General features: G+C 38.7%; 95 protein-coding genes, 3 tRNA genes and 1 riboswitch (1 of these 99 only partly in view). Of the genes, 29 read left to right on the top strand and 69 right to left on the bottom strand.

The annotated features are described in order from the left end of the window. Window positions 1-95: 95 nt before the first annotated feature. Together C1A09_RS05975 and C1A09_RS05970 are read left to right on the top strand one after the other, a co-directional pair. Window positions 96-872: a dihydroorotate dehydrogenase electron transfer subunit gene (locus C1A09_RS05975; protein WP_101542808.1), complete on the top strand. Its 777-nt coding sequence runs from the start codon at window positions 96-98 to the stop codon at window positions 870-872. Further along, window positions 860-1,771, top strand: coding sequence for a dihydroorotate dehydrogenase (locus C1A09_RS05970; protein ID WP_101542807.1), 912 nt, complete (start codon window positions 860-862; stop codon window positions 1,769-1,771). Before C1A09_RS05975 ends, C1A09_RS05970 begins: the two co-directional genes overlap by 13 nt. A 93-nt stretch (window positions 1,772-1,864) precedes the next feature. Here the strand turns inward: C1A09_RS05970 and trmD are convergent, their stop codons facing one another. Continuing rightward, entirely contained in the window at window positions 1,865-2,542 is a 678-nt protein-coding gene (gene trmD, locus C1A09_RS05965; protein ID WP_101542806.1) for a tRNA (guanosine(37)-N1)-methyltransferase TrmD, read from the bottom strand. A 110-nt stretch (window positions 2,543-2,652) separates the two neighbouring features. Here trmD and ligA point away from each other — a divergent pair, with 110 nt between their 5' ends. Then, a complete protein-coding gene (gene ligA, locus C1A09_RS05960) occupies window positions 2,653-4,650 on the top strand; it encodes an NAD-dependent DNA ligase LigA (protein WP_101542805.1) in 1,998 nt (665 codons plus the stop codon). A gap of 103 nt (window positions 4,651-4,753) precedes the next feature. Further along, entirely contained in the window at window positions 4,754-5,647 is an 894-nt protein-coding gene (gene dapA / locus C1A09_RS05955) for a 4-hydroxy-tetrahydrodipicolinate synthase (RefSeq protein ID WP_101542804.1), read from the top strand. A gap of 131 nt (window positions 5,648-5,778) precedes the next feature. Here dapA and C1A09_RS05950 read toward each other — a convergent pair. The 5 genes from C1A09_RS05950 to C1A09_RS05930 form a co-directional block, all read right to left on the bottom strand. Continuing rightward, window positions 5,779-5,852 (bottom strand) — tRNA-Arg (locus C1A09_RS05950). Window positions 5,853-5,869: 17 nt separating this feature from the next. Then, a tRNA-Arg gene (locus tag C1A09_RS05945) sits at window positions 5,870-5,943 on the bottom strand. A 75-nt stretch (window positions 5,944-6,018) separates the two neighbouring features. After that, the gene (locus C1A09_RS05940) at window positions 6,019-8,313 is read right to left on the bottom strand and encodes a patatin-like phospholipase family protein (protein ID WP_101542803.1); all 2,295 of its coding nucleotides are present in this window, start codon (window positions 8,311-8,313) and stop codon (window positions 6,019-6,021) included. 180 nt (window positions 8,314-8,493) lie between these two features. Continuing rightward, on the bottom strand, window positions 8,494-10,542 hold the full coding sequence (gene htpG / locus C1A09_RS05935) for a molecular chaperone HtpG (RefSeq protein ID WP_101542802.1): 2,049 nt from the start codon (window positions 10,540-10,542) through the stop codon (window positions 8,494-8,496). 98 nt (window positions 10,543-10,640) lie between these two features. Next, window positions 10,641-13,169 carry an ATP-dependent Clp protease ATP-binding subunit gene (locus tag C1A09_RS05930; protein WP_101542801.1) on the bottom strand — a complete coding sequence of 843 codons (2,529 nt, stop codon included), beginning with the start codon at window positions 13,167-13,169 and terminating at the stop codon, window positions 10,641-10,643. Between the two features lie 411 nt (window positions 13,170-13,580). Here C1A09_RS05930 and gyrA point away from each other — a divergent pair, with 411 nt between their 5' ends. Together gyrA and C1A09_RS05920 are read left to right on the top strand one after the other, a co-directional pair. After that, entirely contained in the window at window positions 13,581-16,103 is a 2,523-nt protein-coding gene (gyrA, locus tag C1A09_RS05925) for a DNA gyrase subunit A (protein ID WP_101542800.1), read from the top strand. A gap of 31 nt (window positions 16,104-16,134) precedes the next feature. Continuing rightward, window positions 16,135-17,349, top strand: coding sequence for a tetratricopeptide repeat protein (locus tag C1A09_RS05920; RefSeq protein ID WP_101542799.1), 1,215 nt, complete (start codon window positions 16,135-16,137; stop codon window positions 17,347-17,349). 151 nt (window positions 17,350-17,500) lie between these two features. Here C1A09_RS05920 and C1A09_RS05915 read toward each other — a convergent pair whose 3' ends face one another. The 19 genes from C1A09_RS05915 to tsaD form a co-directional block, all read right to left on the bottom strand. Then, window positions 17,501-18,631: a universal stress protein gene (locus C1A09_RS05915; protein ID WP_101542798.1), complete on the bottom strand. Its 1,131-nt coding sequence runs from the start codon at window positions 18,629-18,631 to the stop codon at window positions 17,501-17,503. A gap of 83 nt (window positions 18,632-18,714) precedes the next feature. Beyond that, a complete protein-coding gene (locus C1A09_RS05910; RefSeq protein WP_180949185.1) occupies window positions 18,715-18,996 on the bottom strand; it encodes a DNA-binding protein in 282 nt (93 codons plus the stop codon). Between the two features lie 199 nt (window positions 18,997-19,195). Next, window positions 19,196-20,026, bottom strand: coding sequence for a tetratricopeptide repeat protein (locus C1A09_RS05905; RefSeq protein WP_180949191.1), 831 nt, complete (start codon window positions 20,024-20,026; stop codon window positions 19,196-19,198). A 16-nt stretch (window positions 20,027-20,042) separates the two neighbouring features. Then, window positions 20,043-21,869: a BatD family protein gene (locus C1A09_RS05900; protein ID WP_101542795.1), complete on the bottom strand. Its 1,827-nt coding sequence runs from the start codon at window positions 21,867-21,869 to the stop codon at window positions 20,043-20,045. 22 nt (window positions 21,870-21,891) lie between these two features. Then, window positions 21,892-22,599, bottom strand: a complete 708-nt coding sequence (locus C1A09_RS05895; protein WP_101542794.1) for a tetratricopeptide repeat protein — start codon at window positions 22,597-22,599, stop codon at window positions 21,892-21,894. Continuing rightward, window positions 22,596-23,624 (bottom strand): vWA domain-containing protein, encoded by a 1,029-nt coding sequence (locus C1A09_RS05890; protein WP_101542793.1) that lies wholly within the window; start codon window positions 23,622-23,624, stop codon window positions 22,596-22,598. Before C1A09_RS05890 ends, C1A09_RS05895 begins: the two co-directional genes overlap by 4 nt. A gap of 84 nt (window positions 23,625-23,708) precedes the next feature. Next, window positions 23,709-24,692: a vWA domain-containing protein gene (locus C1A09_RS05885; RefSeq protein WP_101542792.1), complete on the bottom strand. Its 984-nt coding sequence runs from the start codon at window positions 24,690-24,692 to the stop codon at window positions 23,709-23,711. 90 nt (window positions 24,693-24,782) lie between these two features. Next, entirely contained in the window at window positions 24,783-25,856 is a 1,074-nt protein-coding gene (locus C1A09_RS05880; RefSeq protein ID WP_101542791.1) for a hypothetical protein, read from the bottom strand. A 7-nt stretch (window positions 25,857-25,863) separates the two neighbouring features. After that, complete coding sequence (locus C1A09_RS05875) at window positions 25,864-26,733, bottom strand: DUF58 domain-containing protein (RefSeq protein WP_101542790.1); 870 nt, start codon at window positions 26,731-26,733, stop codon at window positions 25,864-25,866. Window positions 26,734-26,909: 176 nt separating this feature from the next. Next, the gene (locus tag C1A09_RS05870; RefSeq protein ID WP_101542789.1) at window positions 26,910-27,905 is read right to left on the bottom strand and encodes an AAA family ATPase; all 996 of its coding nucleotides are present in this window, start codon (window positions 27,903-27,905) and stop codon (window positions 26,910-26,912) included. Between the two features lie 192 nt (window positions 27,906-28,097). Continuing rightward, window positions 28,098-29,393 carry an HU family DNA-binding protein gene (locus tag C1A09_RS05865; protein ID WP_101542788.1) on the bottom strand — a complete coding sequence of 432 codons (1,296 nt, stop codon included), beginning with the start codon at window positions 29,391-29,393 and terminating at the stop codon, window positions 28,098-28,100. A 25-nt stretch (window positions 29,394-29,418) separates the two neighbouring features. Beyond that, entirely contained in the window at window positions 29,419-29,691 is a 273-nt protein-coding gene (locus C1A09_RS05860) for an HU family DNA-binding protein (protein WP_101542787.1), read from the bottom strand. A gap of 79 nt (window positions 29,692-29,770) precedes the next feature. Then, window positions 29,771-31,069, bottom strand: coding sequence for a 30S ribosomal protein S12 methylthiotransferase RimO (gene rimO / locus C1A09_RS05855; protein ID WP_101542786.1), 1,299 nt, complete (start codon window positions 31,067-31,069; stop codon window positions 29,771-29,773). Then, entirely contained in the window at window positions 31,066-32,025 is a 960-nt protein-coding gene (gene ftsY, locus C1A09_RS05850; protein ID WP_101542785.1) for a signal recognition particle-docking protein FtsY, read from the bottom strand. Before ftsY ends, rimO begins: the two co-directional genes overlap by 4 nt. Before the next feature lie 148 nt (window positions 32,026-32,173). Continuing rightward, window positions 32,174-32,332, bottom strand: coding sequence for a DUF4295 domain-containing protein (locus tag C1A09_RS05845; RefSeq protein WP_005777897.1), 159 nt, complete (start codon window positions 32,330-32,332; stop codon window positions 32,174-32,176). 15 nt (window positions 32,333-32,347) lie between these two features. Further along, on the bottom strand, window positions 32,348-32,536 hold the full coding sequence (gene rpmG / locus C1A09_RS05840; protein ID WP_002560155.1) for a 50S ribosomal protein L33: 189 nt from the start codon (window positions 32,534-32,536) through the stop codon (window positions 32,348-32,350). A 21-nt stretch (window positions 32,537-32,557) separates the two neighbouring features. Beyond that, entirely contained in the window at window positions 32,558-32,818 is a 261-nt protein-coding gene (gene rpmB / locus C1A09_RS05835) for a 50S ribosomal protein L28 (protein WP_002560154.1), read from the bottom strand. Between the two features lie 121 nt (window positions 32,819-32,939). Next, window positions 32,940-33,407, bottom strand: a complete 468-nt coding sequence (locus C1A09_RS05830; RefSeq protein ID WP_101542784.1) for a CinA family protein — start codon at window positions 33,405-33,407, stop codon at window positions 32,940-32,942. A gap of 27 nt (window positions 33,408-33,434) precedes the next feature. After that, on the bottom strand, window positions 33,435-34,454 hold the full coding sequence (gene tsaD / locus C1A09_RS05825) for a tRNA (adenosine(37)-N6)-threonylcarbamoyltransferase complex transferase subunit TsaD (protein ID WP_101542783.1): 1,020 nt from the start codon (window positions 34,452-34,454) through the stop codon (window positions 33,435-33,437). Between the two features lie 201 nt (window positions 34,455-34,655). Between tsaD and C1A09_RS05820 the strand changes: the two genes are divergently transcribed. After that, the gene (locus tag C1A09_RS05820) at window positions 34,656-39,098 is read left to right on the top strand and encodes a translocation/assembly module TamB domain-containing protein (RefSeq protein WP_180949184.1); all 4,443 of its coding nucleotides are present in this window, start codon (window positions 34,656-34,658) and stop codon (window positions 39,096-39,098) included. 77 nt (window positions 39,099-39,175) lie between these two features. Here the strand turns inward: C1A09_RS05820 and proS are convergent, their stop codons facing one another. From proS to pseB, 24 genes are all read right to left on the bottom strand, one after another. Further along, window positions 39,176-40,669, bottom strand: a complete 1,494-nt coding sequence (gene proS / locus C1A09_RS05815) for a proline--tRNA ligase (RefSeq protein ID WP_101542781.1) — start codon at window positions 40,667-40,669, stop codon at window positions 39,176-39,178. A gap of 238 nt (window positions 40,670-40,907) precedes the next feature. Continuing rightward, window positions 40,908-41,144, bottom strand: coding sequence for a hypothetical protein (locus C1A09_RS05810; protein ID WP_101542780.1), 237 nt, complete (start codon window positions 41,142-41,144; stop codon window positions 40,908-40,910). 14 nt (window positions 41,145-41,158) lie between these two features. Beyond that, window positions 41,159-42,241, bottom strand: coding sequence for a DUF1972 domain-containing protein (locus tag C1A09_RS05805; protein WP_101542779.1), 1,083 nt, complete (start codon window positions 42,239-42,241; stop codon window positions 41,159-41,161). Next, window positions 42,238-42,699, bottom strand: coding sequence for an acyltransferase (locus tag C1A09_RS05800; RefSeq protein ID WP_101542778.1), 462 nt, complete (start codon window positions 42,697-42,699; stop codon window positions 42,238-42,240). Before C1A09_RS05800 ends, C1A09_RS05805 begins: the two co-directional genes overlap by 4 nt. A 13-nt stretch (window positions 42,700-42,712) precedes the next feature. Then, a complete protein-coding gene (locus tag C1A09_RS05795; RefSeq protein WP_101542777.1) occupies window positions 42,713-43,807 on the bottom strand; it encodes a glycosyltransferase family 4 protein in 1,095 nt (364 codons plus the stop codon). A 74-nt stretch (window positions 43,808-43,881) separates the two neighbouring features. Further along, complete coding sequence (locus C1A09_RS05790) at window positions 43,882-44,862, bottom strand: hypothetical protein (protein ID WP_145998975.1); 981 nt, start codon at window positions 44,860-44,862, stop codon at window positions 43,882-43,884. A 4-nt stretch (window positions 44,863-44,866) separates the two neighbouring features. Beyond that, on the bottom strand, window positions 44,867-45,988 hold the full coding sequence (locus C1A09_RS05785) for an O-antigen ligase family protein (RefSeq protein ID WP_180949183.1): 1,122 nt from the start codon (window positions 45,986-45,988) through the stop codon (window positions 44,867-44,869). Between the two features lie 170 nt (window positions 45,989-46,158). Next, window positions 46,159-47,061 carry a glycosyltransferase family 2 protein gene (locus tag C1A09_RS05780; RefSeq protein ID WP_101542774.1) on the bottom strand — a complete coding sequence of 301 codons (903 nt, stop codon included), beginning with the start codon at window positions 47,059-47,061 and terminating at the stop codon, window positions 46,159-46,161. Window positions 47,062-47,064: 3 nt separating this feature from the next. After that, on the bottom strand, window positions 47,065-48,189 hold the full coding sequence (glf, locus tag C1A09_RS05775; protein WP_101542773.1) for a UDP-galactopyranose mutase: 1,125 nt from the start codon (window positions 48,187-48,189) through the stop codon (window positions 47,065-47,067). Window positions 48,190-48,629: 440 nt separating this feature from the next. Further along, entirely contained in the window at window positions 48,630-49,148 is a 519-nt protein-coding gene (locus tag C1A09_RS05765; protein ID WP_101542771.1) for an acyltransferase family protein, read from the bottom strand. Next, on the bottom strand, window positions 49,145-49,987 hold the full coding sequence (locus tag C1A09_RS05760) for a 4Fe-4S cluster-binding domain-containing protein (RefSeq protein ID WP_180949182.1): 843 nt from the start codon (window positions 49,985-49,987) through the stop codon (window positions 49,145-49,147). The genes C1A09_RS05765 and C1A09_RS05760 overlap by 4 nt, the downstream gene beginning before the upstream one ends. Then, entirely contained in the window at window positions 49,974-51,977 is a 2,004-nt protein-coding gene (locus C1A09_RS05755) for a pyruvate formate lyase family protein (RefSeq protein WP_101542769.1), read from the bottom strand. Before C1A09_RS05755 ends, C1A09_RS05760 begins: the two co-directional genes overlap by 14 nt. After that, window positions 51,974-53,416, bottom strand: coding sequence for a lipopolysaccharide biosynthesis protein (locus C1A09_RS05750; RefSeq protein ID WP_101542768.1), 1,443 nt, complete (start codon window positions 53,414-53,416; stop codon window positions 51,974-51,976). The genes C1A09_RS05755 and C1A09_RS05750 overlap by 4 nt, the downstream gene beginning before the upstream one ends. Window position 53,417: 1 nt before the next feature. Beyond that, window positions 53,418-54,929 carry a capsular polysaccharide export protein, LipB/KpsS family gene (locus C1A09_RS05745; protein WP_101542767.1) on the bottom strand — a complete coding sequence of 504 codons (1,512 nt, stop codon included), beginning with the start codon at window positions 54,927-54,929 and terminating at the stop codon, window positions 53,418-53,420. Window positions 54,930-55,108: 179 nt separating this feature from the next. After that, window positions 55,109-55,813: a PIG-L deacetylase family protein gene (locus C1A09_RS05740; RefSeq protein WP_101542766.1), complete on the bottom strand. Its 705-nt coding sequence runs from the start codon at window positions 55,811-55,813 to the stop codon at window positions 55,109-55,111. Between the two features lie 24 nt (window positions 55,814-55,837). Then, complete coding sequence (locus C1A09_RS05735; protein ID WP_101542765.1) at window positions 55,838-56,974, bottom strand: ATP-binding protein; 1,137 nt, start codon at window positions 56,972-56,974, stop codon at window positions 55,838-55,840. A gap of 10 nt (window positions 56,975-56,984) precedes the next feature. Further along, window positions 56,985-57,998, bottom strand: coding sequence for a pseudaminic acid synthase (gene pseI, locus C1A09_RS05730; RefSeq protein WP_101542764.1), 1,014 nt, complete (start codon window positions 57,996-57,998; stop codon window positions 56,985-56,987). Window positions 57,999-58,007: 9 nt separating this feature from the next. Further along, window positions 58,008-58,667 (bottom strand): hypothetical protein, encoded by a 660-nt coding sequence (locus C1A09_RS05725; RefSeq protein ID WP_101542763.1) that lies wholly within the window; start codon window positions 58,665-58,667, stop codon window positions 58,008-58,010. Continuing rightward, window positions 58,664-60,175 (bottom strand): BCCT family transporter, encoded by a 1,512-nt coding sequence (locus C1A09_RS05720; protein ID WP_101542762.1) that lies wholly within the window; start codon window positions 60,173-60,175, stop codon window positions 58,664-58,666. Before C1A09_RS05720 ends, C1A09_RS05725 begins: the two co-directional genes overlap by 4 nt. A gap of 22 nt (window positions 60,176-60,197) precedes the next feature. After that, window positions 60,198-61,334 carry an ATP-binding protein gene (locus C1A09_RS05715; RefSeq protein WP_101542761.1) on the bottom strand — a complete coding sequence of 379 codons (1,137 nt, stop codon included), beginning with the start codon at window positions 61,332-61,334 and terminating at the stop codon, window positions 60,198-60,200. A 71-nt stretch (window positions 61,335-61,405) separates the two neighbouring features. After that, a complete protein-coding gene (locus tag C1A09_RS05710) occupies window positions 61,406-62,800 on the bottom strand; it encodes a bifunctional UDP-2,4-diacetamido-2,4,6-trideoxy-beta-L-altropyranose hydrolase/GNAT family N-acetyltransferase (protein ID WP_101542760.1) in 1,395 nt (464 codons plus the stop codon). Next, the gene (gene pseF, locus C1A09_RS05705; protein ID WP_101542759.1) at window positions 62,793-63,479 is read right to left on the bottom strand and encodes a pseudaminic acid cytidylyltransferase; all 687 of its coding nucleotides are present in this window, start codon (window positions 63,477-63,479) and stop codon (window positions 62,793-62,795) included. The genes C1A09_RS05710 and pseF overlap by 8 nt, the downstream gene beginning before the upstream one ends. Next, complete coding sequence (gene pseC, locus C1A09_RS05700; RefSeq protein ID WP_101542758.1) at window positions 63,476-64,639, bottom strand: UDP-4-amino-4,6-dideoxy-N-acetyl-beta-L-altrosamine transaminase; 1,164 nt, start codon at window positions 64,637-64,639, stop codon at window positions 63,476-63,478. Before pseC ends, pseF begins: the two co-directional genes overlap by 4 nt. Beyond that, window positions 64,636-65,658 (bottom strand): UDP-N-acetylglucosamine 4,6-dehydratase (inverting), encoded by a 1,023-nt coding sequence (gene pseB, locus C1A09_RS05695; RefSeq protein WP_101542757.1) that lies wholly within the window; start codon window positions 65,656-65,658, stop codon window positions 64,636-64,638. Before pseB ends, pseC begins: the two co-directional genes overlap by 4 nt. Window positions 65,659-66,313: 655 nt before the next feature. On the opposite strand from pseB, the gene C1A09_RS05690 reads away from it, so the two are divergent. Beyond that, window positions 66,314-68,431 (top strand): VapE domain-containing protein, encoded by a 2,118-nt coding sequence (locus tag C1A09_RS05690; RefSeq protein WP_101542756.1) that lies wholly within the window; start codon window positions 66,314-66,316, stop codon window positions 68,429-68,431. 125 nt (window positions 68,432-68,556) lie between these two features. Here C1A09_RS05690 and C1A09_RS05685 read toward each other — a convergent pair whose 3' ends face one another. Then, window positions 68,557-68,775 carry a DUF4248 domain-containing protein gene (locus C1A09_RS05685; RefSeq protein ID WP_101542755.1) on the bottom strand — a complete coding sequence of 73 codons (219 nt, stop codon included), beginning with the start codon at window positions 68,773-68,775 and terminating at the stop codon, window positions 68,557-68,559. Window positions 68,776-68,997: 222 nt separating this feature from the next. On the opposite strand from C1A09_RS05685, the gene C1A09_RS05680 reads away from it, so the two are divergent. From C1A09_RS05680 to C1A09_RS05675, 3 genes are read left to right on the top strand one after another with little or no spacing between them, the layout of a single operon-like run. Then, the gene (locus C1A09_RS05680) at window positions 68,998-69,471 is read left to right on the top strand and encodes an HU family DNA-binding protein (RefSeq protein WP_101542754.1); all 474 of its coding nucleotides are present in this window, start codon (window positions 68,998-69,000) and stop codon (window positions 69,469-69,471) included. 31 nt (window positions 69,472-69,502) lie between these two features. Then, window positions 69,503-69,610 carry a smalltalk protein gene (locus tag C1A09_RS16715; protein ID WP_180949181.1) on the top strand — a complete coding sequence of 36 codons (108 nt, stop codon included), beginning with the start codon at window positions 69,503-69,505 and terminating at the stop codon, window positions 69,608-69,610. After that, entirely contained in the window at window positions 69,607-70,023 is a 417-nt protein-coding gene (locus C1A09_RS05675; RefSeq protein ID WP_101542753.1) for an N-acetylmuramoyl-L-alanine amidase, read from the top strand. Before C1A09_RS16715 ends, C1A09_RS05675 begins: the two co-directional genes overlap by 4 nt. A 3-nt stretch (window positions 70,024-70,026) precedes the next feature. Here C1A09_RS05675 and C1A09_RS05670 read toward each other — a convergent pair whose 3' ends face one another. From C1A09_RS05670 to C1A09_RS05650, 4 genes are all read right to left on the bottom strand, one after another. Next, window positions 70,027-71,127 (bottom strand): MraY family glycosyltransferase, encoded by a 1,101-nt coding sequence (locus C1A09_RS05670; protein ID WP_101542752.1) that lies wholly within the window; start codon window positions 71,125-71,127, stop codon window positions 70,027-70,029. Window positions 71,128-71,155: 28 nt separating this feature from the next. Next, entirely contained in the window at window positions 71,156-71,641 is a 486-nt protein-coding gene (locus C1A09_RS05665) for a UpxZ family transcription anti-terminator antagonist (RefSeq protein ID WP_101542608.1), read from the bottom strand. 28 nt (window positions 71,642-71,669) lie between these two features. Beyond that, on the bottom strand, window positions 71,670-72,203 hold the full coding sequence (locus C1A09_RS05660) for a UpxY family transcription antiterminator (RefSeq protein WP_101542989.1): 534 nt from the start codon (window positions 72,201-72,203) through the stop codon (window positions 71,670-71,672). 612 nt (window positions 72,204-72,815) lie between these two features. Then, a tRNA-Gly gene (locus C1A09_RS05650) sits at window positions 72,816-72,891 on the bottom strand. A 262-nt stretch (window positions 72,892-73,153) separates the two neighbouring features. Here C1A09_RS05650 and C1A09_RS05645 point away from each other — a divergent pair. The 12 genes from C1A09_RS05645 to cobC all read left to right on the top strand — a co-directional run bounded on the left by C1A09_RS05645 (window position 73,154) and on the right by cobC (window position 87,962). Next, window positions 73,154-74,062 (top strand): tyrosine-type recombinase/integrase, encoded by a 909-nt coding sequence (locus C1A09_RS05645; protein WP_101542750.1) that lies wholly within the window; start codon window positions 73,154-73,156, stop codon window positions 74,060-74,062. 448 nt (window positions 74,063-74,510) lie between these two features. Next, window positions 74,511-75,083: a DUF3575 domain-containing protein gene (locus C1A09_RS05640; RefSeq protein WP_101542749.1), complete on the top strand. Its 573-nt coding sequence runs from the start codon at window positions 74,511-74,513 to the stop codon at window positions 75,081-75,083. A 14-nt stretch (window positions 75,084-75,097) separates the two neighbouring features. Beyond that, window positions 75,098-76,576: an OmpA family protein gene (locus tag C1A09_RS05635; protein ID WP_101542748.1), complete on the top strand. Its 1,479-nt coding sequence runs from the start codon at window positions 75,098-75,100 to the stop codon at window positions 76,574-76,576. Between the two features lie 75 nt (window positions 76,577-76,651). Further along, window positions 76,652-77,746, top strand: a complete 1,095-nt coding sequence (locus C1A09_RS05630; protein WP_145998974.1) for a hypothetical protein — start codon at window positions 76,652-76,654, stop codon at window positions 77,744-77,746. A 171-nt stretch (window positions 77,747-77,917) separates the two neighbouring features. Next, on the top strand, window positions 77,918-78,856 hold the full coding sequence (locus C1A09_RS05625) for a FimB/Mfa2 family fimbrial subunit (RefSeq protein WP_101542746.1): 939 nt from the start codon (window positions 77,918-77,920) through the stop codon (window positions 78,854-78,856). A 15-nt stretch (window positions 78,857-78,871) separates the two neighbouring features. Further along, window positions 78,872-80,296 (top strand): DUF4906 domain-containing protein, encoded by a 1,425-nt coding sequence (locus C1A09_RS05620; RefSeq protein ID WP_145998973.1) that lies wholly within the window; start codon window positions 78,872-78,874, stop codon window positions 80,294-80,296. Between the two features lie 5 nt (window positions 80,297-80,301). Continuing rightward, on the top strand, window positions 80,302-82,350 hold the full coding sequence (gene fimD / locus C1A09_RS05615; protein WP_101542744.1) for a fimbrial tip adhesin FimD: 2,049 nt from the start codon (window positions 80,302-80,304) through the stop codon (window positions 82,348-82,350). 25 nt (window positions 82,351-82,375) lie between these two features. Further along, window positions 82,376-84,751 carry a FimE-like fimbrial tip protein gene (locus tag C1A09_RS05610; RefSeq protein ID WP_101542743.1) on the top strand — a complete coding sequence of 792 codons (2,376 nt, stop codon included), beginning with the start codon at window positions 82,376-82,378 and terminating at the stop codon, window positions 84,749-84,751. Window positions 84,752-85,081: 330 nt separating this feature from the next. Next, window positions 85,082-85,594, top strand: a complete 513-nt coding sequence (gene cobU, locus C1A09_RS05605) for a bifunctional adenosylcobinamide kinase/adenosylcobinamide-phosphate guanylyltransferase (protein WP_101542742.1) — start codon at window positions 85,082-85,084, stop codon at window positions 85,592-85,594. A gap of 44 nt (window positions 85,595-85,638) precedes the next feature. Further along, complete coding sequence (gene cobT / locus C1A09_RS05600; protein ID WP_101542741.1) at window positions 85,639-86,676, top strand: nicotinate-nucleotide--dimethylbenzimidazole phosphoribosyltransferase; 1,038 nt, start codon at window positions 85,639-85,641, stop codon at window positions 86,674-86,676. Between the two features lie 2 nt (window positions 86,677-86,678). Further along, the gene (gene cobS / locus C1A09_RS05595; RefSeq protein ID WP_101542740.1) at window positions 86,679-87,425 is read left to right on the top strand and encodes an adenosylcobinamide-GDP ribazoletransferase; all 747 of its coding nucleotides are present in this window, start codon (window positions 86,679-86,681) and stop codon (window positions 87,423-87,425) included. 6 nt (window positions 87,426-87,431) lie between these two features. Then, a complete protein-coding gene (cobC, locus tag C1A09_RS05590) occupies window positions 87,432-87,962 on the top strand; it encodes an alpha-ribazole phosphatase (protein WP_101542739.1) in 531 nt (176 codons plus the stop codon). On the opposite strand, the gene C1A09_RS05585 is transcribed toward cobC, so the two are convergent. The 5 genes from C1A09_RS05585 to C1A09_RS05565 are packed head-to-tail and all read right to left on the bottom strand — an operon-like array spanning window position 87,957 to window position 95,355. Beyond that, window positions 87,957-89,912 (bottom strand): sensor histidine kinase, encoded by a 1,956-nt coding sequence (locus C1A09_RS05585; protein WP_101542738.1) that lies wholly within the window; start codon window positions 89,910-89,912, stop codon window positions 87,957-87,959. The two genes, cobC and C1A09_RS05585, sit on opposite strands and share 6 nt — an antisense overlap. Then, the gene (locus C1A09_RS05580) at window positions 89,909-91,756 is read right to left on the bottom strand and encodes a tetratricopeptide repeat-containing sensor histidine kinase (RefSeq protein WP_101542737.1); all 1,848 of its coding nucleotides are present in this window, start codon (window positions 91,754-91,756) and stop codon (window positions 89,909-89,911) included. Before C1A09_RS05580 ends, C1A09_RS05585 begins: the two co-directional genes overlap by 4 nt. Before the next feature lie 55 nt (window positions 91,757-91,811). Then, on the bottom strand, window positions 91,812-92,792 hold the full coding sequence (gene cbiB, locus C1A09_RS05575) for an adenosylcobinamide-phosphate synthase CbiB (RefSeq protein WP_101542736.1): 981 nt from the start codon (window positions 92,790-92,792) through the stop codon (window positions 91,812-91,814). 12 nt (window positions 92,793-92,804) lie between these two features. Then, a complete protein-coding gene (locus C1A09_RS05570) occupies window positions 92,805-93,836 on the bottom strand; it encodes a threonine-phosphate decarboxylase (RefSeq protein WP_101542735.1) in 1,032 nt (343 codons plus the stop codon). Further along, on the bottom strand, window positions 93,829-95,355 hold the full coding sequence (locus tag C1A09_RS05565) for a cobyric acid synthase (protein ID WP_101542734.1): 1,527 nt from the start codon (window positions 95,353-95,355) through the stop codon (window positions 93,829-93,831). Before C1A09_RS05565 ends, C1A09_RS05570 begins: the two co-directional genes overlap by 8 nt. A 114-nt stretch (window positions 95,356-95,469) precedes the next feature. On the opposite strand from C1A09_RS05565, the gene C1A09_RS05560 reads away from it, so the two are divergent. The 4 genes from C1A09_RS05560 to pncB all read left to right on the top strand — a co-directional run bounded on the left by C1A09_RS05560 (window position 95,470) and on the right by pncB (window position 101,782). Continuing rightward, entirely contained in the window at window positions 95,470-96,909 is a 1,440-nt protein-coding gene (locus C1A09_RS05560) for a TolC family protein (RefSeq protein ID WP_101542733.1), read from the top strand. Between the two features lie 11 nt (window positions 96,910-96,920). Continuing rightward, window positions 96,921-97,904: an HlyD family secretion protein gene (locus tag C1A09_RS05555; RefSeq protein ID WP_101542732.1), complete on the top strand. Its 984-nt coding sequence runs from the start codon at window positions 96,921-96,923 to the stop codon at window positions 97,902-97,904. Window positions 97,905-97,931: 27 nt separating this feature from the next. Beyond that, window positions 97,932-100,379: an ABC transporter permease gene (locus C1A09_RS05550; RefSeq protein ID WP_101542731.1), complete on the top strand. Its 2,448-nt coding sequence runs from the start codon at window positions 97,932-97,934 to the stop codon at window positions 100,377-100,379. 239 nt (window positions 100,380-100,618) lie between these two features. Further along, a complete protein-coding gene (pncB, locus tag C1A09_RS05545) occupies window positions 100,619-101,782 on the top strand; it encodes a nicotinate phosphoribosyltransferase (protein WP_101542730.1) in 1,164 nt (387 codons plus the stop codon). A 3-nt stretch (window positions 101,783-101,785) separates the two neighbouring features. Here the strand turns inward: pncB and C1A09_RS05540 are convergent, their stop codons facing one another. From C1A09_RS05540 to C1A09_RS05525, 4 genes are read right to left on the bottom strand one after another with little or no spacing between them, the layout of a single operon-like run. Continuing rightward, window positions 101,786-102,355: a cob(I)yrinic acid a,c-diamide adenosyltransferase gene (locus C1A09_RS05540; protein WP_101542729.1), complete on the bottom strand. Its 570-nt coding sequence runs from the start codon at window positions 102,353-102,355 to the stop codon at window positions 101,786-101,788. Window positions 102,356-102,397: 42 nt separating this feature from the next. Next, the gene (locus C1A09_RS05535; RefSeq protein ID WP_370738721.1) at window positions 102,398-103,843 is read right to left on the bottom strand and encodes a vWA domain-containing protein; all 1,446 of its coding nucleotides are present in this window, start codon (window positions 103,841-103,843) and stop codon (window positions 102,398-102,400) included. Then, window positions 103,836-105,383: an AAA family ATPase gene (locus C1A09_RS05530; protein ID WP_101542727.1), complete on the bottom strand. Its 1,548-nt coding sequence runs from the start codon at window positions 105,381-105,383 to the stop codon at window positions 103,836-103,838. The genes C1A09_RS05535 and C1A09_RS05530 overlap by 8 nt, the downstream gene beginning before the upstream one ends. After that, window positions 105,380-106,729 (bottom strand): cobyrinic acid a,c-diamide synthase CobB, encoded by a 1,350-nt coding sequence (locus C1A09_RS05525; RefSeq protein ID WP_101542726.1) that lies wholly within the window; start codon window positions 106,727-106,729, stop codon window positions 105,380-105,382. The genes C1A09_RS05530 and C1A09_RS05525 overlap by 4 nt, the downstream gene beginning before the upstream one ends. A gap of 174 nt (window positions 106,730-106,903) precedes the next feature. On the opposite strand from C1A09_RS05525, the gene C1A09_RS05520 reads away from it, so the two are divergent. Together C1A09_RS05520 and C1A09_RS05515 are read left to right on the top strand one after the other, a co-directional pair. Next, complete coding sequence (locus tag C1A09_RS05520; protein WP_101542725.1) at window positions 106,904-108,334, top strand: RapZ C-terminal domain-containing protein; 1,431 nt, start codon at window positions 106,904-106,906, stop codon at window positions 108,332-108,334. Window positions 108,335-108,339: 5 nt separating this feature from the next. After that, window positions 108,340-109,092 carry a nucleotidyltransferase family protein gene (locus tag C1A09_RS05515; RefSeq protein ID WP_101542724.1) on the top strand — a complete coding sequence of 251 codons (753 nt, stop codon included), beginning with the start codon at window positions 108,340-108,342 and terminating at the stop codon, window positions 109,090-109,092. Here the strand turns inward: C1A09_RS05515 and C1A09_RS05510 are convergent. The 6 genes from C1A09_RS05510 to nrdG all read right to left on the bottom strand — a co-directional run. Then, window positions 109,065-110,753, bottom strand: a complete 1,689-nt coding sequence (locus tag C1A09_RS05510) for a putative transporter (RefSeq protein ID WP_101542723.1) — start codon at window positions 110,751-110,753, stop codon at window positions 109,065-109,067. The genes C1A09_RS05515 and C1A09_RS05510 overlap by 28 nt on opposite strands. 102 nt (window positions 110,754-110,855) lie before the next feature. Further along, window positions 110,856-112,388, bottom strand: a complete 1,533-nt coding sequence (locus C1A09_RS05505) for an acyl-CoA carboxylase subunit beta (RefSeq protein ID WP_101542722.1) — start codon at window positions 112,386-112,388, stop codon at window positions 110,856-110,858. 2 nt (window positions 112,389-112,390) lie between these two features. Next, window positions 112,391-112,906: an acyl-CoA carboxylase biotin carboxyl carrier protein subunit gene (locus C1A09_RS05500; protein WP_101542988.1), complete on the bottom strand. Its 516-nt coding sequence runs from the start codon at window positions 112,904-112,906 to the stop codon at window positions 112,391-112,393. Window positions 112,907-112,921: 15 nt separating this feature from the next. Then, window positions 112,922-114,433 (bottom strand): acetyl-CoA carboxylase biotin carboxylase subunit, encoded by a 1,512-nt coding sequence (accC, locus tag C1A09_RS05495; RefSeq protein ID WP_101542721.1) that lies wholly within the window; start codon window positions 114,431-114,433, stop codon window positions 112,922-112,924. After that, window positions 114,399-114,647, bottom strand: a complete 249-nt coding sequence (locus C1A09_RS05490) for a cysteine-rich CWC family protein (protein WP_370448222.1) — start codon at window positions 114,645-114,647, stop codon at window positions 114,399-114,401. Before C1A09_RS05490 ends, accC begins: the two co-directional genes overlap by 35 nt. A gap of 66 nt (window positions 114,648-114,713) precedes the next feature. After that, a riboswitch (cobalamin riboswitch) is annotated at window positions 114,714-114,920 on the bottom strand. An 84-nt stretch (window positions 114,921-115,004) separates the two neighbouring features. After that, window positions 115,005-115,343: the 3' portion of an anaerobic ribonucleoside-triphosphate reductase activating protein gene (gene nrdG / locus C1A09_RS05485; protein ID WP_101542719.1), read on the bottom strand. The gene runs 126 nt beyond the window's last position; only the last 339 of its 465 coding nucleotides appear in the window; its start codon lies beyond the right edge, outside the window; the stop codon is at window positions 115,005-115,007.

The following is a 115,343-nucleotide window of genomic DNA, read 5'->3' as shown; positions in this document are numbered from 1 at the left end:
GAGTGTAAAGATGGATAGTGCAAATAAATTTGTGTCTGCATTCAGTTTGCACTATCTTTGCAAACAAAAGATATAATTCCTTCTTTTTTGATGATATGAAAAAATATATTTTAGATCTGACTGTGACAGAGAATGTCCGATTGCATGCTAACTATGTATTGTTAAAACTGACTTCTCCGTCTCCGCTTCCGGAAATGCTGCCGGGACAATTTGCGGAAATTCGCGTAGACGGTTCACCTACTACTTTCCTACGTCGTCCTATTTCTATCAATTATGTGGATAGACAGAAGAATGAGGTATGGTTCCTTATACAACTTGTTGGTGACGGAACCAAGCGTTTAGGGGAAGCTAAAGCTGGCGATATGATCAATGTAGTACTCCCGCTGGGAAATTGCTTCACAATGCCTGAAAATCCCTCTGATAAGCTTCTTTTGATAGGAGGTGGTGTGGGTACGGCTCCAATGCTTTATTTAGGTGAACAATTAGCCAAAAATGGTAGTAGACCAGTATTCTTGTTAGGGGCTCGAAGTGATAATGATTTGCTCCAATTGGAACAATTTGCTGCCTATGGTGAAGTATATACTACTACAGAAGATGGTAGTCATGGAGAAAAAGGTTATGTTACGCAGCATTCTATATTAAATAAGGTGGATTTTGAACAGATATATACTTGTGGTCCGAAACCGATGATGATGGCTGTGGCAAAATATGCCAAAAGTAAAGATATCAACTGCGAAGTATCTCTGGAAAATATGATGGCTTGTGGTATAGGTGCTTGCTTATGTTGCGTGGAGAATACTACAGAAGGCCATTTGTGTGTATGTAAAGAAGGTCCGGTTTTTAATATAAACAAACTATTATGGCAGATTTAAATGTAAATATAGGTGAATTACAAATGAAGAATCCCGTTATGACGGCTTCTGGGACATTTGGATATGGTGAAGAATTTGCCGATTTCGTCGATATATCGCGAATAGGTGGTATAATTGTAAAGGGAACTACTCTTCACAAACGTGAAGGTAACCCTTATCCGCGTATGGCGGAAACTCCATCGGGCATGTTAAACGCTGTGGGACTGCAAAATAAGGGTGTGCATTACTTTGTTGAACATATATATCCGCGTATCAAGGATATAAAAACTAATATGATTGTAAATGTTTCGGGGTCGGCTATAGAAGATTATGTTGAAACTGCATCTATTATCAATGATCTTGTAAATATTCCTGCTATAGAATTGAATATTTCCTGTCCTAATGTGAAGCAAGGAGGAATGGCATTTGGGGTCACGACCAAAGGAGCTGAGGAAGTGGTAAAAGCTGTACGTGCGGTATATAAAAAGACACTTATCGTAAAGCTCTCACCGAACGTAACGGATATCACTGAAATTGCTCGTGCGGCAGAAAATGGGGGGGCAGATAGTGTTTCACTCATTAATACCTTGCTAGGAATGGCTGTAGATGCGGAACGTAGGTGTCCGGTACTATCTACGGTAACAGGTGGAATGTCCGGTGCGGCTGTGAAGCCTATTGCGCTACGCATGGTATGGCAAGTTGCTAAAGCGGTAAAAATACCTGTCATTGGGTTGGGGGGTATTATGAACTGGAGAGATGCAGTGGAATTTATGCTTGCAGGTGCTTCTGCTATTCAAATAGGTACGGCAAACTTCATAGATCCGGAGATTACAATAAAGGTTGAGGAAGGTATCGATGACTATCTTAATAGACATGGATATAAGTCTGTAAAGGAGATTATCGGCGCACTTGAGGTATAATGAAAAACAAAAGATTGCCATTCGCAGGTATAATTCATAAAAAAGGACATTTGTAAGCAAATGTCCTTTTTCTTTTTATTTACACTTTTGACTTTACTCTCCCAATAAGTCCGGGCGTAATTTCCGAGTCCTTTCGAGTGACTGTTGAAGTTCCCATTCCTTAATTTTTGCCTCATGGCCAGATAGTAAAATATCAGGAACTTTCCAACCATTGTAATCAGCAGGCCGTGTATAAACTGGAGCAGCCAGTAAATTGTCTTGGAATGAGTCGGAAAGTGCAGATTGCTCATCGGAGATTACGCCAGGGATAATTCGTACAATAGCGTCTGCCATAACGGCGGCGGCGAGTTCACCTCCTGTCAGTACATAATCTCCTATACTGATTTCTTTCGTAATGAGATGTTCGCGAATACGGTAATCAATACCCTTAAAATGTCCGCAAAGAATAATAAGATTTTGGGCTAGCGAGAGTGCATTTGCCATCGGCTGGCAAAACTGATCGCCATCGGGGGTAGTAAAAATCACCTCATCGTAATTTCTTTCGGCTTTTAAAGCATTGATACATCGTTCTATAGGTTCTATTTTCATCACCATTCCGGCAAATCCACCAAAGGGATAATCGTCCACGCGACGATATTTATCTTTTGTATAGTCACGGAGATTGTGGATGTGAATTTCGGCAAGCCCCTTATTTTGAGCACGTTTCATAATGGAGCAATTAAAGAAACCTTCAATCATCTCCGGTAAGACTGTGATAATATCAATTCGCATAAAACTTTATTTTTCTGCAAAAATAGTGATACATTCTATTTTCATAAAACAAAAACATAAATATTCGGTTAGAAACCTGTATTTTTGCGTTAAAACAATCTGAAATCGCTATGACTGCAAAAGAAAAAATAAACCAGCTCCGTGCCGAATTACATCAGCATAACTACAATTATTATGTGTTGAACACTCCTGAAATATCCGATAAGGAGTTTGATGATATGATGCGTGAATTGCAGGACCTTGAAAAAGAATATCCTGAATATCAAGATGGGAATTCTCCCACTATGCGCGTAGGAAGTGATTTGAATAAGAACTTTACGCAAGTCCCTCACAAATATCCAATGCTTTCCTTGGGCAATACCTACTCGGAAAGTGAAGTGGCGGATTTCTATGATCGAGTCAAAAAAACATTGAATGAAGATTTTGAAATCTGCTGTGAATTGAAGTATGATGGTACTTCTATTTCACTGACATACGAAAATGGTAAGTTGCTACGTGCTGTTACGCGTGGTGACGGTGAAAAAGGTGATGATGTGACGGATAATGTGAAGACTATCCGCACTATTCCATTAGTACTTCATGGTAATTATCCTCCATTGTTTGAGATTAGGGGAGAAATATTGATGCCTTGGGAAGTATTTGAGGAGCTTAACCGCGAAAAAGAGGCTCGTGAGGAACCACTTTTTGCCAATCCGCGTAATGCCGCTTCGGGTACATTGAAACTGCAAAATTCGTCAATTGTAGCATCACGCAAGCTTGATGCCTACCTGTATTATCTATTGGGAGAAGAATTACCTTGTGACGGTCATTACGAAAACCTACAAGTGGCTGCCAGTTGGGGATTTAAGATTTCAGAGCATGTGAAAAAGGCTCATAGTCTGGAAGAAGTCTTTGAATATATCAGATATTGGGATACTGAACGTAAAAATCTGCCAGTGGCAACTGATGGTATTGTGCTAAAAGTAAATAGTTTGAAACAGCAGAAAAATCTCGGTTTCACCGCAAAATCTCCCCGATGGGCAATTGCTTATAAATTCCAGGCGGAGCGAGCATTGACACGTTTGAACAAAGTTTCTTATCAGGTGGGACGTACTGGTGCTGTTACTCCTGTTGCTAATTTAGATCCGGTACAATTATCTGGAACTATTGTGAAAAGGGCCTCTTTACATAATGCAGATATTATTGAAGGGCTTGATTTACATATAGGTGATATGGTTTACGTGGAAAAAGGTGGAGAGATAATTCCTAAAATCACAGGGGTTGACAAAGAGGCACGTAATATGCTTATCGGTGAAAAAGTGAGATTTATCACTCATTGCCCTGAGTGCGGCAGTAAATTAATTCGATATGAGGGAGAAGCTGCACACTATTGTCCTAATGAAACGGCTTGTCCACCTCAGATAAAGGGTAAGATAGAGCATTTTATCAGTCGTAAGGCTATGAATATAGATGGATTAGGTCCTGAAACCGTAGATATGTTCTATCGGTTGAAATTAATCAAAGATACAGCAGACCTCTATCGGTTGAAAATAGATGATATCAAGAATTTGGATCGAATGGGTGTAAAATCGGCTGAAAATGTAATTAATGGTATAGCTGCTAGTCGGGAGGTACCTTTTGAAAGAGTTCTTTTTGCTTTGGGTATCCGGTTTGTGGGAGAGACTGTAGCGAAGAAGATTGCAAAGTCATTTGCAAATATTGAAGAATTAGAGAGTGCAGGCCTTGAAAAGCTCAAAAACATCGATGAAATCGGTGAAAAGATAGCGCAAAGTATTATTAACTATTTTTCTAATCCCTCAAATAGAGAGTTAATAGAGCGACTGAAAATCTCGGGTTTGCAATTTTGCAGGAAAGAAGAAGACTTGAGTGGATATACTGACAAACTTGTTGGACAATCCATCGTTATCAGCGGTGTGTTTGTGTACCACTCAAGAGATGAATATAAAGAATTGATCGAAAAAAATGGTGGAAAGAATGTGGGGAGTATTTCTGCTAAGACTAGTTTTATACTGGCCGGTGAGAATATGGGACCTGCCAAATTTGAGAAAGCTCAGAAGCTGGGGGTAAAGATTATGAGTGAAGATGATTTTCTAGAGTTATTATCCTAACAAATTTCTGCAAAAAACTTTTTTATAGCTTGTTTTTGTAGACTAAATCGAAAAAAATCGTACTTTTGCGAGTCATTTAATTAGAGATTACTTTATAATACTCATGATACAGACAAGATTGAAAGGAATGGGGGTAGCGCTAATTACTCCATTTAAAGAGGACGAAAGCGTTGATTATGATGCATTGATACGTATGGTAGACTATTTGTTGCAAAATAATGCTGATTTCCTATGCGTATTGGGCACCACGGCAGAAACTCCTACTCTTACGGACGATGAAAAGAGAAAAATCAAGAAAATGGTCATTGAGCGTGTGAATGGAAGAATTCCTATTTTGCTTGGAGTAGGTGGTAATAATACCCGTGCCATAGTAGAAACGCTGAAAAATGATGACTTTACTGGTGTCGATGCTATTCTTTCCGTTGTTCCTTATTATAATAAGCCTTCACAAGAAGGGATATATCAACATTATAAAGCTATTGCTGAAGCGACGGAGTTGCCTATTGTACTTTATAATGTACCGGGACGTACGGGTGTAAATATGAAAGCTGAAACGACATTACGTATTGCACGTGATTTTAAAAATGTGATTGCTATTAAGGAGGCGTCAGGGGATATTTCCCAAATGGATGATATAATCAAGAATAAACCTGCTAATTTTGACGTTATTTCGGGGGATGACGGTATAACCTTCCCTCTGATTACCTTAGGGGCAGTTGGTATCATATCGGTCATTGGAAATGCGTTTCCGCGTGAATTCAGCCGTATGGTGCGTCTGGCATTGCAAGGAGATTATATTAATGCCCTGACTATTCATCATAAATTTGCTGAGTTATTTAAACTTTTATTTGTTGATGGTAATCCTGCAGGTGTAAAAGCTATGTTGAATGTGATGGGTATGATTGAAAATAAACTTCGTTTGCCACTAGTACCAACAAGAATTACCACTTTTGAAGCAATGCGGAAGATTTTGGATGAATTGAATATTAAGTGTTGAGGTATCTCTTTTATGTTATATGAAAAAGCCTTGTCATTGCAGGGCTTTTTTTATTCTCTTTTATTATAGGGGAACAACTTAAAATATATAAATAAAAAAGAACCTCTACAAAGTTTTGCAGAGGTTCTTAGTGATCGCGACAGGATTCAAACCTGTAACCGGCTGATCCGTAGTCAGCTACTCTATTCAGTTGAGCTACGCGACCCTTTTACTAAAACATTGTGACCGCGACAGGATTCAAACCTGTAACCGGCTGATCCGTAGTCAGCTACTCTATTCAGTTGAGCTACGCGGCCTTTTTGTTTAACGGGTGCAAAGATACGTACTTTTTCTGAATTAGCAAATGTTACGCCAACTTTTTTTGAAGAATTTTATTCGATGAAACGGTAGTTAAACAGCTGCCAACCGATGGTTAATCCTACATTCCACTCCTTTTTCGGTGAGCTATAATGATTTACATATGCTGCTATAGTACCGAAAGGTAATTGACATATTACAGAAATTTCTCCCATATACTCAAACTTTGAAAATGCTTTTCCGTAAAAAGCTTTATTTAATGCATTTTTTTCAATGGGAAATACTGGCATGAATCCATAAAATTCGGTACGGAACTGAAACATATCATTAAAAATGAATATTGGCTTGATACCCACTGCCAGGAATTGGTTGGCACGAAAAGCTTCATTATACATCAACTTGCTATGCGGAGTAGGTGTGAATTCTGCAGCCTGCATCATTGTTGCCGTATAATTCTCTGAAAAATTTTTCGATGAATAGAGCATTTCTGCCATCCATCCTAAAGTGAATTTAGGGCTCATGGAGTGATAAGCATCTTTCATATAAGAAATTTGAAGCCAAGATTGGCGCCCTTTGGTAGAAACTTCCTCTTTAGGATTTCCGGGGCGGAACTTTTCTTTTCCGGTAAACACCTGAGCTATCAGTTTTTCATAATACCCTCTTGTTGCATACTGACGGGCATTATAAGTGCTTCCATAAAACCCAATAGTTCCACTTAACAACTTATAAGTACTCTTGTCCGAACGATCTTCATCAAAGTTTATTACATTGGACTGGAAGTAATTATCTTCAAGCGCTCCATATCCAATACTAAATTCCGCACGCTTGTTTGAAAGGAAAGGCAGAGCAACCATCAGCTTTACAAAACGTTCATCCTTTGAATTGAAAGACGGTTTGTCATTCTTGGAGAAGAGTTTATCTTTTTTATAATAATCAAAGGTGCTTATGGACGCGATGAAACGATATGAGGTAGGGATACGGGTGGGTAAATCAATTTTTGCCATCAATTGGGCGTTATTATAAACTTTACCTAACTGGCCGTCGAAAGTAATTTCTTTGGAATAATAGTTTAAATTTTGATATCCTAATCCTAGATATATCTGATTAGAACTTGTAGTAGAAACACTTCCACCCATGCGGACCGAAAAATTATTCTCCATTTTAACTTTTAGATGGAGTTCATACAAATCATTTTCTGGATCATAAACAGCATGGGGTATGATCTCTGATATCATATTATCTGCTAATAAACGAAAATAACCCCGTTTCAAGTCTTCATAAGTAAACACTTCATGATCTTCATCGTGAAATTCTTTTTTGATATAGACTTGTTGTTGTTCATTAGCTCCTTCGATACGAATATCGCGAAAACGGAGTTGTGGCAGATTACTTCGGTAGACCAATCGTCTTAATCGCACGTTATCAGCATTTACACGTCGATGGATGCGATTTTTTATAGAGTCCATTAAACTGATAGTCCGGTTATAACCGATATCATGTAATTCTTGTAAACGGTCAAAATCCAGCAGATTTACGTCATCGTACTTGAAATTCATTATAATACCCAAAGAATCGGGAAGAGAATAATCCGTTTTCTGCATTACCATATTTTCTATCTGACTCATCAAGTCGTTCTCTTTCGGTTTACTGGGATTGGCTGCCACCACACTACCAATAATTATATCGGGACAAAAGTCTTCCCGCATCACATCCGTAGGAAAATTATTGTAAATTCCTCCATCATAAGCCAATACACTATCAATCTCTATAGGTTTAAAAACAAAAGGAAAGCTCATGGAGGCACGTACAGCATCTCCTAAGTCTCCTTTTCTCATTATAAGAGGCCTTTTATTATACACATCAGAAGCGATACAGCGAAAAGGAACAAACAACTTATTAAAATCGCCGTTACAAGATGCCGTAGCTCGTGCAAATAGTTCTACAAACACCAAGTTCATCTGTATGGGATTGACCATACTGGTAGGAAGTATCTGTGGTTTCAGATGCATTGAATCTCTGAAAGCAAATCGAATATTGAAAAATTCAGGGGTAGGACGGTTTTTCTTAAAATAATATTCATATTTAGGTTCTACCTTTCCAGAATACCAACGTTTGAAGTCCGGAGATCGTAACAGAGCCTCCATATCGTCTGGAGAATATCCCATCGCATATAATGAACCGATAATGGCTCCCATAGAAGTGCCGGTAATATAATCAATTGGGATATTGTTTTCTTCTAGGGCACGGATAATACCAATATGTGTCATACCTTTCGCACCACCACCACTAAGAACAAGCCCCACTTTCTGAGCCTGAACTACTGATAACAAACATAGGTAAAACGACAAAAACAACAGAATTCTCTTCATGACTAATAATTCCGAGTGAAACGTGCTGATTTATTCAACGCTCAAATATAAACAATAGTTTCCAAAAACATCGTATCCAACGGGAAAAAACACCTGTATAACAGTAAAAACGAACAAAAAAGGGTATTGCAATTCGTATGAGTTGCAATACCCTTGTATATAAATAAAATCTAAAGGGGATTATTTAATTAAGTCTATGCTTCTTTTAACAAAGTTATTCAGGGCTTCTCCCTTTAACATACCGTTTTGAAGTAATGCTAAGTCAATCAGTTGACGAACGGTCTTATTTTTAGCAGCATATCCGGCAAATATATTTTCTTTCTGTACCTTTAATTCTTCCCATTTCCGATCCAATTTATTCACCTCATCTTTTTCAGTAGTAGGTATTTCTTCATCCTTCTTACCTTCCTGTTTCTTTTTCAGATCGTTTCGTTGTTGGTTTACCTCATCCATTTCCTTCTGAATAGGCACAATCTTTGAGGCACATTCCTTATCTTCGTCCGATAAAATCTCTTTTACAAGCTTATGATCGGAGTTCAGTACCAGATTGAACATATCCGGCATTTCTCCATAGAAGCTCATTCCTGCCTGAATATTGGCCATTTCTTTCATACGGCGCATATATTCGCTCTGAGTAATCATTACCGGTGCAGAATTCTCTCCCAAAGCTTGTGTCGTTATGTTAAACTCGGCCTTCTCTATTTGGGGCAGTTGACTCTTGAAGATAGTAGACAATGCTTCTTGTTTTTCGGTTTCCAGAACATCGTTCTTTTTGTCTTCTTTGACAATCAGATTATCAATCACATCGCTATCTACGCGAGTGAAGCGTGTTTTTTCAAACTTCTGCTCCAACATACTAACTAAAGCGATATCCAGTTGACCGTCCATTAACAATACATTGTAACCTTTATTCTTGGCTGCTTCAATATAACTGTACTGTTCATCTTTATGGTTGGCATACAGATATATCAAATTTCCATCCTTATCTGTTTGGTTATCTTTAATCAGAGTCTTATATTCTTCAAAAGTATAATATTTGTTGTCTGTATCGGTAAAAAGGGCAAAATCTTTCGCTCTATCATAGAAGTCTTCTTGTGTGAGCATTCCGTAATTGATAAAGATTTTCAAATCATTCCACTTTTCTTCGAACTGTTTTCGATCATTCTTAAAAATTGATTGCAGACGGTCTGATACTTTTTTGGTGATATAGGTGGATATCTTCTTTACGTTAGAGTCGCTTTGCAAATAAGAACGGGATACATTCAACGGAATATCCGGTGAATCCAGTACTCCATGAAGTAGAGTGAGGAAATCGGGAACAATTCCTTCAACAGAATCCGTCACATATACTTGATTGCAATAAAGCTGTATCTTATTCTTATTCAATTCGATATTACTCTTTACCTTAGGGAAGTAAAGGATACCGGTGAGATGGAACGGATAATCTACATTCAAATGAATCCAGAATAGAGGTTCGTCGGACATCGGATAGAGCTCACGATAGAACTTTTTATAATCTTCATCTTTTAATTCATTGGGTTTCAGAGTCCACAATGGATTGGCATTGTTGATAATATTATCCTCGTTTGTTTCCACTTGCTTACCATCTTTCCATTCTTTCTTTTTACCGAATGCGACAGGGATAGGGAGGAAACTGCAATATTTCTTTAATAAAGAAGAAATACGGGTTTCTTCAAGGAATTCCTTGCAATCATCATCAATATAAAGTACGATATCAGTACCGCGTTCAGTCTTGTCAACGTCTTCAATAGTAAATTCAGGACTACCGTCACATGTCCACTTTACAGCTTGAGCACCTTCTTGATAGGACTTGGTGATAATTTCAACTTTCTTGGCTACCATGAAAGCTGAATAGAAACCCAATCCGAAATGTCCAATGATGGCATTTGCGTCATTCTTGTATTTTTCCAAGAAGTCGTTAGCTCCAGAGAATGCAATTTGATTGATATATCTATCGATTTCTTCTGCTGTTAAACCGATACCATGATCAGACACGGTAATCGTATCCTTATCCAAAGAAACATGAACGGTCAAATCTCCAATCTCGCCTTTAAATTCACCTATTGAGGCCAGGGTTTTCAGTTTCTGAGTAGCGTCTACTGCATTAGAAACCAACTCGCGAAGAAAAATTTCATGATCACTGTACAAAAACTTTTTAATGACGGGGAAAATGTTCTCGGTAGTTACCCCAATACTTCCTTTTTGCATATTACGTTTATATTTTTATTGTTTTTGGTAAAGATGAAACAAAAAAAATGCCAGCCACTATGGACTGACATTTTGACGGTTTTTTATCGAAAGGACTGTTATGCTCTCTTGATACTCAATTCATCCTTCTCTTTATCTACGGAGATATTTACGGTATCTCCCGGTTGTATACCGGATGATACAATTAGTTCAGAAAGTCCATCTTCCAGATAATTCTGGATGGCACGCTTCAAAGGACGTGCACCAAACTGTACATCATAACCTTTGGAAGCAAGGAATTTTTTAGCGTCTTCATCTACAACTAATTTATATCCAATAGCTTCAACGCGTTCAAATAATCCTTTCAGCTCGATATCGACAATTTTAGTAATAGCATCCAATGAAAGCTGATCGAAAGTAATGATTTCATCGAGACGGTTTAGGAACTCGGGAGCGAAAGTCTTGTTCAAGGCTTTCTGTATCACGCCACGAGAATGTTCATTATTGTCAGTACGGCTTTGTGCAGTAAAACCTACACCATGACCAAACTCTTTCAATTGTCGGGTACCGATATTTGAAGTCATAATGATGACCGTATTCTTGAAGTCAATGGTTCTGCCATAATTGTCAGTCAGACGTCCTTCATCCAATACTTGCAACAGGATATTGAACACATCCGGATGAGCCTTCTCTATTTCGTCCAACAAGACTATGGAATAAGGTTTACGGCGCACCTTCTCAGTCAGCTGCCCACCTTCTTCATAGCCGACGTATCCCGGAGCTGCACCAATCATACGAGATACGGTATATTTCTCCATGTACTCACTCATATCGATACGTATCAATGCATCGCTGGAACCAAACATGTATTGGGCCAACTGTTTTGCCAAGTGTGTTTTACCAACCCCAGTAGGGCCAAGAAACATAAACGTACCGATAGGGCGATTCGGATCTTTCAATCCCACACGACTTCGCAGAATAGCTTTGGTCAATTTCTCAATAGCGGCATCCTGAGCAATGACTTTGGCTTGCAATTCTTCTTTCATACCTGCGAGCTTCAGTCCTTCTGCCTGTGCCATACGCTGTACAGGCACACCGGACATCATGGATACGACATTTGCTATTTCTTCTTCTCCTACAGTTTGACGATTATCTTTTAAACGAGCTTTCCATTCATCTTTCATTTCATCCAGACGCGCGGACAGTTCTTTTTCACGATCACGATAGCTGGCCGCAAGTTCAAAATTCTGCGATTTTACAGCTTCAGCCTTTAGATTGCGTGCTTCTTCTATCAACTTTTCTTGTTCTTCAATTTCTTTAGGAACGTTGATATTTGTCAAATGTACGCGTGAACCAGCTTCATCCAGGGCATCGATAGCCTTATCGGGGAAGTTGCGGTCTGTGATATAACGGTCTGCCAACTTGACACATGCTTCCAGAGCTTCGTCCGTATAATTCACATTATGATGATCTTCGTATTTTTCTTTGATATTTTTCAATATCTGAAGAGTTTCTTCAGCAGTGGTAGGTTCTACAATTACTTTTTGAAATCTACGTTCCAAGGCACCGTCTTTTTCGATGTTTTTTCTATATTCATCGAGTGTAGTAGCACCAATACATTGTATTTCACCACGTGCTAAAGCCGGTTTCAGCATATTGGCAGCATCCATGGAACCGGCTGCGGCACCGGCACCTACGATTGTGTGGATTTCATCGATAAAAAGAATGACATTCGGATTTTTCTGTAATTCATTGATTATAGAACGGATACGTTCTTCAAATTGACCACGATATTTTGTTCCGGCTACAACAGATGCCATATCAAGCATTACCACACGTTTGTCAAACAGGATACGTGATACCTTTTTCTGCACGATACGTAATGCCAACCCTTCTACAATAGCAGATTTACCGACTCCCGGCTCACCAATTAACACTGGATTGTTCTTCTTGCGGCGACTCAAAATTTGTGCCAGACGTTCGATCTCTCGTTCACGACCCACCACTGGATCTAATTTCCCTTCTTCGGCGGCATGAGTCATGTCCATACCGAAATTATCCAATACAGGAGTATCATTGGATGGTTTCTTAGAAGTTGTTTGTGCAGATGATGATGGACCATTAGCGGAATCACGCGAAGAACGTGACATATTCATATCTTCTTCATCTTCTTCATCGTCTTCCGTAAATCCCATTCCTGCATTAGGATTGGTAGATTTCATCGAAAGCAGTTCGAATACAGACTGATAGTTTATCTGGTTCTCTTCCAAAACTGTCGCAGCCAAATTATCTCCATCTTTCAAAATAGCCAGCAATACATGTTCGGTATCTGCAGTTGCACTCTTCAATAGACGAGCCTCCAATATACACATTTTTAATATTTTGGCAGCCATTGGAGATAGGGGCACATCTGCATCAGGCAAAAGAGTATCATCTTCCGCATCCTTTAAGAAGCTCTCTAAACGACTCTTAACCTGTTTTAAATCTATATCGAGTTTCATCATAATTTCAATAGCTTTCCCTCCACCGTCTCGCAACATACCGAGTAGGAGGTGTTCAGGACCAATATATCTATTCCTCAATCGATTGGCTTCTTCTTTGCTATAAGTGATGATATCCGAAACTCTTTGTGAAAATTGATTGTTCATACTTATTATTTCTCCTCAATTAAAAGGTTATTATATACAAAGATACGTATTAATTAAATTCATGTATCATATAATTCAATTTATTACTGTACAAATCTTATGCCACAAATAAAGAGTGTTTTTGTTTTATACATATTATTATATACAGCTGCTAGATTAGAAACTGGTTTTCGCTTCATATATAAACGTTTTTAAAGAGGAAAACGGACCAAGTGTGGGTGTTTGTTGGTATATGTATGAGTTGATAGGCAGCTCGTCAGGAAATGGCTACACGCTATAAAAAAGTATAAAGCGAAATTGTGCACAATGGCAACAAAGTTTATAGATGAAAACTTTTGTATATCGTAAAAAAGCAGTACTTTAGCGTGGTTTTTCACAAACCCTAAAATGTATAATTAATAATCTTTTTAAATGCTTGAACAAGACAGAATTATAAAGATTAACATCGAGGAGGAAATGAAGTCATCGTACATTGACTACTCTATGTCGGTCATTGTTTCGCGTGCCCTTCCGGATGTTAGAGATGGTTTTAAACCCGTTCACAGAAGAATCCTTTTCGGAATGATGGGATTGGGAAATACGTCGGATAAACCTTATAAAAAATCAGCTAGAGTTGTAGGTGAAGTATTAGGAAAATATCACCCTCATGGCGATTCTTCCGTATATGGCGCGCTGGTTCGTATGGCACAGCCATGGGCTATGCGATATATGGTTGTAGACGGACAGGGTAACTACGGTTCAGTAGATGGTGATAGTGCAGCTGCTATGCGTTATACCGAGTGCCGTTTACAAAAAATCGGTGAAGAAATGATGCAGGATCTTGATAAAGAAACAGTTGATATGCAAAGTAATTTCGACGATTCTTTGTTGGAGCCAACTGTTATGCCGACTCGTATTCCAAATCTTTTGGTAAATGGAGCATCAGGTATCGCCGTAGGTATGGCAACTAATATGCCGACACATAATTTGACTGAAGTTATCAATGCTTGTATTGCATACATTGATAATAATGATATTGATGTTGAAGAACTGATGACTTATGTGAAAGCTCCTGATTTTCCGACCGGAGGTTATATTTATGGTATGAGTGGTGTGCGTGAGGCTTATCTTACGGGACGTGGGCGTGTTATCATGCGTGCTAAAGCTGAAATTGAAACCGGTTCGACACATGACAAGATTGTAGTAACGGAAATTCCTTACGGTGTCAATAAAGCAGAGTTAATTAAATATATTGCTGATTTAGCCAACGAAAAGAGAATTGAAGGTATTACCAATGCCAATGATGAGTCTGACCGTGAAGGGATGCGTATTGTTATAGACGTGAAACGTGATGCCAATGCCAGCGTAGTATTGAACAAGCTTTATAAGATGACTCAATTGCAGACTTCGTTCGGTGTAAACAATGTGGCACTTGTGCATGGACGTCCTCGTCTGTTAAATCTGAAAGACTTAATAAAATACTTCGTAGAGCATCGCCATGATGTAGTTATTCGTCGTACACAATATGAATTGCGTAAAGCTAAAGAGCGTGCTCACATTCTGGAAGGATTGATTATTGCATCAGATAATATTGATGAAGTAATTAAGATTATTCGTGCTGCTAAAACTCCGAATGATGCCATAACAGGTTTGATGGAACGTTTCCAATTAAGCGAAATTCAATCTCGTGCTATTGTTGAAATGCGTTTGCGTCAATTGACTGGACTGATGCAGGATCAACTTCACGCTGAGTATGAAGAAATTCAGAAACAGATAGCATACTTAGAGGAAATTCTTGTAAACGATGAGTTGTGTCGTAAAGTTATTAAGGATGAGTTAATCGAAATAAAAGAGAAATATGGAGATGAACGTCGTTCTGAAATTGTTTATTCATCGGAGGAATTTAATCCAGAAGATTTCTATGCAGACGATGAAATGATTATTACCATTTCGCATATGGGATATATCAAACGTACTCCATTGAGTGAATTCCGTGCACAAAACCGTGGTGGGGTAGGCTCTAAGGGTACTGAAACTCGTGATGAGGATTTTGTAGAACATATCTATCCTGCAACAATGCACAACACAATGATGTTCTTTACGCAGAAAGGTAAATGTTATTGGTTAAAAGTATATGAAATTCCTGAAGGTACTAAGAATTCTAAGGGACGTGCCATTCAGAACCTATTAAATATTGATTCTGATGATGCTGTAAATGCATATTTGCGTGTCAAGAATTTGAATGATCAAGATTTCATTAATAGTCACTATGTATTATTCTGTACCAAGAATGGCATTATTAAGAAGACATTACTTGAACAATATTCACGTCCTCGTCAAAATGGTGTGAACGCTATTACCATACGTGAAGATGATCGTGTGATTGAAGTTCGCATGACTAATGGAGATAATGAAATTATCATAGCTAATCGTAATGGTCGTGCTATTCGTTTCCATGAAAGTGCTGTGCGGGTTATGGGACGTACTGCTACAGGTGTGCGTGGTATGACACTTGATGAAGATGGACAAGATGAAGTTATCGGAATGATTTGTATTAAAGATCCTGAAACAGAGACTATCATGGTAGTATCTGAACAAGGTTATGGAAAACGTTCTGATATTGAGGATTATCGTAAGACAAATCGTGGTGGTAAAGGTGTAAAGACTATGAACATCACAGATAAAACCGGTAAATTGGTAGCAATTAAATCTGTAACAGATGAAAATGATTTAATGATTATCAATAAATCGGGAATTACTATTCGCCTGAAAGTTGCAGATGTGCGTATTATGGGGCGTGCTACTCAGGGAGTACGTTTAATTAACCTCGAAAAGCGTAATGATGAAATCGGTTCTGTATGTAAGGTAACCTCAGAAAGCGAGGAAGAACTTATAGAAGAAAGTATCATGCAGCAGCCGGAAAATAAAGAAATAAATAACGAAAATGAAGAATAGACATAATATTAATTTAAATTTTTCTACAATCATGAAAAGAGTACTATTTTCAATGGTTTTACTGCTTGCGGTAGGATTTACTTTCGCACAAGAGAAGACTGTGAAAGAAGCCAAAAGTATTGCTAATGAAGTAAAACCGGACTTTGCAAAAGCAGAGCAACTTATCAACGGAGCCTTGACTAATTCTGAAACAAAGGACAATGCTGATACATGGGATGTAGCAGGCTTTATTCAGAAGAGAATCAATGAAAAAGAAATGGAAAGTGCATATTTAAGAAAGCCTTATGATACCCTTAAAGTGTATAATAGTGCATTAAATATGTGTAAGTACTATTTTAAATGTGACGAATTGGCACAAAAACCTAATGAGAAAGGTAAAATTAAGAACAAATATAGAAAGCCTAATTCTGCTGCTATCTTGGCTGCACGTCCGAATTTGATTAATGGTGGTATTCAGTTCTTTAACTTGGACAAGAACAAAGAAGCTCTTGAATTCTTTGCTACCTATGTTGATATTGCTGCACATCCGATGTTTGAGAAAGAAAACTTGCAACAGACTGATACTGTATTACCTCAAATTGCATATTATGCAAGTTTAGCAGCTGCTAAAATGGGAGATTATCCTAGTGTGTTGAAATATGCTCCTTATGCTCAAAATGACAAAGAAGTAGGAAAATATGCTATGGAATTTATTTCTACTGCTTTGAAAGCTCAAGGAGATACTGTTAAATGGGTTGCATCTTTGAAAGAAGGTATCCAAAAGTATCCTGAGCATTCATTCTTTTTCGGTCATTTGATTGATTATTATAGCAACAACAATAAATATGATGAAGCAATGCAATTTGCTGATGATATGTTAGCAAAGGATCCTAATAATACATTTTATTTGTATGTAAAAGGATATCTTTATCACAATATGAAGGAGTATGATAAAGCTATCGAATTCTACAAAAAGACTATTGAAGTAGATCCAACTTATGCTGAAGCATATTCTAACTTGGGTTTAATTTATTGTCTGAAAGCTCAAGACTTTTCAGAAAAAGCTACTACTGATGTAAACGATCCTAAATATAAAGAAGATCAGAATACATTAAAGACTTTCTATGAAAATGCAAAACCTTATTATGAGAAAGCAAGACAATTGAAACCAGACCAAAAAGATTTGTGGTTGAATGGTTTGTACAGAGTATATTACAATTTGCAAATGGGACCGGAATTTGATGAAATTGAGAAGATGATGCAATAATGTTTTCTTGATAAATATCTTAAAAACCTAATCAAAGTTTATTTGATTAGGTTTTTTTAGTAGTATAAAAGAAAAATAGGAGACAAAAAATTATCTCCTAAATATATTAAACATAATCATGATATTCGTTTAATTGTAAAGGCTTAATTTTTCAGCTTGGTCGACCATAAATAACCAATAAAGGTGTATCAGAATGAAAAATCATTTTTCTGGCAATACCGGGATTAAATAAGCGTGAGAATATATTCCGTTTATAAGATGTTATAGTTATAATATCAATGTTATTAGCTTTGATATATTTATCTAAACTATTAAGGAAATCATCATTCTTCACAATATCATAATGAATTTCTAATTGTGAATATTGTTTCTGAAAGTATTCTTTAATACCACCTAACTTTATTTCATTCCAAGTATCTTTTATATCAGCAAGATGAATTAAAGATACGGAAAAATGAAATGGTTTCAAACTATTTATTAATGAATCAAATGCTATTAAGTCTCGTTGATCAAAATTTGTTATAAAAGCAATGCGTTTTACTTCAGCAAATTGTTTAAATGGTGTATTTTCTGGAATTGCAAGAACTGGCACACGACTACGTTCGATAACTTCGGCTGTTACACTTCCAATTAAATCAATATCTTTTTGGTTTTTGCCACGTGTACCCATAATAATAATTCTTGGATGGTATTCCTTAACATATCTAAGAATTTCTTCTTCAGGAATACCCTCACGTAACACACACGTATACTTAACATTAGGTAACTCACCGGAAGTAACTTTTTCTTTTACTTTATTAGATAAGATATTTAAGTCATAATGTACCTTTTGTAAAATACTTTTTACATTTTCTTCATCACCTAACTGATAATTAAAAACATCGCCATAAGGTAAAGATGTTGCATAAATAGGTGTAAAATAAACATGTAATAAGATAACCTCTGCACCAATATTTTGTGCAAAATTAAAACCGAATTCACATGCTTTCATTGAATAAGTAGAGAAATCAACTGGAATTATGACCTTATTACTTATATTTTCTACTTTAGGAGGCTTCCCTCCTACTACCTCTTCAGATAACCAGACAGAGCTCTCAGTAATTTTCAAGGCATGGGGCAGATCACTTTCTTTGATACGGACTCGGACACCAGAAGATACCACTGGTTGTATTTGATTTACATTATGAATGTAAGTTTCAATACCTTCATTTTCGAGGACATTCTTCAATATCTGTGCTTTTGCATACGTTAGAATTGCTAATGTAACTAATTTATCTTCCATAAGCCTATTTATTTTATTGTATTTTTAAACAAACAAGAAATCCCAATTGTTTATTAAACCAATTGGGATCTTTTTATTTTTTCTTAAGCTTGAACAGGTTCTATTGTTTTATTAGCTATCTCATCTAAAATCATTAATGCTCGATCAAGGACAGTAGTATCATCAATCATTACTAAACCACCATCAGGACCAGGCTCTAAATGAATCCCTACACTTTTACCTTCTTTAAAATTATGTCCACCGAAAAAGTTTCTCACTGTATCTACATTAAGTCCAAGTTCATCGGCTATTCTATGCATACTACCGCTAGGTAATGCGTCTTTAATTTTACGAAGTTCATTAAATGTTATTGTTCTCATATTCATAAATTTAATGGTTAATACCCTGTATTTTTATTATCACGCTATAAACTTAAGAAAAAAAAAGGATAAAACAAATTATTTACATGTATTTTTCAAATTCGATATTTACATTACTTAAAATGAAAACACGACACTTATGAAGTACAAAAAATTAGTTCTTTTTGTACTTCATAAGTGTCGTGTTTTCTTATAATTGGTTGTTTTAAATTATTTCTATTGTGGAAGTAGGTACCCATCCTACTTTACCATCCTCTAAACGGATTTCTTTCCATTCACGCATTGAATTGTCTTTAATTTCAACTTTATGTCCTTCATGTAAAATGAACAAACTAGTACCACTTTCACTAGGAGTACTACGTACTGTTACACTAGGTGATAAGATTATAGCCTGATTACGATTCATCAATTCATTCTTTTGTTCTGATGCAAAGACATTACTTACTACCACAAAAACTAGAAAAATACTTCCTGTTATAAAACCTGTCTTTTTCCATACAATTTGTTTGGAAAAGAAAAAAAGAGAAAAGGAGACTAATAACAGAATGAAAAAAATTATCCCTAATTTAGCCCAAGTATCTACACTCAGACTGTTAATCAAGAACTTTATCCAAGCTACAAAGAATATTTCAGGTACTGAAACTACCTTGTCAATCGTTTTAGAACGTGCTATTTCTAAGTTTGCACGAATGTCTGCATTACCCGGTTGCAATAGTAAAGCACGTTCATAATTTAATATTGCTTTTGCAATATCATCAGCTTTATAGTAACTATTCCCAAGATTATAATATACTTCTGCAGCTTCACCTTTCTTTAACAAATTCTCATAAATTTGAATCGCTGAAGCAAAGTCATTATGTATATAGGCACTATCTCCTTCAGCTTTTGTCACGTTTCTTTCTTGTCTTGCAGCAGAAAATTCGGCAACACGTGTGCCAACAGTACTGTCAGTCAGTTGTAGTGTATCTGTCAAGTTCTGTCCAAAAGCAACCAATGCCATTACTAAAGTAAGGGTAAAAAACAATATTTTTTTCATCATTATGCCCTCCTGGTTAATGTTTAATTGAGTTTTCCATTTTACTGATAATATCCAAAGAAGCAGAATAAACCTTATCCATAGCCTGATTATCATCACCAGGAGCAAAACGGGCAAATTCGCAATTATTCAATGCATCAATGAATTCCTTAATTTGAGTATCATCCACTCCATAATTACAAAGTTCTTCTTCGATATTATCCTTTGATAAACGAGAAACAGGAATATTTAATTTATCACTGATATATCCCCAAAGAGCCTTCAATACTTCATCATAGAATGCATCCTTTTTATTCTCTTCCAGCAGTTTACCAGCTAGTTTCATACGTTTTACTGCTACTTTGTTTGCTTTCTTTGTACGCATTCTTGCTACATTAGCATTGGCAGTAATCTGTTTACGATATATAATAAAGAATGTAATAAATGCTACTCCCGGTATCAAATAAAATAACCAGTACAACCATGAACCAAAGAAGAAGTCGCCTTTTTGAGAAAGAGTTACTTCATTCTGTTTAATATATCGAATATCCTCGTTTAATATCTTTAAATCCTCTTTATTCGTAAAATTCGCAATAGTCTGTACCGCATTCCCTGCACCCTTTTCTACATGCAATTCATATTCTTCCGTAGTCAATATTTTGTATGAATTAGAATTAATATCGAAGTAACTGAAGTTTACGGCAGGAATTTTGTATGTGCCCGCATTCCGTGGAATAGCCAGATATTCAATTACTTTACTTCCAGACAATCCTGCGTTGGTCAGACGGAACTTATTATCTACTTTCGGATCATAAACTTCAAAGTCTTCCGGAAATTTAATCTCCGGAGTAGAAAGAAGTTTCAAATTACCTGTACCAGAAATAACCAATTTTACGGTAACAGCATCATTTGTTTTGATGTTTGTTGTGTTAATAGAAGAAGTAATATTAAACTCACCTACCCCTCCTGAAAACTCGGCAGGCTTACCGACAGGTAATGGTTTTACGTCAATTGTCAGTTGCGGAGTCATTATAGTCTTTTTGACTTCTACATAATTACTACCACCATTGAAGAAAGCTTCAAACGGATCGGATACTTGTGTTGCTTTAGCGATAGAAGCATCAAAACGAGCAGCATCAATAGTAAGTTTACCTGATTGTTGGGGAAATAGTACAAACTGGCGATAAATTGTGGTTTGATAATTTCTACCTTTATAATGCTCCAATCCCCATCTTCTGTCGTTGGGCAATTCCACTTCTTGTGAGTGAAAGCCTTTAAAATCAGGTAACTTCACATTGTCAAACATACGAAGATCAACCAATGTGTATATCTTATATGTCAACAAGAGAGCTTCTTGCTCATAAACAGTAGTTTTATTGGCAGTAGCCGTAATGAATAAATCGTTATTGGATATTGCTGTACCGGAAGAAGGACGACTGGCAGATCCGCCACTTTTGTTATTACTGTTTCCTGATGAATTAACCTGATCAGCTGGTAATACTTTAATGTGTACAGCATTGGATACCATCTGATTACCATCAACCGTTATAGTTGCACTGGGAATTGTGAAATTACCTTCGGCTGTAGCCATTAAAATATAAGTAAATGTGAGATTTTCTGTTTTCACTCCATTAATACTTTGCATACTGTAGGAACGGCTTGGACCCATTAAAACATCAAATCCCTTAATAGAAGCAACCCGGAAGTCTCTTACTTTCTCCGTATTCACTGTATATGATAACCTAAACTGATCACCCACTGCTACTGCATCAGGAGCAGACGCGGTAAATGTCACCTTTCCATCAGCAAAGGTATGCACACTGACCGTTATCAATACTATCCATAAGAAAACTATTTTTCTCATATATTATTTCCTATTATATTTATTACCAATCCTTTTCTAAACGATGTCCTTGGATAACTTGTTGTTGCTTTTTTACTTTATCCTGTACATCTTTTTCATCTTGCATGACAGAATTCAACAACTGTTCCGCATTTTCTTTAGACATTTCATTGTCTTTCTTTTCAGATTGTTGGGGTTGTTGATCTTGTTTTTGCTGTTGATCTTGCTTATTTTGGTCTTTTTTATCCTGTTGTTGATCCTGTTTATTTTGATCTTGATTTTGGTTCTGGTTTTGTTGCTGATCTTTTAACAATTTCTGAGCCAATGCTAAATTATATCGAGTTTCATTATCTTTGGGATTGTTACGCAAAGATTCTTTGTAAGCTTCTACAGCTTTTGCATAATCTTTCTGCGACTGGAATATAACTCCCATATTATGATAAATTTGTGCCAAATTATCTTTATTTTTTTCAACTTTTGTCGCCCCTACGTATTGTTCCATGGCTTCTTCCAATTTATTTTGCTCAGTCAAAGTATTTCCTAGATTATACATAGAAACGGTTGACTTTGGGTTTACGTCTAAAGCTTTCCGATAGTTTACTTCTGCATTCACATACACACTATCTTTAAACAAACGGTTTCCCTTACGGATAAAATCACGTTCCGCTTTCTGTGCAGAAACCGATACAGATACTGCTGTTAATAACAGCAAAACCATTCCAATATATTTTTTCTGTAACATACGTATCATTTCTTATTAGAGAACAAATGAATATTGCGGAACAGTGGATTTTTACGTTCCATTATCAGCATTTCGGCAAGCAGCAATAGCAGAATAATCCATGCTATTGCTTGGAATTGTTCATTAAATTCCGTATAAACTTGTGTTTCTACATCAGCTTTAGCCATTTTATTAATTTCTTGGCTAATTGCTTTTTGTGCACTATTCGTATTATCTACACGTACATATATACCATTACCAGCTTTTGCTATTTCCTGACACATCTGTTCGTTTAGTTTGGTAACAATAACATTGCCTTCCCGGTCACGACGATAATCATTCGTACCTTCTACTGGGATAGGTGCACCATCAGGCATACCAACTCCCAAAACATTGACTTGAATACCTTTTTCTGTAGCAGCCTTGGCAGCCTCGATTGCTCCACCTTCATGATTTTCACCATCTGTAATAACAATAATAGCTCGTCCTACCCCTTCTTGAGGTGTAAAACTACGGGATGCCAAATTAATGGCAGCACCGATAGCCGTACCTTGCTTAGATATTAAAGAGGGATCAATACTTTCTAGAAACATTTTAGCTGAAATATAATCATTTGTGATAGGCAATTGTGTAAATGCATCACCGGCGAAAACAATCATACCTACTTTATCATTTTCCATTTTGTCAACCAATTGTGCCACTAGTCTTTTGGCTTTTTCCAAGCGACTAGGCTGTACATCTTGTGCCAGCATAGAATTAGATATATCCAATGCAATCATCACCTCTACTCCTTGGCGTTTCACAGTCTCAAGTTTTGAACCAAACTGTGGACGTGCTAACAATACGGAAAATAATCCAATAGCAGCAAATACCATCCAAAATTTTACATCCGGACGATATTTAGAAACATTAGGCATTAATTGTGCCATCAGTATAGGATCGCCGAACTTACGGATCGCTTTTCGTCTCAGATAATTGGAGTACAAGTAGAAAGCTGCCAAAAATGGCAACAATAGTAACAAGTACAAATATGCAGGTTCTTCAAATCGAAACATCTTTCTATTTACAATTTAGTAATTTACAATTTATAATCCGGTTATATAATGATATAACATAAAGAAGATGCGCAAATAATAATTTTATGGTATCTTTTTTAAAACAGAGTTACGTAACAAAACTTCCAATAATACACATAACAAAGCTGCCAGTGCGAACCACTGATATTCTTCTTGACGTTTACTATATTCTTTTACATTTAGTTTTGTTTTCTCCAACTTATCTATTTCTTCGTAAACTTCTTTTAATTTAGAGTTACTGGTGGCACGGAAATAATTACCATCTGTAGTACCGGCAATTTGAGTCAATGTTTTTTCATCTATCTCAACTGGCATATTTATATATTGTACAGTTCCACCTACTGGGTAAGGGTATGGAGCCATACCATTAGTGCCCACACCGATAGTATAAACACGAATACCAAAACTCTTTGCAATTTCGGCAGCTGTTAACGGAGAGATATCCCCTTTATTATTAGTTCCATCCGTTAAAAGAATAATGACTTTAGACTTTGCCTTACTATCTTTTAAACGAGTCACAGCATTAGCTATACCCATACCTACTGCCGTTCCATCTTCTATAAGTCCACATTTCACATCCTTAATCAGGTTTAAAAGTACGGCATGGTCTACCGTTAGTGGGCATTGAGTAAAACTTTCCGCAGCAAACAAAGTAATACCTATATTGTCGTTCGGACGTCCATTTATAAATTCTGCTGCCACTTCTTTAGCCGCTTCTAAACGGTTCGGTTTCAAGTCCTCGGCTAACATACTGGTAGAAACGTCTATAGCCAGCATAATATCAATACCTTCAACTTCACTATTTTGCCAGCTATTAGTGGTTTGCGGGCGTGCCATAACAAGGATAATCAATATCAAAGCAATGATCCGAAGCGCAAACGGTACATGTAGCAAATAATTCTTATAACTTTTAGGGGTATGCGCATACACACGAGCATCCGAAATCTGAAGAGTGGCTTCACTATTCTTCCGCTTCATGATATACCATACTATATAAGGTATAAGCAACAGTAGTAAAAATAAATATTCAATATTGGCAAAAACCATGATATTTATGATTTAACGATTTAAAATTTAGCTTCACTCAAAAACTCATTCATTTCTTTATTAATGTATATGATTCCGATTGAAGTATAATTAAGCAAAATAGTTATACAGTTCTAAACCTATATATATAAGCGAACCTATAAGAGCGATGGCCAATAGCACAATACCTGCACCGAGCAATATTTTGGTACGTAAAGAACGTTTCTCAATGATAGTAATTTCTGTTGGTTGTGGTTTAGCATTCTCATCTTCTTTCTCTTTAGTTTCATTGATGAAGTCAATTGCATTAATCAAATTAGCATCATTCTCGTTCATCATTGGGTTATGTTTGGCAAATTTCACCAAATCAGCAGTTTGAAATAATGAGCGTAAATCAGTTATCGCTTCTTTATCCTTTATTTCCAATAATTTATCAATGATTTCAGAAGACGTCATTTCCAGAGCATTAAAACCAAAACGGTTCTTAATATATGTACGAATGGTATCTGTCAGTTCTGTATAATATTCCTTCGATAGTCCTTTTTGCCATGCTTTTTCATCTTTAATACGCTCGATTTCTTTCATTGCCAATTGATGTGGCGGTAATTTAGGTTCTACTTTTACCTTTCGTATAATTGGCTTATTATCACGTATACGCTTTATCAGATAGATCAATAATAGAAGTAGAGGAATAAACAATATTCCGCAAGAGATACTTACATACCAATCTTCCCAAGCAAAAGGAGCCTGCATCACAGTCTTAGGTCCAAAGAACTGATCGGGATGCAACGTATCTACTGGCATTGAATATACTTTCAGGGCCAATGCCTTGGAACGGTAGCCTTTATTATCCACAAGCACCTCCATAGGAGGCAGATAATAAAGTGCTGAGTCAAATGAAGTAACTGTGTATTCTTGAGTTATCAATGAACGCCTACCATCATTCAACATCTGCGTATCAGGTTTGGCTATATCAATAATTTCCACTCCTTTTACCAACGTATCGGTATAGACAGGAAAAATAGCCCGTTTGTCAGTATCTAGCGAAACTTGCAATTTAATCTTTGCCTGTTCTCCGATTAGAATTTGCAAAGAATCTATTGTCGCATCTACCGTTACTGACTGAGCTCCTGCTCTGCCCGACCATGCAACCAACAGTGTTATCAGAAATAAATATCTTTTCATCTTCCGATTAATTTCGTTTTGCAAACAAATTCATTAATGCTTTGACATAGTCCTGATCGGTACGTACCGACACATTGTTAACATTACTCTTGGTAAATGTTTCGTTTAATTCCACTTGTTTATTCACCCACCAATCATGATGTGCACGGCGCACGGCATGCGAAGAAGTGTCAATCCACTGTTCATGACCAGTTTCAGCATCCTTAATTTTTATTAAGCCTATAGCAGGTAATTCCTCTACGCGACGATCGTATACTTGTATAGCAACAAGGTCATGTTTACGATTGGCGATAGTCATGGCATTCTTGAAATTTTCCTGGTCTATAAAGTCAGATAGAATAAAAGCTGTACAACGACGTTTCATTACATTCGTCAGATACTCTAATCCCAAACGAATATTTGTTCGGCGACTTTCTGCATGGAAATCGATCAACTCACGAATGATATAAAGTATGTGCTTACGTCCTTTTTTAGGTGGAATAAATTTCTCAATCCGGTCTGAAAAGAAGATGACACCTATTTTATCATTATTCTGGATAGCGGAGAAAGCCAATGTTGCAGCAATCTCCGTGACCATATCTTTCTTCATCTGCTTTATTGTACCGAATTCCAAACTGCCGGAAACATCTATCAATAACATTACGGTCAGTTCGCGTTCTTCTTCAAACACCTTAACAAAAGGTTTATTGAAGCGTGCAGTCACATTCCAGTCAATGTCACGTATATCATCGCCAAACTGATACTCTCGTACTTCGGAAAATGCCATACCTCTACCCTTGAAAGCCGAGTGATACTGGCCAGCAAAGATATTGTTGGATAATCCGCGGGTTTTAATCTCAATTTGACGGACTTTTTTTAACAAATCAGTAGTTTCCATTCAGTAATACATAATTTAATAAACAGGTATATATCACGTAACAAAAACCATTTACTAATTTCCCTTCCTTTTTTACTAAAACATCGGCTAAATTTAGTAAATCTTTCTTTACTTTTTTAGTAAAATAGGTAAATCATTCTTGGATTTTCGTCCTGATATTACGATATTTATTTACATCAAGGCACTTCAATCTTATTCAATATTTTACTTACAATCTCATCAGAAGTCATATTACTTGCTTCTGCTTCGTATGTCAGACCAATACGATGGCGCAGAACATCATGTGCTACGGCGCGAACATCCTCAGGGATAACATAACCACGACGTTTAATGAAAGCATAACTACGTGCAGCCAATGCCAGATTGATAGATGCGCGGGGTGATCCGCCAAAACCGATCATATCCTTTAATTCCTTCAAATCATATTTCTCGGGATAACGAGTAGCAAATACGATATCTACAATATATTTCTCAATTTTCTCATCCAGATAGACCTGACGAACAACTTTACGGGCTTCTAAAATTTCGTCAGCTTTTAAAATAGGCTTTACATTAAACTTGTCGCCATTGATATTCTGACGGATAATTAGTTTTTCTTCCTCCTGCTTTGGATAGTCAATAACGACTTTCAACATAAAACGGTCTACCTGCGCTTCAGGCAATGGGTAAGTACCTTCTTGTTCAATTGGGTTTTGAGTAGCAAGTACCAGAAAAGGTTCAGGCAATTTAAACGTTTCTCTGCCGATAGTAACTTGGCGTTCTTGCATAGCTTCTAGTAAGGCACTCTGTACCTTGGCCGGAGCACGATTAATTTCATCCGCCAAAACAAAGTTGGCAAAAACAGGACCTTTCTTTACCAGGAAAGTTTCATCTTTCTGGCTATAAACCATTGTACCAATAACATCGGCAGGCAGCAAGTCCGGAGTAAATTGGATACGGCTATATTGCGCGTCGATCAATGAAGCCAATGTCTTGATAGCTAAAGTTTTTGCCAAACCGGGTACACCTTCCAATAATACATGTCCGTCAGACAGCAAACCAATTAACAATGATTCTACCAGGTGTTTTTGTCCTACAATAACCTGGTCCATGCCTGTGATGAGATTGGTAACGAAAGCACTTTGTCTTTCAATCCGCTCGTTCAGTTCGCGGATATCAATTGTTTCAGCCATAAATCAATCTATTTTTAATGTTTAATTTCCTCGTTTATCCGGTTTCATAGCCGGTAATTATTTTTTCGCTCCCAAAAGTACGGGAATAAATTAACCATACCAACTAATTTTTATTAAAAAACAATGTGAAACCTTTAGATTAAACTACTTTCATAGAGTTTAGTACTTAACAAAAAAAGAAGCAGTATTTTTTTACTGCTTCTTTACAAGTTTCGGTATCTTAATTGTGGTACCAAAAGGTACATTATCCGGATTTTTGATAACACCAGGATTATGTTTTACTATATATGGCCATAAAGCCTTTGTTCCATAAAATCGAAGTGCTATTCTCGTTAACGTCTCGCCTTCTTTAATAGTATAGGTAGTCTCTGTTCCAACGATGGTATATCCTACAGAATCAGGTTTGAAAGGTATCACCGCAGATTTCTTTTGTTCTTTTCGAGGAACAGATACTGCTACATTCTCTTTAGGAGTATTTTTTTGCTGAGAAGTTGAAGTTAAAATTTCAGCTACAGTATCTTTTTGAGCCGGTTGAACAACATCTTTTGGAGAAAGACTATCGGTTAATGTTCTTTGATCAATAGGTTTTTCTACTTTTTCTTTCATCATTGTTTCTCTAACAGACTTTGAAGATGAACTATCGAACAAATCAGGATAATACATAAATATCACGGCGCCAGAACATAATAGTACCACGAAAACGACGATACCTATAAAATATTTCATCGTAGAAGACTCCTCACCTTCCCTCACGATCGGTTCCGATTGTTTTGTATTTGGCTGGTCTAGTATCGTTTCAGAAGTTATCTCCGACTCAATTTTCGATTTTAGTTTCTGTTTGACAACATCAGTAAAAGTTTCTGGAATTATTTCAGCAACTTGTTGCTTCTCATTTTCGAGTTCTTCAGGAATATTTTTAGTTTCCTTAGAAGCAGAAACAACTTCTGAGGAAATTACAGCTGTTTTTTCTATAAATTCAATAGTCCCTTCCTTATCGTTTTTAGGTTTGACAAATTGCACCTCTTTTACTTCCGCAATAATCGGAATTTCTTTCTTAATCTCAGCTTCCTGAATTTTCGTATCAATGTTGGAAGGAACTCCTTTTTGTTCAACTTCCTCATCGTCCTCATTATCAGTATCCAATGGGGTATCTTCAAGCACTGTATTATCATTCAAAGCAACCGTTTCAAAGTGTGCAAACGGCTTATTGATAATGTCCTTCAAAGTGGGTTCCGGAGTAAAAGAAACTTTGGTATGTCCCTGTATTTCAAAACGTTCTCCCGTATTGACATTGACACTTTCGCGACTCTCTACAGCAATCAGCTTGAAAGTGCCCAACCCTTTTATCTTCACATATTTATCCTTTTCTAGAGATTCTTCAATCAACAGAAAGAATTCTTTCACAAAACTGTCTGCATTCTTTCTGCTCATGCCATGCTTTTCAGCTAGCAAATCAATCAAGTTCTGTATGTTTAACTTTTCATTCATAATGCGAGGACAATTAAAAGGAAAATTACTTAAACTTATCTTTCAACAGTGTACTAGGTTTATATGTCAGTACTAATTTAGGAGGTACCAATAACCGTTGTTTTGTTGTCGGATTAACGGAAATACGTTCGGATTTTTTCTTAACTTCGAATGTACCAAATCCCTGTACGGAAATAACATTCCCTTCTTCCAACTGCCGGATCATGTCCGACAGTAAAGATGTAACTAAATCCGAAGTATCTTTCACGGTATACCCCAGTCTCCGTGACAATTCAGAAGTAAATTCTTTGTTATTCAAAGTCCAAGTAATTAATTTAGAAATATGTTGCTATATTAGCAAATCTTCCTCACATACACAAGAAGTTCGGGAAAAATATTTAAATAATTCGTCCAAAAAGGTCGAAATCATCGGAGTTTATTATCTCTACTTGGTAAAAGTTACCTATAAGTAATGTATTATCTTTACATTCGATCAAGACTTCAGGGTCAACTTCAGGAGAGTCAAATTCCGTACGTCCCACGTAATAATCTCCTTCTAGGCGATCAATAATTACTTTCATTTTTTGTCCTACTTTTGCTGCGCTCAATTCTGCAGAAATACCTTGTTGAATCGCCATCAATTCATCTAAACGTATTTGTTTCACTTCCTGTGGAATAGTATCCTCATAATTCGCTGCCGCGTATGTACCTTCTTCTTCGGAATAAGCAAAAGCCCCCATTCTATCAAAACGGACCTTACGGACAAATTCTTTTAACTCCTCAAAGTCTTTTTCCGTTTCACCGGGATGTCCTACCATCAATGTAGTGCGCAAATGAATTCCCGGAACTTCTTCCCGGAATTTCTCGATTAGACGGTAGGTTTCAGCTTTTGTCACATGGCGGTGCATCTTTTCCAACATATTATCACTAATATGTTGCAATGCAATATCCATGTATTTACATACATTGGAACGCTCACGCATCACACGAAATAAATCTATCGGAAAATGTGCCGGATAAGCATAATGCAGACGTATCCACTCTACACCCGGTATTTCAGAAATACGTTCGATGAGTTCGGGTAACCTTTGTTTTTTATACAAATCTACTCCATAATAAGTCAGCTCCTGTGCAATAACCTGGAATTCTTTCACACCACGGGCAACCAAATACCTCACCTCATCCAGAATTTCTTCCATTGGGCGTGATACATGTTTTCCGGTAATAATAGGAATGGCACAATAAGAACATTTACGGTCACATCCTTCTGATATTTTCAGATAAGCATAGTGTTTGGGAGTAGTCAAAGTACGCTCTATATGGAGTTCTTCATGATAGGCTTTACCTAAATCCTGAAGCAATTCTTTCCAATTGAATTTACCGTAAAATCTGTCAACCTGCGGAATTTCGATAGCCAACTCCTTTAGATAACGTTCCGAAAGGCATCCCATCACATAGAGTTTTTCTAGTGTTCCCTCCTCTTTGGCCTGTGCAAATTCTAAAATCATATTGATGGATTCTTCCTTTGCATCGCCAATGAAACCGCAAGTATTGATAACGGCAATTTGTCCTTTGGGACGTTTGGCATCATGAGTAACGTGATAACCGGCTTCTTCCAACTGACGTATCAGATGCTCAGAATCCACTAAATTTTTAGAACATCCTAAAGTAATGATATCTATTGTTTTCTTTCTCATGTATTTTCTCCAAACAGTGAATCGACAAATTCCTTTTTACGGAATACTTGCAAATCTTCCATACCCTCACCCAAACCAATATATTTTACTGGAATTTTGAATTGATCGGAAATGCCGATGACAACACCGCCTTTCGCTGTACCATCGAGTTTGGTTACCGCCATTGCCGTGACTTCGGTAGCTAATGTGAATTGCTTAGCCTGCTCAAAAGCATTTTGCCCAGTAGAACCGTCCAAAACAAGTAATACTTCGTTCGGTGCATCCGGTACGATTTTCTTCATTACGTTCTTTATTTTTGTGAGCTCGTTCATCAAGCCTACTTTATTATGAAGACGTCCGGCGGTATCTATAATTACCACATCGGCATTATTGGCTACGGCAGAGCTTAGTGTATCAAAAGCTACAGAAGCAGGATCGGCTCCCATTTTTTGTTTTACTACAGGCACACCTACCCGCTCGCCCCAAATCATCAATTGTTCCACAGCAGCGGCACGGAAGGTATCCGCCGCCCCTAAATAAACGGATTTACCAGCTTTTTTGAATTGATATGCCAATTTGCCAATTGTAGTAGTCTTACCTACCCCGTTCACACCAACTACCATGATAACGTAAGGTTTCTTCATAATGGGAGCTTCAAAGTCATCCACATCATCCGAATTGTTTTCCGTGAGTAAAGCAGCGATTTCATCGCGCAAAATTGTGTTCAACTCCTGCGCATTCATGTATTTCTCTGAAGCGGCACGCTTTTCAATGCGTTCAATTATTTTCAATGTTGTTTCTACACCTACATCAGAAGTTATCAGTACTTCTTCGAGATTATCCAACACTTCATCGTCTACCTTCGATTTTCCAGCCACGGCACGGGCTATCTTACCGAATACACTTTCTTTGGTCTTAGATAATCCTTTATCTAACGTTTCCTTCTTTTCCTTGGAGAAAAAACTAAAAAATCCCATATTCTTATTGTTTGTACAATGCTTTTTACGTATAAATAGTACGACCTATTCTCGCTTTTCTGCAAAGATATAACAAATCCCCTTACCGGACTACCGATAAGGGGATTTTTTTATAAATTATCAGCGCCTTACGGTCGCTATGTTAATCTTATTTCTTGAAAAAGTCTTGTACTTTTTCGTTAGGAACCATTTGTTCATCGAAGATGTAAGCACCTGTCTTCGGAGACTTAACCATCTTGATAACCTTGGTATAAGCACGACCTTCTTTAGAACCTTCGTGCAAACTTGCTACTGTTTTCTTTGCCATGGGGTTATACTCTTATTATTTAATTTCCTTATGTACTGTTACTCTCTTCAAGATCGGGTTGTATTTCTTCAACTCCAATCTTTCGGTAGTGTTCTTTCTGTTCTTCGTCGTAATATAACGAGAAGTTCCCGGCATACCGCTATCTTTGTGTTCTGTGCATTCCAGAATCACCTGTACTCTGTTACCTTTTGCTTTCTTTGCCATAATTCAGTATCTCCTCTACGTTTAACCAATTACTTTAATGGTTTTCCAATCACAATAACCTTTAGCTACTGCATCATTCAAAGCAGCGTCCAGTCCTTTTTTATTAATAATACGTAAACCAGCAGCACACAGGCTCAGGCTGATCCAGCAATCTTGCTCTACATAGTAGAACTTCTTGTTAAACAAGTTCAAATCAAAGGTTCTCTTAGTTCTTCTCTTTGAGTGTGAAACATTGTTGCCAATCATGGCTTTCTTTCCGGTAATTTGACAAATCTTCGACATTTCTATCTTTATTTTATAGTTTTTATCTATACTTCTTTCAAACAGAGCGCAAAGTAAGTACTTTTATCGTTACCAAACAAGTTTTTCCTAAAATAATTCACTGTAGGATAGCAATTTTTCCTCATTTTAGTATGTCACGAAGTAATAAAAGAGCATTTTGGATAGCTTTTTGAACATTTCCCGCTCTTCCGCAGTCTCCTTCCTGTTTCATAGTGACAATTTCATTTTTATAGGCAGCAGCTATCCAGACAGTTCCTACCGGCTTCTCGAGAGTTCCTCCTCCGGGACCCGCAATTCCCGATGTCGCTACCGCGCAATCTGTTTTCAGCGTTTTCATCGCACCTTTCACCATCTCAGTTACGGTTTCACGGCTCACGGCTCCATATTTTTCCAAGGTATCGGCAGAGACATGAAGCAGAGACATCTTTACTTCGTTGGAATATGCTACGATACCACCATTAAAGTATTCCGAACTACCCGGAACGGACGTTATCAAAGTAGCGATCCCGCCACCTGTACAACTTTCTGCGGTGGAAAGGGAGAAATTCTTTGTTTTCAACAATATTCCTATTTCCTCTTCCGGTTTCATACCTTATTATATTATATGGCCTTATTTTTATAAACTAACGCGCGAATAAGCAGGTGCCTCCATTGGACAGAATTCTTTATCCAAATACTTGAAATATCCTGTAATAGCAATCATTGCAGCATTGTCGGTTGTATAGCTGAATTTAGGAATAAAGATATTCCAACCATATTTTTCGGCATGTTCTCGGAATGCATTACGCAAACCATTATTGGCAGAAACGCCACCGGCAACCGCTATTTCATTGATTTTATATTGCTTGGCAGCTTTGCGTAACTTATCCATTAAAATATCTACAATTGTAGCCTCCAATGAAGCGGCTAAATCCACCTTATGATGCTCGATGAAATCAGGATCATCCTTCATCCAATCACGTAGAGAATAGAGAAAGGAAGTCTTCAATCCGCTGAAGCTGTAATCCAACCCCGGAATATGAGGTTTACTGAATGTAAAAGCTTTCGGATTTCCCTGACGTGCCAGCTTATCTATGATTGGTCCCCCTGGATATCCCAGTCCCATTACTTTGGAGCATTTATCAATGGCTTCGCCTGCGGCATCATCAATCGTTTGCCCTAAAATCTCCATATCATTATAAGCCTTAACCAGAATAATCTGCGAATTTCCACCGGAAACCAGCAAACAAAGGAATGGAAAATCAGGCTGTCTATTCTCTTCGCCTTTTGCTTTAATAAAATGAGCTAACACATGCCCCGTCAAGTGATTAACGTCTATCATTGGAATACCCAAAGAACGTGCAAATCCCTTAGCGAACGATACTCCTACCAATAGAGACCCCATCAATCCGGGACCACGTGTAAAGGCTATTGCACTTAATTCTTCTTTTGTCACTCCGGCACGTTTCAATGCTTCGTGTACTACCGGAACAATATTTTGTTGATGTGCACGGGAAGCCAGTTCAGGTACTACCCCACCATATGCTTCATGAACAGCCTGGCTGGCCACTACATTCGAAAGCAGATAACCATCTTTGATGACCGCTGCTGAAGTGTCATCACAGGAGGATTCTATTCCTAAGATTATTGTACTCATAGTGTTTATTTACGTTTAAACGCTGCAAAAGTAGTGATAAAAGTAGTATCGATAACGTATTATTTCATATTTTTGTTGGCTAAATAAAATTAATCGCCTATCAGAACGCTGAAAAAGACAGTACGTTGGGTACTCGGTATAGTATTGGGACTATATATCGGGACTATTTTATTGTTGAACATTCCATATGTCCAACAGCAAATGTCTGCACTTGTCGCCAAAGAATTGAGTTCTATATTAGGTAGTAGACTCAGTATCGGAAGAATAAATATAGGCTTGTTGAACCGCATCATCATTGATGATTTATTATTAGACGACCAATCCGGCAAAGAGTTGTTGAAGGTATCCCGCTTGTCTGCCAAATTCGACATTATTCCCCTGTTCAACGGAAAAATATCTATCAGTAATGTGCAGTTGTTCAGTTTTAATGCCAATCTGGAGAAAGAAACTCCAGACGCTAAATCCAATTTTCAGTTTGTACTCGATGCTTTTGCTTCCAAAGATTCCGTTAAGAAAAAGAGTAATCTGGATTTGCGTGTTAATTCTTTGTTGATACGTCGTGGGAGGGTGTCATATGATATACGGTCCGAACAGGAAACCCCGGGAAAGTTCAATCCTAAACATATCCGTTTATCCAATATTCTCGCTAATATTTCTTTGAAAGCCCTGCAAAGCGATTCCATCAATGCCGCTATCAAGCGCATGAGTATCGAAGAGGAACATTCCGGTTTTGAATTGAAAAAACTAAGTCTCAAAGTAGTTGCCAATGACCGGAAAATGCGGATTGAAAATTTTGCAATCGATCTTCCTAACACCTCTTTGGAGGCAGACACTATCCGCATGGAATACGACAGTCTGGGAGCTTTCGGTAATTTTGCCAGGGATGTTCGTTTTTCGTTTCATATACTTCCTTCCGAGGTCGTTTTGCGAGATTTATCAGCCTTTGTTCCTGCTTTTAAGCCGTTTAAAGAGAAAATAAAACTGGAAGTGGAGACAAACGGAACCATTAACCGACTGAATTGTCCGCAGTTGTTGATATCTGCCGGAAAACACTTCCTGCTGAAGGGAGATGTATCCTTGCAGGATCTTTCTCATCCGCAAGATGCCTTTATTTATGGCAATTTATCTAACCTTTATGCCGATCAGGAAGGCATTGCGTTTTTTGTACGTAATTTGAGTAACGATTATAAAGGAGTTCCCCCGGTCTTACAGCATTTGGGTACTGTCGCTTTTCGTGGTGAGATATCCGGATATTTCACCGATCTTGTCACCTACGGTGAAGTGCGTACCGATATCGGTTCTTTAAAAACCGACATAAAGCTAAGTTCCGACAAGGAGAAAGGTTATTTTTCCTACTCTGGTGCTATAAAAACTACCGAATTTTCGTTAGGCGAACTGTTGGGTAATGATAAATTAGGAAAAGTTACCTTTAATATGGATGTCAAGGGCAATCATTATGAAAAGAAATACCCGTCCATCCTTATGAAAGGATTGGTCGCATCCATAGATTATAGTGATTATACTTACGAGAACATTACTTTGGATGGAGAATACAAACAAGGTGGATTTAATGGGAAAATAGCATTGGATGATGAAAACGTTTCGTTGGAAATGAATGGCACTATCAATACTGCCACTCAGGTACCTACTTTTAATTTCCGTGCCAACCTGGAGCATTTCCGTCCGCATAACCTCCATTTATCACCTAAATATGAGGATACGGAAATATCAGTTCAAGTAACCGCCGATTTCACCGGAGGTTCTATTGACGACATGAATGGTGAAATCAATATAGACAGTTTACAGTTCATTGCACCGGATAAGAACTATTTCATGGATAATCTTCAAATAGCGGCCATTCAGAAAGACAAACAACATAAGTTGCTGACAGTCAATTCCGGATTTCTGAAAGGTAGTATTGAAGGAGATTATTCCTATCAAACACTTCCCGGTAGCGTACTCAATATCATGCGCCGTTATGTTCCAGCTTTGATATTGCCGGGCAAAAAGCCTCAGGAAACAGAAAACAACTTCCATTTCGACCTGCATATTTTCGATACGGAACTACTGTCTACAGTCTTCCAAATACCTGTGAAAGTGTATACCCACTCTACTTTAAAAGGTTATTTCAATGACAAAGCTCAGCGATTACGGGTTGAAGGCTATTTCCCTCACCTGAGTTATGGAGAGAAATTTATTGAATCGGGCATGCTTCTATGCGAGAATCCCGGCGAACAGTTCCAGGCACGGGTTCGTTTCACTAATCGCAAAGTGAATGGAGCTGTAAACGTGGCATTAGAAGCACAAGCCAAGGACGACCATATCCAGACTGTGTTGAACTGGGGTAACAGCAGTTCTGTAACCTATAGCGGAAAATTAGCAACCGTTACACAGTTCATCCGTGTTAAGGAGAATATAGCCGACGGTAACAAACGTTCCTCTCATAAAAAACAAAAAGAGAAATCCTCTTTAAAAACGATAGTCGATGTCCAGCCTACCCATATTATTCTTAATGATACACTCTGGCAGATACATCCTTCACAAATAGTAGTAGATTCGGGAAAAATACATATCAATAACTTCTATTTCAGCCATAAGGAGCGCCATCTTCGCATCAACGGGATTGTATCCGATCAGCCTCAGGATACAGTACGTCTAAACTTACAGGATATTAATATCGGTTATGTATTTGACATAGCCAACCTTGGTGTAAACTTTAAGGGCGAAGCCACCGGTCCGGCTTATGCCAGTGGTGTCTTGAAAAAGCCGGTGATGAGTACGGACCTGTTCATTCGTAATCTCGGGTTGAATGATGGTCTGCTTGGCGATGCCAATATTCATGGAGAATGGCATCACGACGTGAAAGGTATTTATCTGGATGCCCATATCCGCGAGAAAGACATCGCCAAGAGTCATGTGTACGGATATGTCTACCCCATAAAACCCACCAGTGCGCTTGATTTACAAATAGAAGCGGACAATACGAACCTGAAGTTCATACATCATTATATGCGTAGTATCACTCCCGAATTCAGCGGGCGTGCCACCGGGCATGTACATTTCTATGGTAAGTTTAAGGCACTCACCATGGAAGGGCGTGTATTGGGTGATGCATCGTTAAAAGTAGATGTACTCAACACTACATTTTCTTTGAAAGATAGTATCCTTATTCAGCCGGACGGACTGGCATTCCGCAACAATCGCATTTTCGACACACGTGGATATCAAGGTAAGATGAACGGTTATCTGCATTACCAGCATTTCAAAAATCTGGAATACCGTTTCCAGTTCGATGTTAACAATATGTTGGTAATGAATACCAAAGAATCTCTTAACTATCCTTTCTACGGTACCGTATACGGTACAGGCAATGCAACAATTGCCGGAAATGCAGCCGACGGTGTCAATATCGATGTGGCAATGACTACCAATCGTAATACCAACTTCGTATACATGAAAGAAGGCGTTGCGTCTGCCGTCAGCAACCAGTTCATCCGGTTTGTAGATAAAACTCCGCGCCGTGCCATACAAGATTCTATCCTTCTCATTTCCGATTTCGAACAAGCCCAAAAAGAGATGGTAGAGAAAGAAAGTGATACGGATATTCGTCTGAACCTCCTTATCGATGCTACCCCCGATGCTACGATGAAAATCATTATGGATCCCATCGCAGGCGATTATATCAGCGGAAAAGGCTCCGGAAATATCCGTACTGAATTTTATAATAAGGGAGATGTCAAGATGTTCGGTAATTACCGCATCAGTCAAGGAATTTATAAGTTCAGCCTTCAGGAAGTCATTCGTAAGGACTTTACCATCAAAGATGGAAGTTATATCAATTTCAATGGTCCTCCTCTTGATGCCACGCTTGATATACGGGCAAGTTATCTTGTCAGTTCCGCTTCGCTGAACGATTTGGTACCCAATGCCGGCAATTATGTCGACCAAACCAATATCAAGGTGAATTGCATCATGGATTTGACGGGACAACTCACTTCTCCGGCCGTAAAACTGAGTATCGAGTTGCCCAATGAACGCGATGAAGTGCAAGCATTGATACGTAACTATATTCCTACAGAAGAACAGATGAATATGCAGATACTCTATTTGCTGGGTATCGGCAAATTCTACACTCCCGAGAATGTAGATGTCACAGGCAACTCCAATATGATGTCAAGCGTGCTGTCTTCCACCCTTTCAGGACAATTGAATAATGCCCTTTCGCACATCATCGACAGCAACAATTGGAACATAGGCACCAACTTCAGTACGGGAGAAAAAGGCTGGACAGATGTAGAATTTGAAACCATGCTCTCTGGGCAGTTACTGAACAACCGTCTGCTCATCAACGGCAACTTCGGTTATCGAGACAACCCGATTGCCAATACTAATTTCGTGGGAGACTTTCAGGCCGAATGGTTGGTAAACCGTTCTGGAGATATCCGCCTGAAAGCTTATAACGAAACGAATGACCGTTATTATACCAAGACTAATCTTACCACCCAAGGCATCGGTATTGTTTTCAAGAAAGACTTCAATAAATGGAACGAGTTGCTCTTCTGGAACAAATGGAAACTGAAGAGATTGAAGAAAATTCAGGAAAAAAAGGAAGCGGCCTCCACTGATAGCATCCCCCAGGAATAGATTTAAGTAAAAAAGGGAGATACAGTCTTTTTCAACCATATCCCCCTGATATTATAAAATATATATGTCTGTCTTTATTAATAAGAGCGTGCAAATATCACACGGCAAGCCGACGGTTTACCTGTAACCATACATTTACCCGGTTCTTTGTCACCCGGCACGAAGGAGTCAAAAGGAATACAGCGAATGGTAGCTTTTGTTTCCTCCTTGATCTTTTCTTCAGTTTCCGTTGTTCCATCCCAGTGAGCCAGAATAAAACCACCTTCTTCGATCTTTTCCTTGAACTCGTCATAACTGTCCACTGATGTAATACGGTTATTACGATAAGTAAGCGCCTTCTTGTAGATATTTGCCTGGATCTCTTCAAGCAAATCTTTTACGTATTCCTCGATACCTTCGCAAGAACGTGTTTCCTTCTCCAACGTATCGCGACGCATCACTTCCATCGTATTGTTTTCCAAGTCACGGCCACCCATTACAAGGCGTACAGGTACCCCCTTCACTTCATAATCGGCAAACTTGAATCCCGGACGCTTATTATCGGCATTGTCATACTTCACGGAGATACCCAGCGATTTCAACTTGGCAACAATACCCGCTACCTTCTCGTCAATCTTAGCCAGCATTTCCGCATTCTTATAGATAGGTACGATAACCACCTGTATCGGAGCCAGATGCGGCGGCAATACCAGACCATTGTCATCAGAATGCGTCATGATAAGCGCTCCCATCAAGCGGGTAGATACTCCCCACGAAGTAGCCCATACATATTCCATCTTATTCTCCTTGTTTACAAACTGCACATCGAATGCCTTGGCAAAGTTCTGTCCCAAGAAGTGGGAAGTACCACTCTGCAGAGCCTTACCATCCTGCATCATAGCTTCAATGGTATAAGTGTTGAGTGCACCGGCAAAACGTTCGTTGGCGGATTTTACACCTCTGATAACGGGCACCGCCATATACTTCTCAGCGAAATCGCTGTATACATTCAACATTCTTACAGCTTCCTCTTCAGCTTCCTCACGGGTAGCATGGGCGGTATGTCCTTCCTGCCACAAAAACTCAGCCGTACGTAAGAACAAACGGGTACGCATTTCCCAACGGAACACGTTAGCCCACTGGTTGCACAAGATAGGCAGGTCACGGTAAGAATTGATCCAGTTCTTATAAGTATTCCAAATAATAGTCTCCGAGGTCGGCCGTATAATCAGTTCCTCTTCCAGTTTTGCGGCAGGATCCACCACAACTCCCCCCCCATTCGGATCATTTTTCAAACGATAATGCGTCACTACAGCACACTCTTTGGCAAAACCTTCTACATGTTCCGCCTCACGGCTCAGAAATGATTTTGGAATAAGTAACGGGAAATAAGCATTCACATGTCCTGTTTCCTTGAACATATCGTCCAACTGACGTTGCATTTTCTCCCATATAGCGTATCCGTAAGGCTTGATAACCATACAACCACGCACAGCCGACTGCTCTGCCAAATCGGCCTTCACCACCAATTCGTTATACCACTGAGAATAGTTCTCACTACGTTTGGTAAGGTCTTTCAATTCTACTGCCATTCTATTTCGTATTTTAAAGTTTTCTATTCGGGTTCATTAAACGAAGTGCAAAAGTACAAATTTCTGTGCTAAAAGTGTTTATTATATAATCACTATTTTTGTGTGGATACATATAAATAATTTGTACTTACACTTTAATTTATAAATAATAAAGCAGCCGGAATTACTCAAACTGAGCAATCCCGGCTGCCGCCTAAAACAAAATAACCGCTGTTACCTGTCGTTTATTATAAAGATGTCACTCTAAATATGTAGAGGAGTCTCTTCTCTTACATACCACTGCTGGTGCTCCCAATTCTTCTCGTTCTAATACATCAATGATCCCCTCCTGTTCCAATTCGAAAAGTGCGGGATATACCCGTAGCTTGTCAGCACCGGAATTCCGAATGATATCCTCTACCCTAATCTCTCCTGAAAAGGAATTTATGTAGTCTATGATTTTCTGAGTATCAATAAGTTTATAATTTACATCCATTATATATATTGTTTTTATTCATTATATAATATCTCATATTGTTGTGCAATAACTTCCCACCGATAACGTCTTTGAGCAATCTCTATCATATTATTTGCATTTGATTGAAAAGTTGAATATGGCAATTCTAATAACTTTACTAAATCATCAACTGAAGAAAAATAATTAGCTTTTTGCTCTGTCGTTTCCCTATTATATATGACGTCAAAAGCCAATATCGGTTTTTGGAAGAACATAGCTTCTACCAACGAAGGATTAGTCCCTCCTGCACTATGCCCATGTATATAAAAAGAGCAATGACTTCTCAATACATTCAATATTTTCAAGTCATATATAGGAGATAATAGATGAATATTCTCGCAGTCAGCATAGGTTTCCAATAATTCTTTCCCATATAAACTTCTTTCCCAATTTCCGACAAAAACCAGTCTTTTACCGGATACTTTGAAAGCTTCTAATGTTATATGTACATTATTTTCCGGTTCTATTCTACAAAGTGAAAAAGAGTATTCTTCTCTTTTCAGTTCATATTTTTCTAATACTTCATTTTCAATATCCGAAATATTACACAACACATGATTACCTCCATAAGCTATCAATGCCGCTTTCTTGCCATACTCTTCCGCTACATAATCTTGAATGCCTTTATTATCTGCCACTATCACATCACCATACCTTAAGGCCATCTTCTCCGAAAACTTCAAAAAACGTCTTGTCCATTTCCCCCATTTGTCGCGCTTATGTTCCAAACCGTCAATATTGATAACTAAGCGTTTTCGGGAGAACAAGCGATATACCGGAAGAAAACAACAGCCGGACACTCCCAGAACAAGGATAACATCACTACTTCTTGTGGCCTTCAGCAAAGAGATAATATCATATAAGATACTCTGGCTTCCATTGGCATTCAACGGAATATACTTCAATTTTGCATTCTTATAAGAAAGAAGCTTTTGAGAGTAATTCTTACTACTGCAATAAATAGTATAATGAATGTTTTTTGAAGAATTATCACCAATAATATTTTCTACTAAAGACTCAAAACCACCATAATTGGCAGGTACTCCTACTGTGCCAATTATTGAAATTTTTCTCATATTCCTACTTTCTTTATAAATTTAGCGGGATTACCTGCCCAAATTTCTCCACTAGGTATATCACACGTAATTATTGAACCTGCACCAATAACAGCATTATCCCCTATAGTTACTGCTTTAACAATAATAGTATTCATACCAATGAATACATTTTTTCCTATATGGACTTTTCCTAAATAAAATATTGCCTTCTGAGTTGAATAAAAATGAGATAGAATGCAAGTACCACTTGTTATAACACAACCTTGCCCAATAGATATCAGTTCTGGATGTAAAGTATCAATAATAACATTGGCACCAATAAATGATTGACCTCCTATATTTACACCTGCCCATTTTAAAATTTTACAACGAAAATTGCCTGTAAAAATCGGAGATACAGACAATGTCAATAGTAGCTTCCTCAATATTCTTTGTAAAGAATATTGAGGAATTGCAATTTTATTTACTTCATTCATAATCAAGAAACTATTATTTATTGATTTCAAGAAAATGTTTGGATAATATTTTTAAATAAGACATCGCAATACTATTCCAATTATATTTTTTCATGATGTTAGTAGCAATCAGTTGCAGATTTTTTTTATCTTCCTTTGTTTTAGCCAATAATATCATCTTTGCTGACAAATCATCGATATCGGCAGGAGAAAACATGATAAATCCTAAACTCTCAAAATCTTGCATAGCTGTTGTATTCGCACAAATAACAGGTCTTTGCATAATTGCAGCTTCCAAGGGAGGGATACCAAACCCTTCTGCAAATGAGGGATATACAAAAAATAAACAATTAGCATAAAGCCATCGTAATTCCTCATCCGACGGAGTTAGAAATATGATATGTTGTTTTATTGTTTGAGATAACATTCTCATATAGTTATCAAGATTCGGAACACATTCAGACTTACGTCCTGCTAAAATCAAATTTATACCATTTTGCCACAACCCTGTTTTAACAAAAGCTTTTATCAAACCCAGATGATTTTTACGTTCTTCTATCCTACTTACGAATAATATAAAAGGAGAAGATAAAGTTATAGGTAACTGATTATAATAATTATCACACACACCATTAGGCGTAATATATATTTCATCCCTTCTTACATCATAATATTTAATAATTCTATTTTTAGAATACTCTGATACTGTCAGTAACAAATCTGCACGACGAGCAGCATACCTAAAAAGAGAATTATATAAAATTTTGTATTTCCAACTAAAATATTGTGGATAATCCAAGAACAAAACATCATGAATTGTTACAATCTCCTTACACTGTTTAAACAACGGAAGTATATATTGGAAATGGGCATAGTCAATTTTGTATTTTTTTATTAAAGAAGGTATGTCAAAAACCAATCGATAAAACTTATTTGTAGATTTATACTTTAAATAAGTAACATTAGAATTCTTCCCAAATTCTTTTTCCAAATTGATTATATCATGGGCTGCCAGATAAAAATGGATATCTGGCACTATTTTTACAATTTCAGAATAGAGACCTTTAATATAAGAACGAGAGCCTTGAAATATGCCATCGAAAACATGGCAATCTACGAAAATATTCATCTTACTAAAATTATTTTATCGTAATTCTATGTTTTTCATTGAAAAAGTATATTTTGTTAATCAATGAATGTCTACTATATTGGAGAATTTGCTAATTTAAGGTATTTGTCTATTTTAAATATAGTAATTCCCAAGTGATTCGTATAATAATCATCAACGGCCTTTAATTGAACATCATTTTGATTTTCTATAACATTTAATGTACACAACATTTCATTATTTTTGTTATAGATAGGTAATAGCCCTCCACAATCTAATTTTACGATATTTTGTTTTGATAATCTTACCATTGCGTTAATCCATATATCATCCGCCAATGGACATAAATTCTCGAACAAATTTGCGTTACAAGTATCTCTATATAATTTACTTGGCTGAAACAATGACCCTCCTCCTGTTCCAAACAAAATTGATTGACTGAAGCTTGCATCTTGTATTAATGGCCAGGTAAAATAATTCTTTAGACTTCCATCCTTGTTATATTGTATTTTATATCCGAAACGACAAATTATAGAATTAGAATTTTCCATATAAGCTTCTAACATTTGTTCTACCATATTCAAAGGATAATAAATATCATCATCAACTAATAAAACAAGATTGTCTGGATAACTGGTAAATGAATAAAAGAATTTTTTATGGGATCGAAGATCTCCATCTACCATCTCAATGTGAAATATATCATCTTGTCGAGATATTAAGTTATCGGGAATTTCTTCAATGGATGAAAATTGTTCTTTAGAAAGATACAGAATAATTTTATCAGGTCTAATGGTTTGTCTTTTTAAACATTCAACAACTTGCCAGACATTCCCTATTCTCTTAGGAAAGGATGTGAAAGAAACTACTAATTGATTATCAAAACCATTATCCTTTAAAAAATCAGATGCAAATTCTGAGTATTCTCTACAAAAAGTTTTTTCTAACCAATGCGGTAAAATAAATCTAGCAATATTTCTCCATAAATAGCGAAACGGAGACATAACACGCATTGGTATATAACGTCTGTTTCTTAAAAAACGATAGCCTCCTTCAAAAAAAATGTATAAATTCATACTGTCAAATTCTTATAGTATTTGTTCTCATCTTATTTCCCAAATACCCTAATACAATAAGAAAAGAAAACATTGTCCATTCATAAAAAAAATAATTAGAACCTGGAATAACTAAAAACATCATGAGCAATGTCATAAAGCCTGTTTTCATAAGTGGCATTTCCATATTCTTTTTGAAATATTTAAATGAAAGTCTTGCTAAATTGATAAATAAGAAAATATATACCAGTCCATAACGCATATATTGAGACAAGAATCCAACATCATCAGTATCTAGTTGTAATGTTACAGAATTATCTTTGATATATCCATGTGTTCCTGAAATAAATGATAATTTATTTTGAGCGGTTTCTTCTTTCATTGCTCCTATGCCAAATAATCCATTAAAAATATTCTGTGACATATAATCTAATCTTTCCATAACACTCATGAAACGTAAAACTCCAGAACTGGCCCTAAAATCGGAATAATCAGAAGCTGACTGTATAATCTCAATTTCTGTTTTTAAGTCATTTGAATTATGGCTATCAGCTTTTTGCGAGTCCAAGTATTGTAACATGAATGGGGAAATAAACATCAGTACTATAATAGGAAAAACATATTGTTTCTTTTTTAAAACAAAAACTATGTAAAAACATATTGTTCCTAATATAGCTATTAAAAGCATACGTGCATAAAGATTAAAAATACATAGAGACAGTAGGCAAATATAAAATCCCCTTTTATTCCTTGCTATTTTAGGCGTTTTCTCTGTTAACATATAAAACAATATAGATGGAAAGATACCCATTACTGTTTGTTTAAAAGGATTTCCATCTTCATTTTGGTATATGTTCATTAGCATGAAAAGAATCGCAATAAAAGGGATTATTTTTAATAACCATATGAAAAAGGTTTCAACTATATTGTACTCTATATTTTTAACTATAAAATATAATAATAACAATAGACAAAACCTATATTGCCCCAAAGCATTAACCCAACTGTCTACACCTGTTATCCCTGTATATATAACAATGCATAGTTGATAAAGTAAAATTGTATAAATAGCTTTAGCTATTTTATCTCCTTTTGTTGATAGTATATTCTTATTCTTTATAGCTTTGACTGATAGTATCAGTAACATTATTATTAAAAGGTAGTCGTATGTCGATTTATCAATTTCTCCTAGAACTAGAGAAAACAGGCCATATCCTTTAAATATGATTAAACCTATACATATTAAAAAACTCAGATATTGAGCTTTGAAATATTTATAAATAGAGATACTTATCAATAACAAATAGAGAATAACACTCATTTTTTGCCTAATTTAGCTTTTTGGCCATCTAAATATGCTCTATGCCAAGAAATAAAGTCTGAGAATTTATATTTGTCATTGAATAAATTTTTCAGAAAGATTATATCATAGCGTAATAGTAATAATAATGGTTTAATCACTCTTATTGAAAAGGTAGTACCATATGTATGATGCATATAACTATTATTACGAATTTCATAAAAAAGTTTCCATGCAGACTTTCTTCTCTGCTGATTTTTATCACTTATTTGTGCAAAGTCTTCCTTATCCAAAATAGCATTTGGAACTAAATGGACAGGAAATCCATTTACGACTGCTCTGTAGGAATATTCTGTATCATCAAATAATATAAATAAATCTTTATTGGGTAATCCAATTTTTGAAATGACATTTCGTTTTATCAATGGTCCTTCAAAAGCCATTCCCATAATACTAAACGGTTTATCTTGTTCATACAAATATAGAGGTGTTTCTTTTTCATGAAAAGGTTTCAAGAATGAACTAAAATTAAGTTTAATACATTCACCTACAAAAGGTTGATTATTAATAATTCTCCGCGGACAAAGAATTCCAACTTTGTCATCATCATTATTCAAAAGATTTTTCAAACAATCTTGTCTAGGATAAACATCATCATCCATACACCAAATCCAATCGGCTCCTCTATCATAAGCTTCTTTTATACCTCTGTAAAAGCCCCCGGAACCACCTATATTTTCTTGATGAATTACGACCAAGTCATTTTGAGAATCAAGCCACTCTGATGTTCCATCAGTTGAATTATTATCAACAACAATGATACTATCAAGCTTATAAAGTTGATTACGAAGTGCACTGATTGTTTTCTTAACCAGTTCCAATCGACAATATGTAACAACCACAGCAGTTATCTTCTCCATATTCTATTTTATTTTTAAATTTAAAACTTGTTCAATGATCGGAGCCATGTCGTAATAACGATATTGTGCAAGCCGACCACCGAAAATTACATCCTTTTCATTTTCAGCTAACAAGCGGTATTCTTCAGCTAATGTATTATTGCGCTCATCATTAACAGGATAATAGGGCTCCATACCATCCTTATATTCCGTAGAATACTCCTCACTGACAATCGTTTTAGGGTTTTCATAAACATCTTGACCAAACATCTCAAAATGTTTATGCTCAATAATACGAGTATATGGTTCATTATGGCTTGTATAGTTTATAACTGCATTACCTTGATAGTTTGGAATATCTATAATACGTGTATTGAAACTAACAGTCCTCCAATCAAGTTTCCCTAATTTGAATTCAAAGTACTCATCGACAGCACCAGTATACACTAATTTGTCAGCATACGTTTTCCAATTTTTGTATTCAGAATCAAAAAAATCTATATTTGTGAGACAATCAACTCCTTCTAGTAAACCATCAATTAATTTATTATAACCACCGATTGGAATACCCTGATATTTATCATTAAAGTAATTGTTATCAAAAATCATACGTATGGGAAGACGTTTGATAATGAATGCAGGTAAATTCTTACAATCTCTCCCCCATTGTTTTTCTGTGTATTCTTTTATAAGTTTATTGAAGATATCTTTACCAACCAGACAAAGAGCTTGTTCCTCAAGATTAATTGGTTCATGACCGGCCAATGCCATTACCGCTTCCGCTTTCTGCTCTTCAATTTTAGCCTGTGCCTCCGAAGGAGTTTTAACTTCTGGCCACATCTTGTTAAATGTATTCATATTGAATGGTAAGTTATACAACTCACCCTTGTAGTTTGCAATAGGTGAATTGGTATAACGATTAAATTCTACAATAGAATTCACAAACTCCCATACTTTCTTGTTATTGGTATGGAAAATATGTGCACCATACACATGTACATTAATACCCTCTATTTTTTGACAATAGATATTACCACCAAGATGTGAACGTTTGTCTATTACAAGACATGATTTACCCATTCTTTTAGCTCTATAAGCAAATGTAGCTCCAAACAATCCAGAACCTATTATGAGATAATCGTATTTCATTTTATTTTTTTATTAGGGAATCATTTAATTTCATAAGGAGTACTGCTATAACAAATACAACACTTAATGTCAAAAAGAAATATTTACCATATGAACAGTAAATAATACAGGCTATTTTCACATGAACTAAATAAATAAAGAATGATATACTTCCAAGTAATGCTGGAATATGAAGTTTCTGATACTTAGTGTACATACCTGCATAGATGACCATTATCACAGATAATAAAACATACCCTAATTCTATTAACAATAAGAATCTAAACTGTATTATATCTTTGTAAAAATATTCAAATGTAACCAAAAAGGAGAGAATAACTAAAGTTACATATTTTTCTATTCTATATTTACATAAAAATGAATCAATGCGATTTTTATTAATTGCATACAATAATCCTAATGCAATACCAAATGTATCAATTATATAATAAGGTTCAAGGTTAAAAATACCCCCCCCCTAAAAGTATTGTAATATATCCAAGTAATATAATTAGATTCTTACTTACCTTAGAATGAATTCTAAATAATCCCCATATAAAAAGATAAGCAATAATAAGAACATCAATGAACCAAGTTACAGAATCAATTTTAATAAATCCTAGAATTGAACCTACTAAATTATATGGATTAACTGGCAAGAAAGATATATTATCGCAAAAGACCCTAAAAATAGGTATCTTATAATTAATTCCTAAAATAGGTGATGTTATTGTCAAAAAAATGATATTAACTAATAGTACAGGAAAGATAATTCTTTTTACTTTACTCTTAACAAATAAATAAAAATTCTGAGGTTTACGTTCTAAAGAAGAATATACTCCGAAAGCACTAAGAAAGAAGAAAATAGTACAAGCAATATATCCCAATGAATATACTATAGGATTTCGTAAATAAAAATGATGTATAAATATCAAAATACAACAAATAAACTTTGTTATATCCGTAATTGTACGATTCATATAGATAAAGGATTTACATTTATACCACTTTTTTGTATCAGATTAATAAATTGAAAAAACTTATTTTCATCTGCTGTATAATCAATATTTGTAATTCCCAAGTATTGATACTTTTTGTGAGCTAGATTGTGACACTTCAACAGTTCAATACTGTTTACATTTAAGTATTGCAATCTATTTATTACTAATTTATAATTAGTATATACTGAATTTACAAAAACCAACCGATAAATCACGTCTATTTTCTTTGATTTTATCTTATCTAAATGTAATTTCATTGACCTTATATAATTCTCTGACTCTAAAAACATTTCTGGTTGGAGTTTTAAATCAATAATCATAAGTTTTGCATATGCAAAAGATTTTTCAACATTATCTTTTGAAATTTGAAGAGTCGTTTCAAAAGCAATATCAATGTTCCTGATTTTTAAACGTTCTAACGTTGGTACTAATTCATGAATCCACAATAAAGGTTCTCCTCCAGAAAAAGTAACACCACCCAAAGAACTGGTGTATAAATCATTATCCTTTAATAGTTCATCCGAAAGTGCATCTGATGAATATTCTTTTGATGTTGGTTCTGTATATTTAAAAGGACACAATAAAGTACTTTTAACTCCTCCACATCTGTTGCATTGAGCACACATTTTAGATTCTATCCCTTTATTTATAAGACATTTATCTTCATAAAAGAAAAAATCAGTTTCGATAGAGACTGCCTCAGGATTACAACACCACGGACAATGTAGTGTACATCCCTTGAGAAATACTGTAGTCCTGATGCCTGGACCATCATAGACACATCCTCTCTGAATAGAGACTACTCTAATTATATTCATATAACTGGGCTCTTTGAATAAGATTATCTTTATATTCTTCTGGCAAATCATTAAAATATGCACTAAAGCCCCATATACGAACAATCAAATTAGGATACTTTTCAGGATGTGCCTTGGCATCAATGAGTGTTTCTTTATCCAATACATTGAGTTGAGCTTCATATACTCCTTTCTCAAATGCACTTTTAAGTAAAAAAGCAAACTTCTCAGGATTTTTTGCATATGCAGAAGGTACGATAAAGTCAACTACATTTCCATTAATATTACATCCTGAGTAATTAAGTTTAGATGCAAAATCAAAAACTTTTAAAATGTCAATATCTGATGAAATCGGTGATATATGAACTGCAAATGGTTCACCTTTTCTTCTTCCGTCCATAGTAGCTTTACAGTTTTTGGCCAACCCTATATATCCAGGAGAACTGAAACCAACTTTAATTTTCTTACCAAACATCGTTCGTTTAGATGTAGCACGTTCTATCACATCTAAAATGTGCTGTGTAAGATTTATTACTTCTGTTTCAGTGGATCCGAATTTTAGAGGATTCTGCTGCATCAAGATCCGATAATCCTCGTATCCCTCAAAGTCTTGCTCTAAACAATTTATTGCATATTGTATATCTATGATTTTGTCATCATAGATATACTTTTTTATATTAAGCATGGAATTTATGAGATTTGGTAAGCTTACTATAAGAATACCATGATAGCTATATTTTGCACCTCCTTGGGTAAAGTCTGTCCTTTTCTTGATACAGTCGTCAAAAAATAGTGACAATAATGAAGAACGGTCAAAGTTAATATTCAAATTCCAACCTGCAATTGTTGAAGTGATTGTTGAGTCAATATTTGAAACAAACTCGTTATAGTCTTTATTTGGATACATTTTCAATACATCCTCCACGACCTTAACAATAGGTATATTGGGAATACAATTGTTTTGGTCTAATGATTTTCCTATTATAAGAGGCTCCCAACATGCTGAAGTACCAAGATTATATAAATCATCTTTTGAATACCCAAATTTTTCCATTAATGGAAAAATTAAATCTTCATTTACTATAAGGGGTGAACCACTTCCTTTAATTATACTTTTAGCAACACCAAGCCATGTTTCATCGGTTGTAGAACTGTTAGTTCTAAAAATGAGTTTTGGATCTGGAACAGGATTCTCTTGATAAATTTCCAATAACAGATGAGTAATTTCATTGTCTACATTAATACCATTCTCATCAATGCCACCTATTATTATTACTTGACCTGTATCACCTGGGAATTCACTGTTGCTTTTAGCTTTTTGATCTTTTCCTAAAATCTTTATCATTTTAGCTAAATATGATTTAGCTTGCTCATGAGATAAAATACCTTTTTTTATGTCATTTGAATAATATGGCTCAAGCCAATAATCTAAACGACCTATTCCATTTTGACGATGTTTATTCTGCCAAAATAAAGCATTAAAGAACAATATTCGTTGAATAGCTTCATCAAAAGAGTTACAGTTTCTATCCCAAATATTATCGATATAATCTGCTAATTGATTATTTCTACAATTAGCATTATTTCTGAGTTCAAAACTAATGCGGATCAATAAGTCATGGATTGAGTTGAGTGTTATTAAGAGAGCCTTTTTAAAATCACTTTTTGGTAATTTTTCTATTTCAATTAATTTCTCCTTTAAAGGATGTTCTAAAAACCACTTATAATCGGCTGTTACACTAGCAATTTGATAATTAGTTTTAGGTACAAAACGTATTGTTTGCTTATCCCATGGATATACATAATCCATAGTATAATCTATACGTATAATACGAATTATTTTTTGAAATTGATATGCTGAAGACAGAGTTGGATCTATATTGTTATAACCAAAAACTAACTTATTATTTGCTATAAATTTGAATAATCCTAGCAATTTTAAAATCTTATTACTAGGATGAGCCTGCTTCATATCTGTAGCATAAGCATATTTATAATCTAACAATCTCATTTACCTAATCTATTTGTCAAATTGGATAATTTATGTTTCAAGTCTAACAATCTTATGACAGAAACTATATCTTTTCTGCAAAGAAACACACTAACAAAGAAAAGAAAAGTATGCAGAATATACCTACTATTATTTTCAATTAAAATTTCACAACAACTCATTAATATAAACACAATAGAGAGTTGGATGTAAAACCAAATATTCTCTAACTTTACAAATTTTGAAGCATATATTGTTCGTGACAAAAACATTGTGAAGAAAGAAAATGCTACGCTTATACATGTGCCCATTAATCCGAATACTGAAGTTAGTCCTATGAGAGTAATTATTGAGCAAATCCCACCCCAAAGACTTGAGTAAAAGAAATATTTACTAGTCTTAGTGGCTGAAAAGACTCCTCCAACTGCACCAGACATACCAGAGAAAATAATTCCTGCCATCAAAGGAGATATGTAATAGTAAGCGTCGTAATATTCCGATGTTGTAAAAATACTTACAATTGATCTGGAAAATATAATCATTAGATATCCTCCGAAAAATAGCAATATCCCCAACATCTTAATATAATTATTATAAAATCGTTCAAACCCAGGTTTTCCATATTCTTCAAGCACACTGTTACCCCATGCTGTACTCAGTATACTCAGTAAGCTGAAAAGCATACCTGTAAATCTGTTTGCAACTGCATAAAGACCAATTGCAGCAAGGCCAAGGAAGTGTTCCATAATAGGTCTATTGAGACCATTAACTAACCACCACATAATTCCATTGGGTAACAATGGAGCACTATATGTCAACATTTCTTTTACGCTTGACCAACTATTACCTTGAAATTGTATATATTTATAACATCCTCCAGCCACAAATGAATAGATTGCTGCTACTAGTTGAGCTAATATAAGAGATAATGCATAACCTGACAGACCTAAATGTGGTATGAATAAAACAGAGAATAATGCTGTTGAAAGAGTAAGAACAATACCAGCAATACTATATTGCATCATCTTATTTAAACTCCTCGTAAATGATTGGCAATAGCTCTGCATATATGATGTAACCATTAACCAAAATATCAACCATGTATAATCTGACAAGACATTATGCATTTTTTGTTTTAGTAAAAAGAATTGCACAAGACAAAAAAACAAAGCGCTAATAGTAATGGCAATCATACTAAAAATAATTCCCGATGAGAAATATTCTTTCTTCTTACTATTTGATGAATTATAGGGGAATATAAAAATGGCATCAGGCAGACATAAACATACAAAGCCAATAAATAACATCGAATAGGTGGTTATTGTATCTATTGCTCCAAACTCTTCAGGTTTCAGCCAAAAAGTATAAAGTGGTAGCATAATTATATTAATTAATTTACTACCAATTGTACCAATTAATACAAATCCTGTGTTCTTTGCTAAAGTCTTATATTTCCCCATTTTATACTTGGTATGGTTTTGTCTCCGGGAGTTTACAATATCTATTAATTGGTGATGGAAAAGGGATCCGATTTATTAAAAATTCAATGATAGCCATAATCTTATAACTATTCAAAAATTTCATAACCATAGCACCGCTTAATCTTGTTCTTAGAAATTTAAAATCTATATATTTGTAAGATACATATTCAAATTTTGGCAAATTCTTACGATATAGGAAATATGCAAACTTTAAAACTCCTTCATTATATCTGTCTGCCAACTCTTTTGTATCTATTAATTTCCAAAGTTCATTTTGGGATTTAGGAGTATATACAGCTTCAAATTCAGAGTAATAAAAATGGGTTAGCGCTATAACCGGTTTTCTCCAATATGATGCTTCTAATCCTACAGTTGAATTGAATATTATAACTTTTGAGCAATTATCTAAAAGAGAATAAGAATTAACAGGCGATTCTGGCTTAATAATTGTCACATTGGGATATTGTAAAGTGTAAAGTATTAAATGAGATTTATATGGTACGTTTTTTAAATTAGGATGGATACGAAGATAAAAATATTTAGAATCGTCATTTTTATAATGTTCGAATATTGAGATTAGCGCATCATACTGGGAAGGATATAGCGTATAACTGTCAAATGCCTTTGAAACAGCACAAAACTCATCTTCCGAACTATTAAAGATAGCTATATTTTCTTTGGATTTATCCCATTTTTCCGGCAGAAGGCCCTTTATCTGATCTTTTGTATATACCATATCACCTGCAGCCTGACTATTTCTTCTTTTGTTAAAAAAATCATGTGCATATTTCTCTACATCTTCTACAGCCTTTCCTGCTTCCCAATTTTTATTCATATGTTCAATAATTGGTTGCATTTCATGAGGTGTACCATTAACAAAATAATTCTTCATTACATCATCATTACAATATTCTTGTTCTGTAATGACATACGGTATTCTAAATCTTTCCGCAAGCCCTAAAAATGGTTTATATGTAGAAAATCGACCATTATGAAATATAAGTAATTCTATACTGTTTTCAATAATTAGTCTTTCTGCGACTTCATATAATTCTATTTCTTTTTGAATTAAAAAAGCTATGAATTTTTTGAATTCACGTGATATATTAGGCATGACGTTTCTGGACATTGATACATATGAGGAAAAGGCTCCATATCCAACTTCAGCTCCTTTGTATATAGCATCTTTTAATTCTGTAATGGAATTAAAATTAGTATTGAAACTAAAAGCCTTGTCTCGATCTTGTTTTTTGATAAGTTGAGAAAACTTATAATAATGTATTTTATCAAAAACACCTGATTTTTTCCATGCAGATAGCATTGTATGTTGACAAAGTTTACAATATAAAGAATTACCCAACTTATTATGCATGCAAATTTTCATATTGGAATCACAAGACAATACAAAGACTTCATTACCCTTGTTTAGTTGCATTGTTGCACATTCTATAGCACTGAAATCATTATTTGCAGAGAAAATGAGAACCTTCATTTTTTTGTTGAATATATAGACATGAAATTTTAATTATTTTTATCTTTAAAAAGTGTAAATGGTACAAAATGTGTACAAAGCTATTAGCTAAGGTTATTGATGTAATTCTTCAAGATAGACATAGATTATAAAATACTTTATTAAAGTTCTGTAAACAAACTTGATATCAAAGCCACATATTATTTTTTTATCATTCTCACAATCTGAAATGCCTCTGCAAACTGCTTTCCTATAGTATATCCGCGATACTGTGCAAGAATTTTCAATGCTTCCGAAGAACGTGGATGCGGAAAAGTACGGCTCTCGAATTCATAAGCTGCCATGGCATCACATTTTGCTTTCAAGTCAGCCTCCGAAATCTCCATGTAAAGATTCGGCATGAAATGACGGGGATCACAAGTAGCCTGCCACTCACTGGCCGATGGGGTCTCGAAAGCAAAAACAGCCTTCACCGGTTCATCCTCCATAGGACGTGTGGCAGTCATCACTGCCTGGAAAGTCATCTGATGGTCTATATTAAGGTCACCTCCATGATGGGTAAAGATGAAGTCGGGACGAAACTGTTCCTTCTCATGTTCCACTACCTTCACGATATCGAGCAATGCATGGCTGTCGAAACGGTTGTCGGAAAAGTTATAAGCCTGCACGCTGTGATAACCTATGCACTGACGCGCTATCTCCACATTCTGGTGATGTTTTTCCAAAGTTTCTTTCCATAATTCCGTATTGCGGGCATCCGAACGCGAAGTAATCCCCTCACCTAAAATGATGACCCGGGTCAGTATGCCCTGCTCCTTGATGAGCTTATGCATGGTGGCTCCCAGCCCCAGCAGTTCATCGTCGGGATGGGCGGCAACAATCATGATTCGTTTATTAGAAAACATATATGTAATGTTTTATATAAAAAATTATTTCAATTCATCCCAATGATTAACGACCAGTTTCCAAGGTTCCATATCATTCTCATCATAATTATATAAACACTTAGCAGTCCTGAAATCGGTCAACCATTCAGGCAAAGTACAACGGCCTTCTTCAACTCGTTTGCCATAGTCAACAGGCTCTACCATTGCATCAAAAGGGTCGAATTTCCTGCGCTTGGGCGCTTTGCCCGTTAGCATAGTCTTACACCAAAGGTATGAAAGAGGCATACCTGCAATGGTGGCAGCACGATGCCAAGGAGAACTGCGGAAATTGATTTCAAGAAACCAATAATTGTCTTCTGTATCCACCAAAAACTCAATCTCCCAAAGTCCTTCATAACCTATCTCTTCAAGCATGCTGTTGAGCTTAATAAGAAAATCAGAATGCTTGGGAGAGAATACATTCATGTAAGGACTATAATATCCTTTAATATTATAATTGTATGCACATTGAATAGCAGTGAACATACCTTTGCCATGATTGTAACTAAATCCTTCGAACTGAATTTCGTTTTTTTTCTCCAAGTATGGCTGAATCATACATTTCTTTGCATTGATTGTTGCCATAGCCTCTCGAAGTTGTGACTCGCTCTCACAAATATGGAAATCACCTTTCCAAGCACCTGCCAACGGGGAAATAGCTTTGGTTATCACTGGATATTTCAATCCATCGGGCACTATACCAGGCTTAACTACATGAGAATCAATAGTAGGAAGACCGTAACGACGAGCAAGACCCTGAATAGCATCCTTCTCCATAAATTCAACCACCCGACCATTCTTTCCCGCATTTGCAGTAATGAAGTTCTTCTGTATGTCCTCGATATTCTCGTCAAAAACACTGTAAACATCATCGTCACTAAAGAGCAGAAAAGGTTTGCAGCCAGTTTTGGAATAAACATCACCATAGTTCTTGATAACAGTGTCGTATGCTTCCGCAATGGATTTCACACGGTGGTGCACACCTATATATTTGCTTGCAGAGGTTACTGGAACCTTATAATCTACCCCTACGAACACGGGCTTAATACCCAATTCTCCAAGTGTGCGAATAATCCCTAAAGAATTATAGTGTTCCAAAGCGACAAGAATAAATTTATGCTTATCTATCTCGTTATTCATTTATGTTAAATCATATATCCTTGACAAACTCAAGACTCATTCTAGTACCCATTTCCAAATTTCTATTTACTTTCTTGCCCAATAACTGTGGTAGATATTTGATTGGTAATCCAAAAGCGGGACGAACAGCTCTCACATTCTTCTCTGTAATGACATCTCCTGACTTCATATCTTCTGCTACATAAAGCGAACGGCAATATATACGACCAGCAATAGCATTAACATCCGTTGGATAAGTGACAGCACCTAATGCCAACTCAACATTCCTAACATCTTTCACCATCTGAGCAAATTCTTCTGCATTCATCGAAAAATCAGAGTCAGGACCACCGATAGAACGGTCGATGATAAAATGCTTTTCCACTACTTCTGCCCCTAAAGCTACAGCAGTCATAGGCACAAGACTACCAAAAGTGTGGTCAGACACACCAACTTTAACCCCAAATTTTTCTTTCATATCAGGCATAGTTAGCAAGTTCGCTTGGTCTATTTTTGCAGGATAGGCCGATGTACATTTCAGAAGCGTAATATCGTTATTTCCTTCTGCACGTATAGCGTCAACAGCTTCTTTAATCTCTACTTCTGTTGCGATACCTGTAGCAACAATCATCGGCTTCTGCTTTGATGCAGCATAGCGAATGAAGGGAATATCAATAATGTCGAAAGAAGCAATCTTATAAATGGGATTACCCAAAACCTCCACAAAGTCTATCGTTTCTTTATTTGTTGGTGTAGTGAAACAAATCAACCCTTCTTCTTTAGCCACATGATATAGTTCCTCATGCCATTTCCATGGAGTATCAGCTTTGCGGTAAAGGCTAAAGTAAGTCTCTCCATCCCATAAACCTTTTCCAACTCTAAAATCAGGCTTGTCGCAATCCAAAGTTTCTGTTTCTGACGAATACGTCTGAATCTTGATAGCATCAGCTCCCGCTTTCTTAGCTGCCTTAATTGTCTCAATTGCAACCTCCTTGCGATGATTGTGATTTGCCGACATCTCGGCAATAATAAAAGTCTTGCTCATATAATATTATTACAATACGAAATCCACACCAACCACTACTCTGGGATGAACTTTCAAGAAGTCATTACCCCAAACATAAAAATTCCATTTTTTGACTGAATAGTAGAAACCTGCAGCAATATCCATGTCACTATCCATCTTCCAAGAATGAATTTCTCCAATCATGGGAGTGAAACTTCGGCCTTTTCCTATGGGGATAGCATATCCCAAAAATGTCCATTGTGACATTGTATTGCCAGCTCCTTTGTTTACCCCCCACCATGTATTGCTACACCAAAACAACCGGCCACTATCCGTTATATTTCCATTCATATAGAGGGCAGATGTTAAGTAGGAAAACTTCATATTATCGTTCAAATCAAATGAAGGCGTTACCTGTCCACCAATTCCAAACCACTTACTGAACTTATATCCCGCTCTTACAAGATAGCCCATATAAGAAGTACCTGCATCGGTATAGAGATCAACACCCGTAGCGAAATAATTGCCTATACCATATTGAAATGCGGTATAAGTTTCCTGAGCGTTTATTCCCGGGCGGATTTTCAGTGAAGTGTAGCCATATAATTTTCCATCACCTACTGTTCCTGAAAAATATGGAACCTGTGCCATGACAGTTGTCATTAGCATCAAGGTTGTAACGACCAACAATAATCTTTTTATCTTCATTTTTTCGTTTCAGTTAAATCCGACTTCTTCATATCTTTCACCAAAGCCCACATCATAGCAATCATCACAAAAAGAAATGGTAACGTAGCTGCAATTGAAATCGTTTGCAAAGGTTTCAGGCTTCCGGCTGATAAAAGGATGTAAGCAATACAGCTACAAACAATACCCCACACCACCTTTTTATATACCGGAGGAGTGATACTGCCATTTGATGTCATCATACTGAGTGAATAAGTAGCAGAATCAGCCGAAGTAATGAAGAAGATACCTAATAAAACAATAATCATTATTGAAATAGCCTGGCTAAGAGGATAATGGCTAAATACAATAAACACTGCTGTTTCCGGAGAAGCTATCAACTGCTGTACATTCTCAAGACTCCAGCCCTGAACGGTAGACAATGCTATGGCACTAAATACTGCCAACCATACGATAGTGAATAATGTTGGAACGACAACCACTCCCCAAATAAATTCACGCACCGTTCTACCTTTTGATATTCTTGCACAAAACATGCCCACAAAAGGAGTCCATGCAACAAACCATGCATAATAGAACACACGCCAATTCATCACCCACTCATTATTGCCAAAGGCATTAATCATCATCACATCTGAAAAAAAGTACTGAATGTGCTGACCAACGCTATTTGTCAAGTTATTCAGCATTGTAATCTTGGGACCAACAGCAAAAGCCACGACAAGCAAAGCTAAAGCAAGAATCGTGTTTAAGTTCGATAGAATCTTTATACCTTTATAAACACCAGAAATAGCACTGATTATGAACACCAATGTTATCAAAATGATGATGGTCAATATGGTATTTTCGTTCTTTGGAATGTCAAACAGATAGTTAAGACCACCACAAATCTGAGAAACTCCCAAACCTAATGATGTGGCAACACCAGCAAAAGAAACAACTACAGAGAACCCATCAATGGCTTTTCCAAAGAAACCTTCAGTATGTTTTTCACCAACCAGCGGAATCATCAGGTTACTAATCTGCGCATTCTTCCCCTTACGAAACTGGAAGTAGGCTATACCAAGGCCTACAACAGCAAAACAAACCCATTGAGTAATGCCCCAGTGCAGGTAACAGGTTCTTACAGAAAAATCAATCGCTTGCTGAGATCCCGCTACAACTCCTGTAGGAGGTGCAGCATAATGAGATAACGGCTCTGCTATACTCCAAAACACCAACCCGATTCCTGTACTGCCACAAAACAGCATAGAATACCATGAGAAATTACTAAATTCCGGTTTGTCAGTGTCTTTTCCTAATTTAATCTTACCGTAATTACTGAAAGAAATCCAAACAAGGAATACAATAAATGCAAATATGGCCCAAATGTATAGCCAACCGAAATAATGACTAACCCATTGCATGAAAACGCCGGATATTTCTCCAAGCTGAGTACTGTAAACAGCACCAAAGACAATGACGGAAATGGCTATTATAATCGTCCAAAAAAACACCAAGTTACGACTATACCATGTACCCTTTTTCATAACCTACTAATCTTATGCTTATTTATTTCAACTTATCCCAATTATCAGTCAGTACCTGCCAAGGTTTTAAATCAACAGGGTCATAATAATATGTACACTTGGCTTCTTTAAAATCCTTAAGCCATTCAGACAAAGAACAACGCCCCTCTTCTACTCTCTTAGAGTAGTCTATCGGTTCCACCATAGAAGTGAACGGTTCAAAGTCTTTGGGTTCGGGAATTTCTCCTGTCAACATTGAAACACACCACAGATAAGCTAAAGGGTATCCAGCAACGGCTGATGAATAGCTCCATGTCGTATTTCGGAAGTTAATCTCCAAGAAGTACAACTGGTCATCAGGGGCAACAAGGAATTCAGCATCAAATACTCCTTCAAAACCTATTTCCTCTATCATAGCGGCTAATTTTTCTTTCAGGTCTTGATTCTGAATGGGTTTATCAATATGATATGGACTATAATATCCTTTTATATTATAAAGGTATGAGCACTGAATAGCAGCAAACATATCTTTTCCTTTGTTGACGGCATACCCCTCAATAGTCATCTCTGTTTTCTTCTCTACGAATTTCTGTATGAGAACCAACGGACTTTTGATACGGTTGAAAGCTGCCTTCAATTCTTCCTCACTATAGCAAATGTTTACATCACCTTTCCAGGCGCCAGCATTTGGAGATATGGCTTTTGTGATTACCGGATATTCAGCATGTTTAGGAAGTTCACCACATTTCACCACCTCAGTGGGCAGAATTTGCACGCCATGGCGTTCCGCACATTGCAATATTTCGAATTTATCGAGGAACTTTGCTATACGATGGTTACCACCAGCATTAAAGAAAATAAACTTATCCTTCAATTCATCATGATGATTTTCAAAAAGTTCTACGGTACTGTCATCCGTGAACTGAACAATAGGCTTCAGACCTGTCTTTTCAGATACATCTCCATATTCCTTCAGCAAAAGGTCGAATGCCTCCTGGTCATCATTAACCAAATATGATTTCTTGACATATCTGCTGGATGATGCCACACAAGCCTTATATTTTACGCCTATAAATACAGGATTGATTCCGTTTTCGCCAAGACAACGAATGACACCTAATGGAGTATAATGCTCCATACCAATTAAAATCACTAACCTGTTTTCTAAAACTTTATCCATAATTTGTTTTACTATTTACCTATTCTTTTGTTTGTTTTTAGCCCTTTCATAATGAAGTTCCATTAGCTCATTTAAGACAGTTCTTTTATATATAACACGATGCCTTCTGATTCCTTCACTTTTTTATAGTGATTTCGAGAAAATATTTTCAAAGAAGGAATATTGTTAGATTTTACCTCTGCAATCATTTGCGTAACATGAAAATAAAGAAAAACTTCATTTTCAACCAGCGGAATAATGGTATTACCTAATCCCTTTCCTCTGCTATTGGCTGCTATACCGTAACCAACCTCAGCACTTCCATCCCCTTTCAAGGTAATTTTTGCTTGACCTACAGGCTCTCTATTGACAATGAATACATATAATGTGACATCTTTAAGAGTCTGCAATTTAGCAAACCATTTAATATGATTTTCATATATTATTGGTTCTGAATTAAATGAACCTGCTCTATCTGCAGGGTCATTAGACCATTCGTATATTCGATCTAAATCTTCTTGACGTACTTTTCGCAAATATCGCCCCTTAGCTAAATCTGAAAAAATATGTAAGAAATGTGATTTCACTCGAGTTGCATCAAATGTAGAAGGAGTAATAGAAACTAAAAAAACATCTGAAATCCGAATTTCTTTTTCGATATTCCCCAATGGAATTATTCTTCCCTCCTTTGCCAAATTCTCATATAATTCTTTTTGATTATCAACGAACCATCCTGCTGCAATGATTGCACCACAAGCCAACGCCTCAATACAAACCGAACTAGCTGAACATATTACTAATGAAGCACTATTAAATGTATCTGCCATTTGCTGAGCAGATAATTTTGTTCTATAAATCACCCTTTCATTATCAATAAAACTATTTTTGGGGTGATATCCATCTCCAACTATTGCTACTATCTTTTCATTCGTAACATCAAGCAATTGAAGTATAGCCTTGCTTGTTATGTCAAATTCATCCACTCCGCCAAATGTTACTACAATACAATTTCTTTCAGCCCGTGTCTGTTTTGATAAAAAAGGTTTACGTAAAAGTGCATATTCATATCCCAAACAAAGTTTAGTATATGTTTCACAATCAAATAATTCTTGATTTGTTAATCCATGATTAATGACGTAATCCGCCACATAATGCTTGTCGTGCATATCATCAATGCACACCAATCGACAGCCCTTTTCCTTAATGGCGCGCTGGTAATCGGTAGTGAAGAAATAATTGTCAAGCACTACGATTTCATCTCCTCTCAGACAAGAAAGGAAATCATCATAATGCGTTTCTTCCTGCAAGGTGACATGCGGGCATACTTTCTCCATCTCACTCACTTGATAAGGGGTAGGATGACAAGTAAAGAAGGTACAGTCAAAATCGTCCTTCAGCATGTCGGCAAGAGCCAAAGTACGGATAAAGTGGCCGTAACCGATTATCGCCGACGCGTCAGCTTTAAGATACACTTTTGGTTTATCCATGAATCACTTTATATTTCACCTCGGCAAGCTCCCAATCCGCCATTGTATCAAGATCCTGTACTTCCAATTCTGGTAAAATAACAGGTACCACATTTCTACACCACAAAGAATGTTCTTCTATAAACGTTTTGTTTTTGATAAAGTAAAACTGTCCTGCATCGTGGTATGTTTTCTCAAGATCCTGAGAACGCGCATCCATATACTGTGGAAAATTAGGCTGTAAATATCCAGCTTCATCCATTTTTACACTTCGTTGAATTGGAAAGGAATATTCAACTACAGAAATTGCTGCATCATTTTTATCAGAAAGAAGGTTAAATCCCTCTATCAACCTTTCAGCAGTCACAAATGGAGCAGTTGAATATAAACAGCAAATATTATCAAAAGTTTGCCCTCTATCTTCGTACATATGAAGAACCTCTAAAATAACATCCTCTGTACCAGCAAAATCATTAGCTGTTTTCTCTGAACGCAAAAATGGTACTGATGCACCAAAGTCTTTGGCTATTATAGAAATTTCTTCATCATCGGTAGAGACCATCACTTCATCAAAAAGTCCGCTTTGCAAAGCGGCTTCGATGGAATAAGCAATGATAGGCTTGCCCATAAAGGGTTTGATATTTTTACGTGGAATGCGCTTGCTACCGCCACGGGCGGGAATTATTGCTATATTTTTCATTTTACCATAAATTCAAGAACCTTTTCTATCACATACTTTTGCTCTTCATCCGTCAATGTGGGATACATTGGAAGACTCAAACAATGCTCATAATATTCCTCAACTACCGGTAAATCACCTTTCTTGTTACCAAGCTGTTGATAGTAGGGCATCAGATGAAGCGGAGCATAATGTACCTGCGCGTAGATATTGTTCTCATGTAAATAATTGTATAACCCCAAACGATCATCTACCTGGATGATATAAAGATGATAAGCATGATAAACATCTACGGCATTGAATGGTGTACGGATACCCGGTACTTTAGAAAAAGCCTCATTATAACATTCCACTATCTGATGACGACGACCTAGGCCTTCTTTAGCCCTACTCAATTGGGATATGCCCAAAGCGGCTTGAAAATCAGTCAGACGGTAATTGAAACCCAGTTCCTGCATTTCGTAATACCAACCACCATGATGCTCATGTAACAAAGCCGGGTCTTTAGTAATGCCGTGAGTGCGATAAAGGCAAAGTTTGTCATAAAGTTCCTTGCTATTGGTGGTCACCATACCTCCTTCACCTGTTGCAATGTGCTTTACCGGATGGAAAGAGAATACGGCACAGTCTGCATAATTACCATTACCACAATACTGCTTATTTCCCTTACTATCAGTGAAATATCCACCGGGAGCATGGCAAGCATCCTCGATAATCCAAAGGCCATATTCATCAGCAAGCTTGCCAAGTTCTTCTAAATTCAAAGGATAACCGGCAAAGTCAACAGGGATCATACCCTTGTAAGTACCTTTGGGGGCAGATTGCAATATCGCCCTGAGTTTGTTGATATCCATGAGATAGGTATCTTTGTCGATATCACAGAATACCACCTCGCCACCACAATAACGAATACAGTTTGCGCTTGCAGCAAAAGTCATGGGAGTAACAATAACCTTGTCTCCAGGATTAACATTCAACGCAGTGGCTGCAAGATGAAGCCCGGAAGTAGCATTGTTGACTGCCACAGCATACTTTGCACCTACGTATTCGGCAAACTTGGTTTCAAATTCCTTTATCTTAGGTCCTTGGGTCAGATAATCAGATTTCAAGGTTTCAATAACTATCTGAATATCTTCGTCCGTAATATACTGACGACCATAGGGAATAGACTTATTTATCATTTTACCTCAAAATTAGGATCAACATATTTCTTGATATTCTCACGCATGCTCTCCACTGTTTCCCATTCAGTGTTGCTGTCACTACTATAATGGAAACCGTTGGGAACAGGTACAGCATTGTGGTGTTTGATAAATTCTTCACGCTTATGTTTGTAGGAAACAGAAGGCAGGATCACATAATATCTTCCCAAGTCGATAGTGTCAAGGGCATCGGTCACGGTAATCATCTCTTCATGCAACTTCTCGCCCGGACGTATACCTACTTCTACCTGCGGTAGATTGGGAGCGATGGCAGTGGCAACATCTTTGATATGATAGGATGGAATTTTCGGGATGAAAATTTCTCCTCCCAAATGATGACCGATGGCGTACATTACCAAAGCGACACCGGCCTCCAACGAGATATTGAAACGGGTCATCCGCATATCAGTAATGGGAAGTTCCTTCGCTCCATTATCACGTTTATTGATAAAAAAGGGAATTACGGAACCACGGGAACCCATCACATTTCCATAACGGACTACAGAAAACTTAATGTCCTTGGAACCACTGATATTATTGGCTGCCGTAAACAATTTATCAGATGTCAACTTGGTTGCTCCGTAAAGATTGATAGGAGCACAGGCCTTGTCCGTAGATAACGCCACCACGTGACGGACACCTGTGGCAAGAGCCGCTTTTATCACATTCTGCGCACCATGTACGTTAGTTTTGATACATTCTTCAGGATTGTACTCAGCCGTATCTACCTGCTTGATCGCAGCAGCATGGATAATTACATCCACCCCTTCACAAGCACGGGTCAGACGTTCAAGGTCGCGGACATCACCAATGAAATATCTCATCTGGGGATACTTATTCTCCGGATACTTCTGCTTTAATTCGAACTGCTTTAGTTCATCACGAGAGTAGATAATGATTTTTTTAACTTGTGGATAATCACGGAGAATGGTTTCCACAAACTTCTTGCCGAAGGAACCTGTTCCTCCGGTAATCAAGACGGATTTATTATTAAGCATAATAATGAAATTATATTCGTAATTTTGACATAAACACAAATAGTAGTGACACCTTTGTCACCCTCTTTTATAACTTTTTATACGTATACGTAAAACGTACTATTAAGTATTGATTCATTAAATACATATATACTATAGAAAGTTGGAAAAACGCGTGCCAAAGGTGTCATCGGCTACAGCGTCAATACGTTTCCCAATCTTTTTCCATACACTGCACAAACCTGTGAACCAAGCTGTTGTACTCTTTGGAGTGTAGCGCGTACACACCCGCATAGAGGTGGAAAACAGCATAGCACTGATTCAAATCAGACCAAGTCCCCTTTTTATGCATTCATAAGTGGAGACGCTCATAGACGTGCGATGGCATACTTCCTGAATGGGAAGGTATTTACCATCTACCGGAATGCTACACCGTAGCGATTCCAGGAAATCACCCAGCTCAAAGTAGAGGATGATTCTCTTCTTTTTACTCATCGTTTTTTTTGAATAAATTTAAGTTGATACTAAAAAACAGGCATGTGAAACGTTAACATACGTGAATAATGTTAATAAATCATCCATGCGTAACTCACATGTCAGTTATCTCTTTTTGGCGGTACGCCATCTATTCCTCAACTTCGCGGCATCATTTTTTTTACAACAATAAAAACATTCAATGAAAGAAATTTTAATCAGCCTTTTTAAAGGCTATTCAGACATGCATCCCGCAAAAACTACTATTCGTCAAGTGGTCGACCTCATCAAGAACGATGCGTTGATAAGTGAACATACCGAAAAACATCGTCATTATGCAAAACAAGGACTCACTGATGCTGCTAACCGTGAAAAGGCTGCGTGCCCCTGTTTCGCCATAGCCGTACGTTTCGAGGGTGGAAAACGACGGGAGAATATCTCCGGATGGACCGGACTTTCCATGGCCGACTTGGATCATGTGCCCACCGACCGGATGAAAACGATGTTGCAAAGTATTCGTGAGGATCCTCATACTCTCCTCTCCTACCGTACCATTAGCGGTAACGGTGTCCGGGTGATTTTCCTTACGGATTGTATCGGCGACCATTCCAAAGGAAACTTGAAACTTTATGCCCGTGTTTTTGAAGAAACCAATCTCTACTATTCCCGCCTGCTGGATTACGAATGCGACCTGAAATGCAAGAATGTTACCCGTTTGTGCGGACTTGCCCATGATCCTGATGTGTTTTTCAATCCTGAGGCGCTTCCTTTCCGGATACAATCCCGGACAAACGTATCGTGTGGGACTTCCCCAAAAAGAACCCCGCATAAGCGGTTGCAAAGAGCTGTAGAAAAAGCCGCCGAAGAACTGAACCGGGAAAACATTGTTTATACCGAACATTCCCGTAACGAATATATCATGCGAATGGGCTATCTGCTCAACGCGTTTGGGGTATCTCAAGATGAAGCGACGGAATGGGCCATCGGCCGGTTTACTGATTACGACGGGGATATTGTTTCCATTTTCCGTTCGTGTTATCTCAATACAGATGAACACGGCACCCGGAAACTGTCTTGCCGGAAGGGTAAGGACACTACCGGAAACGATAAGTTTGCCACCGTAGAGGAAATAGAGACGTTTCTTGATACCCAAGCGAAATTCAGACATAATACTATCACCGGAAAATGTGAAGTTCTGAAATCCGATGCCGGCAAAGACGACGGCAGGTATGTGGAAATAGACGACCGTTTCGTCAACTCCCTGTGGTGCCGGATGAGCAAGGATACGAAGGCGGCACGCATCGGTGACATCCGCAACGTGCTGAGCTCCGAGTATGTGAAGCTTTTCAATCCTTTCGTCGAACATTTCAGTAAGTTGAAGCCTTGGAACCGCGACATCGACTATATCGGGCAGCTGGCATCTACCGTGCACGTCAAGGGTGACCCGTCCGTGTTTGCGGAATACTTCAAGAAATGGTTTGTAGGTATCACCGCATCCTTGTTTGACACGCAAGTGGTAAATCATGAAATTCTGGTTCTCATCGGGCCGCAGGGAAGTTATAAAACCACTTGGTTCAATAACCTGCTGCCTAAAGAGTTGCAACAATATTTTTATGTGAAATCGAATAATAACCGTATCACCAAAGATGATATGTTTACCCTCACCGAGTTCGCCCTCATCTGCCTGGAGGAGATAGACGAGATGCGTCCGGCAGAGTTGAACCAACTCAAAGCCATGGTAACCATGAAAAACGTGAACGAACGGGAGGCTTATGGGCACTATAAAGAGCACCGTCCCCATATTGCGAGTTTCTGCGGTACCAGTAATAATATCCATTTTCTCTCAGATCCCACCGGTAATCGTCGCTGGTTGCCTTTTGAGGTGGAGAGCATCGACGACCCCTATACGTACCCCGTAAATTATGACGGGGTCTACGCGCAGGCTTACACCCTTTGGAAAGAGGGTTTTCACTATTGGTTCGATACCGGGGAGGTAAACGCTGTCAATGCCCACAATGTGAACTTTGAAGTCCCTAACCTGGAGCGTGAACTTGTTCTTACACGTTTCCGCTACCCCATGCCGGGCGAAGAATGTATCTTTGTTACCACGGCTTATATCCTGAATCAAATCAGCGGAGGCATCAAGCAGTTGCTTAGTCCTACCAAAATCGGAATCGCCATGAAGCAGGCGGGGTTCGAGCTGGTGAGAACCGCCAATCAGCGGGGATATCGGGTCGTAGAGTTGAAAGGTGATGAAATCTATCGCAACCAGTGTGCCACGGCACGGTTTACGGCAAAACCGCCGGTAGCCGGAACATAACGGCTGGCCGCGGAAAGAAGAAGATTGGCAACCGAAAGATGATGATGAGCCGTCTAAAGATGATAACGAGTTGTCTAAACAGCATGGTGACACTCGTTGATCATCCTCTTTCGTCCGTCGGTATTTCAGGGTTCTCCCAACGCTTCTACTATCATCCTTACCTGGACAGGCAGGAACATGCGGCTCTGCGGATTGCAGCATAAAGCATTGAGCCGATCGCGCAGATGGGGGCAATAATCAATCCAACTCTGTAATTTCCGGTAAGCTACCTGCGAATTAAGTGCAGGAAAGTAACATTGGGCAAGTTCCGTACGCCCATAAGCACGAATGACAAAATTCTCCATAACTTCACTTATCTTGTTTCTTTATCGGATGTAAAGTTACTGAAAATCAGCGAAACATCCATACAGAGTATCGGCTTTAATCAACTATAACCTACCGAAATCAAGCCTTATCCACTTTTACCTATTTTCTCTTTTTTACGCATCGTATCTTTGTTTCGGTCAAGAGAGGAATAAACTCTCCGGCCAAAGTAAAACTAATTATTAACTTAAAACTTTAGATGTATGATTACTTACAAAAAAGTTCAGATTGTAGGCGAGAAAAACCAATGCAACGGCCTTTGGTATGCCCGTCCGGTGATTAACGAGACATTCGACACGGAAATGTTGTCGAAACACATGTCGAAGCATAACACTCCTTTTTCGCCCGGCGTTATCAAGGGTGTGCTTGCCGATATGATCTCCTGTATCAAGGAGTTGATATTGGACGGCAAGAACGTGAAATTGGATGATCTCGCTATATTCTCCGTAGGCATCGTGAGCAAGAAAGGCGCTACGTCCGCCAAGGAATTCACTGTAACGGATAATGTAAAAGGCGTGAAACTGCGCGCCCGTGCCACCGGAGAACTGAGTAACGCCCAAATCAACCTGGAGGCTGCACTGAAAGAGGCTTCCCAATATGCCATAGAGGCTGACGGCAACAGTGGCGGCAGCTCATCGGGCAACGGTGAAGACCAGAATGAAAATCCGCTGGGATAAAATATATTTTTTCATCTAAAAAAATCAATTTATGTCAACAGAAAAAAAATCAGTATGGAGCATTGTGCTCAAAGTTATCGTGGCCGTGGCTACTACCCTGGCCGGAGTGTTCGGAATCAGTTCTTGCATGAGCCGATGAGAACCATTACCCTTATCATTATTCATTGCTCTGCTACCCGTGAGGGGCAGAGCTTTGATTTTGAACAGTGCCGTTGCGACCATATCAACCACCGTAGATTTCAAGATATAGGTTATCATTTCTATATTACCCGGGATGGTGACATCCACAGAGGACGTCCGTTGGAAAAACCGGGGGCGCATTGCCGCAATCATAACTCGCATAGTGTAGGTATCTGTTATGAAGGAGGTCTTGATGCTTGCGGATATCCCAAAGATACCCGTACCTTACTGCAACGAGGCAGTCTGCTGGCGCTTATCCGCGAACTGAAACTCCTGTTTCCCACAGTTTTGGTTGTGGGACACCATGATTTAAATCCGCAGAAGCCCTGCCCTTGTTTCAATGCGGTGGCAGAATATGCGGATATTCATTGAATATTACTTTTTCTTGTGTTTGTCCCTTATATAATCCCACCACAAGTTCAGTCCTACCCATACCATTATGTCCGCAACCAGCATCACCGTGTTATTGACATAGGGCATCAACAGGATGTTGACCGCACTGAACGCGCAGGACATGCACAGCAGTGCGAGCATGGCCTTCCGCGGGGACAGCCCGATGGCAAGGAGTTTATGGTGGATGTGGTTCTTGTCCGGTTCAAAAGGGTTCCTGCCTTCGCGTGCACGTACCATGACTACCCGGACAACATCGAAGGCGGGAATGATCAAGGTACTGAAGGCTATGACAAAAGCGCCTTCGGTATAAGAGGTGACATCCGGATTGACCTGGCTGTATTTGATGGCAAGGAAACTCAGCGTATAACCCAAGGTAAGGCTGCCGGTGTCCCCCATGAAAATCTTCCGGGAACGCTCGGCACTGCCGAACACGTTGTAATAGAAGAACGGGACAAGGACACCGAAAGTGGCGACGGAAAGCATGGCATAGCTCCACAGGCCCTTGTCGATGAAGAGAAAAGTGAAGATGAGCAGGGAAACGCTGCTCAAGCCGGAGGCAAGCCCGTCAATGCCGTCTATCAGGTTGATGGCATTGGTGATGAAAACTATGGAGAGGACGGTGAACGGCATGCCGATGCAGGGGTCCAACGCATGGATGCCGAACAGGCCGTATAGATTGTTGAGCCACAAGCCGGAAAGCGGGAAGAAGGAGGCGCAGATAACCTGTATGGCCAGTTTCTGGCGATAACGCACGCCCACCAGGTCGTCGGCGATGCCGGTAAGGTAGAGCAAAGTCATCCCGCAGGCAAAGAGCAACAGTTCGGGAAGCAGGTGGCCGGCATATACGGAAGCCACCCCGTCGCCCTCCAGCAGCCTTACCGCGTAGATAAAGCAGAAGGTGAACAGCACCGTGGGGAAGAAAGAGACGCCGCCCAGCCGGGGGATGGCCTTGTTGTGGACCTTGCGGGAATCCGGGATGTCGAAAAGCTTCTTGCGCATCGAGATGAGCAGGATGCGCGGGATAAGCATGCGGGCGATGAATACCGATATGACAAAGGCAAGTATAAGATACAGTATGAACAACGGAACTTGGGGTTTAAAGGTTAATGGTTCACTCTTCGAGTATTTCAAAAGGATATTGGTTATCCTCGATATTCTGCAGCTCTTCAATGATCTCCCTCTGTGCGGGGGTAAGGGGGCTTCCCTGCCAGCTCCCTATGATTGAACGGGCTTCCAGGAGCATGGACTCCTCGTAAACCTCGCCGTAGCAGTAAGACAGCAGGCGTACTTTCAGCAAGGAAGGGGCAAGGGGGGCCAGGATATTGCAGATACGATCCAGGACAGCCTGCTTCTTCTCCTCCTTGTCGCCATAGTCGTAGATCGTGGCATTATAACCCATCAGGAGGGCCAGGCACAGGTCGGCCTCTTCGATAATATCAGAACCTTTTTCCGGGAAAAGGGAGTCGCAACGGACGAGGACTTCCTTATTCAAACGGCAAAAGTCGTCCGAATAGACGGGGGAGCCATCCATGCCAAGATACATCAGCTCATGGGCCAGCCGCTGGAGCTCATGAGTACGGGAAAGTAGATTATTCATTGAATGTGAATATGATAAGATTAAAATGTTACTCTATTATTTTCAGATAGGACCTGGGCACTTTGATGGTAGCGGTCAGGATACCCTTGATACGGATGACCACGTAAGTCTTGTTGGAACGGGTGGTGGTTTCCCCCTCAATACCGCAGAAGTCGCCCTTGACGACCCTGACCTTACGGCCCGCAGACAATGCTCCGTTGTCGAAGCTGACACCGTCGGGACTCAGGTCCATGACGAACATGAAGTCCTCCATCTGCTTCTCGGGGACGACCAGAAGGGAACGGGTGGAAAGGTCGCGCATATAGAAAAGGGGGACCCCGTAGACATTGGGTATGTCGCAGGCTGTCTTTTTGGTGGCACGGACAAATATCAAGTTCCGGACGACAGGGACCTCACTTCTCTTCCTGCGGTACTTCAGTTGGGTGACCACAGTCCTTGTGGGAAGATAGAATTCAATATCCATACCTTCTTCCGCTTTCAGGCTTTCCAGAATCCTGCGGACAGCGAATTCTTGCTTGTCACGTGTACGGGCGGCAAACCAATATCTTTGACTTTCAATCACTTGAGGAAGTGCTTTGGGAATGAAGACCTCAGGAACGGGTACGCTTCGCGGTTTGAAAGAGACAGTTTTATCTTTCAAACCGGAATGTTACTACATATACCGTATCTATCTGAAAACGAACGAATTGAATACAAACGGATGTTTTTTAAACGTTCGTTTGATGTACGCAAAGATAAGAGTGATTTTTATACTGGCAAAATGTTTGATAAAAAATATTTTTGTATTTCAAGGACATGGAAGTTAATCCTTTCATTTTCAGAGTCTCATGTCTTATTTGATTTTAGAGTAATATTCCTTCTTTTCATTCTTTTTCCTCGTTTTACATACAAGGCTAAAAAAGTGTTTTTTATACGAACGTTTAAAAAACACCTTATCCATCTATTATATAAGTAGTTGATTATATCTTGCGACATTCGGTAAATATTATTGTGCATTCGCATGAGTAGCGGACAATCTCCCCCACACATACCGATTTATATGCATTTCAGCTTCCATGATTCTTTATAAGAGTACATAATTTGTATCTAAATTCCTTAGATGAGAATTGGTAATGGAAATCTTGAGAAAGGGAGATAAAAAAAGCAGTTATAACAATTATAACTGCTTTTTTTATGGAGCGGAAAACGGGACTCGAACCCGCGACCCTCAGCTTGGGAAGCTGATGCTCTACCAACTGAGCTACTTCCGCAAATTCTGTTTCCAATAACACTTGAAAACGGCGACAAAGATAATGAAATCTTTCAAAAATAAACAAGAGATATTCGATTTATTTCTTATCTTTTTAACTACATTTCTTACCACTAACAATAAAAAGGAATGTAATCTCTTCAGTGAAATTAGTAAAATATTCTGCTAAATTTTGTAATCCCCTACTCTTTTTAACATACTTGTCTGTTGAACCTTTTCTCCAATTAATTATTTATACGACGTACTTTTAAAACCAATTTCATATGGATAAAACAAACTTTTTGGCCTATATGGGCACTGTCGTTTCCAACCTGGAAGGCGAACGGCGTCATGGTACCGCACACGTGTACCGCAGTGTTTTGAGATGTGTCATGGAATTCGAGGGACGTGACGTTTTTAATTTTAATGAACTGACTTCTCTATGGCTCAAAGACTTCCAGGAATACCTACTTGAAAGGCAACTCCGTTGGAATACCATTTCTACTTATATGCGCATGCTTCGTGCCGTCTATTCCCGTGCTGTGGATGACAGTCTTGCCCCTTGGCAACCCCGGTTGTTCAAGGGAGTATATACCGGTACGAAAGTTACAGTGAAACGTGCATTGGATAGGGGTACGTTCCGTAAACTGAAAGCCCCCGGAGAACTTCCCCCAAAGCTGGAACGCACTCGCCTACTTTTTATTTTGCTGTTCATGCTTCGTGGTATACCCTTTGTAGACATAGCCTACATGCGTCGTTGTGATCTGAAAGGTAACACGCTTACCTATCGTCGCCGTAAGACGGGGGCTTGGCTAACCGTACGTGTGGAACCCGAAGCAATGGCCATCATACGGTGCTTGGAAAACCATGATACCAGTTCGCCCTATCTCTTCTCTTTCATCAAGCGCCCGGGACACAACGAATATCGACAGTATCGGAATGCACTGCGTAAATTCAATTATTGCCTAAAGGAGTTGTCATTTTACATGGGTATTGAAGGCCTGAGTAGCTATAGTGCGCGCCATAGCTGGGCCACCATCGCTAACTATAGAGACTACCAACCGGAACTCATCAGTAACGCTATGGGACATTCATCTGTGAAAGTAACCGAAACTTACTTTATGAAGCATACAGATGAAAGAATAAATGAGATGAACCGAGGAATTATATCATACATATTTACGAATTTATAATTTGTAATATGCTGTTATACAATACAAACAGAAAAAAAACTATACTCTTAAATCTATCGTATAAACTTCTGTTACTTTGTAGGTAACGGGAAATATTAATCAATCGCAAATATCAACAAAACATTTGTATAGAACAAGAAAAAAACAGATTTTTTTTGAAAAATAAGTAAAAAACGCCTTCCTATATATTTATAAGGCACTTTGATTTGAATAACAGTGTTTTCCACCAGAGGAAAATACATAATACCTCCGTTACCATGTTATGCAAAATTAACATGGAAAACCTGTTCGTATCTTTTCGTTTCATCCGATAATCCGTAACAGCTGGTTATGTCGATACAGGAATGTCTCTTGTACCATGTTCTTCTTTATTTTCCCGTTACCTACAAAGTAACAGGAATATTAAAACGATAAAGTATATAAACAGATAACTTATATCATATAAAAAATGGAGAGCATGAAAAAGAGCCTTTGCATTATTTTCCTGTTTATCGGTATCTCGCTGTCGGCACAGGACATCGCCTTCAAAACGAACCTGCTTTATGATGCCACGGCGACTTTCAACTTAGGTGCCGAATTTCGTCTAGCTCCTAAATGGACGCTGGATCTTTCCGCAAACTATAATCCTTTTACATTTTCAGACAGCAAGAAGTGGAAACATTGGATGGCGCAGCCTGAAGCACGTTATTGGTTGTGCGAATCGTTCAATGGTCACTTCTTAGGTCTGCACTTGCTCGGAGGGCAGTTTAACGTGGGTAACGTGAAATTCCCTCTGGGTATTTATCCTTCCACCAAGGGATACCGTTACGAAGGTTACTATTATGGTGTCGGTCTGGCTTACGGTTACCAATGGTTGTTGAGCAATCGTTGGAGCATTGAGGCCAGTGTAGGTGTCGGTTATATCCGGAACCATTACGACAAGTATGACTGTCCCAAGTGTGGTGAATGGAAGGAGAAGAGCGATAAGGGATACTTCAGCGTTACCAAGGCGGCCGTATCACTGATATATACTATAAAATAAGGAGGAAGCGCGTTATGAAAAAAGAATGGATATATGGCAAATTGATATGCGGTGTATTACTCTTGTTTGGAACGTATGTTCCGGTTTTTGCACAGACCGGACACCTTTCGGGGGTACGCGTAATCAATGATGAGATAAAAAAGAACGGTCGTGAAGTTCACGTAGGTTTTGTCCTTGATGTGGCTGGTATGCATGTGAAACGGCAGGAAAGTGTACGCCTCTATCCGGTGATAGTGGCGAAAGAAGGTGACAGAAGTCTGGAACTTCCTTCTGTAGTAGTGGACGGGCGGGTACGCGACAAGGTACACCGCCGTGAAAAGGCGTTGAGCGGTTCTACCAAGACTGATGGTGCGCAGATTGTGTTACGGCGTAAGAACGGTGAGGCTCAACAGGTGGAATATAGTACAGTGATACCATACGAACCGTGGCTCGGCGCTGCACGGTTGGTACTTCGTGAAGAAACCACAGGCTGTGCGGAGTGTGACAAAGGTACGGAAGAGACCCCCATGAGAAGTACTTTCCTCCAACTATTCCAGCCCAAATATACGGCTGCATTTGTTCCTCCCTTGAAAGAGGCTGTGAAGATGCGTGACGAGGTGAAAGTGGCTCGTCTGAACTTCCGTCAAGACAGCCATAAGATTGACCCGAAATTCCAGAATAACCGTCAGGAACTTGACAGTGTCCGGCACTCCATCGACATTGTAAAAGGAAATGGTGACCTCACGATTACGGGAATATATGTAACCGGCTACGCTTCTCCGGAAGGACATGCAGATTATAACGAAAAACTCTCCCAACGTCGTGCCGAAGCTTTTGCGCAATATGTGCAGAAGGAAACGAAAGTGGATACACACTTATGGCATGTGGCATGGCGTGGTGAGGACTGGGAAGGTCTTCGTTTGGAATTGGACAAATATCCCAACCTGCTGAAACAGAAGGAGGTCATCGCGGTGGTGGAAACGTGTAAGGGTGATCTGGATGCTTGTGAACAGCGTCTCAGAAATGAGTTTCCTCCAGAGGTGTATCAGCGGTTGTTGAATGAAGTATATCCTCCATTGCGCCGTAATGAGTACCGCATAGAGTATAAGGTACGCAACTTCAACCTGGAAGAAGCCCAGAAGCAGATATATACCAATCCCCGCCTGCTGAGTGTGGAGGAGATGTACCAGGTTGCCGACTCTTACGGGGTTGATACTCCGAAATACGGTGAAGCCCTATTGATAGCCGCCCACACCTACCCCGACAATGTTCCGGCTGTTGTAAACGCTGCCCGTTATGAACTTCAACAGGGACATCTGAAAGAAGCCGTGAATTTATTGTTGCCTTTGGAAGAAAAGGGTGATGTACGTGTATTGAACTGTCTGGGTGTGGCTTATGCCAATGACAAGCAGTATGAGAAAGCGCGCACAGTGCTTCAGCGTGCCGCCGCTACGGGTGATGTGGAAGCCAAGGAAAATCTGCGTAATGTGGAAGGAGTGATTGCCGACTTGTAATGGGGTTGGAAAGAGACCTTTATAAACATAAAACAAAAGAAGTCGAACTATTATTATTTACTAATTTTTTTAATTATGAGGTTAAACAAGTATTTTATGCTGGGATTGGCCGGACTGGCATTCGCGGCATGTAGTAATGATGACGATGTGACGGATTTGAGTGAAAACGGTGCTATGGTAAAGGTGAATATCAACACTTCGGCACAGACAAGGACAGAGAACCCTAGTACATCAGGAGATGATGGAAATACGGTTGAAGTAGAGGTAGAAAAAGTTACATTGACTTTGACTGCCGGTCAGGTTAGTGGTAGTGGATCAATAACATTTACGACAGATGGTGAGGGGAATGCGTTAGAAAAGGCTAATAACTATGTGTTTACAGGTGTGAGAAACCCATCTAAGCTGGAAGTGTCTATTAATGACGGCAAAGCTGCCGCTTGGGCACTGATGGATGTTTTTAATGTTGGTTTAAAAACTCCAATGTATGCAGCTGAAACAGATTTTGGTACTCCTACAAGAGTTGAAGGCCAACCGGATACTTATAATGTAGAATTTACTATGCAACACGAATTGGCTTTGTTGGAATTCTCTAACATTAAACATGTGGAAACAAGTGGTAACCCTTGCTACTTCACTACTATCAATTTTGATGGTTTGTTTATGAATAACATTCAGTTGACAGAAGGAACTACAAATTTAGGCAAGTATACAGACTGGGTTAATGCATCAAATGAAAATGCTGCACCTACTTTTGATAAAATAGCAGATGCAGACAAAAATTTTAAAGAAGAAGGGAAAGTATGGCCGGCAAGCGGTTGCTATGCTTATAATATATTTCCGGGTCTGCCAAAACTTACGCTTTGTTTCAGCGATATAGAAGTTTCTGAGGGAAAAATTTGGTCGAATGTAAATAAGAAAGGATATGCAACGGTTGAAAAGTACAAACTCAATTTGACAGGCTTGAGTGATGCACAAAAAAAAGATCTTGGTGTTGATGGCGAGGGTTATATTAGTGAATTTAAAGCCGGCTATGTTTATCGTATCAACAAGATTGATGTAAATGATGAAGCTATAGGTCCTACAATTGAAGGTGGTGAGGACGTTAACATTGTAGCAGAAATTACGGCGACTCCCTGGACTTTAGTTTCCGGTACTGTAGACTGGCAATAATTTTTAATTATTATCAGAATAAAGTAATATAGCATTACACTATAGATCAAGATAAATACTGGCAGAGAGGTAAAGATACTTCTTGTATTGACATTGCAGTTCGTTTCTGCCAGTATTTTCTTTCATATTTATAAACATACGGTTTTTATTTTAATACATAGAAAATTACACATGAAGCATTTACAAAAGATATTATTACTGCTGGTTGTTGTCCTGGCTACCAGTTGTATTAAAGAAAATCTTGACGATTGTGAAACACCTGTTACCATCTACTTTCAGTATAAAGCGGACGGGAACGAAAACGTACTGCCGAATTATATAAATAAAATAGACCTGTATGTTTTCGATGAAACCAATAGCCTTATAAGTACAGAGCAGTACGGACAGGACGAGTTGACAGACCGGACCAAAGGACATGTTTTCCGATTGAAATCGGGAAAATATAAACTGGTTGCCGTTGGTAACGCTTATGATAAAACTAAAGTAGTACATACTGATACTCAAGATTATACAAAAATATTTCTGCAACATCCCAATTGGGAAACTGAAAAAAAAGTAAATGGACATGATGACAACTATTTAGGTCAACAAGAAATAGAGATCCCCGAATATAAGGGAAACGAACAAGAAACTATCGTGCAGTTATACAGTTCGCATATTGAAGTGGATGTGGAAATTATTGGACTTACCAATCATCCCGGTGCGGTAATTGATGGAAAACCGGCTGTAAAATTACGAATAGAACAATCTAATGCTCAAACCGATTTCAACAATGACATTAATCAAGAAGTGAAAGGTACATGTTATCCGGAGTTGGTATACGATGCCTCAAAGGGGATTATACATACCAATGATCTGAAATTATTCCGCATGGATCATGACGGTCATTTGTCGGAAGATTGCTGTAGTCATATATTGATTCTAACCGACACTGAAGGTAATGAGTTAGTACGTGGAAACATCTATGATTATATACAGCGTTATAAAGAAAATATTGATGTAACCAAGCAAGAGGCGATTTTGCCTATCTCAATAGAGTTTACATCTGTAGGTGTGGATATTAATCTTCCAAAGTGGGTAATCGTAGATGGTGAACCTGATTGGAATTAACATATAGGAGGCTTTATGAACAAAATAATGAAATATTGGTCGTTGACTGTTTATTGTCTGTTGGTAGTGCTTGTTTCCTCCTGCATACAGGACGATGACCAAGTAGAAAAGAATAATGGAACAGCTTCGCTGACAGTTAAGTTCAGTACGCGTAGCGGTACATATGCAAATTCTGTAATAGAAGAACAAGAAGGCATTCATACACTTCGTCTTATTTTGGTACAGGAAGGTAAAGTAGTGAGTAACTACAAAGCTACATTCGGTACGGAAGCCAACAATCCGTTGGAGAGTCAGGAAATTCGTTTTTTAAAATTTCCCAAAAAGAATACTACTATTTATGCGATAGCAAATGAAGAAAGTGTAGAAGAGAAACCTGGAGATTTGAAACTTGATGAAGTATATAAAATAGGAATGGTTTTTGAAGCAAGCAGTTTACTTGATAAAGTAATAGATAATAGCAATAGAAAATTTTTCCCTAAAACGGCAAATACCCTGAAGAGGGATGGTAAGTATCTGCCTATGACAGGTATGGCTACATGCAATATGAATAATATACAGGATGAAGTTTCGGTTTCGGTTTCATTGATACGTATGGTAGCCAAACTACGTATCACATTTGTGAACCAGACAGGTATGGTTTTACCTATCAAGCAAATTCGTTTTGGAAATTTTTGGGCAAACAAAAGTTATCTATTCGATAAACAACAACAACTTCCAGACAATGTAGGATATGGTGGTGAAAACTATATACAGGCTAATGAGAGGGATGAGATCCCGGTAGGTGGAGAAGCTACTCTCATTGATTATATCTGTGAATCGGCGGCTGGAGAAGATGCCTATAAATTGGGACTTAATGACTTGACAGATTTTCCTTTAATGAATATACTGGACGAAAATAAGAAGAAAATTACTGCCATTTATCGGAATACTTGTGTTGATATTAGGGCTACGGCATATCCGATGGGATGGGATTTGACTTGCAAAACACTCCCTTGGGATGTGGAAGAAAATTCCGTGGATTATAAGACTCAGTTAAGTTGGACAGCAGGAATATGGGAAAGGAATACTATATTGGATCAAGATGGTAATAAAATTCATTTGGATCCGAGTCTGGAAGCGAAGATGACATTTACTATTGCAACACCAGAAGGAACAGAATGGCGTGCAGAATTGACTGATAAGACCAATTTTGAGTTTGTAGGTTCGTCTGAAGGTAAGATAGAATATATTGATGGTCAACCACAGCTACAGACTATAAAAGTTAAAGTTAAAGACTCAACTTCGGACGATAGATTTAGTACTCAATTAAAAGTATTTGCCATCATTGGTAACGGAGGAGAAGGTGCCGGAACCAGTTATGAATTGGATATAACAAAAGGGGGACAAAGTAATCCGACAGAAGGAGATGTAAATAGATTTATTCTTGAGCAATATAAATAGGCGTTATGAAAAATAAGATAATTTATGTAATACTAATGGTATGCATTTGCTGTTTGAATGCATGCCAAGACGAAAATGAACATAATATAAATGCAGATGACTCCGGATTGACTCTGTCTTTGCAGACAAGGGCACAGGATGATACCGATGGCTTGGGGGAAGACACTTATAACGAAAATCTGATAAAGTTTGTAAATGTGTATTTTTTTGATGATATCAATAGCGAATACGTTTTTAAGCAAGAAAAAATACCAGTATCTAATGACAATAAGTTAAAGGTGAAGATTGACCAAGATATGTATGGAAAAACATATACAGTATATGTAGTAGCTAATGCACCTGAAAGCTTTACTTCTTCTAACGGAGATGATCTTGCCGACTTAAAGGGGAAAGTTATAACTACGGAATGGAATACGAAAGGAATGGAAACAACTTTGTTAATGGATGCTCAAATGGATAATATATCAATTGACAAAGGAGGTAGTAAAGAAGTAATGTTGAAAAGGGCTATGGCAAAAGTTACATTGACCCCTGAGGTGGAACCGATAGTTGAAGTAGGAGGCGTTACCTATTCACCCGATTTGAAAACAATGAAAGTGACGTTTGTAAATGCGGTAAAAAAAACTCAATTGGACGGTAAATATGTGATAGGATCTAATGATGATTATATTACCCGCATACAGCGTACATACAGTGTTATAACAGAAGGAAAATATGCGCATATACCTTTCTATTCTTACCCCAATCCAGAGAATACTGTCGCTGATATAAGAAAGGAAAGCTACTTAATTCTTTGTGTACCTTGGCGTGCTACGACCGGAGAGGAAACTACTTATGAGGATTATTATTACTATGTACCCATTACGAGCGGAATAACTACCTTAGAGCCCAATCGCTATTATAAAGTGAATGTGAAGGTAGGTATGTTAGGTAGCTTGAATCCTAATGAAGCGGTAAGACTAGAGGATGTAGACTTCCGGATTTTAGATTGGAATGACATGGAACTAGATACAGAAATGAGTCAATATCAGTATTTGGTATTGGATGATTATAAGACGGAATTGTATAACCAAGAGACAGTAACGATGCCATATATTAGTAGTAGCAGTATTGTATTAGGCAGTGGTGCAAATGAAACAAGGATTGTTTCTGTAGAATACATTGATTATGCTAATAATGTTGATATTACAAAGGGAACTATTGAATTAACAGAAAACCAAATACCAGCTGATTACAAAATAGAAACTATTGGAGATAGACTAAGATTTACTCATCCTATTAGCGATGACATGTATGTTTCTTATAAAATATCAGTATCGGTATGGAATGAACAAGGAATTAATAGAATATGGACCATTATACAGTATCCTAGTATTTATATTGAAGGAAAGAAAGCAGAGGGTAGATTATTTGTGAATGGTACATATTCTTCTAGAGGGGATAAAGTGAATGTTTACTATGATGACCATGCTCTTGGTTCTGTGCGTAATCCTTCTACTATAACCGGTTCTCTTGATGGAAATAATAATTATAATAATTATACAGTATCAGTTTCCGCTTTTCGGATAGGAGATGATTTCGCCATTGGAGATCCTCGTGAGTTGATAGCACGTAATCTTGATATGGATAAACATCTTTCTAATTATCGTCCTACGAGAAATCAAAATACGGATAAAATAATTGCTCCTATATTTAAAATAGCTTCTTCGCGTGGGAAAACTACGAACGTGTCATTTGAAAATGCAGAAAGAAGATGCGCGGCTTATCAAGAAGATGGTTATCCTGCCGGACGTTGGAGAGTTCCTACGGAAGCGGAAATTCAGTTTATAATAAACCTTTCGGCAGATAACAAGATCCCAGAACTTTTTGATGGAGATTATTGGAGTGCTTCTGGAAGATATTATACTTCTAGTAATCAATCTTTTTCGGGTGATGGTGTTGGTGATGGAAATCCTTCTTCTGTCAGTGGAAGTCATGCTGTTCGTTGTGTCTATGACATTTGGTATTGGGGTGAAGACCAAATAGATGTAAATACTTTTGAATGGAGAGACTAAGTATTAAATAAAAAATAAGATTGTTATGAAAAAGATATATTTATATTTTAGTATGCTGGTATCCTTGTTCTTGATTTCCTGTCAGGATGAGGAAGTCGTCTCCCAACCGAATTTGAAACCGAATGAATATCTCTTTTCAATTTCGATACCAGAATCAACGGTTGCTACTCGTGTGATGGGCGATGTACCTTCAGAAAACTCTATCAAAAACATGACTGTATTAGTTTTTGATGAATATGGTTTGTTTCTTGCTTCGCGTAAAGCAACGGTAACTTTGGATAATAAAACGGAAGGTAAATTGACTGTTGAACTTCCTCCTTCGAATACTAAACGTATTTTACATTTTGTTGCAGGTGATGTGGCATTTGGTGATTATTCTCGGAGTGACTCAGAAACGGAAATATTTAGTAATTTAAGTGTTACAGATAGAAAAGATGCATATTGGTGTCGTGCGGAAGTATCTAAAATAAAAGAAGCTGATGCAGTAAAGGCGGAGGTTGGTACTATTAAATTAATACGAAATTTTGCGAAAATAAGTTTAACCAAAAATGATATTTCCGATACTCAATCTCTAGAACTTGTAGGATTTACCATAGTAAATGCTACTAATACCGGATCTGTAGCTCCTTACATGGGAGGAGAACAAGGTGGTTTTGCCAATTTTGTGTTCAATGTGGATGAAGACGAAGATGTATATACTGCTTTTACCAAGCAGAATAAAGGTTTTGCTGGGAATACACAAGGTGAAATAGAAGATGCGACATTTGATGACGATGATTTTCTTCTTGGTCCGCAATATGTGTATGAACGTCGACAGGTAGATGCCACCAATCCTGCTTATATATTGTTGAAAGCTCGGTATAGAGGAGAAATCTGCTATTATAAATTGGATATTGTAAAAACCGATCCTGTTACTTATATTACTTCTTATTTGAATTTGTATCGCAATTTTCACTATGCCGTAAAGATTAATAAAGTGGTGGGAATGGGATATTTGGATATGGAACAGGCTATGAACGCTGCCGCTTCCAACAATCTTTCGGCATCTGTTGAAGTAAGTCAGGTAAATCGAATTGAAGATGGAACCGGGAATTCACTAGAAGTCAGTACAATGGATGTTATGTTGGTAAATACACAGCCATATACTATTACATATGAATATATGGAAGCAAACGAAAGGGCAAATGAAAAGGTGATTGTAACACCTGTGGCTGACACGGAAGATGGGATAAACCATAATGCTGTACAACGTATTGAGAATGATAAGAACGGAAATATTACTATAATTCCGGTAGATCATTTACCAGCCAATTTGGAAACACAAGACTTTATAGTATCTACTCCTTCGGGATTAGCCCGCCGTATATCTGTAAAAGTACGCCAACCTTATAAGTTTGATATTGTAATGTGTCAAAATCAGGTGGAAAGAAAAATTAATGCAACCATGGCAGTCGGTATGCGTTTACCGGTAAATATGCCGGTTGCGGTCTTTCCGTTGACTTTTAGAATAGAGCCGGAAAAGAAGTCTATTTATCCGAATGTGGATGTAAATAGTATTCCGGTAGAAGCAGGTGACCATTCATTTAATTATATGACGACCATATCGTATAATGATTATCGTCAGAGTCGTACTTTTTACTTTCATTTCAAGACTAATATGGTGGATAGTGAAACTTCTATAACAGTGTCTAATCCTTATTTTAAGGATGTTCCTGAAAATACGGTTTCATTTGAGAACACAAATAATCCGATTGCCGGGTTTAGTCCTATAAAGTTTGGTCCGGTGGGTGGAACACTCCAAGATATGGATAATGTTCCATTGTATTCTTCGGTACCGAGGGGTATCGGTCAAGAGATGGAATTACAATTTACTTTGGATGAGGGACATGAAGACGTTGTGGGTATATATGCTGGTGACTATTTGGAATTTGCAAGAAGTAGCACAGGCTCGGCAGTACCTCACGAATCCAATGGAGGCTGGGCTTATACGGCCAATAATTCTACAGGAATTCAAAGCGTCATTTTTAAAACAACAGCAGAACTTGTAGGTGGATTGCTGGAACTATATTCAATGAAGCATGCACTAACGACTTTTGCATACCGGAATAGTCCGGTTACTCTTACTGTTAAATATCTTTCATGGAGCCAGGAGTCTAATGTACCCGAAGGGGAAAGTATCGATATTTATAAAGACAGTAATTATACAGAACATGCTGCTACTTTGACCGTAGGAAATGATGGTAAATTGACTATGGTTTCTTTTGCAGGAAATGAATATGAGGATATACTTTATTTCCGATATGTGAATCGTTACACCATCTATAATGGTTTTATGTCTGTCCGAGAGATTATCAATGGCGGAACAGGAGGTAATACGATAGTTCTGAAAAGAAATAATTGATATTATGAAAATTATAAGTAGTAGTGAATAAGTTTGTCCTGACTTAGAACTTTATACAATGGCTGTCTGTGACAGATAACCTTGTTGTTTGTTTTGTTTGTGGTATCCTATTCTTATACCTGGCGAGGTAAAGAATAGGATCTTTTGATTTTAACTATCGGAAGAATTTACAGAGAAACACTATCGGATAAAAAAGATTTCTTTATCTTTGTCATGCTTAAATTAAAGTAGATAAGTGCAAATCACAAAGGATAAATTTATAAAAAACTGGTTTTCAGTACGCGATATATAATCATGTACATTTGCTTCTCGTAAACTTCAGAAAAATCAATGGGACGAATTATACTTGTTACCGGTGGCGCCCGTTCGGGTAAGAGCAGTTATGCTGAGAAACTGGCACTCAGCCTCTCTCCTAACCCTGTCTATCTTGCTACGGCACGTATATGGGATGAGGAGTTCAGGAAAAGGGTGTTACGGCATCAGGAAAGACGGGGACCGGAATGGACGAATATAGAAGAGGAAAAAGAATTGAGTCATCATTCGTTGTCAGGAAGGACGATATTGATAGATTGTGTAACCCTTTGGTGTACCAACTTTTTCTTCGACTTAAATGCCGACACAGACTTGGCACTGGTTGCAGTTAAAGAAGAGTTTAATCGTTTCACTGCGCAAGATTCCACATTTATCTTTGTTACCAATGAAATAGGTATGGGAGGCACATCGGATAATGAAATACAACGGAAATTTACGGATATGCAAGGTTGGATGAATCAATACATAGCTGCACAAGCTGATGAGGTTGTTTTGATGGTATCCGGTATTCCAGTGAAAATCAAGAGTTGAGAAGCTAAGAGAAACAAAGAAGTAATTTTAATCATAATAATGTAATGAAAGCATTTCATATTATCCGCCCTGACGAAACCATCCGCCCGGCATTGATAGACAAAATCGACAACCTCACCAAGCCAAAAGGCTCTTTGGGAACTTTGGAAGAACTGGCTCTACAAATCGGATTGATACAACAAACACTGACACCAAGCTTACAGTATCCGCAAAACATTATTTTTGCCGCTGATCATGGTATTGTGGAAGAAGGAGTCAGCCTCTCGCCTAAAGAAATCACCTGGCAACAGATCAGCAATTTTCTTCATGGAGGTGCCGGAGTAAACTTCCTTTGCAGGCAGCATGGATTTACTTTGAAGATTGTTGATGCAGGAGTTGACTACGACCTACCTTATGAGAAAGGAATTATCAATATGAAAGTGCGTAAGGGTACGCGGAGTTATCTGCACGAAGCTGCTATGACAGAAAATGAAATGGAACTCTGTCTGGAACGCGGATCGGAAATAGTACGCCGTTGTTATGGCGAAGGCAGTAATGTACTCAGCTTTGGCGAAATGGGTATCGGTAATACCTCCTCCTCTTCCTTATGGATGACCTGTTTCACCGATATACCACTGAAACAATGTGTAGGTGCCGGTAGTGGATTAAATAATGAAGGGATACGTCATAAATATGAAGTGTTGCAACAATCATTAGATAATTATAAAGGGGATGGATCTCCTTATGACATTATCCGTTATTTTGGTGGTTTGGAGATGGTAATGGCAGTGGGTGCCATGCTACAGGCTGCTGAATTAAAGATGGTTATTTTAGTGGATGGATTTATCATGACAAATTGTATTCTCGCTGCCAGCAAATTGTATCCCGAAGTTTTGAATTATGCGATCTTTGGGCATTGTGGAGATGAGACCGGACATAAATTGGTACTTGATGAAATAGGAGTTAAACCGTTATTAAACTTAGGATTAAGGCTTGGAGAAGGAACCGGAGCCATTTGCGCTTATCCGATAGTGGAGTCGGCCGTGCGGATGATTAATGAAATGGATAATTTTGCTCATGCTTCCATTACGAAATATTTCTGAATATGAACAATGTCTTAGCAGCATTTATCTTTCTTACCCGATTACCTTTTTGGAAGATCAAGGAGGTACCGGCGGAATGTTTCAAACACGTAGTGCCCTACTGGTCGTTGGTAGGTTGGTTGACTGGAGGAATCATGGCAGGTGTATTATGGTTGACGGGACAGGTTATGCCTCTATCTTTTGCGTGGATTTTCGCCATCATCGCCCGTTTACTTATTACGGGTTGCCTACATGAAGATGGATTGGCTGATTTTCTGGACGGTTTTGGAGGCGGTACTACCCGTGAACGTACGCTTGCCATTATGAAAGATTCCCATATAGGGAGTTATGGGGTTATCGGGCTGATTTTCTATTTTCTATTGCTGTTCCAATTGCATACTCTCCCTTTAATCGAGCTGTGTATTCTTGTTTTTTGTGGTGATTGCTGGTCGAAATTCTGTGCATCTCAGTTAGTCAATTATCTGCCATACGCCCGAAAGGAAGAAGACAGTAAAGCTAAAGTGGTGTACAACCGCATGAGTTGGGGAGAATTGTCAATAGCTTTTATCTGTGGAGCAATCCCTTTCATAGCGTTCCTGCCGATAAGGTTGTGGCCTGCTACTCTATTTCCGTTATTGACTTTTGTCCTGTTGTGCTTATTGATGAAACGCCGTCTGCAAGGTTATACCGGTGATTGTTGCGGAGCTACGTTTTTGCTATGCGAACTATCATTCTATTTGGGATGTTTTGGATTAAGTATAAGATATTAGTAATTTATGGAAGTCATATTTATTCGTCATACTTCTGTTGATGTCGCTCCCGGCGTATGTTACGGGCAAACGGATGTACCTTTAAAACCGACATTTGAGGAAGAAGCCGCTGTGACGGCAGAAAATTTAAAAGTATATATACCTTTCGATTATGTATATACCAGTCCGCTGACACGATGTGTACGCCTTGCCACTTATTGCGGTTATCCGGATGCGGAACGTGACAAACGGCTCATGGAAATAAACTTCGGTTCGTGGGAGATGAAATCCTTTGAACTAAATGACGACCCACGCCTGCAAGAATGGTATGCCGATTATCTGAATGTAGCAGCTACCGGTGGCGAATCGTTCGCTATGCAATACGAACGCATCAGTCGGTTTCTGGACGAGTTAAAAAAGAAACCATACCATCGTGTGGCTATCTTTGCGCATGGTGGAGTGTTGATATGTGCGCAAATTTACGCCGGCATTATTAAGCCCGAGGAAGCATTCAGTGCACTGACACCCTATGGTGGCATTATTAAGATTGATTTATAAAGGAATGGTAAACGAAATGGACGGTCCTTCTTCTGTTTCGGCCTGTACTTTGTAGATACCTCCGAAATAATGGATGAAATGTGCATTGATTTCATGACGGATTAAACTCGTTTTGTTTTCAAAACGTACTTTTGCCAGAGGAGAATTTATAACATTAAATATTAATAAAGACTTAGCTGTATCCCGTTTTAGGCGAACTACTACCCGGCTTTGTTCCGTGTCATTTTCCAATGGAGTAAGCAAACTGACGAACAATGTTTCAAACCATTTCTGATCGGTGTGTATCCATTGACTTTCCACATCGGTTTGCAATGTTACTGTCAGGACAGAGCCCTCTTTTATATTTATTGTTTGTAATATTTGATGACAAAATTGTACGATATCACATGCTTCCTTATCGTACTTTATTTTGCCTGACTCGAGCCGGGACAATTCTAATATACCATTGATGTATGTCAGTAAATTCTCTGCGTTTGTCTGGATAATCCGACCGTATTCTTTCTTTGTTTCCACATCTAGTTCTTCCGAACCGGTCAATAATTCGGCAAAACCTACTACCGCGTTCAGCGGGGTACGTACATCATGGCTGATTTCTGATTTCAGCCGGTCTTTCGTAATATTGTCCGCCTCTGCCTGTAAAGCCGCTTCTGCCGTCAGTTTCTCTGTCTGAACTATTTTCCTGGACAAAATATGTGTATAGAAATAGAAAATGATCATTAACAACAATAGTATTGACAAGAATATGAAACCTTTCATATAATTACCGTCTTGTATTTTTTGTTTTTCCGACAGCAGTTCATTTATGTGATAGATTTCCTTTACTTCCTGTAACTGATTGGCAGAAAATGCATTATTAAGAGAGTCTTGTTTATGAATTAAATATTTCCGTGTCTCAATGGCACCGTCGATATCTCCTTTTTTGTATTGGGTGTTCGCTTTGTAGTTTATAAGGGTAGCAAATGTATTTACATGATTGTTAAGAACATTGGGGGTTACTTCATCTATCAGAGCAATACTCTTGTCATATTCTTCGGTTTTATGATAATATTGAAGTTGGATTAATTGAAAATTCAGCCAAAATACAGGATCTACGTGAGGACCGAGTAGTGATTTGATTTTATCAATGTGTTTTTGCACCAGGGCATATTGACCGCGATTTAAAAAATGCAACACGTATTTTACTTCACAATCAATCTCAAAGTTTGCCCAGTTTTTCTTTGTTTCCGGTTCTTTTGTCAATACTTCTTTTAGTGCAACATGCATTTCTTCCAAATAAGGTATTTTTAAGCTATCATATCCGGCATTTCCATAAACCTGCGCAATACGTGATAAAATATCAACTTTCAAGCTTGTTTTGGTCTGAGGTGAGAAGCTTTTATAGGCTTTTAGAAAAACATTCAGTGCCTCTTTAGAACGACTGGAAACACCATATGCGCAACCTAAACTATTATATGCTGCAATTGTACCATTGTTGCTGTTATATTTTTGGGCTTCCGCCAATGTTTCTTTCGCTACATATATTGCTTTTTCAATTTTTCCTTTGGATGCCAAAGCCCGGCTGATAGCAGCCTTTTGTTCTAAATAATAATCATACGTACCTACCTCGGAAACCAATTTCTTCAGAATATTCACCCAGTAGTACAAACTGTCGGCATCATGCTTTTTATCGTATGTGGCTGCTAAATAATAGGCACCCATATTTTCATAAAACGTGTTCTTTTGGCAGATAGCTTCCTCATATAGACGAGTTGAAAATGTCAAATTATATGGTGCATATTGGTGCAAGTAGGCCATATCCCGTAAATAAGTTAGCTTTACAAGTGTTGGCGGCATTGCTTCGGACACTTTCAAAATACTGTCTTGATAATGATTGACATTTACATCCTCAGCTTTCAACGGAAGGAAGTAACCGCAGAGCAATATGCATAATATGATGTGCATTCGTTTCATGGGGCAGAGGTTTCAGGTAAATCGGGAGTATACTTCAACGGATGCGTAAAGTAAAAACGAGTACCTTGCGTATATTGACTGTCTACCCATATCTTACCATGCATGTGATCCATAATCAGACGGCAAATGGATAGTCCTAATCCACTACCTTGTACAAAGTCATTCAACTTCTCAAAACGTTCGAAGATTAAATGTTGTTTTTCAACCGGAATACCACAACCAGTATCGGTAACGGAGAATATGGCGGTCTGTTCGTCTGCTAATTCCAGATTGAGAACGATATATCCTTGTTCGGTGAACTTGGCAGCATTTACCAGTAAGTTTATCAATACCTGACGAAGACGAGAATCATCCGTTTCCATTCTCAGCTCGGTAAGTTCAGTAGCAAAATACATCTTTACCTGAAGCTTACGGGAAGCTATGACGGTCTCAACAGTTTCCCGACAAAGTTTCACGGCGTCATAAGTTTGTATGTTAAAAGCTATATTGTCACTCTCAAAATCAGATACATCCAGAATGTCATTGATCAGCTTCAATAGTTGGAAAGAATTGACTTTGATTATTTCACAAAATTCCTTACGGGATTCATCATCAAACGATTCATCTTCAGAAGTCAATACAGCTGAAAAACCAACAATTGCATTCAACGGAGTACGTACTTCATGGCTCATATTGGAGAGAAACATATTCTTACGCCGGATAGCACGTTCTGATTTCAGTTTCATAACTTCCTGTTTCTGTTTGGAACGCTTTAAACGGAATATTTTTTTCCAACTGAACATTAAAAACAATATCAGAGCTATACTGCATAGTACAACACCCACCAAATAGAACCGCATAGAAACAATACGGTCATGTTCATTCTGATAGGCTAACTGATCAGCCTGAAAACGCATTGTCAACTGGTTTATTTCTCTAGGATAATTATTATCAAAGGCCGCCTTAATATAAGAGAAGACTTTACCATATTGTATATAGGCTTCTTCCTTGTTTCCCATCTTCAATAACAAATCCGCCTTCTCCTGTAAAGTTTCCCGGTATGAACGTGTATTGACTTTGGCATAATTCGTTTGCAAAAAATCGTCATAAGCAGACAATGCTTTTTTATTCTCTTTTATGGAATAGAAATAGCGGGCATTCACCAATAATAAATACTCTTTTATCTCTGGAAACTGATCGAGATTGAGTACCGCAATCTTATCCATATATTGACGTGCGACGTTCGACACATTTTTAAACAGTTGATAATATATATTGGAGACATAACAGGCTGCTTGTTCCGGTGGAGTAAGTTGCCCCGGCTGATAACGGTTGAGACGAGTAAGATAATGCGATGCCAAATGTTTGTTTTGAACCTGTATGTTATACTCTACAAGCTCAACGAGTAACATTCGGATATACAGATCCTCTTCTTTCAAGGTATCAAATAATTCCAAAGCTTTTTCATAAGCCTCTTTTGCCTCGCTCATCCGTCCGGTATAAGCATAAACCTCCCCCATCGCGTTCAGTGCGAGAGCAGTGCCGAAAGTATTGGAGAGGGCATGGGCTTTGGAATACATCCGATCACTGTAGGCAATGGCGAGGCGTATTTCTCCACGAAAAAGATAAGATTTGATAAGAATTCTTTCAAGTTCAAAATAGGTTCTGTATTGCCGACCGGCTTCTAATTGCGGTAACAGTTTATTGATATTCAGTGTATCACATTCTTCTTTTGTGAGATAATCGAAACCAAAGCTGTTCTTAAAAGCGGAAATCACTGCATCTTCTTTGTTTACCGCTGAAACGTAAAACACGTTTACAGCACAAAAAAGAATAATACAAATATATTTCAGTATTTTCCTCATGCTCTCTGTTTGTACGCAAAGATATTTAATATCTTTCAGACAGACAAAGATTTAGTTAAAATAACAGGGAGGGTAGAAAGAAAGATACCAAGGTGGTGATAATTATTACAGATACCACCATTAACCACTCGGTACAACGATTGATATATACCGCGATTTTCATATCTTCTGTTGTCAACGGACGTTCATTACTACCTATATAGGGTTTCCATACCTTCTCTCCAAAATAATTGTGAGGGCCTCCGAAACGACAATTCAAAATTCCGGCAAGTGCCGCTTCGGGATAACCGGAGTTTGGGCTGGCATGCTGGTTACCATACTTACCGACAAAGACAAGCAGAGACAGTCGTTTGGATGCTATTATCATGAGAAAAGCAGTCAATCGGGCAGGGATATAGTTGGCAACATCATCCAATCGGGCGGCAAAACAGCCGAAACGGTGATAACGTTCATTTTTATAACCAATCATAGAATCGAGGGTGTTTATCATTTTATAGGCAAGCATACCCGGAACTCCCAGCAGCATATACCAGAACAAAGGAGCTATAACACCGTCATTTAGGTTCTCGGCTAATGTCTCGAGAGCGGCAGTACGCACCTCCTGTGCCGATAGCTCCGATGTATCACGTCCTACAATACGGGATACCTGTTTTCTACCCGCCTCCAGCGAACGGTCTACAGCTCTGAATACATTGCGGACTTCACGTATCAACGTAGTACCTGCCAGACAATAAAATATGAGAAGGATCTGCGCGGCCAACAATAGTCCCGGAGAATAAAGAGATGCCCAATGTAACAGATAGGCTGTCAGGATAAAGACACCTACCACCAACATCAATGTCACAACAGCACCTTTCAGAAATCGTGCCTCGCCCTTGTTGAAACGATGTTCACAAAAAGAAATAGCCTTACCAAAAGCGACTACGGGATGGGGCAACCAAGAAGGATCACCCAACCAGTGATCGAGTATCCAAGCTGTAACCAACGGTAGATTTATGCTGAATGTAACACCCAAAATGATTAGAAAATTCTCCATAAATAGATTTATTTATTGTTCAAACCACTGACCGATAGCTTTTACCAAACGATCATTTTCTTCGGGTGTTTGGGTAGCTATACGGAAGAAGTGTTCATCCAAACCGTCGAAATTGGAAGCATCACGAATAAGGATACCTTGCTTTTCCGCCAGATAATCTTTCAGCGCGGCAGCTTTACCAAAACGGAGACGTATCAACATAAAATGAGTTTCTGTAGCCCACACTTCCAGTCCTCCGAGAGCTTCGAGAGCCGAACGTAAACGGGTTGTTTCCTGCAAATAGGCGGGGACATCCAACGGATTGGGGACATCGTGCTCCAGTAAATATAATCCAGCCTCAATGGCAAGTTGGTTGACAGACCAGGGCATACGATTGGTACGTAGGCGTGCCAGTAAGCCAGAGGAACCTGTGACGTATCCGAGCCGCAGACCGGGAACCGCATAACGTTTTGTCATGGAATGAAGTAACAGAACATTGGGAAACGCCGCTGCTTCTGCCGGAGCGAAAAGTGGACACAGAGTGAAATACTCGTAAGACTGGTCTATGACGAAACAAACTTGTGGATTATGTTTAATGAGTTCTATTAGAGACTCTTTATCAATCACAGTTCCAGTGGGATTGTTCGGATTACAGAGCCAAAGCATGCGCGTATCTTCCGGTAAAAGGTAGCGGTCTTTTGCCAAAGGAATCCGATAAATGGATGTCACTTTATGTCCATGCATACAACAAGCATCGGCATATTCACTGAAAGTTGGCTGTAAGATGGCGGTATTGGTTCCACGAAAGGTTTGGGCTATAAGGTAGATAGCTTCAGTTGCGCCATTCGTTACGCATACGGCATCGACGGGTAAATTATAACGGAAAGCAAGACGGGCTTCCAACGTATAAGGTTCCGGTTCAGGATAGTTACCGATTCCTCCTATTTGTTCGCACAAATGGGCTTTCAGAGGTGAAAGGTCTACTTTACTGTAAACATTGGAACTGAAATTCGCTGTTATGGGATAATTGTATTTATAGGAGTCGTCTCCGTGTCCTTCAATCATGGTTTTCTGTCAATATTTGGTAAATAAGCGGCATGTTCACGTGGATACGTACATGGTTGGCAAGCTTATCGTATTGTTCTTCTTTGAATTGATGATAATCAAATGATTTCGCTGCATCGGACAATTTATCGGAAAAAGGTTCGAGAAGGAAATCAATAAATGTAGGGTTGTCGAGAATACCGTGAATATAGGTACCCATACAAGTGCGGTCTATAAAATAACCGTCGGTACAACCGTCTTCCAATATGTTCAATGGAGAAACGGAAACACCATTTATAGGAGAAGTAGTTCCCATATGGATTTCATAGCCGTTCATTAATGAAGAATTACCATGTGGTATCACTGTATTACAGTCTGATTTTGTATTAAGCCTGAACTTAACTTGTCTTGTAACCTTTTTCTCCGTCATACGCGTACTTACAGGTAACAGTCCGAGTCCGGGTAAACGGTCTATATCGCCTTCTACGTGGTCAGGGTCGAGTACTTCCTGCCCCATAAGTTGATAACCTCCGCAGATACCCATAACCGTGACACCTTCGCGATGAGCACGAATAATGGTCTGCGCCACCCCGTTGCGACGAAGTTCATAAAGATCGGCAAGCGTACTCTTACTGCCGGGCAGAATGATGATATCTGCTTTTATCAGTTCATCTGTATTGTTTGTATAAAAAAGATGTACACGCGGATCACGCTCCAGGACATTGAAATCGGTGAAATTACTGAGATGACGCAAAAGTACAACGGCTACATTTACCTTGCCACGTTTGGCCTGCATAGATTTAGTGGCAAGGGCTACAGAATCTTCTTCTTCAATAAATATATCTTTATAATAGGGAATAACACCTATCACAGGAATACCGCAAAGCTCCTCCAATATTTTTATACCCGACTCGAAAAGGCGGATATCTCCACGGAACTTATTGATAAGAATTCCCTTGATACGTTCGCGTTCGTGTGGACGAAGTAACATAACAGAACCATAGACACTGGCAAAAACTCCACCCCGGTCAATATCTCCTACCAAAATAACATCTGCTCCGGCATGAAGAGCCATCGGCAGGTTTACCAAATCGGAATCACGGAGATTGATTTCGGAAATACTACCGGCACCTTCCATCACAACCGGATTGTAAGTTCTGGAAAGGCGGTCATAAGCCGCACAAACTTCTCGGCGAAGCTCCTCGCGTCCTTCCTTGCGGAAATATTCGTAAGCATCACGGTTACCGATGGGGAGACCGTTAAGAACAACTTGTGAAGTATGGTCGGATTGGGGTTTCAGCAACAAGGGATTCATGTCGGTATGGCAAGGAATACCGGCAGCTTCAGCCTGTACGGCCTGAGCACGTCCTATCTCCAGTCCTTCGGGGGTAGCGTAAGAATTAAGCGCCATGTTTTGTGCCTTGAAAGGAGCCGGATAATAACCGTCTTGCTTGAATATACGGCAAAAAGCGGCAGCGATAATACTCTTGCCTACATCGCTACCCGTACCGGCAAACATGATGGGATGAAGTTTATTCATATCTTTTGTTTTTGCGACGACAAAGATAATAGTAAAAAGTATACAGATTGAACAATCACAGAAAAAGTGTGTTTGAAAGAGTATCATTCTAAACCTAAACGATAAACTTAACATATGAAACAAATTCTACTCATCGCCCTTTTGGGAACGAGTGTTTCTGTAACGGCACAAATACCGGATATGACCCCGGATGTCTACATTACAGAGCAAACTCTCTCCCTTAGCTTTGACGATGCTCTCCGCCAGATGCAACAAGGCAACCGGAGCCTGAAGATAGCAGATAAAGGCATAGAAACCGCCCGTGCAGAACGAGACAAACTGAATGCTTTGTGGTATCCCAGTTTGCAGGGTACCGGAACTTTTGTGCATTTGTCCGAGAAATTAGAGGTGAAGCAACCGCTTTCACAATTTACTGATCCGGCAAAAGATTTTGTACATAATATTATACCGGATGACCGGTTCATAACGGGCATCCTGGATCAGATAGGTGCCCATACCCTTATCTTCCCTCTTGCTCCCCGTAATCTGACTTCTGTGGGATTGACTGCAGAATGGGTGGTGTTTTCCGGTGGTAAACGTATCCACGCCAACAAAATAGGAAATACAATGATAGATATTGCCCGCGAAAATCGTGAACAAACGGATGCAACTCAACGTACCCTGTTAGCCGAGAGTTATTTCGGGTTGCGCCTTGCCCGGGAAGTGGTACAAGTGAGGCTGGATACTTACAACAGTCTGAAACGCCATTATGAAAATGCTTTGAAACTGGAAGCGGTAGGGATGATTGACAAAGCCGGAAGGCTTTTTGCCCAGGTAAATATGGACGAAGCGCAACGTGCATTAGAGGCATCGCAAAAAGAAGTTACGGTAGTACAGAGTGCTCTGCGCACACTGCTCAATTTGGAAGATACCAACAGTATACAACCTACTTCCCCACTCTTCATCAACGAGAATTTACCGGCTAAAGAGGAATTTATACAGGTCATGCGGACTGAAAATTATGTAGTAAACCAATTGCAACTACAATCGCATATCGCCAAACAACAACTTCGCATCAATCAAAGCGGATATATGCCCGATATTGCCGTGTTCGGCAAGCAGACACTCTATTCACACGGGATACAAAGTAACCTTGTACCCCGCACTATGGTAGGGATAGGTTTCACATGGAATTTGTTCGATGGCCTAGCACGTGAGAAGCGTATCCGCCAATCCAAATTGGCGCAACAGACACTTGCTTTGGGACAGGAAAAGGCAAAGGATGATTTGGGCATAGGTATAGACAAACTTTATTCCCAGTTACAAAAAGCGCAGGACAATGTACGTGCCCTGAATACGACCATTGAACTGAGCGAGGAATTGGTACGTATCCGCAAGAAATCTTTCGCCGAAGGTATGGCTACTTCTACAGAAGTGGTCGATGCGGAAACAATGCTGGCAACCGTACGTGTGGCTCGATTGGCAGCTTATTATGAATACGACGTGACACTGATGAACTTATTGGCAATCTGTGGTACGCCGGAACATTTTGAGAAATATTTAGTAAAAAATTAAACTAAACCAATATGGACATATCTAAAAGAAACATCAGTATTGCATTCATCATCATTTTGGTCATTACGGTACTTGTTTCCGTAATCGGCATGGTACTTATGAGCCGAGAACCATTGGTATTACAGGGACAAGTGGAAGCTACCGAAATACGTATCAGTGGAAAACTTCCGGGAAGGATAGATTCTTTCCTGGTACAGGAGGGAGACTGGGTGAAAGCCGGAGATACGCTTGTAGTCATTAACAGTCCCACTATCGAAGCCAAATATCGTCAGGTGAACGCATTGGAACAAGTTGCACAGGAGCAGAATAAAAAAATAGATGCAGGCACACGCCGACAAATCATTGCCACCGCACTACAATTCTGGAACAAGACTCAAAGTGACCTGACCCTTGCCAAAACAACCTATCAACGTATCCTCACATTATATAAAGACAGTGTGGTTACTTCACAGCGTAAAGACGAGGTAGAAGCTATGTATAAGGCTGCACAGGCGGCTGAACGCGTCGCATACGAACAATATCAGATGGCGGTGGATGGGGCACAAAGTGAAGACAAAGCCGCTGCCCGCAGTTTGGTCGATGCCGCTCGAAGTACGGTAGATGAGGTTTCTGCTCTATTGGTAGATTCTCGCCTGACAGCTCCCGAAGACGGACAGATAGCTACTATCTTCCCAAAACGGGGTGAGTTGGTGGCTCCCGGTACACCGATCATGAGTCTGGTGGTGATGAGCGATGCGCATGTCGTACTGAATATCCGTGAAGACCTGATGCCACAATTCAAAATGGGTGGCACATTCAAAGCGGATGTACCGGCTCTTGACCGGAAAGACATTGAGTTCCGTATTTACTATATCAGTCCGTTGGGCAGTTTCGCTACTTGGAAATCAACGAAGCAGACGGGAAGTTATGATATGCAGACTTTTGAAATACATGCACGTCCTACAGGAGATGTAGAAGGTTTACGTCCGGGGATGTCGATACTGCTGACTATGTAATCCGTAGCGAATAAACTTATACTTAATATGAAATCGATCTATAACGTCTCTCTCCGTGAGTGGCATCGCATGACTTCACGCCGTCTATATCTCGGTGTCTGCATTGCGTTACCCTTGTTTTGCCTGTTTTTCATGTCTACCATCTTCGGAAACGGACAGATGGAGAATATACCTATCGGTATTGTAGACCAGGACAATACGGCAACTTCACGGAATATATCACGACGTGTTTCCGCTGTACCTACATTCAGGGTGACGGAGCGTTTTACCGATGAAGCTACCGCCCGTCGGGCGTTGCAACGGAAAGAGATATACGGATATCTTGTCATTCCTCACCAATTTGAACAGAAAGCGGTGACGGGAACAAATGCTACTCTTACTTATTATTATCACTATGCACTTCTTTCGGTTGGCAGCGAATTGATGGCTGCATTTGAGAATACACTTGCACCTGTGGCTCTTTCGCCCATTATTGTGCAGGCGGAAACATTGGGGGTAGGACAAAAACAGATACAAACTTTCTTGTTACCGGTAGAAGCCAGTACACATCCGCTTTACAACCCGGATATGGATTATTCCATCTACCTGAGTCAGCCGTTTTTCTTTGTATTGTTCCAAATACTCATTTTACTGGTAACAGTTTATGCCATCGGCAGTGAAATAAAATTCGGAACGGCACAAGAATGGTTAAAAACAAGTATTCCACGGGGAAAAGATTGTAGTAATTTGGATAATGCCAATATTCTTACGGCTGTTACAGGGAAGTTATTACCCTATACCATTCTGTTTTCAATTATCGGTATATTGGCTAACTATGTATTTTTCGGTCCTCTGCATATCCCTTTTCAAGGGAGTTTATGGTTGATAAATCTTGTTACAATCATTTTTATTATCGCCACACAGGCTTTAGCTGTCCTTATTTTCTCGGTATTTCCTAAAATAGCCTATATCATTAGTGTGGTTTCAATGGTGGGATCTTTAGGAGCGACATTATCCGGCGTTACATTCCCTGTTACGGCAATGTACAAACCTGTATATGCAGCGTCTTATCTATTTCCGGTGCGACATTTTACAGAAGCTGCACAGGCTATGATTTACTTTGATACCGGATTTGGATATTTCTGGCAATCGGTTGCCATCCTATTTGTGTTTCCGTTACTGACTTTGTTAATATTGCCGTTACTGAAATACTGGATAAAAAAAATATCGTTGAACCGTCATCTCGAACAAAGAGAAGAAGCCACTACCGTTTCTTTGAGAGAGAGCATTCGTCGTGAGTGGCGTGCTATCGCTACCAATCCGGCTATTCTACTGGTATTGGCAGGGGGAATATTTCTATACGGTTTACTATATAACTATATGTATGCACCCAATCTGGTACGTAAAGCTCCGGTTGCTGTGGTGGATCTCTCCCACTCTGCACTGAGTCGCGAATATATCCGTTGGTTGGATGCTACACCGCAAACTTCGGTCTATGCACAAACGCCCAACATTCTTGAGGCACGAAAATGGGTGAAACAAGGGGAAGTAGCCGGTATCCTTTATCTGCCTGCTGATTTTGAAGCGCGTGTAGGCAGGGGGGAAACATCCGTATTTGTACTCTATGCCGCAACGGATGCGTTCCTTAATTTCAAAGGATTGCAAGAATCCAGCACGCGGGTGATGCTTGCTGTTAATGATGCACATCGTATGGAAGGAACAGTATTTCTACCTCTACAGGGATTGTTGGCGGTGACTTCATCGGCACCTGTCAATGTATCGGGGACAGCATTATACAATTATACCGAGGGGTACGGATCTTATTTAATTCCAGCGGTGATGATTGTTATTATTTTCCAGACGATGTTAATGGTGATTGCAATGCTTACAGGGGAAGAAGCAGAAGAAAGAAGAAAACGAAAATTAGATGGATTACAATGTTTATCTGCTACCTCCTTCTACAAGGACTCCTCCTTTCAAGGAGAGAAGGGAGATAGTTTTACCTGGAAAAAAGCTTTGCAGATAGTTTCAGGAAGGACTTTCGTATACGTAATGTTGTATGTAGTCTTCTCTATGTTCTTATTGGGATTGTTGCCACATCTATTCAGCATTCCAAACATTGGTAGCGGATGGGATATTATCACTATGATGATACCTTTTCTGCTGGGTACGAGTTTCTTTGCGCTTGCAGTTTCACGCTGGTTCACAGATTCTGAAGCTCCCTTGCTGATGATAGCCTTTTTCTCTGTAGGCTATATTTTTCTTTCCGGAGTATCTTATCCGTTGGAACTGATGCCATGGTATTGGCAAGCAATACACTATCTTTTTCCCGTAGCTCCTGCCGTATTGGCTTTTGTGAAATTGAACTCAATGGGGGCAAGTCTGTCTGATATCTGGCCACAGATGTTGGTGTTATGGATTCAAGTGATAATATATGGAATATTGGCGGTTCGTACTACTCAATGGATACATAAAAAAGAAAAGGAAAGGGCATAAAAAAAGGCTATCTATCCCAGACAGCCAATCTTTTTGTTAACCTTAAATCTAATACTATGAAAAACACATTACAAATATACGGAGTTTCGGGATATCTCCAAAATATTAGGGCGTAATGGTCTATATTATAACATGGTTTAATAGGAATATTCCGTTGTTAACAATTTAATAATTAAAAGCTAAGAAAAAGTCACTATCTTCATGCCCGATTACAAATATAATGATTAAAACATACAGCAATGATTTGTACAATACTGGATACTGACCTCTATAAATTTACAACTTCATACGCCTATATAAAGTTGTTTCCTTATGCTATAGGAACTTTCAGTTTCAAAGATCGCGATGAGACTGCTTATACGAATGAATTTCTGCAAAGGCTCCATATAGCTGTGGATAACCTTGCAAAGATTTCATTGACTAATGAAGAACTGGAATATATGACCGGTCACTGTCGTTTTTTGCCCAAGGTATATTGGGAATGGTTGTCTTCTTTCCGTTTCCAACCGGATAAAATCAAAATAAATCTGGATGAAAACAGGCATCTGAACATGGAAATCACCGATTATCTCTATAAGGCAACGCTTTATGAAGTTCCGTTACTTGCTATCGTTTCAGAAATCAAGAACCAGTCGCTTGGAAACGTAGTGAATACAGATGAAATCATCAGTAAATTGTCTGAGAAAGTAATACTCTCCAATAAACATCAACTTTCTTTCTCTGAGTTTGGTACACGGAGACGTTTTTCTTTCGATGTACAAGATAAAGTTATCGGTTATCTGAGGAAGACTTCGACATATTGTACAGGAACCTCCAATTGCTATTTTGCAATGAAATATGATATGAAACCGATGGGTACACATCCGCATGAATGGTTTATGTTTCATGGAGCACAGTTCGGATATAAGCACGCTAATTATATGGCATTGGAAAACTGGGTGAATGTGTACGACGGTGATTTGGGAATTGCACTATCCGACACTTATACATCCGGTATCTTCCTGAATAACCTGAGCCGTAAACAGGCTAAACTGTTTGATGGCGTACGATGTGACTCGGGAGATGAATTTGACTTTACCGATAAACTGATTACCCGTTATCGGGAGCTGGGTATCGATTCTACTACCAAAACCATTGTATTCAGTAATGCGTTGGATTTTGAAAAGGCGCTTGATATACAGATACATTGCAGGGGAAGGATACGCTGTGCTTTTGGTATCGGTACCAACCTAACGAATGATACGGGCTTCAAGCCTTCCAATATCGTGATGAAGTTGACCCAATGTAAGATGAATATCAACCAAGAATGGCGTGAATGCGTGAAACTCTCTGATGATGTAGGAAAATACATAGGAAGTGAGAAAGAAGTACGCGCATGCCTATATGACTTACACCTGAAGTAAATATTATTTCAGTTTACGTTTATAAGCAAATTCCTGCCACTTTTCTTCCGGCCAATCCTGTCGCTGCATTTCCATACGTGCCATGACAAAGAACAAATCGGAAAGGCGGTTGATGAAACATAGGATATCTTCATTGACCGGGTCTTGACGATTAAGCGTCCACAACCGACGTTCTGCACGGCGGACTACAGTACGGGCAAATTGCAATTGGGCGGAAACGGGAGTACCGCCGGGTAAAAGGAAATAACCATGGTCTTGCAATTCAATCATCATTGCGTCCATTTCTTTCTCACAACGTAGGGTTAGCTTGGCTACGGTAAGCACATTCGGATTTATTTTATCACCCGGTGTTGCCACATGGCTCATTACAACCATCAGTTCTTTCTGTATGGTATGTAATAATTCTTGCCATACATCATCGACGGGTAACATGGAGCGTATAATACCAATAACCGCATTCAGCTCATCGAGACAACCGTTTGCTTCAATACGGATATCGTCTTTGGGCACACGTGCACCACCATGTATTCCGGTGGTTCCCTTATCTCCTGTTTTTGTATAAACCCTTTTCATCTTATCTCCTATATTTAATGCTATTTGCTTCTGCAAAGATAATTAATAACGCCGGTTTGATGTATATTCCACTCTATAAATATGATTGAAGAAGGATGCCCATTCATGTTCTCCTATACCGATTTGCATTCCATAAAAACGGGTATCCGCTTTCCGGTATTCTTGCATTTTCCGGATAAGTTCAGGGGTTGATAATGGAATTTTAAAGTCGCTTATCCACAGTATGTCTGCATTCATGTATTTGCGATGGGACTCAAGCAGACGGAAAGTGGTTTCCAGCATCCGGGTAGCATCCGTATCACCGCAAGATGTTTTTGAGAAAAACTCAAGCAGGCGTGCTCGTTCCTTTCGTATATCAATCGGATGGACTGAGACAGAGAATGCTATCAGAAAACAATCTCGTTTTTGCCGATCGGCAATCTCAACTAATTTCACCATCAGGGAATGAGCTATTTTTTCAGGTTTCCCTGCCATGCTGCCGGAGGTGTCCAGACAGACAACCATCGGTCCTTTCTGGCGAACCGGTTTAGTTACCAAACACCTGGCAGGTTGCATAATCTCCGATTTATAACGGAAAGTCTGGAGCTTACGGGTCAGATATTTATAGACAAACAGGTCTTCAAGATCATCGTCGGCGCAATGTGCCAATTCTACAGGTAACAATGCATTCAAATCATTCCCTACGGTCACACCTTGTATGTCACACTTGGAAGAATAGTCGAGCCTGTATACATCTCCTTCCACCACATTCATATGTTGTTTTCCGTCATCGTCGGCTATACGTCCCATCCGGTTGGCAACCCTCACTATTTCGGGATATTCCTTCTGGATATGGACAATTTTGCGTATACGCTCAAAATCAATCTTATTCCATAATCCGCTCATCAATCCCCAAGCTTGGAAGAATTCATCTTTTTCGATGTTATTCTGTTGGAGATATTCAGGAATATCATTAAGATTGGAACGTAACCTACGGTCTATGGCGTCTTTGTACCGGTCAATCTCCACTCCTTTCTGCTCCTGCATCTTGCGCTGGAAAACATCTTGCCAGTCATCCACCATCTTTTCCCAAATTTCATCATCGGCATATTTCCCTTCTGCACCAAACTGCCCTCGATAGAAACGTTGTTCAAAGCCTTGTTCCCGGTACTTATCGGACACTTGTTGAAGTAATGCCTGCCAACCCTCTTTCCGCTTCTGCACAGACCACTCTAACACAAGCTTCATGGTATTTTGTTCCGACTGGCTCTTTTGCAGGTTGTATTTCTCTTTCTCCAAGTTTTGCCAGACAAATTGAATAAGCGTATCATAAAAGATGCGGGCACAGATATCATCACTCAATACCTGCACTTTCACTACCGGATCATTCATTACGGATAACAGATAAGCATACAACGGTTCATCATCCGTATCCGCACATTCACCCGTTTCTATATATTTATCCAACACCTGTACGTAGAAAGCCGAATCGTACCTGCTGCTATTCATCTCCATATCGCAGTTTGCGTACATCTACACGCGCCCAAGCAATCTCTTTACGAACAGTAGCTACATAACGCGCCACTTCCTGTTTATCTTCTTCGGAGATGAAGATATTTTCCGAGAGTTCCTTGATAAGGTTATCCGTTTTTAATTGGGCTGTTTCGAGTTCAGACTCATAGTCACGTTCTGTAACAGAGACATTTCCGAAGTTCAGTTGTTGTTCCTCTCCTCTTTTCAGTCGTCTCATTGAAAAACGTACTCCGTTGATATAGATATTCCGGTCGTCTCTGAAAAGATTTATACGTTCCGCACCCTCTGTTTCCATCAATTTAGGATCAGAAAATGTACGGATAAGGGTACGCTTGGGGTTCAGAGGATCTGTATACATTACTCCAATGGCGGGTGCATCCTTAGGATTGTATTCTTTTAGATTTTTGTAGTCAACAATAAATATATAGGTGTTTCCGGTACCATGATTTTCCAGTTGGTAATAAAAATAATCCGTAATCTGTAAATCATCGTCTCGATGATCCCCGCCTTTACGAGCTTTATCCAACGCATCGCGTACACGGCTGACTTTTAAATCGGATTTCAGAGAACGGGAAATACAAGTTATTTCTCTTACGGAGAAAGCAAATAGGGCACGAATCAGTATTCTCCGAACATCTTCACATTCGTCGGGTTCATTCCACAAGCAATGGTAGATGGGTAGCATGTCTATCATGTCTACTTCTTCACGGTTATGTATGAAAGCTGATGTTTTCAGCAGCCTTACAATATTTTTCCAGCGACGGTCACTTACGTAAATAGTGCGATGTACTTCTGAGCCTTCTATCTCTACTTTCTCCAGATTTTTGCGGATAGTCGTGATACAAGATAAGACCTCTGGGGATATCGTAATCTGTTTTATTTTCTTCTGCCATTCATTATATTCTTCATTGGAAATTTGCCATCGGGAGGTAGTCTCTTCTTCATCACTGTCGTCCAGAAGCATTTGCCGGAATGACTCTTCCTGCTTGACGCAGGTAGAAACCACCCGAATTAGAAAGCGATCCCATAAAGCCTCCAGGCCTTCACCTTGAGTAGGTAATTCGTTACTTGCCGCAACAAGTAATTTTAAAGGAAGTTTCAATTCCATATCTCCGTTACGAAAGAGCTTTTCGTTAATTACCGTCAATAAAGTATTTTGAATGGCAGGGCCAGCTTTCCATATTTCATCCAGGAAAACGACATCTGCCGTGGGCAGGTATCCGTCAATGGAACGTTCATATTTATCTGAGGATTTCAGACGGCTGATACTTACCGGACCGAAGATCTCATCGGGGGTGGAGAAACGTGACATCAGGTATTCAAAAGCCTTTGCATTGACAAAGGCTCTCTTCAATCTTCGTGCTACCATAGACTTTGCTACACCTGGAGGCCCCAGCAACAGTATACTTTCACCGGCCAGAGCTGCCAACAAAGATAGGCCTATTTCGGTTTCTTTTTCGTAAACTCCCCGGTTCATGTCTTCAAGGAGTAATTGTATGCGTTCTTTTATTTTCATTTAAACAATTCCATCAGATTAATTTCTCCCCAATATAGATGGGTATAACTAGCTATCACATTCTTATAACGGAAAACAGGGGTATCAACCGGTTGTTTTCGGGCATTGTATACCTGTACGATAGAATCGGGCACCGATTGTTCTTCTCCCCGGATAAACTGCGTATAATGGAACTCGTGTCCACGTAAGTTTAATCCATTATAATCAAACTGACGATAACCTAAACTAAGTTTCCGGTGTTGCTTTTGATTGGATATGGAAAAAGGAAATACCCGCGTCATCGGATAGTAGACATTACCTGCCTGCTGCAGTGTATCGAAACAGATGCCTTGTGAAAGATACATCATACCTCCACACTCTGCCAACACTCGTCCTCCTGCTTCTATATAATCACATATGGAAACAAGCGTCTGGGTTGCCTGAGAAAGCTTTTCCACATGTTTCTCGGGATAACCGCCTGGTAAATAAAGGAAATCGGTTTCAGCCGGAAGAGGGTGATTCTTTTCCGGATTATAATACGTAACCGTACCCATGTGATGCAGAATATCAAGATGTTCCGCATACAAAAAAGAAAAAGATTCTTCATTGCGGGCAACCGTGATATTGATTTTTTCAGATAATGGCACCCAAGGAACTTTACCACTTTTTCTGGATATTCCTGTGGAAAGCGGTAATGATGTAACTTGCAATAACAGTTCCCAATCAATGTATCGGTCTATCAAGTCAATCAGACTGGCAGTAGCTTCAGTTGTTTCCTGTTTGCTGAAATCCAATCCTAAATAACGTGAGTCTTGTTCTAACACACTCTCTTTAGGTAGATAGCCCAGACAAGTAATCTCCAAATCTTCACAAACTTCCCGGAGCATTTCATAATGCCGCGGAGAACCTACACAGTTGAAGATAACTCCTGCGATATGTATGTTCGGACGGAAATGAATGAAACCGGACAGAAGTGGTGCTATGGAATAAGCAACTGATTGGGCATTCACCACCAATACGACGGGTAAGTGCAACAACATTGCAATTTCTGCTGAAGAACCTTTATCCCGATCATATCCGTCGTACATTCCCATCATACCTTCCACCATACAAACGTCTGCATCCAATGCATAATAGGCATAGAGTTGGCGTACATGGTCGTGTGAGGCCATAAATGTATCCAAATTAATGGAAGAACGTCCACAAACAGCTGTATGATATTTGGTATCAATATAATCAGGACCACATTTAAAAGGTTGTACTTTCAATCTTTTTTTTGTAAATAAAGCCATCAGTCCGCGGCTGATGGTAGTCTTTCCACTACCGGAAGTAGGAGCTGCAATCAGAAATTGAGGAGTTGTAGCCATTTTATATATTTACGATTTATTCCCTAAGGTCATGACACGTTTTTCTTATCTTTAACACATAGGTACATTGACAAACTACGATATGTGATTGAAGTTAGACTTACATTTCATGTGCAAAGGTAAACATATCTCCGACAAAAGTTTTATCTTAGCTGCCAAAATAAAATAATTACTATGATAATTGACGAACTAAAAAAACTCTACATTACATATACCGGGCATGAACCGGAAACTATTGATGAACTTCCATCTTCCGGTTCTAACCGTCGCTATTTCCGTCTCACCGGCAACCTGATATTGATTGGTGTCAGTGGCGAATCTGTTGAAGAAAATCGTGCATTTCTTTATATGGCGGAACATTTTCGACAAAAAGGTCTGCCCGTTCCACAAGTATATATCCGTTCCAATGATGATATCTATTATTTACAGGAAGACTTGGGTGACACATTACTCTTCAATGCTATAGAGAAAGGGCGTAAAACCAGTGTATTTGGTGAAGATGAAAAGCAGTTGTTGCGTAAGACTATCCGGTTATTGCCTGCGATACAATTTGCCGGAGCCGATGGAATGGATTTCTCTTATTGTTATCCGCAGGCCGAGTTTAACAGTCGTTCAATTTTATGGGATTTGAACTACTTTAAATATTGTTTTCTGAAAGCCACAGGTATGGACTTCCAGGAAGACCGTCTGGAAGATGATTTTCAAAAAATGTCCGATGTATTACTTCGCAATAGTTCGGCTACTTTTATGTACCGTGACTTCCAAAGCCGTAATGTCATGATCAAAAATGGCGAACCTTGGCTGATCGATTTTCAAGGAGGACGTAAAGGTCCCGTTTACTATGACGTAGCTTCATTTTTGTGGCAAGCCAAAGCAAATTACCCCGAGAGCCTACGCAAAGAATTGCTGAAGGAGTATATCGAAGCGTTACGTAAATATCAGTCTGTAGACGAAGTATATTTTTATGCGCAACTCCGTCATTTCATTTTATTCCGCACTATGCAAGTATTGGGGGCATATGGTTTTCGGGGGTACTTCGAGAAAAAGCCTCACTTTATTCAAAGTGTACCGTTTGCTATCGAAAATTTGCGTCAGTTGTTGCAGGAGCCCTATCCCGAATATCCATATCTTTGTAAAGTACTGCGCGAACTTACCGAATTAAAACAATTTACCGATGACCTGCAAAAACGTCGTTTAGTGGTGAAGGTTATCAGTTTTGCCTATAAGAAAGGTATTCCTGAAGACTCGTCCGGTAATGGTGGTGGATTTGTATTCGATTGTCGTGCCGTGAATAATCCCGGAAAGTACGAGCGATATAAGCCTTTTACCGGATTGGACGAACCGGTTGTTCGTTTTCTGGAAGATGATGGGGAAATCGCCACTTTCCTTGAACATGTGTATGCTTTGGTAGATGCATCTGTAAAACGCTATATGGAACGTGGTTTCACAAACCTATCTATCTGTTTTGGCTGTACCGGTGGGCAACACCGTTCTGTATATTCGGCACAACATTTGGCTGAACACTTAAATCAGAAGTTTGGGGTACAGGTAAACCTTATTCATAGGGAACAAAACATCGAACAGACATTTAAATCGAAACAATAGTATTAATGAAAGCCATGATTTTCGCCGCCGGTTTGGGTACCCGCTTACGCCCACTGACGGATAATATGCCCAAAGCACTCGTTCCGGTAGCTGGTAAACCCATGCTGGAACGAGTGATATTACGATTAAAAAAAGCCGGATTCGATGATATCACCATCAATATTCATCACTTTGGAGGGCAGATTGTCGAGTTCCTTCATGCCAATAATTCCTTCGGCTTAAACATCCATATCAGCGATGAACGCGATATGCTGCTTGATACTGGCGGCGGTGTCAAGAAAGCCTGTCCCTTTTTGGATGGTAACGAACCGTTTCTCGTTCATAATGCAGATATCCTGACTGATATAGATTTGACAACCTTCTATCGCCATCATCAGGACAGTAATGCAGAAGCAACTTTACTTGTCAGTGAAAGAAAAACATCCCGTTATCTCTTATTCGATGATAGTTATAACCTGCATGGATGGATAAATAAGTCTACCCAAGAAATAAAACCGGAGGGATTTAATTTCCACGAAGGAGATTATAAAGAATTAGCATTTGGCGGCATACATGTCATCTCTCCTTCCCTTTTCCGCTATATGAAAAATGAACAGTGGACAGGAAAATTTTCTATTATCCCATTTTACCTGTCCATCTGTCAACATATACCTATACAAGGTTATCCGCTCCAAGGTTTCCAATGGTTTGATATAGGAAAACCGGAAACATTGGCAAAAGCTGAAGAATACTATGCCAATGCTAATATCAATATCTGAGCAGTGAGTACCCGCAGGAACATTGCTAATGGATAAACTGTGGCATATCCCACAGCGGGTGCATCACAAGAAGTCAGATCTGAAGAATAAGCTAATGCAGGAGGATTGGTATTTGTACCTGACAATACTCCTATCAGAGTATAATAATTCAGTTTCCAGGCAAATCGCCCTATCAAACCTCCTATCAATAGAGGAACTACAGTAATTATAGCGCCATAAGCTATCCAAACATATCCTCCTTCATAAATAATGGTATCTACAAATCCTTTTCCTGCTCCTAAACCCACACAAGCCAAGAAGAGAGAGATACCTATTTCTCGTATCATCAAATTGGCACTCATTGTCGTATAGGTTATCAATTTGTATTGAGGACCGAAACGGCTGATAAGTATCGACACAATCAGCGGACCACCTGCCAAACCCAACTTAACAGGTTGAGGAATACCCGGAAACATAAAAGGAAGACTACCCAGAATACAGCCTAAAGCAATACCTAGAAAAATGGGTATTAAGTTCGGATGATTCAGTCGTTTCAACGAATTACCCAATATCTTTTCCGTATGACTAACGGCTAGCTCACTGCCTACAATAGTGACACGGTCACCCATTTGTAACTGAAGCTGAGGAGCAGCTACCAAATCGACACCAGAACGGTTTACCCGTGTTATATTGGCACCGAAATTATTACGTATCTTTAATTGTGCCAAAGACTTTCCATTCAATTCCGGCTTTGTAATCAGAATACGGCGAGATATTAAATTTTTATCTGATTGTTCCCATTCAACATTAATTTTTTTACCAAAAAAGGCTATAATAGCCTCTACATCAATTGGATTAGCAATAAACAAAATTTCATCTTGTACATGTAGTACAGTATCTGCATTTACCAATTCAGCCTTTCCATCTCCTTCGTGATGACGTATACGTGAGATAACGAATGCCCGGTTTAGTAATGGTTTGATATCTTTGATTTTCTTTCCTTCTACCGCTTCATTTCGTATTTGAACAGAAATGGGACGTACAGTCAATTCTTGTAAATGTCCCAGTCCACGGTCAGCTTCCATTTCTTCTTTTGCCGTATTAATGTGGAGAAGATATTTCAACGCGAGTAACGCTAAAATACATCCAATTACACCTAGCGGATAAGCTACTGCATAACCTAAAGCAATTTCAGGAGCATCTATCCCGTTCAAGTCGCTATTTGCTTGTTGGGCAGCGCCCAAACCGGGAGTATTGGTTACGGCACCGGAAAGAATGCCTACCATGGTAGTAATGGGAATACCTGTAAAGAAATGAAGTATAATGGTAATCAATACACTAACAAATACGACTAACACAGCCAGCATATTCAGAGTGAATCCACCTTTTTTAAAGGCGGAAAAGAAACCGGGTCCAACTTGCAAACCGATAGAATATACAAATAGTATTAAACCAAACTCCTTCAGAAAGTGAAGTAAATGTTCATCTAAATTAAGATTGAAATGTCCGAATACAATGCCTACAAATAATATCCAGGTAACCCCCAAAGAGATACCGGCAATCTTCACTTTCCCCAGCATGATACCGAAAGCAATGACTAGTGATAAGATAAGTACGGAGTGTGCCACTCCTCCACCCCATAGATGAGGATATCCTTCGAACAAATTTCTTAACAATTCCATAAAATCAGCATTTTATATGTTTTAATAATTAAAACTCAATAATATATCCCCGCAGAAATCACTTCTCCGGGGATACCATTCACACATTTTTTTAATAACTATTTATAAAGGCATGTTACCGTGTTTTTTCGGTGGGTTACTTTGGTTCTTATTATGAGCCATTTCTAATGCCTGCACCAATTTGTAACGGGTGTCACGCGGCATAATAATTTCATCAATAAAACCACGTTCAGCAGCACGATAAGGGTTAGAAAATTTTTCCTTATATTGCTCAATTATATCTTTTTTCTCTTCGGTAGAAGCTTTTCTATAAAGGATGTTTACAGCACCTTCAGCTCCCATTACAGCAATTTCTGCTTGTGGATAAGCTAGATTTACATCAGCACCAGTCGGTTTACTGGACATCACAATATACGCCCCTCCATACGCTTTGCGTGTAATCAACGTTATTTTTGGAACTGTCGCTTCTGCATAAGCATACACGATTTTTGCTCCGTGACGAATAATGCCATTATGCTCCTGCATTGTTCCCGGCAAAAATCCCGGTACATCCTCAAAGGTTATTAATGGAATATTGAAGCAATCACAAAAACGTATAAAACGGGCAACCTTATCAGATGCATCAATATCGAGTACTCCAGCCAGATACGCAGGCTGGTTGGCGACAATTCCTACTGAACGCCCGTTGAGACGGCCAAAGCCAATGACTACATTCTTGGCAAAATGGGGCATTACTTCAAAGAAATATTGATTATCCAATACCGGCTCTACGACATCCTTAATATCATAAGGCATATTTGGATCTTCCGGAATGACTGCTTGTAAAGCTTCTACCTGACGATGAATATCGTCCGTACAGGGTTTGAAAGGTGTATCTTCCATATTATTGGATGGCAAAAAACTTAGAAGTTCGCGAATACTCATCAAAGTTTCTTCTTCATTATTACACATGAAATGAGTCACTCCACTCTTACTGCTATGTGTATAAGCACCACCCAATTCTTCTTTATCCACTTCCTCATGAGTTACGGCTTTCACTACATCTGGCCCTGTAATAAACATGTGACTTTGTTCTTTTACCATAAAAATAAAATCAGTCAATGCCGGAGAATAACAGGCTCCACCGGCACAAGGACCAAGAATTGCAGATATTTGGGGAATGACTCCTGATGCTATTGTGTTCTGATAGAAAATGGAAGCATATCCCGCAAGGCTATTTACACCTTCTTGAATACGCGCTCCTCCCGAATCATTCAATGCAATCACCGGAGCACCATTTTTTAGTGCCAGTTGTTGCACCTTGACTATCTTAGTCGCATTCATTTCACTCAATGAACCGCCGTGAGCTGTAAAATCGTAAGCATAAACAAACACAAGCCGACCATCTATTCTACCGTAACCACTCACCATACCGTCACCGGCTATTTGTTTTTTTTCCATACCAAAATCGGTACAACGATGATTTACAAATTTATCCAACTCATTGAAAGTCCCTTTATCCAGTAAAAAGTCAATGCGTTCACGTGCTGTCATACGACCGGAAATATGTTGCTTTTCTATTTTCTCTACCCCACCACCCAATGAGGCACGTTTATCCAGTTCTTCAAACTGTTTATATATATCTTCTCTATTCATGGCTATTCTTCTTTAATAAGCTCCAATTCTATCAAAACCTGATTGGCATTTACCGGTTCATCTTCGTTCACCAGTATATTTTTTACTACACAATCCGCACTCACTTTGTAGTTACTTTGCATCTTCATGGCTTCCAATACTACGACAATATCTCCCGCAACCAATTGGTCACCAACATTCACAGGAATACTTACGACTTTACCCGGCATGGGAGCTATAATCTTATTATCCTGTTTCTCATCCGCACCTTTTCTCATGCGCAGATACTTGGCTTGCGTATCTACAATATCTACATGATATGAACGGTTGAGCATACTTACATCATAACTCTTCCCTCCTTCTGCGCGCACTATTCCGGCATTGAACGAATTACCGTTGTGTAGAATAGAACAGCTTCCGTTTTCTGCCATTACAATATCTACATCATATGGTTTACCATCAATGGTTAACTGTACTTTATTTCCATTTTTACTGACCAGTGTAACATCTGCTGTCCGGTCTCCAATATGTATTTCCATTTTCTTATCAATCAATTAAATTCTCAGTACACCCTTCTGCAATCCGAATTCTCTCCAGCGACTAATAGGGCGTCCGTCTGGAAGTTGTCCCGACGTATTTTCTTCCAGATTAACCAGATAATCTATATAAGCGGCAATCATGGCAATATTTTCCAGTTCATTGTTAGTTGTATTAGTGCGAACCAACATGCGGGCATTTTTTCCAATAAACAAGGTATTATACTCGCCTTTCACAAAGTCCGGTACATACATGATACGTTTCAGATAAGCCAGATTTGTTTTCAATCCTGTTATCTTATATTCATACAACACGCGTCGCATACGTTCGATGGCATATTGGCGGGTTGTTGCCCACACTATCAATTTACCAATCATCGGATCATAATAGATAGGTATTTCGTACCCCTCGTACACATAACTATCTATACGAACTCCGATCCCGTTCGGTTCCGTCAGTTGTTTGATGATACCCGGTGAAGGCATGAAGTTATTTTCCGTATCCTCTGCACAGATGCGGCACTCTATCGCATGACCACGTTGAAATAAATCTTCTTGTTTAAGGTGTAAAGGTTCGTTATTAGCAATCCTGATTTGTTCTTTTACTAAATCTACGCCAACCACCTCTTCTGTAATAGGATGTTCTACCTGTAACCGGGTATTCATTTCAAGGAAATAGAAATTCCTGTTTTTATCCACTAAAAACTCAATGGTACCTGCACCGGAATAACTTACAGCTTTGGCCGCAGCAACAGCCTTTTCTCCCATCTCTTTTCGTAGATCTTCAGTGAGAAAAGGTGACGGACTTTCTTCCACAATTTTTTGATTGCGCCGCTGTACCGAGCACTCGCGATCGAAAAGATGAATTACATTCCCATGATTGTCGCCCAAAACCTGAAACTCGATGTGATGAGGTTCCTCTACAAACTTTTCCAGATAAACCGTATCATCACCGAAAGATGACATCGATTCGGAACGGGCTGTATTGTATGCTTCCACAACTTCATTTTCACTATGAATAAGCCGCATACCTTTGCCACCGCCTCCCATAGATGCCTTCAACATCACTGGATAACCTATCTTATTACAAACACGTATTGCTTCTTCAGCATTCTGTAAAGGTCGTTCTGTTCCGGGAACTACCGGTACCCCGGCGGCAATCATTCGTTTGCGGGCAGCGATCTTATCTCCCATAGCTTCCATCGTTTCAGCCGAAGGACCTATAAAAATAATACCTTCTTCCTTACAACGACGTGCAAAATCTGCATTTTCAGACAGAAAACCATATCCGGGATGGATGGCGTCTGCTTTACTGAGTTTAGCCACAGATATTACTTTCTCAATATTCAGATAACTATCTTTAGCTGTAGTTCCACCTATCGGATAGGCTTCGTCAGCGTAGGCTACATGATGTGACGTACGGTCGGCATCTGAAAAAACGGCTACGGCAAGCATTCCCATTTCTCGGCATGAACGCATAACACGCAAGGCAATCTCACCCCTGTTGGCTATCAGTACTTTTTTTATCATTTCGTTTTTGCTTAATATATTGGGGATTTTTTCCGCTTCTGTAAAATGCATCTTTTACTTCATCCAGACAGCGCGGACACAAACAGTCCAGATAATTCTCTTTTAAATACATACGTTGCTGTAAGTCCAGCTGTACCGTTGTACAATGACATTGCGTTATATTGTCGTGCATACACTGGAATGTTGCACCACAACGTAGACATACCTTTTTCATAGGCATCCCTTTTAAATTTTAATGTTAATCTAATCTTTCGGTCTGTCTTCCTAACCCACGAGCAAAGGCAACCTTTAATGAATGGCAGGTCTTCTGACTAACTCCTATCTTGAAACCTTCCCGATATATAAACACAATATCAGTGGTAAAAGTTCTTTTTCAAAATATTAAATAGAGCTTCACAGCAGCGGGACTGTTCGGGATTTACACCCGATTCCCTTTTAATTCGGATGACAGAATAGTTCATCCGAAGCCAATTCGGCGACAAAGATAAAGGAAAATCTAAATTAATTGAGAATAGATTTATAAAAGTCTTTTCTTTTATCACAGGTATTGGTTGTTTATTAGAGGGAGATTTTATGTTTGCCGTTTAAAACGGTATGTAATGTCATTGAAGATGCCATTATCAATGCGATATAGCCGTTGGTTGGTACGTTCAGACTTCAGACCGCCAAGGCTTTCAACATACGGACCTAATTTAATATACCGGAAATACTTTGTATCAAAACCGGCAGGTAACTCAGGTTTACCTGAATACCATCCGACTTTAATAGTAAATCGATTAGAAAGAAATAGAGCCAGTCGTTCCACTTCGGCAGGTTCGGCATCCCCACCCATAAAACAAACACAAGTGATAGAATTACCATACTTTTCAAGAAGTGCCGACAGACTCTCTTCCGTCAGTGACTCTCCAAC

The sequence above is a fragment of the Bacteroides cutis genome, assembly GCF_900241005.1.
GTDB lineage: Bacteria > Bacteroidota > Bacteroidia > Bacteroidales > Bacteroidaceae > Bacteroides > Bacteroides cutis.
Note: the sequence above shows the minus strand (reverse complement) of the source record. Positions and strands in the feature narration are given on the sequence as shown.

Excerpts from the sequence above, each read along its gene's own strand:
- C1A09_RS05975 (WP_101542808.1), top strand. The coding sequence starts at position 96 with ATGAAAAAATATATTTTAGATCTGACTGTGACAGAGAATGTCCGATTG.
- C1A09_RS05970 (WP_101542807.1), top strand. The coding sequence starts at position 860 with ATGGCAGATTTAAATGTAAATATAGGTGAATTACAAATGAAGAATCCC.
- trmD (WP_101542806.1), bottom strand. The coding sequence starts at position 2,542 with ATGCGAATTGATATTATCACAGTCTTACCGGAGATGATTGAAGGTTTC.
- ligA (WP_101542805.1), top strand. The coding sequence starts at position 2,653 with ATGACTGCAAAAGAAAAAATAAACCAGCTCCGTGCCGAATTACATCAG.
- dapA (WP_101542804.1), top strand. The coding sequence starts at position 4,754 with ATGATACAGACAAGATTGAAAGGAATGGGGGTAGCGCTAATTACTCCA.
- C1A09_RS05940 (WP_101542803.1), bottom strand. The coding sequence starts at position 8,313 with ATGAAGAGAATTCTGTTGTTTTTGTCGTTTTACCTATGTTTGTTATCA.
- htpG (WP_101542802.1), bottom strand. The coding sequence starts at position 10,542 with ATGCAAAAAGGAAGTATTGGGGTAACTACCGAGAACATTTTCCCCGTC.
- C1A09_RS05930 (WP_101542801.1), bottom strand. The coding sequence starts at position 13,169 with ATGAACAATCAATTTTCACAAAGAGTTTCGGATATCATCACTTATAGC.
- gyrA (WP_101542800.1), top strand. The coding sequence starts at position 13,581 with ATGCTTGAACAAGACAGAATTATAAAGATTAACATCGAGGAGGAAATG.
- C1A09_RS05920 (WP_101542799.1), top strand. The coding sequence starts at position 16,135 with ATGAAAAGAGTACTATTTTCAATGGTTTTACTGCTTGCGGTAGGATTT.
- C1A09_RS05915 (WP_101542798.1), bottom strand. The coding sequence starts at position 18,631 with ATGGAAGATAAATTAGTTACATTAGCAATTCTAACGTATGCAAAAGCA.
- C1A09_RS05910 (WP_180949185.1), bottom strand. The coding sequence starts at position 18,996 with ATGAATATGAGAACAATAACATTTAATGAACTTCGTAAAATTAAAGAC.
- C1A09_RS05905 (WP_180949191.1), bottom strand. The coding sequence starts at position 20,026 with ATGAAAAAAATATTGTTTTTTACCCTTACTTTAGTAATGGCATTGGTT.
- C1A09_RS05900 (WP_101542795.1), bottom strand. The coding sequence starts at position 21,869 with ATGAGAAAAATAGTTTTCTTATGGATAGTATTGATAACGGTCAGTGTG.
- C1A09_RS05895 (WP_101542794.1), bottom strand. The coding sequence starts at position 22,599 with ATGATACGTATGTTACAGAAAAAATATATTGGAATGGTTTTGCTGTTA.
- C1A09_RS05890 (WP_101542793.1), bottom strand. The coding sequence starts at position 23,624 with ATGTTTCGATTTGAAGAACCTGCATATTTGTACTTGTTACTATTGTTG.
- C1A09_RS05885 (WP_101542792.1), bottom strand. The coding sequence starts at position 24,692 with ATGGTTTTTGCCAATATTGAATATTTATTTTTACTACTGTTGCTTATA.
- C1A09_RS05880 (WP_101542791.1), bottom strand. The coding sequence starts at position 25,856 with ATGAAAAGATATTTATTTCTGATAACACTGTTGGTTGCATGGTCGGGC.
- C1A09_RS05875 (WP_101542790.1), bottom strand. The coding sequence starts at position 26,733 with ATGGAAACTACTGATTTGTTAAAAAAAGTCCGTCAAATTGAGATTAAA.
- C1A09_RS05870 (WP_101542789.1), bottom strand. The coding sequence starts at position 27,905 with ATGGCTGAAACAATTGATATCCGCGAACTGAACGAGCGGATTGAAAGA.
- C1A09_RS05865 (WP_101542788.1), bottom strand. The coding sequence starts at position 29,393 with ATGAATGAAAAGTTAAACATACAGAACTTGATTGATTTGCTAGCTGAA.
- rimO (WP_101542786.1), bottom strand. The coding sequence starts at position 31,069 with ATGAGAAAGAAAACAATAGATATCATTACTTTAGGATGTTCTAAAAAT.
- ftsY (WP_101542785.1), bottom strand. The coding sequence starts at position 32,025 with ATGGGATTTTTTAGTTTTTTCTCCAAGGAAAAGAAGGAAACGTTAGAT.
- C1A09_RS05845 (WP_005777897.1), bottom strand. The coding sequence starts at position 32,332 with ATGGCAAAGAAAACAGTAGCAAGTTTGCACGAAGGTTCTAAAGAAGGT.
- rpmG (WP_002560155.1), bottom strand. The coding sequence starts at position 32,536 with ATGGCAAAGAAAGCAAAAGGTAACAGAGTACAGGTGATTCTGGAATGC.
- rpmB (WP_002560154.1), bottom strand. The coding sequence starts at position 32,818 with ATGTCGAAGATTTGTCAAATTACCGGAAAGAAAGCCATGATTGGCAAC.
- C1A09_RS05830 (WP_101542784.1), bottom strand. The coding sequence starts at position 33,407 with ATGAAACCGGAAGAGGAAATAGGAATATTGTTGAAAACAAAGAATTTC.
- tsaD (WP_101542783.1), bottom strand. The coding sequence starts at position 34,454 with ATGAGTACAATAATCTTAGGAATAGAATCCTCCTGTGATGACACTTCA.
- C1A09_RS05820 (WP_180949184.1), top strand. The coding sequence starts at position 34,656 with ATGTCTGCACTTGTCGCCAAAGAATTGAGTTCTATATTAGGTAGTAGA.
- proS (WP_101542781.1), bottom strand. The coding sequence starts at position 40,669 with ATGGCAGTAGAATTGAAAGACCTTACCAAACGTAGTGAGAACTATTCT.
- C1A09_RS05810 (WP_101542780.1), bottom strand. The coding sequence starts at position 41,144 with ATGGATGTAAATTATAAACTTATTGATACTCAGAAAATCATAGACTAC.
- C1A09_RS05805 (WP_101542779.1), bottom strand. The coding sequence starts at position 42,241 with ATGAGAAAAATTTCAATAATTGGCACAGTAGGAGTACCTGCCAATTAT.
- C1A09_RS05800 (WP_101542778.1), bottom strand. The coding sequence starts at position 42,699 with ATGAATGAAGTAAATAAAATTGCAATTCCTCAATATTCTTTACAAAGA.
- C1A09_RS05795 (WP_101542777.1), bottom strand. The coding sequence starts at position 43,807 with ATGAATATTTTCGTAGATTGCCATGTTTTCGATGGCATATTTCAAGGC.
- C1A09_RS05790 (WP_145998975.1), bottom strand. The coding sequence starts at position 44,862 with ATGAATTTATACATTTTTTTTGAAGGAGGCTATCGTTTTTTAAGAAAC.
- C1A09_RS05785 (WP_180949183.1), bottom strand. The coding sequence starts at position 45,988 with ATGTTACTGATACTATCAGTCAAAGCTATAAAGAATAAGAATATACTA.
- C1A09_RS05780 (WP_101542774.1), bottom strand. The coding sequence starts at position 47,061 with ATGGAGAAGATAACTGCTGTGGTTGTTACATATTGTCGATTGGAACTG.
- glf (WP_101542773.1), bottom strand. The coding sequence starts at position 48,189 with ATGAAATACGATTATCTCATAATAGGTTCTGGATTGTTTGGAGCTACA.
- C1A09_RS05765 (WP_101542771.1), bottom strand. The coding sequence starts at position 49,148 with ATGAATCGTACAATTACGGATATAACAAAGTTTATTTGTTGTATTTTG.
- C1A09_RS05760 (WP_180949182.1), bottom strand. The coding sequence starts at position 49,987 with ATGAATATAATTAGAGTAGTCTCTATTCAGAGAGGATGTGTCTATGAT.
- C1A09_RS05755 (WP_101542769.1), bottom strand. The coding sequence starts at position 51,977 with ATGAGATTGTTAGATTATAAATATGCTTATGCTACAGATATGAAGCAG.
- C1A09_RS05750 (WP_101542768.1), bottom strand. The coding sequence starts at position 53,416 with ATGGGGAAATATAAGACTTTAGCAAAGAACACAGGATTTGTATTAATT.
- C1A09_RS05745 (WP_101542767.1), bottom strand. The coding sequence starts at position 54,929 with ATGAAGGTTCTCATTTTCTCTGCAAATAATGATTTCAGTGCTATAGAA.
- C1A09_RS05740 (WP_101542766.1), bottom strand. The coding sequence starts at position 55,813 with ATGTTTTCTAATAAACGAATCATGATTGTTGCCGCCCATCCCGACGAT.
- C1A09_RS05735 (WP_101542765.1), bottom strand. The coding sequence starts at position 56,974 with ATGAATAACGAGATAGATAAGCATAAATTTATTCTTGTCGCTTTGGAA.
- pseI (WP_101542764.1), bottom strand. The coding sequence starts at position 57,998 with ATGAGCAAGACTTTTATTATTGCCGAGATGTCGGCAAATCACAATCAT.
- C1A09_RS05725 (WP_101542763.1), bottom strand. The coding sequence starts at position 58,667 with ATGAAGATAAAAAGATTATTGTTGGTCGTTACAACCTTGATGCTAATG.
- C1A09_RS05720 (WP_101542762.1), bottom strand. The coding sequence starts at position 60,175 with ATGAAAAAGGGTACATGGTATAGTCGTAACTTGGTGTTTTTTTGGACG.
- C1A09_RS05715 (WP_101542761.1), bottom strand. The coding sequence starts at position 61,334 with ATGGATAAAGTTTTAGAAAACAGGTTAGTGATTTTAATTGGTATGGAG.
- C1A09_RS05710 (WP_101542760.1), bottom strand. The coding sequence starts at position 62,800 with ATGGATAAACCAAAAGTGTATCTTAAAGCTGACGCGTCGGCGATAATC.
- pseF (WP_101542759.1), bottom strand. The coding sequence starts at position 63,479 with ATGAAAAATATAGCAATAATTCCCGCCCGTGGCGGTAGCAAGCGCATT.
- pseC (WP_101542758.1), bottom strand. The coding sequence starts at position 64,639 with ATGATAAATAAGTCTATTCCCTATGGTCGTCAGTATATTACGGACGAA.
- pseB (WP_101542757.1), bottom strand. The coding sequence starts at position 65,658 with ATGCTTAATAATAAATCCGTCTTGATTACCGGAGGAACAGGTTCCTTC.
- C1A09_RS05690 (WP_101542756.1), top strand. The coding sequence starts at position 66,314 with ATGAAAGAAATTTTAATCAGCCTTTTTAAAGGCTATTCAGACATGCAT.
- C1A09_RS05685 (WP_101542755.1), bottom strand. The coding sequence starts at position 68,775 with ATGGAGAATTTTGTCATTCGTGCTTATGGGCGTACGGAACTTGCCCAA.
- C1A09_RS05680 (WP_101542754.1), top strand. The coding sequence starts at position 68,998 with ATGATTACTTACAAAAAAGTTCAGATTGTAGGCGAGAAAAACCAATGC.
- C1A09_RS16715 (WP_180949181.1), top strand. The coding sequence starts at position 69,503 with ATGTCAACAGAAAAAAAATCAGTATGGAGCATTGTGCTCAAAGTTATC.
- C1A09_RS05675 (WP_101542753.1), top strand. The coding sequence starts at position 69,607 with ATGAGAACCATTACCCTTATCATTATTCATTGCTCTGCTACCCGTGAG.
- C1A09_RS05665 (WP_101542608.1), bottom strand. The coding sequence starts at position 71,641 with ATGAATAATCTACTTTCCCGTACTCATGAGCTCCAGCGGCTGGCCCAT.
- C1A09_RS05645 (WP_101542750.1), top strand. The coding sequence starts at position 73,154 with ATGGATAAAACAAACTTTTTGGCCTATATGGGCACTGTCGTTTCCAAC.
- C1A09_RS05640 (WP_101542749.1), top strand. The coding sequence starts at position 74,511 with ATGGAGAGCATGAAAAAGAGCCTTTGCATTATTTTCCTGTTTATCGGT.
- C1A09_RS05635 (WP_101542748.1), top strand. The coding sequence starts at position 75,098 with ATGAAAAAAGAATGGATATATGGCAAATTGATATGCGGTGTATTACTC.
- C1A09_RS05630 (WP_145998974.1), top strand. The coding sequence starts at position 76,652 with ATGAGGTTAAACAAGTATTTTATGCTGGGATTGGCCGGACTGGCATTC.
- C1A09_RS05625 (WP_101542746.1), top strand. The coding sequence starts at position 77,918 with ATGAAGCATTTACAAAAGATATTATTACTGCTGGTTGTTGTCCTGGCT.
- C1A09_RS05620 (WP_145998973.1), top strand. The coding sequence starts at position 78,872 with ATGAACAAAATAATGAAATATTGGTCGTTGACTGTTTATTGTCTGTTG.
- fimD (WP_101542744.1), top strand. The coding sequence starts at position 80,302 with ATGAAAAATAAGATAATTTATGTAATACTAATGGTATGCATTTGCTGT.
- C1A09_RS05610 (WP_101542743.1), top strand. The coding sequence starts at position 82,376 with ATGAAAAAGATATATTTATATTTTAGTATGCTGGTATCCTTGTTCTTG.
- cobU (WP_101542742.1), top strand. The coding sequence starts at position 85,082 with ATGGGACGAATTATACTTGTTACCGGTGGCGCCCGTTCGGGTAAGAGC.
- cobT (WP_101542741.1), top strand. The coding sequence starts at position 85,639 with ATGAAAGCATTTCATATTATCCGCCCTGACGAAACCATCCGCCCGGCA.
- cobS (WP_101542740.1), top strand. The coding sequence starts at position 86,679 with ATGAACAATGTCTTAGCAGCATTTATCTTTCTTACCCGATTACCTTTT.
- cobC (WP_101542739.1), top strand. The coding sequence starts at position 87,432 with ATGGAAGTCATATTTATTCGTCATACTTCTGTTGATGTCGCTCCCGGC.
- C1A09_RS05585 (WP_101542738.1), bottom strand. The coding sequence starts at position 89,912 with ATGAAACGAATGCACATCATATTATGCATATTGCTCTGCGGTTACTTC.
- C1A09_RS05580 (WP_101542737.1), bottom strand. The coding sequence starts at position 91,756 with ATGAGGAAAATACTGAAATATATTTGTATTATTCTTTTTTGTGCTGTA.
- cbiB (WP_101542736.1), bottom strand. The coding sequence starts at position 92,792 with ATGGAGAATTTTCTAATCATTTTGGGTGTTACATTCAGCATAAATCTA.
- C1A09_RS05570 (WP_101542735.1), bottom strand. The coding sequence starts at position 93,836 with ATGATTGAAGGACACGGAGACGACTCCTATAAATACAATTATCCCATA.
- C1A09_RS05565 (WP_101542734.1), bottom strand. The coding sequence starts at position 95,355 with ATGAATAAACTTCATCCCATCATGTTTGCCGGTACGGGTAGCGATGTA.
- C1A09_RS05560 (WP_101542733.1), top strand. The coding sequence starts at position 95,470 with ATGAAACAAATTCTACTCATCGCCCTTTTGGGAACGAGTGTTTCTGTA.
- C1A09_RS05555 (WP_101542732.1), top strand. The coding sequence starts at position 96,921 with ATGGACATATCTAAAAGAAACATCAGTATTGCATTCATCATCATTTTG.
- C1A09_RS05550 (WP_101542731.1), top strand. The coding sequence starts at position 97,932 with ATGAAATCGATCTATAACGTCTCTCTCCGTGAGTGGCATCGCATGACT.
- pncB (WP_101542730.1), top strand. The coding sequence starts at position 100,619 with ATGATTTGTACAATACTGGATACTGACCTCTATAAATTTACAACTTCA.
- C1A09_RS05540 (WP_101542729.1), bottom strand. The coding sequence starts at position 102,355 with ATGAAAAGGGTTTATACAAAAACAGGAGATAAGGGAACCACCGGAATA.
- C1A09_RS05535 (WP_370738721.1), bottom strand. The coding sequence starts at position 103,843 with ATGAATAGCAGCAGGTACGATTCGGCTTTCTACGTACAGGTGTTGGAT.
- C1A09_RS05530 (WP_101542727.1), bottom strand. The coding sequence starts at position 105,383 with ATGAAAATAAAAGAACGCATACAATTACTCCTTGAAGACATGAACCGG.
- C1A09_RS05525 (WP_101542726.1), bottom strand. The coding sequence starts at position 106,729 with ATGGCTACAACTCCTCAATTTCTGATTGCAGCTCCTACTTCCGGTAGT.
- C1A09_RS05520 (WP_101542725.1), top strand. The coding sequence starts at position 106,904 with ATGATAATTGACGAACTAAAAAAACTCTACATTACATATACCGGGCAT.
- C1A09_RS05515 (WP_101542724.1), top strand. The coding sequence starts at position 108,340 with ATGAAAGCCATGATTTTCGCCGCCGGTTTGGGTACCCGCTTACGCCCA.
- C1A09_RS05510 (WP_101542723.1), bottom strand. The coding sequence starts at position 110,753 with ATGGAATTGTTAAGAAATTTGTTCGAAGGATATCCTCATCTATGGGGT.
- C1A09_RS05505 (WP_101542722.1), bottom strand. The coding sequence starts at position 112,388 with ATGAATAGAGAAGATATATATAAACAGTTTGAAGAACTGGATAAACGT.
- C1A09_RS05500 (WP_101542988.1), bottom strand. The coding sequence starts at position 112,906 with ATGGAAATACATATTGGAGACCGGACAGCAGATGTTACACTGGTCAGT.
- accC (WP_101542721.1), bottom strand. The coding sequence starts at position 114,433 with ATGATAAAAAAAGTACTGATAGCCAACAGGGGTGAGATTGCCTTGCGT.
- C1A09_RS05490 (WP_370448222.1), bottom strand. The coding sequence starts at position 114,647 with ATGAAAAAGGTATGTCTACGTTGTGGTGCAACATTCCAGTGTATGCAC.